The 115,343-nt window shown below is 47.1% G+C and carries 61 protein-coding genes (2 of these 61 only partly in view); 46 read left to right on the plus strand and 15 right to left on the minus strand.

The window, feature by feature from the left end; all coding sequences use genetic code 11:
- A protein-coding gene (locus tag AC53GJ_RS07420) for a response regulator (RefSeq protein ID WP_496731955.1) crosses the window boundary here: on the minus strand, positions 1 to 312 show its 5' end (the start). Its footprint begins 1,293 nt before the window's first position; the window shows 312 of its 1,605 coding nt (coding positions 1–312); its start codon is at positions 310 to 312; the stop codon falls past the left edge of the window.
- A gap of 281 nt (positions 313 to 593) precedes the next feature.
- Here AC53GJ_RS07420 and ahpC point away from each other — a divergent pair, with 281 nt between their 5' ends.
- From ahpC to AC53GJ_RS07435, 3 genes are all read left to right on the plus strand, one after another.
- Entirely contained in the window at positions 594 to 1,157 is a 564-nt protein-coding gene (gene ahpC, locus AC53GJ_RS07425; protein ID WP_496731957.1) for an alkyl hydroperoxide reductase subunit C, read from the plus strand.
- 274 nt (positions 1,158 to 1,431) lie between these two features.
- Positions 1,432 to 2,973 (plus strand): alkyl hydroperoxide reductase subunit F, encoded by a 1,542-nt coding sequence (ahpF, locus tag AC53GJ_RS07430; protein WP_496731958.1) that lies wholly within the window; start codon positions 1,432 to 1,434, stop codon positions 2,971 to 2,973.
- Between the two features lie 164 nt (positions 2,974 to 3,137).
- A complete protein-coding gene (locus AC53GJ_RS07435; protein WP_496731959.1) occupies positions 3,138 to 3,479 on the plus strand; it encodes an FKBP-type peptidyl-prolyl cis-trans isomerase in 342 nt (113 codons plus the stop codon).
- Between the two features lie 94 nt (positions 3,480 to 3,573).
- Here the strand turns inward: AC53GJ_RS07435 and hisIE are convergent, their stop codons facing one another.
- The 8 genes from hisIE to hisG are packed head-to-tail and all read right to left on the minus strand — an operon-like array spanning position 3,574 to position 10,831.
- The gene (gene hisIE / locus AC53GJ_RS07440) at positions 3,574 to 4,200 is read right to left on the minus strand and encodes a bifunctional phosphoribosyl-AMP cyclohydrolase/phosphoribosyl-ATP diphosphatase HisIE (protein WP_496731961.1); all 627 of its coding nucleotides are present in this window, start codon (positions 4,198 to 4,200) and stop codon (positions 3,574 to 3,576) included.
- Positions 4,197 to 4,970 carry an imidazole glycerol phosphate synthase subunit HisF gene (gene hisF, locus AC53GJ_RS07445; protein WP_496731963.1) on the minus strand — a complete coding sequence of 258 codons (774 nt, stop codon included), beginning with the start codon at positions 4,968 to 4,970 and terminating at the stop codon, positions 4,197 to 4,199. The genes hisIE and hisF overlap by 4 nt, the downstream gene beginning before the upstream one ends.
- Complete coding sequence (gene hisA, locus AC53GJ_RS07450) at positions 4,952 to 5,689, minus strand: 1-(5-phosphoribosyl)-5-[(5-phosphoribosylamino)methylideneamino]imidazole-4-carboxamide isomerase (protein WP_496731965.1); 738 nt, start codon at positions 5,687 to 5,689, stop codon at positions 4,952 to 4,954. The genes hisF and hisA overlap by 19 nt, the downstream gene beginning before the upstream one ends.
- A gap of 28 nt (positions 5,690 to 5,717) precedes the next feature.
- Positions 5,718 to 6,362 carry an imidazole glycerol phosphate synthase subunit HisH gene (gene hisH, locus AC53GJ_RS07455; RefSeq protein ID WP_496731967.1) on the minus strand — a complete coding sequence of 215 codons (645 nt, stop codon included), beginning with the start codon at positions 6,360 to 6,362 and terminating at the stop codon, positions 5,718 to 5,720.
- A complete protein-coding gene (gene hisB, locus AC53GJ_RS07460; protein ID WP_496731968.1) occupies positions 6,363 to 7,433 on the minus strand; it encodes a bifunctional histidinol-phosphatase/imidazoleglycerol-phosphate dehydratase HisB in 1,071 nt (356 codons plus the stop codon).
- On the minus strand, positions 7,433 to 8,554 hold the full coding sequence (gene hisC, locus AC53GJ_RS07465) for a histidinol-phosphate transaminase (RefSeq protein ID WP_496731969.1): 1,122 nt from the start codon (positions 8,552 to 8,554) through the stop codon (positions 7,433 to 7,435). The genes hisB and hisC overlap by 1 nt, the downstream gene beginning before the upstream one ends.
- On the minus strand, positions 8,555 to 9,919 hold the full coding sequence (gene hisD, locus AC53GJ_RS07470; protein WP_496731970.1) for a histidinol dehydrogenase: 1,365 nt from the start codon (positions 9,917 to 9,919) through the stop codon (positions 8,555 to 8,557).
- A gap of 3 nt (positions 9,920 to 9,922) precedes the next feature.
- Positions 9,923 to 10,831, minus strand: coding sequence for an ATP phosphoribosyltransferase (gene hisG, locus AC53GJ_RS07475; protein ID WP_496731971.1), 909 nt, complete (start codon positions 10,829 to 10,831; stop codon positions 9,923 to 9,925).
- 528 nt (positions 10,832 to 11,359) lie between these two features.
- On the opposite strand from hisG, the gene AC53GJ_RS07480 reads away from it, so the two are divergent.
- The 10 genes from AC53GJ_RS07480 (at position 11,360) to AC53GJ_RS07525 (ending at position 20,265) form a co-directional block, all read left to right on the plus strand.
- Positions 11,360 to 11,713: a hypothetical protein gene (locus tag AC53GJ_RS07480; RefSeq protein ID WP_496731973.1), complete on the plus strand. Its 354-nt coding sequence runs from the start codon at positions 11,360 to 11,362 to the stop codon at positions 11,711 to 11,713.
- Between the two features lie 200 nt (positions 11,714 to 11,913).
- Complete coding sequence (yoaA, locus tag AC53GJ_RS07485) at positions 11,914 to 13,848, plus strand: DNA repair helicase YoaA (RefSeq protein ID WP_496731975.1); 1,935 nt, start codon at positions 11,914 to 11,916, stop codon at positions 13,846 to 13,848.
- Positions 13,845 to 14,546, plus strand: coding sequence for a tRNA (adenosine(37)-N6)-threonylcarbamoyltransferase complex dimerization subunit type 1 TsaB (tsaB, locus tag AC53GJ_RS07490; protein WP_496731977.1), 702 nt, complete (start codon positions 13,845 to 13,847; stop codon positions 14,544 to 14,546). The genes yoaA and tsaB overlap by 4 nt, the downstream gene beginning before the upstream one ends.
- Positions 14,547 to 14,781: 235 nt before the next feature.
- A complete protein-coding gene (locus AC53GJ_RS07495; RefSeq protein ID WP_496731978.1) occupies positions 14,782 to 15,099 on the plus strand; it encodes a hypothetical protein in 318 nt (105 codons plus the stop codon).
- 150 nt (positions 15,100 to 15,249) lie between these two features.
- A complete protein-coding gene (locus AC53GJ_RS07500) occupies positions 15,250 to 15,990 on the plus strand; it encodes an SDR family NAD(P)-dependent oxidoreductase (protein ID WP_496731980.1) in 741 nt (246 codons plus the stop codon).
- Positions 15,987 to 16,481: a DUF2878 domain-containing protein gene (locus AC53GJ_RS07505; RefSeq protein ID WP_496731981.1), complete on the plus strand. Its 495-nt coding sequence runs from the start codon at positions 15,987 to 15,989 to the stop codon at positions 16,479 to 16,481. Before AC53GJ_RS07500 ends, AC53GJ_RS07505 begins: the two co-directional genes overlap by 4 nt.
- Positions 16,462 to 16,980 carry a chalcone isomerase family protein gene (locus tag AC53GJ_RS07510; protein ID WP_496731982.1) on the plus strand — a complete coding sequence of 173 codons (519 nt, stop codon included), beginning with the start codon at positions 16,462 to 16,464 and terminating at the stop codon, positions 16,978 to 16,980. Before AC53GJ_RS07505 ends, AC53GJ_RS07510 begins: the two co-directional genes overlap by 20 nt.
- Before the next feature lie 748 nt (positions 16,981 to 17,728).
- Complete coding sequence (locus tag AC53GJ_RS07515; RefSeq protein ID WP_496731983.1) at positions 17,729 to 18,340, plus strand: hypothetical protein; 612 nt, start codon at positions 17,729 to 17,731, stop codon at positions 18,338 to 18,340.
- 129 nt (positions 18,341 to 18,469) lie between these two features.
- The gene (locus AC53GJ_RS07520) at positions 18,470 to 19,165 is read left to right on the plus strand and encodes a hypothetical protein (RefSeq protein WP_496731984.1); all 696 of its coding nucleotides are present in this window, start codon (positions 18,470 to 18,472) and stop codon (positions 19,163 to 19,165) included.
- Complete coding sequence (locus AC53GJ_RS07525) at positions 19,162 to 20,265, plus strand: pepsin/retropepsin-like aspartic protease family protein (protein ID WP_496731985.1); 1,104 nt, start codon at positions 19,162 to 19,164, stop codon at positions 20,263 to 20,265. The genes AC53GJ_RS07520 and AC53GJ_RS07525 overlap by 4 nt, the downstream gene beginning before the upstream one ends.
- Positions 20,266 to 20,320: 55 nt before the next feature.
- Here the strand turns inward: AC53GJ_RS07525 and AC53GJ_RS07530 are convergent, their stop codons facing one another.
- Positions 20,321 to 21,685, minus strand: coding sequence for an alkaline phosphatase (locus AC53GJ_RS07530; protein WP_496731986.1), 1,365 nt, complete (start codon positions 21,683 to 21,685; stop codon positions 20,321 to 20,323).
- A gap of 350 nt (positions 21,686 to 22,035) precedes the next feature.
- Here AC53GJ_RS07530 and AC53GJ_RS07535 point away from each other — a divergent pair, with 350 nt between their 5' ends.
- The 6 genes from AC53GJ_RS07535 to AC53GJ_RS07560 all read left to right on the plus strand — a co-directional run bounded on the left by AC53GJ_RS07535 (position 22,036) and on the right by AC53GJ_RS07560 (position 28,547).
- The gene (locus AC53GJ_RS07535) at positions 22,036 to 22,641 is read left to right on the plus strand and encodes a Slp family lipoprotein (RefSeq protein ID WP_496731987.1); all 606 of its coding nucleotides are present in this window, start codon (positions 22,036 to 22,038) and stop codon (positions 22,639 to 22,641) included.
- Positions 22,604 to 23,455, plus strand: a complete 852-nt coding sequence (locus AC53GJ_RS07540; RefSeq protein WP_496731988.1) for a class I SAM-dependent methyltransferase — start codon at positions 22,604 to 22,606, stop codon at positions 23,453 to 23,455. The genes AC53GJ_RS07535 and AC53GJ_RS07540 overlap by 38 nt, the downstream gene beginning before the upstream one ends.
- A gap of 1 nt (position 23,456) precedes the next feature.
- The gene (locus AC53GJ_RS07545; RefSeq protein WP_496731989.1) at positions 23,457 to 24,392 is read left to right on the plus strand and encodes an alpha/beta fold hydrolase; all 936 of its coding nucleotides are present in this window, start codon (positions 23,457 to 23,459) and stop codon (positions 24,390 to 24,392) included.
- 230 nt (positions 24,393 to 24,622) lie between these two features.
- Positions 24,623 to 26,281, plus strand: coding sequence for a long-chain-fatty-acid--CoA ligase FadD (gene fadD, locus AC53GJ_RS07550; protein WP_496731990.1), 1,659 nt, complete (start codon positions 24,623 to 24,625; stop codon positions 26,279 to 26,281).
- Positions 26,282 to 26,609: 328 nt separating this feature from the next.
- Positions 26,610 to 27,788, plus strand: coding sequence for a ribonuclease D (gene rnd / locus AC53GJ_RS07555; RefSeq protein ID WP_496731991.1), 1,179 nt, complete (start codon positions 26,610 to 26,612; stop codon positions 27,786 to 27,788).
- Between the two features lie 87 nt (positions 27,789 to 27,875).
- Positions 27,876 to 28,547 (plus strand): hypothetical protein, encoded by a 672-nt coding sequence (locus tag AC53GJ_RS07560; protein WP_496731992.1) that lies wholly within the window; start codon positions 27,876 to 27,878, stop codon positions 28,545 to 28,547.
- 67 nt (positions 28,548 to 28,614) lie between these two features.
- Here the strand turns inward: AC53GJ_RS07560 and AC53GJ_RS07565 are convergent, their stop codons facing one another.
- Positions 28,615 to 29,976: a DUF4397 domain-containing protein gene (locus AC53GJ_RS07565; protein ID WP_496731993.1), complete on the minus strand. Its 1,362-nt coding sequence runs from the start codon at positions 29,974 to 29,976 to the stop codon at positions 28,615 to 28,617.
- Between the two features lie 481 nt (positions 29,977 to 30,457).
- On the opposite strand from AC53GJ_RS07565, the gene AC53GJ_RS07570 reads away from it, so the two are divergent.
- From AC53GJ_RS07570 to AC53GJ_RS07660, 19 genes are all read left to right on the plus strand, one after another.
- Positions 30,458 to 30,661, plus strand: coding sequence for a hypothetical protein (locus tag AC53GJ_RS07570; RefSeq protein ID WP_496731995.1), 204 nt, complete (start codon positions 30,458 to 30,460; stop codon positions 30,659 to 30,661).
- An 8-nt stretch (positions 30,662 to 30,669) separates the two neighbouring features.
- Positions 30,670 to 31,554 (plus strand): hypothetical protein, encoded by an 885-nt coding sequence (locus AC53GJ_RS07575; protein ID WP_496731997.1) that lies wholly within the window; start codon positions 30,670 to 30,672, stop codon positions 31,552 to 31,554.
- A gap of 611 nt (positions 31,555 to 32,165) precedes the next feature.
- The gene (locus AC53GJ_RS07580; protein WP_496731998.1) at positions 32,166 to 34,661 is read left to right on the plus strand and encodes a penicillin acylase family protein; all 2,496 of its coding nucleotides are present in this window, start codon (positions 32,166 to 32,168) and stop codon (positions 34,659 to 34,661) included.
- Between the two features lies 1 nt (position 34,662).
- Entirely contained in the window at positions 34,663 to 36,369 is a 1,707-nt protein-coding gene (locus AC53GJ_RS07585) for a cyclic peptide export ABC transporter (protein ID WP_496732000.1), read from the plus strand.
- Positions 36,370 to 36,403: 34 nt separating this feature from the next.
- Positions 36,404 to 37,108 (plus strand): ABC transporter ATP-binding protein, encoded by a 705-nt coding sequence (locus AC53GJ_RS07590; RefSeq protein WP_496732002.1) that lies wholly within the window; start codon positions 36,404 to 36,406, stop codon positions 37,106 to 37,108.
- A complete protein-coding gene (locus tag AC53GJ_RS07595) occupies positions 37,105 to 39,555 on the plus strand; it encodes an ABC transporter permease (protein ID WP_496732003.1) in 2,451 nt (816 codons plus the stop codon). Before AC53GJ_RS07590 ends, AC53GJ_RS07595 begins: the two co-directional genes overlap by 4 nt.
- A gap of 9 nt (positions 39,556 to 39,564) precedes the next feature.
- Positions 39,565 to 49,140, plus strand: coding sequence for a non-ribosomal peptide synthetase (locus tag AC53GJ_RS07600; RefSeq protein WP_496732004.1), 9,576 nt, complete (start codon positions 39,565 to 39,567; stop codon positions 49,138 to 49,140).
- Positions 49,133 to 54,601 carry a type I polyketide synthase gene (locus AC53GJ_RS07605; protein WP_496732006.1) on the plus strand — a complete coding sequence of 1,823 codons (5,469 nt, stop codon included), beginning with the start codon at positions 49,133 to 49,135 and terminating at the stop codon, positions 54,599 to 54,601. The genes AC53GJ_RS07600 and AC53GJ_RS07605 overlap by 8 nt, the downstream gene beginning before the upstream one ends.
- Before the next feature lie 20 nt (positions 54,602 to 54,621).
- Complete coding sequence (locus AC53GJ_RS07610; RefSeq protein WP_496732008.1) at positions 54,622 to 57,945, plus strand: type I polyketide synthase; 3,324 nt, start codon at positions 54,622 to 54,624, stop codon at positions 57,943 to 57,945.
- 700 nt (positions 57,946 to 58,645) lie between these two features.
- A complete protein-coding gene (locus tag AC53GJ_RS07615; protein WP_496732010.1) occupies positions 58,646 to 65,350 on the plus strand; it encodes an amino acid adenylation domain-containing protein in 6,705 nt (2,234 codons plus the stop codon).
- Between the two features lie 8 nt (positions 65,351 to 65,358).
- Positions 65,359 to 88,386 carry a non-ribosomal peptide synthase/polyketide synthase gene (locus AC53GJ_RS07620; RefSeq protein ID WP_496732011.1) on the plus strand — a complete coding sequence of 7,676 codons (23,028 nt, stop codon included), beginning with the start codon at positions 65,359 to 65,361 and terminating at the stop codon, positions 88,384 to 88,386.
- Positions 88,387 to 88,415: 29 nt separating this feature from the next.
- On the plus strand, positions 88,416 to 89,855 hold the full coding sequence (locus AC53GJ_RS07625) for a hypothetical protein (protein ID WP_496732012.1): 1,440 nt from the start codon (positions 88,416 to 88,418) through the stop codon (positions 89,853 to 89,855).
- Between the two features lie 4 nt (positions 89,856 to 89,859).
- On the plus strand, positions 89,860 to 95,682 hold the full coding sequence (locus AC53GJ_RS07630; protein ID WP_496732013.1) for a non-ribosomal peptide synthetase: 5,823 nt from the start codon (positions 89,860 to 89,862) through the stop codon (positions 95,680 to 95,682).
- A gap of 22 nt (positions 95,683 to 95,704) precedes the next feature.
- The gene (locus AC53GJ_RS07635) at positions 95,705 to 96,664 is read left to right on the plus strand and encodes a TauD/TfdA family dioxygenase (protein WP_496732014.1); all 960 of its coding nucleotides are present in this window, start codon (positions 95,705 to 95,707) and stop codon (positions 96,662 to 96,664) included.
- 162 nt (positions 96,665 to 96,826) lie between these two features.
- Positions 96,827 to 98,638: a carbamoyltransferase family protein gene (locus tag AC53GJ_RS07640; protein WP_496732015.1), complete on the plus strand. Its 1,812-nt coding sequence runs from the start codon at positions 96,827 to 96,829 to the stop codon at positions 98,636 to 98,638.
- 11 nt (positions 98,639 to 98,649) lie between these two features.
- Positions 98,650 to 100,713: an SGNH/GDSL hydrolase family protein gene (locus tag AC53GJ_RS07645; RefSeq protein ID WP_496732017.1), complete on the plus strand. Its 2,064-nt coding sequence runs from the start codon at positions 98,650 to 98,652 to the stop codon at positions 100,711 to 100,713.
- 2 nt (positions 100,714 to 100,715) lie between these two features.
- Complete coding sequence (locus AC53GJ_RS07650) at positions 100,716 to 101,222, plus strand: VOC family protein (protein WP_496732019.1); 507 nt, start codon at positions 100,716 to 100,718, stop codon at positions 101,220 to 101,222.
- A gap of 2 nt (positions 101,223 to 101,224) precedes the next feature.
- Complete coding sequence (locus tag AC53GJ_RS07655) at positions 101,225 to 102,538, plus strand: aminotransferase-like domain-containing protein (protein WP_496732020.1); 1,314 nt, start codon at positions 101,225 to 101,227, stop codon at positions 102,536 to 102,538.
- Positions 102,535 to 103,563 (plus strand): Ldh family oxidoreductase, encoded by a 1,029-nt coding sequence (locus AC53GJ_RS07660; protein ID WP_496732021.1) that lies wholly within the window; start codon positions 102,535 to 102,537, stop codon positions 103,561 to 103,563. Before AC53GJ_RS07655 ends, AC53GJ_RS07660 begins: the two co-directional genes overlap by 4 nt.
- Before the next feature lie 164 nt (positions 103,564 to 103,727).
- Here the strand turns inward: AC53GJ_RS07660 and minE are convergent, their stop codons facing one another.
- From minE to minC, 3 genes are read right to left on the minus strand one after another with little or no spacing between them, the layout of a single operon-like run.
- Positions 103,728 to 103,988: a cell division topological specificity factor MinE gene (minE, locus tag AC53GJ_RS07665; RefSeq protein WP_496732022.1), complete on the minus strand. Its 261-nt coding sequence runs from the start codon at positions 103,986 to 103,988 to the stop codon at positions 103,728 to 103,730.
- A 3-nt stretch (positions 103,989 to 103,991) separates the two neighbouring features.
- Positions 103,992 to 104,801 (minus strand): septum site-determining protein MinD, encoded by an 810-nt coding sequence (gene minD / locus AC53GJ_RS07670; RefSeq protein ID WP_496732023.1) that lies wholly within the window; start codon positions 104,799 to 104,801, stop codon positions 103,992 to 103,994.
- A gap of 12 nt (positions 104,802 to 104,813) precedes the next feature.
- Positions 104,814 to 105,449 carry a septum site-determining protein MinC gene (gene minC, locus AC53GJ_RS07675; RefSeq protein WP_496732024.1) on the minus strand — a complete coding sequence of 212 codons (636 nt, stop codon included), beginning with the start codon at positions 105,447 to 105,449 and terminating at the stop codon, positions 104,814 to 104,816.
- Positions 105,450 to 105,697: 248 nt separating this feature from the next.
- Between minC and AC53GJ_RS07680 the strand changes: the two genes are divergently transcribed.
- The 5 genes from AC53GJ_RS07680 (at position 105,698) to AC53GJ_RS07700 (ending at position 109,045) form a co-directional block, all read left to right on the plus strand.
- The gene (locus AC53GJ_RS07680) at positions 105,698 to 105,985 is read left to right on the plus strand and encodes a YcgL domain-containing protein (protein ID WP_496732026.1); all 288 of its coding nucleotides are present in this window, start codon (positions 105,698 to 105,700) and stop codon (positions 105,983 to 105,985) included.
- A gap of 10 nt (positions 105,986 to 105,995) precedes the next feature.
- Positions 105,996 to 107,126, plus strand: a complete 1,131-nt coding sequence (locus tag AC53GJ_RS07685) for a lytic murein transglycosylase (protein WP_496732027.1) — start codon at positions 105,996 to 105,998, stop codon at positions 107,124 to 107,126.
- A 77-nt stretch (positions 107,127 to 107,203) separates the two neighbouring features.
- Positions 107,204 to 107,890 carry a fumarylacetoacetate hydrolase family protein gene (locus AC53GJ_RS07690; protein ID WP_496732029.1) on the plus strand — a complete coding sequence of 229 codons (687 nt, stop codon included), beginning with the start codon at positions 107,204 to 107,206 and terminating at the stop codon, positions 107,888 to 107,890.
- A 28-nt stretch (positions 107,891 to 107,918) separates the two neighbouring features.
- A complete protein-coding gene (locus tag AC53GJ_RS07695) occupies positions 107,919 to 108,419 on the plus strand; it encodes a YcgN family cysteine cluster protein (protein ID WP_496732030.1) in 501 nt (166 codons plus the stop codon).
- 20 nt (positions 108,420 to 108,439) lie between these two features.
- Entirely contained in the window at positions 108,440 to 109,045 is a 606-nt protein-coding gene (locus tag AC53GJ_RS07700) for a mechanosensitive ion channel domain-containing protein (RefSeq protein WP_496732032.1), read from the plus strand.
- A gap of 54 nt (positions 109,046 to 109,099) precedes the next feature.
- Here AC53GJ_RS07700 and cysZ read toward each other — a convergent pair whose 3' ends face one another.
- Positions 109,100 to 109,813 carry a sulfate transporter CysZ gene (gene cysZ, locus AC53GJ_RS07705; RefSeq protein WP_496732034.1) on the minus strand — a complete coding sequence of 238 codons (714 nt, stop codon included), beginning with the start codon at positions 109,811 to 109,813 and terminating at the stop codon, positions 109,100 to 109,102.
- Positions 109,814 to 109,951: 138 nt separating this feature from the next.
- On the opposite strand from cysZ, the gene smc reads away from it, so the two are divergent.
- The 3 genes from smc to ligA all read left to right on the plus strand — a co-directional run.
- Positions 109,952 to 113,377, plus strand: a complete 3,426-nt coding sequence (smc, locus tag AC53GJ_RS07710) for a chromosome segregation protein SMC (RefSeq protein ID WP_496732036.1) — start codon at positions 109,952 to 109,954, stop codon at positions 113,375 to 113,377.
- 19 nt (positions 113,378 to 113,396) lie between these two features.
- A complete protein-coding gene (zipA, locus tag AC53GJ_RS07715) occupies positions 113,397 to 114,209 on the plus strand; it encodes a cell division protein ZipA (protein WP_496732037.1) in 813 nt (270 codons plus the stop codon).
- 190 nt (positions 114,210 to 114,399) lie between these two features.
- Positions 114,400 to 115,343 carry the beginning of an NAD-dependent DNA ligase LigA gene (ligA, locus tag AC53GJ_RS07720; protein WP_496732039.1) on the plus strand. It continues 1,084 nt past the right edge of the window, so only the first 944 of its 2,028 coding nucleotides appear in the window; the start codon lies at positions 114,400 to 114,402; its stop codon lies off the right edge, out of view.

Here is a 115,343-nt window from a genome sequence, read left to right on the forward strand (position 1 = left end):
TTGGGCCCGATCATTTTGCGCCGCTAATAGGATCAAACGGGTGCGGTTAGGTAACATACCGGCAGAAATCATTTCTTCAACGATTTCTGCCCCATTCATGCTGTCATCAATGGCATAATCAAGCAAAATAATGTCGTAGGGTAATTTTTCATTATTTTCAAACAGTTCATCAAGGCTGCGGGCGCAGCTAATCTTGCGGATACCAAGCCCGAGCAACATTTGTTTGATTAAATGCAATAATTCTTGCTCGGATTCGACCACCAGCACTTGTAATTCGAATAGTTTGCTCAAATCTAACTTAACCAGATTCACAGGCGTATCCTTAAAACCGGGACGCAAATGCCAAAAAAGCTTCATCATTCAGTGATGTACTGTGAAACAAAGCTTAGAAGGTATTTGTCGGATGCGCAAAGTGCTGATTTTAGCGGCATGATACTCAGATTTCGGTTAAAAAATGTATTTTTGATTTGTTTTATCGATTAGCGTCATTGGTTTTATTCGTTATACCTAAAATCATTGCCCCGCTAATATGTTTGCAACGCTCAGGCTTTCAGCAGAAAGTCCGGAATTAACCACAACATGGAGAAAGACCAATGTCTATCATCAATAGCAAAGTAAAACCTTTTAACGCTCAGGCTTTCCATCAGGGTAAATTTGTTTCTGTTTCTGACAAAGATTTAATCGGCAAATGGTCAGTTGTCGTGTTCTACCCAGCAGACTTCACTTTTGTTTGCCCAACTGAATTAGGCGACCTGGCTGATTTCTACCCGAAATTCCAGGAAATCGGCGTAGAAATTTACTCAGTATCAACTGACACGCACTTCACCCACAAAGCGTGGCATGACGCTTCTGAAACCATCAAGAAAATCAATTACCCAATGATTGCTGACCCAACTGGCACCATCAGCCGTAACTTCGACGTGATGATTGAAGAAGAAGGTCTGGCGCTGCGCGGTACTTTCGTCATCAACCCAGAAGGCGAAATCAAGGTTGCAGAAATCCATGACCTGGGTATCGGTCGTAGTGCTGCAGAACTGTTCCGCAAAGTTCAGGCTGCACAATACGTTGCAAACCACGATGGCGAAGTATGTCCGGCAAAATGGACTCCAGGTGAAAAAACTCTGGCGCCATCACTGGACCTGGTTGGTAAAATCTAACCTGCGTTTTGCCTGACAAAAGCCGGACATTAGTCCGGCTTTTGTATTTGTGCAGCCGGCACTTGCTGTCGCGCTCAGTGAAATAACTATCGGGCAGGAGTAGGCAACAAAATACAAACCTAATCGTTTAATTAGATTGATTGGATTGCTTTTATTCGTTATTTAAGTTTTTATTTTGCGGTTATGATGATTTCAACAGTTTAGTTGAATGCCCGGCCTGATAACAATGATCAGGACCAGAGCGACCAAATCACAGTATCAGAAGGAAATTAACATGTTAGATAGCAATCTGAAAAACACCCTGCGCAGCTACTTACAAAATTTAAAAACGCCGGTTGAGCTGGTGTTGGCCGCTGATCAATCGGAAAAAGGTCAGGAATTAAAAGCGCTGGCTTTGGATATCGCGTCTTTATCCGAACTGATGATCCTGACTGAAGTAACCAGCGCCGCGCGGGTGCCATCGATGCAAGTGCGGTCCCAAGCCAAAGGCACGGCTATTACCTTTGCTGGTGTGCCTATGGGTCACGAATTTACCTCTTTGGTGCTGGCGCTGCTGCACTCAGGCGGCCACCCAATCAAAGAAGAAGCAGCGGTGCTGGCACAGATTGCCCAGTTACCAGGCGAATTTAACTTTGATATTTATGTCTCGCTCAGCTGCCAGACTTGTCCGGAAGTGGTACAGGCGCTGAATCTGATGGCGGCAGTGAATCCGAATATCAAAACCACCATGATTGATGGCGCCGTGTTTGGCCAGGAAGTGGCTGACCGCAACATTATGGCTGTACCCACAGTATTCTTAAATGGCGAGCAATTCTCGCAGGGTGCCATTACGCTGACCAATATTTTGAATAAAGTGGATGCTTCTGCTGCCAGTCGTCAGGCTGAAGCTCTGGCGCAAAAAGACAATTTTGATGTGTTAGTGGTTGGCGGTGGTCCGGCGGGGGCGGCGGCAGCGATTTATTCAGCCCGCAAAGGCCTGAATACCGGCGTGTTGGCCGAGCGGTTTGGTGGTCAGGTGGCTGACACTGTCGGTATCGAAAATTTTATCTCAGTGAAAGAAACAGAAGGTCCTAAGCTGGTCGCCAATCTGGAAGCCCATGTCCGCCACTATGAAGTTGACATTATGAACAGCCAAAAAGCGGTTAAGCTGACGCAAAACGAGCTGTTTGAAGTCGAGCTGGCCAATGGTGCAGTGCTGAAATCAAAAACCGTGATTCTGTCGACGGGCGCGCGCTGGAGAGAAATGAATGTACCAGGCGAGAAAGAATACCGTGGCCGTGGTGTGGCGTACTGTCCACACTGTGATGGCCCTTTATTCAAGGGCAAACGGGTGGCGGTGATTGGTGGCGGTAACTCGGGAATTGAAGCCGCCATCGACCTGGCAGGTATTGTTGAGCATGTGACAGTGCTGGAGTTTGACAGCAAATTACGCGCCGATGCTGTGTTAGTGAAAAAAGCGCAATCGATGGGCAATATTGACATCATCCTGAACGCGCAAAGCACCGAAGTGCTTGGCGATGGCAGTAAAGTGACAGGTCTGAACTACACAGACCGAGTCAGTGGTGAGGCTAAACATGTGGTGCTGGCGGGTATTTTTGTCCAGATTGGTCTGGTGCCGAACACCGAATGGCTGCGTGGCACTGTGGAATTAACCCCACGGGGTGAGATTATTGTCGACAGCCATGGCCAGACCTCACTCAAAGGCGTGTTTGCGGCAGGTGACGCCACTAATAGCCCGTTTAAGCAAATTATTATTGCGATGGGTTCTGGTGCGACAGCCTCTTTAGGTGCCTTTGATTACCTGATCCGCAACTAACGATCACTGACAGAGCAATGAGTTGGAGAGCCGCAGCATGTCTGCGGCTTGTTGCTTGTGCGGATTTTCAATCGATCTGATATCTGCAGCCGTCAAACAAATAAGCTCGCCGCTTCAGGATCTGGTTGGTTATAATATTTTTTTGCCAGTGGTCAGGAGCTGACATGTTGACCGAATTGAACATAGAAGATTTAATCGAGGGGGATGGCAAAGCGGCGGTGCGCGGCGCTTTAATCACCACCCATTATCGTGGTTTTCTGGCTGATGGCACCGAGTTTGATTCTTCCTATCGTCGCAATCAAGCTTTCCAATGTGTGCTGAGCAATAACAGAGTGATCCAAGGCTGGATTTTAGGTTTGCAAGGCATGAAAACCGGTGGTAAACGCCGGTTATCGGTGCCGGCTGCGCTGGCTTATGGCGAGCGGCAGATTGGTACTATGATCCCGCCACATTCGGATCTGATGTTTGAAATTGAATTACTGGAAGTGTTAACCAGAGACGACTAGCGCATTATGGCTTGAACCCAGTAGCAGTGGTTTCGACCTGCGAGAGGATATTGCCGCAGGCAACTCACCAACCCCCCTGAGTTGCCTGCTGTTGTTATTGATGCCGGCTTTTCAGCACTTCAATCACGTCATTAAGTTGTAAGTCCTGACTGCGCAACAACACCAATAAGTGGAAGATTAAATCCGCCGCTTCGTTTTTCAGCTCGTCCCGATCGCCGGCCATGGCTGCCAGCGCTGATTCTACGCCTTCTTCACCGACTTTTTGTGCGATGCGCTTCACACCACGGGCAAACAGGCTGGCGGTATAACTCGATTTCGGATCGGCATGTTGCCGGCTGGCGATCACCGTTTCTAAATCAGTGAGAAAACTTAAGCTTGGGCTATTGGCGTTATTGTCATGCCAGCAGGTTTCAGTGCCGACATGGCAGGTCGGGCCATCCGGCAGCGCCAGCGCCAGTAAACTGTCCAAATCACAGTCAGCCGCTAAGCTTTGCAGCTTTAAAAAATGGCCTGAACTTTCGCCTTTGGTCCAAAGTCGTTGTTTACTGCGGCTGTAAAAGGTCACTTGGCCTGTTTGTAAGCTCTGGCGCAGCGCATCGCTATTGGCATAACCCTGCATCAAGATTTTGCCGGAAATGGCATGCTGGACTATTAATGGCAATAAACCATCGCTGGGCCATTTTAATAATTCGATACTATCGTTATCGATAATCATGCTCATGGCCTGATCTCCAGATTAGCGGCTAACAAAAATTGTTTTAACGCTGGGATTGCAATGATGCCTTTGTGAAACACGCTGGCGGCCAGCGCACCGTCGACATCAGCTTGCACAAAGACGTCGCTGAAGTGCTGCATTTCGCCGGCGCCGCCTGACGCAATCAACGGCACCTGACAAGCGGCTCTGACTAACTTTAATTGTTCTAAATCATAACCTTGGCGTACGCCATCTTGATTCATGCAATTCAGGACAATTTCACCGGCACCTAGTCGCTGTACTTCTTTCACCCAATCCAGTGTTTGCCAGCGGGTTTTGGCGGTACGGCTTTCGTCGCCGGTAAATTGATAGACTTGATACAAACCAGTGTCTTGGTCAAAAAAACTGTCGATACCAACCACCACACATTGCTGACCATAAGCGCGATTAAGTTCCAAAATGAGTTCAGGCCGCGCTAGCGCTGGGCTATTGATCGAAATTTTATCGGCGCCCAGTTCTAGAATGCGACCGGCATCTTCCACCGATTTAATACCACCGGCGACACAAAATGGGATATCAATCACCTCAGCGATGCGACGGACCCAGCTTTTATCGACCACCCGGCCATCGCTGGAGGCGGTGATATCATAAAACACCAGTTCGTCAGCGCCTGCTTCGGCATAACGTCTGGCGAGTGGCACTATGTCACCAATCACTTCATGATTGCGAAACTGCACCCCCTTGACCACCATACCATCCCGCACATCCAGGCAGGGGATCAGCCGTTTTGCCAGCATTGGATGGCCTCCTCAATGGTAAATTTACCTTCCAGCAATGCCCGGCCTAAAATGACGCCAGCCACGCCACTGCTACGTAAGCTGCGAATATGGTCCAGGTTGCCAACACCACCAGAAGCTTGCCACTGAATTTGCGGATAAGTTGCCGCCAGCTCTTGATAAAGCGCCACATTCGGGCCTTGTAAGGTGCCATCACGGCTGATGTCGGTGCAAAGCACATGACGGGCACCGGCAGCGATAAAACCATCCAGCACTTGCTCTAAGGTAATATTGGACGCTTCAAGCCAGCCGTGGCTCGGTAAAGTTTTTTCGCCTTGCGCATTGATGGCGACATCGAGCGCTAACACGATGCGATCGCCGCCATAGCTTTGCAGCCACTGCTGCACTAACGCCGGTTCACGAATGGCCAGGCTGCCGATCACCACTCTGCTGGCACCGGCATCAAGTAAATCCATCACGTCTTGTTCAGTACGGACACCACCGCCAAGCTGGATCGGCAGCGGTGTGTCCGACATCAGTTGTTTCAGTAAACTGAGTTGGCGCTGACTGGCATCTTTAGCGCCACTTAAATCCACCAGATGGAGCACACCGGCACCGGCTTTGGCGTATAAATCACGCAATTCAAATGGCGTTTGTGAATAGTGAGTGGTTTGGTCATAACTGCCTTGATACAGGCGTACTGTTTGACCGTCAATCAGATCAATGGCTGGGATAATCAAAATTCGATCCTTTTCATACTTTGTGCGCTTAAATCGCTGCTGTTAAATCACTGGCGCTGAGCGCAACAAAATTCTGCAATAACTTGCGGCCGACGCTGCTTGAGCGCTCCGGGTGAAATTGCATGCCCAGATAATTGCCTTTGCCGATGATGGCGGCAAAACGACTGCCATAATCGCAGCTGGCCAGCATAAATTCGCTTGGCGCCACCGCAAAGCTATGGACAAAATAGACATAATCCTCGGCGGTTAAGCCGTGCAATAATGGATGGTCTACCGTTTTATACAGGGTATTCCAGCCCATGTGGGGCAGTCGTAAACCAGCGGCTTGCAAGGGGAGCACTTGGCCTGGGATTAATCCTAAGCAAGCCACATCCCCTTCGGCGCTATAGTCGGTCATCAGTTGCATGCCTAAACAAATGCCGAGCGTGGGTTGTGCCAGGTTTTGCAGCACCGACACCAGGTTTTTTGCTTGAATATTGCTCATCGCCTGCGCCGCAGTCCCGACGCCTGGGATTATCACCTTGTCAGCACTTTGGATAGTGGCGGCATCACAGCTGATCTGCACCCGGCAGCCAAGCCGCTCGATAGCACAATACACCGAGGTGATATTGGCACAGCCAGTGTCGACAATCACCAAGGAAGTTTGGGCGTTTTTTGCAAGAATATCAGTCATTTACAACACACCTTTACTGCTCGGTAAGGCATCGCCGGTTTTTAAAATGGCCTGACCCAAAGCGCGACCGAAAGCTTTAAACAAACCTTCCACCATATGGTGTTTATTGCCAGGGCTGACCGACAAGTGCAGCGTCATCAGCATGGCATCACTGAGGCTTCTAAAAAAGTGCGGCACCATTTCCAGATTCAGCTCACCGACCAAACCAGTGCCTAACTCGGCATCGAATTTCAGCAGCGGCCGACCGGATAAATCTAAGGTGCACTCGGCGCGGCATTCATCCATCGGCAGTACAAAGCCAAATCTGTTGATGCCCCGCTTATTACCAATCGCCTGCTTCAGCGCCTGACCCAGCGCCAACGCTGTGTCTTCGACGCTGTGGTGGTCGTCGATATGCAAATCACCTGTGACGGCCACTTGCAAAGAGAAACCGCCGTGAGTGGCTATTTGATCAAGCATATGGTCAAAAAAACCAACCCCGGTGCTGATACTGTTACCGCCAGCGCGATCTAAATCAACACTGACGCTGATATCGGTTTCACGGGTCGTTCTCACCACAGTGGCTTTGCGGCCTTTGCTTAAAATTTGCCGAGTGATTTCGGCCCAGCCTAAAGTGGCGCGATCATAGCGAAAAGACGGCAGCCCCATATTTTCTGCCAACTGCACATCGGTTAATCGATCACCGATGACAAACGAATTGGTAAAGTCGATGCGGCCTTGTTGCAGGTAGTCTTTTAATAACCCCAGTTTGGGTTTGCGGCAACTGCAATTGTCGCGCTCAAAATGCGGACAAATCAGGATATCGGCAAAACGAATGCCTTGCGAATTAAGCAGCTGCATCATTTTTTCGTGCGGCGCATCAAAAGTGTCACGCGGGAAACTATCGGTGCCTAAACCATCCTGATTGGTGACCAGCACCAATTGATAACCCGCGTCCTGTAATTTTAATAACGCCGGGACTAAACCCGGCTCATATGCCAGTTTTTCCAGTGAATCCAATTGTTTATCAATGGCTGGCTCTTCGACCATAGTGCCGTCACGGTCAATAAATAAAATACTTTGGCCAGACATCAGTTGGCTCCTGTCAAATCAATATTGGAAAAATAGTTGTTCATCGCGCTTTGTAATTGCTGCATCTCGTCTGGGCTGCCAATCGACACCCGGACCACCTCAGATAAACCAAGCTGGCTGGACTGATTGCGAATTAAAATACCCTGCGCCGCAATTGCTGCCACACAAGCGGCCGCGTCATCGACCTGTAACAACACATAGTTGGCGCTGGAAGGATAAACTTGCCGCACCCCAGCTAACTGACTGACAAAAGCAATAAATTCATCGCGTAAGTTATTGATGATGCTGGCAGTTTGTTGCATCCGTTGCTGACCACTTTCGGATAACGCCAGTGTGGCAATCTCAGCCACTGGCGCTGCCAGCGGGTAGGGCGCAATCACTTGCAATAAGGTGCGAATAATCTCAGGCGCCGCTAAGGTAAAACCACAGCGTAACCCTGCCAGCGCAAAGGCTTTGGACAAGGTGCGCAGCACCACTAAATGTGGATAATCATTCAGTAAATTCAGCACCGTCGCTTGTGGCGCAAATTCGATATAAGCCTCATCCACCACCACCAGCGCTTTATCGCGATAAAAATCCAGCACCTGCAAAATTTGCGGGCGTGGAATTAAGTTGCCGGTTGGATTGTTCGGGCTACAGATAAACACCAGTTTGGGTGTCGGCGCCGCGAACATAGCTGGTAAATCTAAGCTGAAATCAGTCAGTAATGGCACCACAGTGCGGCTGACTTGCTGACTTTCCGCACTGATGGCGTACATGCCATAAGTCGGTGGGCAAATCAGCACGCTATCGCCGGCCTGACCGCTGGTTTTAGGTTCACAAAAACTGCGGATCAGCAGCTCAATGCCTTCATCAGCCCCACGGCTGACCAACAGCTGTGAAGTGTCAACGCTGGCATAACTGGCGTAGGCTGCGAGCAAAGCCGCAGGCTGACATTCCGGATATCTGTTGTAGCTGCCGGACAGCTGATAGTCAGTGGCTAAGGCATTTTCGTTGGCATTGAGCCAAACCGAACCGCCACTCATACTACGGCGGGCCGAGGCGTAAGGGATGATGGCTTTGACTGAGTCCCGTGCCAACACATGCAGCACTGGGTTCCCCTTTGATTGTTGACTGCTCATTTATTCAGTTCCTGCCGGAATAAGTTTAAAATCCTGTTGCTGGCTCGCCTGTTTATCCAGTGCCGCCAATCTGAGTTTGACTGCATTGGCGTGGGCCTGTAGACCTTCGGCACTGGCCAAGGTTACAATGGCTGGGCCAATGTTGCGCATGCCTTGCTGTGAAACCGTCTGCACCGTATAACGGCGGTAAAAATCCAGCAGGCCCAAACTGGAATGGGTGCGGCTGTAGCCGTAAGTTGGCAGCACATGGTTGGTGCCGCTGGCATAATCACCGGCCGATTCAGGTGTCCAGGCACCGACAAAAATACTGGCGGCGTTGGTCAGTTTGGCTAATAAGGTGCTGTCCTGATTGGTCTGAATAATCAGGTGCTCCGGAGCATATAAATTCGATACTTGCGCTGCGGTCATCAGATCGGGCGTCAGGATAAACCTGCTGTGATCGATGGCTTTTTTCGCGATAATAGCGCGCGGTAACACCAGTAACTGTTCATTCAGTGCAGCAATAGTTTTTTGCAGCAGCTTTTCACTATCACTGACCAGCACCACTTGTGAATCAACACCATGTTCGGCCTGCGATAATAAATCGGCCGCCACAAAAGCCGGATTGGCATGTTCATCGGCAATGACCAGTACTTCAGAAGGGCCGGCTGGCATATCGATAGCGGCTCCTAATGGATCTTGACTGACTTGCTGTTTGGCCTCAGTGACATATCTGTTGCCAGGGCCAAAAATTTTATCCACTTTGGCAATGGTATCAGTGCCATAAGCCAAAGCCGCGACGGCTTGTGCGCCACCGACGGTATAGATCTCTTTAATACCACAGAGTTGGGCGGCATAAATGATTTCTGGTGCGATATCACTGGCCTGCGGCTGACCTGGCGGTGTCACCAGTACAGTACGACGACAGCCTGCCAACTGCGCTGGCACCCCCAGCATCAGCACTGTCGATGGCAGTGGGGCGCTGCCACCTGGAATATATAAACCGACACTATCAAAAGCTGCGTATTTTAATTCACACAACACGCCCGGGCTGGTTTCCAGCCGGATATCAGTTGGCAGCTGCGCGGCATGGAAAGCGCGGATATTTTTATAAGCCAGCTCAATCGCCGCTTTACGCTCTGCGGTCAATTTACCTAACAATAATTGTTGTTGAACCAGCGATAGTTGCAGCTCATTACTGTCCACATTATCAAACTTCTGACTGTAAAACTTCAGTGCTTTATCGCCGGTATTACGCACAGCTTTAATAATGGTTCGCACTTGTTCCGGTAAATCTTCGGCATTTTTAAGTTTGGGTCTGGCCAGCACTTTTTGTTGTGCGGCTTGATCCAGACTGGCCCATTGACTGATCCTGACCTCGAGCATGACTTACTCCATCATTTTTTCGATCGGTAATACCAGTATAGAACTTGCACCAAGCGCTTTGAGCTGTTCCATCGTTTCCCAGAATAAAGTTTCACTGCTGACCACATGCAGTGCGACTAAATCATCATTACCAGCCAGTGGTAACAGAGTAGGGTTTTCTGCGCCAGGCAATAACGCAATCACATCAGACAGCCTGGCGCGCGGCGCATGTAACATAATGTATTTACTTTCATTGGCTTGCATCACGCCTTGAATACGTGGCATCAGCTTCTTGATCAGTTTTAATTGCGCGCTGTCGTCCAGATCACGGCGTTGAATGAGCACCGCTTTGGAGCGGTAAATCACTTCAACTTCTTTTAATCCATTAGCTTCCAGCGTGGCGCCGGTCGATACCAAATCACAGATTGCATCGGCCAGGCCAGCACGTGGCGCCACTTCGACCGAACCTTTTAAATTGACAATACGGGCATTGACGCCGTTTTGCTTTAAATAACGGTTCAGCAAACGTGGATAAGTGGTGGCGATGGTTTTGCCTTCTAAATCGCGCACGCCCTGATAATCTTCTTCTTGTGGCACCGCAATAGATAAGCGGCAACCGCCAAAGTCCAGTCTTGCCAGTACTGTGTAGTCATAACTTTCGTTATCCAACTGGCGTTGCAGCGACATTTCTTCCAGCACATTTTCGCCGATGATGCCCAAATCGCAGACACCATCCATCACCAGACCAGGGATGTCATCATCGCGCACCCGCAGCAAATCGATTGGCATGTTTTCGACATGGGCAATCAGCCGCTGCTCACGTAAATTAATTTTCAGACCGCAACTGGTCAGTAAGCCTTGTGATTCTTGTGATAATCGGCCGGACTTCTGAATGGCGATGCGTAATCTTTTACTTTCTATGGTGACGGACATGGTATAACCCTCTGATCAAAAACTAAAAAACAACAACCCCGGCGTAGTTCCGGGGTTGTTGCAAAAATTTTTATGCACCGGAGCTACTGTATTCATAGCCCCCCAGCGACTTAACCTGAATGGCTATTTCGGATGATGATGGTGATGATGAAGACTGTTGCGCTGAATCATAAAAATCTCGATAAATACGGCGTTGCTATTTGAGCGGCTTGACCACCCTGTAATTGCTATACAAGCTAACGGCTTTTTAGCCGCTTGACAAGCAGGCTGATTAAAAAAAATGCCGGAAGATTGTGGGTGGATTATGTTTAAGTTGTTGATTTTATTTATATGTTTTTATTGTTTGAATTTTTCAATTTTTTTTCGTTCGAACAATATATTCAGCAGATTAATTTAGGCTGCTTTATAAATGAGCAAGTTGTATATATTTTATTTGATGTTTTGGCCACAGATTAGCGCTCAGTAGCCGATAACTACAGCAGCAGGTCAACAGATCTGTGGGTCAGTCACATGCAGCGGGGGTGTGAAATGGACGTGTTGTATCCTTATTTAACGCGGGTCAATAGTCAGCCGACTGTCGCGGCAAAACGACTGATCTCGCCGGTATTGAAGTATCAGCGAATGCAGCCAGAACCCGATCCGGATAAACCATTTCGGGTTGGCTGGCAGCAATGGCAGCGCCAGTTGCAGCAGTTGTCACAGCAACAGCGGGTTTACTGGCGACAGGGTGGCCAGCAGCAAGGTCAACCTGAGGCAGAACCAGAGTTTAAAGATGCGAAGCCTGCCCCGGCTGAAACTGAATTACTGGCGACTGGCCATGCGGTGACCCCTGAACAAGATCAGCATACCGATGCAGAAGGACATCTGGATATTTATATCTGAAGCCATGATTTGTAAGGCAGGCAGTATCGACATAGGGTTCTGACTGGCAGAAACTGCAGCGGATATTTGCAGCAGGCCGGTCACAGCGGCATAATAACCACCCGCAACTCTGTCCCAAGGCAATGCATTGAATTTTATCCTCGGTTTTTCCCCTTTGCTGCGCCGTCAGTCCGTGAGCTGCAGCTTGCCAAGTGACCAAAATGCAGCATAAAGTCAAAGCAGCTTTTGCTGACAATGGCACTTTGGCCACACAGATCCCCGGTTTTAGAGCCCGTGACGCGCAAAAGCAAATGGCGTTGGCCGTGGCGGAAAGTATCAGTACCGGCTCGGCGCTGGTGGTTGAAGCGGGCACTGGCACCGGCAAAACTTATGCCTATTTAGTGCCGGCGCTGCTGGCCGGTAAAAAAGTGATTTTATCGACCGGGACCAAAAACCTGCAGGAACAGCTGTATTTCCGTGATTTGCCGAAGGTATTACAGGCACTGGCGTTACCGCTGCAAACGGCATTGTTAAAAGGCCGCGCCAATTATCTGTGTTTATTCCGTTTGACCCAGCATTACCAGCATGTGCCAGTGCCGGACCCGCAGCTGATCCAGGATCTGTCGCTGATTAAAAAGTGGTCTAGCGAGACCCATAGCGGCGATATCGGCGAGCTGACCTATATTGCCGAAGATTCCAAGGCGCTGCCTTATGTCACCAGTACCAGTGACAATTGTCTGGGTAAGGACTGCCCGGATTTTGAAGATTGTTATTTACTGAAAGCCCGCAAAAAAGCCATGCAAGCCGATCTGGTGGTGGTGAATCATCATTTATTTTTTGCCGATATGGCGCTCAAAGACACCGGCTTTGGCGAATTGTTACCGAATATGGATGTGGTGATTTTTGATGAAGCCCACCAGATCCCGGATATTGCCAGTGAATATTTTGGTGAATCTGTCTCGTCCAAGCTGTTGCTGGAGCTGTGTCGTGATGTCGAGATGGCCTGCAAAACTGAATTAAGGGATCATCCGCAACTGGCGAAAATAGCCGATAAGCTGGCCGCTTTAGTCAGAGACTGGCGGTTGTTATTACCTGGTGATCCGCAAAAAGGCAACTGGCGCGATTGTTATCAGCGACCCGAGATGCAAAGCGCGATGAAACGCATTTGTGATGCGCTGACCATGTTATACCAGGTCTTAAAAAGTAGTCTGGGCCGGGCTGATTTGGTCGATAGTTGTTATGAACGGGTGGCGACCGCCCGCAGCCGGCTGGATAAATTATTGGATGTGGAGCGCACAGGTGTCAGCTTCTGGTACGAAACTACGCCCAGGACCATCAGCGTGCATTACACACCACTCAGTATTGCCGATAAATTTAATGAATTGGTGTTTAATCAGCAACGCAGCTGGATTTTCACTTCAGCGACCTTGTCGGTCGACGAAGGTTTTAGTCATTTTACCGAACAAATGGGGCTGCAAAATGCCCGCACCATGTTGCTGGACAGTCCGTTTGATTATCCGCAGCAGGCGATGTTGCTGGTGCCCCGTTATATGCCGGAGCCGACCGATCCGCGGATGAATAAAGCCTTGTTGGAACTGGCGGTACAATTAATTACCGCCAATGACGGCCGCTGTTTTTTTCTGTTTACCAGCCACCGCATGTTGCAGTGGATGGCCAAGGAGTTACCGGAACGGATTAAACTGCCCATTTTGGTACAGGGCAGTACCAGTAAACGGATTTTACTGGAACAATTTGTTGAGCTTAAACACACAGTGTTGCTTGGCACCGGCAGTTTCTGGGAAGGGGTAGATGTGCGGGGTGATACCTTAAGTTGTGTCATTATTGATAAACTGCCTTTTGCCTCGCCGGATGAGCCTTTGTTGCAGGCGCGCAGTGAAGATGCTCGCATGCGCGGTAAAGATCCCTTTGCTGCCGTGCAACTGCCGCAAGCAGTGATTACGTTAAAACAAGGGGTTGGCCGCTTGATCCGTGATGTCACTGATCGTGGAGTGCTGGTGATCTGTGATAGCCGGTTGGTGACCCGACCTTATGGTGAAGTTTTTATTAAATCGCTGCCACCGATGCGCCGTAGCCGTGATGTCGGCCAGGCGATTGAGTTTTTGCAGTTTATTCACAGTAGTGGAGAGTCGAATTGAAATTATTAGCGCTGGATACCTCAACCGAAGCCTGTTCAGTGGCGTTATGGCAGGATGGACAATGTCTGAGTCTGGATGAAGTTTGTCCGCAACAACATAGTAAAAGAGTTCTACCGATGATCCAGCAACTGCTTTCAGCTGCCGGCCTTGGGTTGTCGCAACTTGATGGCATTGTGTTTGGCCGCGGGCCTGGCAGTTTTACCGGCGTCAGGATTGGCGTTGGGGTGGCACAAGGCCTGGCTTTTGGGGCTGATTTAGCTGTGTATGGCGTGTCGACGCTGGCTGCGATGGCGCAGGCCGCGCAACGGTTACATGGTGCCAACCAGGTTGTTGCCGCCATTGATGCGCGGATGGCGGAGGTTTATCTGGCCGCCTATCAGCGCGCTGCTGATTCTGGTCTGATGCAGCTGGTGGGCGAGGAAATGGCGATTAAACCACAGTTGCTGACATCGCCCATCTTTGCGCAGAGCAGCATGGCTGAGTGCTGGGCGGTAGGCACAGGTTGGCAAACATATGCAGCGCAGTTGCAACAATGGCAGAGCGCGCAACTGAGTGAGCAGATATTATATCCATCCGCCCAGGATATGCTGACCTTAGCCATACCGGCGCTGGCGGCCGGTCAATTTGTCGCCGCAGAGCTGGCTGAACCTGTTTATGTCCGGGATGAAGTGACCTGGCAAAAATTGCCGGGTCGCTAATTATGTCCAGGGGCGGACGGTACAGCCTTGCGGTCGGGAACAAGCATGGCTGCGATTTGCTTTGACTGAATAAGCGCAAAAGCGGCAAAAAATTGCCGCTTTTGCTATTTCAACCCCAGCTGTAAGCCTTGCAATACAAGGGCTGGCGCTATTTTTTGAAATCTTTTGCTGAAAGCTTGGCAAGCAAAAATCAGCCGCTATAATGCAGAAAGTTTCAGCAAAACAGTAGTTGTCGATGAACATTGCCGTCAGTCAGGATTTAGCCCGTAGCCGGGGGCTCAGCGAGGTCAGCAGTAGAACGCAGACCAAGGCTGCTGGCAATCAGCAAGCTGGCGCCACAGCCTCAGTGCCGGCTGTTGCTGCTGGCACTGGTGTGCGTAGTTCTGCGGCTGTGCTGAGTCAACTGGACGATGAACTGGCTCGGCAATCCCGCACTGCTTATGATCAACCACAGCCGCAGCAGCAAAAAGCGCTGGCGGCTTATCAACAACTGGAAATGCTGAGCAAACGCGAACAAATTCAGCAAACCTTTGGTGTTGATTTGTTTGCCTGAGTGCTGACACCCCTGCGATTCCCGCATCAGGCCAACTATCTTAACGTAAAATTATCCTGCGATACTAATCCATGCCGGTACTCACCGCGTATCCAACTGCATCAAGAATTGCTCTGCAGCTATGCGCTGCCTGATGGGTGTGTCACTTCTATGCAAAAATCATGTTTAATCACCGGCGCCAGCTCTGGTCTAGGCCGGGCTCTTGCGCTGCAATATGCCGCCGAGGGTTGGCAAGTGTTGGCTGTGGCCCGTTCTGTCGATAAGTTAGCCGAACTTGCCGCCTTGTCGCCATTGATCCGCACGTTCGCACTGGATCTGACCGACACGACAGCAGTGGCGGCCAGCAGTGAGCAGATCCGTCAGTTGTTACCAGGTCTGGATTTACTGCTGCTCAATGCCGGTAGCTGTGAATATGTCGATGTCCATGATTTAGCATTACCAGCCTTTGAACGCACTTTTGCCATTAATGTGCATGCAGTGGTGGCCTGCGTGAAATACTGGCTGCCGCTGCTGTCCGTATCGAAACAGCCGCAACTGGCGATCGTCAGTAGTCTGGCCTGGTTATTTCCATTTACTAAATCTGAGGCTTATGGCGCCAGTAAAGCGGCCATCAGTTATTTTACTGACAGTTTGCGGCTGGATTTAACCGGCAGTGGTATTCAGGTCAGTTTGATCGAACCTGGTTTTGTTGATACCCCACTGACGCAAAAAAATGATTTTGCCATGCCCTTTTTATTACCGGCTGATGTGGCCGCAGCCAGAGTCAGTCGGGCTATTGCCGCCGGTAAACTCAGGTATCGTTTTCCTACCAGATTGGCACTGACTTTACAGTTACTGAATTGTTTACCTTATGGCTTACGACAAAAAGTAGCGACAGGATTAAAACAATGAATCTGCTTTGGTTACTCGGTTTTAAATTATGCTGGCTGGCATTGATTGTCTGGCAACAAGCGGTGTTACTACCGGTGTTGTTATTGTGGCTGGCAGCCTTAGGCTTGCTGAAAATGCCAGCCCGGCTGGCGGTTATCGCGGTGATGCTGGCTGGCATTGCACTAGACTTTGCTTTAGTACAACTCGGGGTTTTTAGTTTTGCCAATTCTGCTGGTGTTCCGATCTGGATGATGCTGCTTTGGGGCTGTTTTGGCTGTGTCGCGGTGCAGGTATTCTCCCGCTGGTTTCAGCCCTGGTATCTGGCGGTGCTGGCAGGTGCTGTCAGTGGGCCTATGGCCTATTGGGCTGGTGCCAGTTTGGGCGGGCAACTGAGTTATCATGATTTGACCGAACTATGTGTGGTTTTGGCGCCAATATGGGCGCTCCTGATGCTGGCCATCTCGCATTTTCGTTATTTATGGAGTGATTCCGATGAAACAAAACTGGTGTAAACCGCTGTTGGCATTGTTGCTGGTCATCTGGTTGCAGCCTGGCTACAGCACTGAGCTACCGCAATTACAAAAAGTGGGAAGTGGTCAATATAACTACTGGATATGGCATTTATACGATGCTGAACTTTACAGCAGCAATGGTCGTTTTGCCGATTATCAGCAAAGTACGCCGTTGCAATTGACGCTGACCTATGCCCGCAATATCAGCAAAACTGAGTTTATCGAGGCAACCCTCGACCAGTGGAAAATATTGCAGCCTAAAGAAAGCGCTGCGCAACGGCGCTGGGCGGCAGAGCTGGAATTATTATGGCGTGATGTAAAAAAAGGCGATCAACTGACAGCCTTATTACAACCTGATGGCATTATCCGTTTTTACTTTAATAATGAATTGCTTGGTAGCACTACAGATGCAGCGATGGGGCCGGCTTTTTTTGATATCTGGTTATCAGAATCCACCACTGCACCTGAGCTGAGGCGCAAATTGCTGGCGGAGTCTTAAAATTATTCAGTGTGCTCACTGCAGTGTTCTATGGTTTTAGCACCCTTCACCAGAGTAGTTTCATCTACACTACTGTTTAAGATCAAAAACGAAAATTGCTAGATTAGATAAAATCGAAATAGCATTTTTCGTCTGATACATTCCCCAACTTTGCTTCTCTGCCACATGCTTCAGTAGCCTGCGTTGCTAACCAGAGTTTTTAATGGTGTTGTATAGCAGAATACCTGCTGCAACCGGCCATCAAATCCTTACGGATAAAATATCTGACTATTGCTCAAGTTATTGTTATTTGCAAACTTCCTGCCTGACCCAAGGCTGTGCGTAAAAAGGTTGCTGTTGCCTGGCAATTCCGTGCATGGCTGGGCTGCGGCGCTTTGCAAAACTGGGCAACAACATATTTGACACTGTAAGCAGTAAACTCCTCAGCTGCAATACCTGCAGGTAAGCTATTTGAAGGCACAACGATTGAACAGGGCCATTGTGCTTGTGATCAAACACATTGCGATGCCAATACCTTATTTGCTGTACCCCTTAACCCTAGACGATGTAAATGAACAGCTATGAGCAACAACTTGGCAACTTGCCTAGCCTCTGGTAGTAATTGTTATCGTAAGGTGTATGTTTTGTAATATTTTGTGATTTTTTTTGATAAGTTTGGTTTGTGGTTTGTATGTTCCAATTTTGGTGGATGCGGCTGGGTTTTTGAACCGCATTGTCGTTGGAAAATTAAACTAAGGAAGCAATAATAATGGATCGATTTAAACGTTTATTGACCGTGTGCTCAATATTGTCGGTATGCATTGCGCAGGCAGGGTGTCAAGGCACAGGCAATACTAAAATAAGCGGCACATTTGGTGTGTCTTGTGAAGAATCCCAGACGTGTAAAATAAAAGCTGAGGTCAGTATTGACACAACTTTGAAACTTGATGATGCAGGCAATGCAGTAAAAGAGTTGTATGCGTATGTCGGCGATGAAATGGCAGAGCTTGATTTTAGTCAGTTCGCCATTAACTTTAATGTTAATAACGCCTTTGTAAAAAATAAACCGGGCGATATTGTGATCGTACTGAAATCCTTTGGTAACGAAATTGGCAGGAAGAATTTTGCATATCATATTGATGCAACAAATGATGCTAAATTAACCGACCCGATAGCGGTTAAGAACTGGATGTTGTCTTATGGTAATGCCGATGAATTTGAAATGGTGATGGCCGATACCCAAGTGCAATTGGGTGGTGGCCAGCGCTCGCTGACAGCATCGATGGAGTATGGCGCAAGCACATATGGCAGCTCCACCCACCATTTTAGCGCTGGTAGTGGTGCTGAGACTCCTGAGCTGCCCCCTCAGACTGATCTGTAAAATGTAACTGTGAAATGCAAGCTAAGGCATTGGCTGTGTATTGTCGTCAATATCTTATTTTTGCACAAAAATCCGGCAGGTTTATATGCGCTGTTATGTAAATATTTTTTTTATGCTGTTATTTTGTGTATGTTCAGTGATAGTGTTGCCGCTGATTCCGAGGCGTCCTATTCATATAATTTTGATGGTTCGGGTAATAAAACTATTCGCAGTGTGAACGCAGGAAAAGAACAGCAAGCTTTGCGTTGGTGTCAGAAGAAATCATTTGCCAATTATGTCATCGGTGCCGATTGTGACATAGCAGAAAATACAGCAGCAGCCTATACAACATTGTTTGTCGAAACCTTTGAAAAGCTAAAGAAGATAACTGCAACTTCACTACTGAGTGAGTATTATCAGTTGTCAGAGCGAAATTTTTGTTTTTATTTTGTCAAACAAGGAAAGTCATTTGACTATAATGTTAGCGTTAATCCATGTCTGGCATTTTATTTTCATGTGCCAGACACATTTGATAAAAAAAGCAAAAATAATATTTTAGGGATGCTGCAAAAGATTACGCATGAAAACTTCCATGCGCTTACTATACCAGAGATTCACCAGAATAAATTTAGCTCGCTACTGGTCAATGAATATGCGACTAGCTTACTTCAGCTGGATACTGTCCGAATTGTGATCAAAATTAGTGGACTTGCTGACTTTACGCAGTCCAAATTTGATCTTACTGAAAAGTTATTATCCTCTAAAAATTTACCACGCTATTGTGCAGACATCTCTGCACTTAAAAAAAGAATAAAAATATTGAGTCATCCGGTTTTAATAGTGTGATGGGTGGAGCTTTCGCAGTTGCATTTTTGAAAAAACTACCCGTAGATCCAACTTTCCATTCTTTTTATATTGCCAGCGAAATTGAGCAGTTAGCCAGCGCGAAAGTAACAGATCAGCAATTGTTACACCGGCTGGGGTTATGCGAAAACAGTCTGCTCAGTTATCATCAACCATTATCAAACCTGTTGTTGCCTGCAAAGATAACATCGGAAGAGCTTGGCTTTGATATTGAGCAGCTCTATGCCAGAAATTATAACGCCGCAGATATAAAGAAATTCTGTGTTCAATCAATCAATCAAAGCCGTTGTCAGCAGTTATTTGCTGCGAACGCGAACTTAACGTCGGATCAGTCTATCAAAGCGAGAGAAACAATCAGTTTTACACCTGTGGCGATCAGTACTGAACTGGGCAAGGATTATCGTTATCGCGAGCATAGTACTGGTTATGTGTATGATACTGCTGCCAGTTCGAATGTATTTTCGGCCCATAACTTTGACTGTGCAACAACCGAGAGTAAATGGGTCAAGCGGTTAAACGGCAGTGATACGCTGTTGAAAATGTGTGCTGAAAACACAGATAATGGAACTATCTGGTTGAGCCAATCGCAGCAGGACAATGTATTGTCACTGCGGACTATGTTGAAGAAGTATCCTTCGATTGAATTTATCCGGACAAAAATACAGCCCAAACAAGCAACGGTACAAAATTTTGTCAATTACATGTATGTCGATGGAATGATTAATTTTTCTTTGCAAAACGCTGATATTCGATATTGTTTGGATACCGACAGTCAGTTTTCTTATCTTACAAAAAGGTATCAGCAGCGTTTTTTTCATGATCAGTGGCTGACACCACATAGTATTACAAAAGAAATGACTGTTGAAAATGTAAAGCATAATTTCATTGATGTTGAAATTGGTGGACTAAAACATCGTGTGAAACCAAATGTGATTGCCGGTAATTTCAGTTGTGACATCATCCTTGGCGCCGATTTTGCTGATATATTTACTTCTGTCATTGTATCCCGGCATCAGCTGCAATTAGTCAGCTTGAGCAGTTCAGCATTATCAGCGCAGTTAATACCGTCAGCAGCACAATAACTGTCATGGTGAAGAGCTGATTGCTAACAGCAGTTAGCAATCAGCTCGTTTGGTGTTACTTTGTCTGCTCAACATAGCCGATGAGCTTAGCAGCGATATCGGTATTATCCTGAAAGCCAGCAAAATCAGCACGTTGCTTGCCCCAAGCTAAGACAGGCACATCAATCGCAGTATGAGCACCACTGGTCCAGCCGGTTCTGCTGTGGTGATTAATATGTTGTTTGATCACTGCAGCCAGCGGATCCAATACTTTTGCTTCTTGTTCCAGTTGATCCAACAGCGGTTTGTCAGCAATGGCAGCAAAAGCCGATGCCACTTGTTCTCTTGCACTTTGCAGGGCTTTGAGTTCATCCTGATTTAATTTCAGTGCAGTTTTGGCCAGCCAAACCTGCTCCAGCTCAGTTGGTTTAGCGGTTGCCAGCGCTTTTGCTATCACCACTGCAGTATTTTTTACTTGTTTTAACAGGCTATGGTTCCAGGCGTAATCGCCCTCGGCACCCAACGACAGACCGCCGGTTTCATGATCAGCCGTAATGACTAAAATAGTGTCCGGGTGGCTGTCCACATAAGCTTTCGCCACTTTAATAGCGTTGGCAAAATCATCCATCTCTGCCATAGCGCAAGCGATGTCGTTGGCATGACCACACCAGTCAATCTGGCTGCCTTCAATCATCATGACAAAACCTTCCGGCTGCGGACTCAGCAACTGCAGCGCTTTTTCTGTCATGGTCGCCAGTGGCCGCGGTTGCGGATTATCCAGTGCGCTTGGAAAACCGACCTGCGCCAGCAAAGCCATGGCCGGTAATTTTTGTAGTTTGGTGAAGTCCTGCCAGTTATCGGCATAACTAAAACCTGCTTGTTTGAATTCCTGCACCAGGTTGCGATCTGGCCGGATAAAATACTGGGTACCGCCACCAAACATCAGATCAGCGACAAATTTATTGCTGACTTTGTTATCCACATAATCGTCGGCAATTTCGTTGTAGTTTTTCCGGCTTTTGTTATGGGCCATAAAACTGGCAGGCGTGGCGTGGTTAATTTGCGATGTGGATAAAATGGCGGTTTTTTTGCCTTTGGCTTTGGCAATTTCTAATAAAGTGGTCAAGGGCTGATGCTGATGATTGACCGAAATAGCGCCGTTATAACTTTTGTTCCTGGTGGCAAGTGCGGTAGCGCCCGCAGCTGAATCTGTCACTATGGTATCGTCATCCGGGTAAGTGGTGGCAACACCGACCCACAGCTGATCATAAATAGTCGATTCCACTTTTTTAGTGGCTGGATTGTCCTGATAATAACGATAGGCCGCCAGATATGCCGGTCCCATACCATCACCGATCATATAAATGATATTTTTCGGTGCGGCTTGTACGACTGGCGGCAGCATTGCTGCAAAAAGGGCAGAAAATAGATATTTTTTCATAAGTTAGCTTCACTTGCTGCGGGGTTGATATCAGGATTATGTCAGATTTAGCTTCATCACTGGCAAATTGTAAGGACTTGCGGCAAAAAGTACAGCTGATGACGTTCATCCGGTGCTTAATTGCGACAGTTTTGTCCGTAAAGCGCTGCAGCTTATGGCGGTTAGGTGACAGTTTGATGTTTTTTCTCAATTGCTTAGCTACACCCTTGCAGCTTTACGTGCAGTGGCTTATTGTAAATTCCAGTTGGCAAATTTTGTTGTCCCAGCTTGGAACTTTATCATAACGCGCCGACTCCAAAGCCAAGCTGGCAAGTTAAAGTGCGGGCAGTTTTTAACAGGAAGCAGAAGGTATGAAATTTAAACTGGGCTGCATGGTGGTTCTGAGTGCCTTATTCATGACAGGTTGTGCCACCTATCCGAAACAGGTCGCGGTGCCGAATAATACGGTGCTCATTAGTTATCAGGCGGCAACACAAGGTGGAGTGCAACAAGGGACTGCTCGTTGGAGCGGTGTGATTGCTAAAATCCAGAATAACCCAGCCGATACCCGGCTTGAAGTGGTGTATTTTGACAGTAACAATAATGGCCGGCCCAAAGTAGGGGATGAAACTGCTGGTCGTTTTGTCGCTTATGTCAAAGGATTCTTAGATCCGATGGTGTATCAGGCGGGTAAATCCGTCACAGTGCTGGGGCAACTTTCACAGCCTGAAGCCGGCAAAGTGGATGAATATCAGTATGTTTATCCAGTTATTCAACAATCAACCCTTTATTTATGGCCAAAACAGCAAGAAACCAGAGTGGACGTTATTGAACCCTGGCCGCTGTGGCGCTCACCTTATCCATATTGGGGCTATGGCCCGCAATATCGGATCAGAACAACAACTCCAACAGGTGTAACTCCAACACAAGGCCCGGTAAATGTTGACAATTCTTCGCAAGGTTCGCAGCAGCGCTAAAATTTTCACAGTGCTGATGCTAGCCAGTTCAGGTACTGCTATGGCGGTTGGTCCTGATCTGGCTGAGGTGTTAGCATCGCCTTATCGCAGTGCTGAAAACAAAGCCCGTGATGCTTTTCGCCATCCACTGCAAACCCTGCAGTTTTTTGGCCTGCAGCCGCAGCATGCAGTGTTGGAAGTCTGGCCAGCGCGTGGTTGGTATACCGAAATTCTGGCGCCTTATCTGAAAGAACAAGGCCAATTGAGTATTGCTAACTTCCGTATGAATGACGGTACGCTGGAAGATGAGAAGAAAATTTTCTGGGCCAGGCTGGCGAAGAAATTACAGCAGGATATTGAAAAATACCCGGACCATTTTGGCAAAGTGCAGATGATGCAGTTTGACCCACCGGCGCTGATGCAGGCGGGCCAAGTTAATCAATATGATATGGTGCTGAGTTTTCGCAACTCACATATCTGGAATGAAGCTGGTTATTTGTTAGATGTCTATCGCGCCATGTTTGATGTGCTCAAACCTGGTGGTACTCTGGGGCTGGTCGAACACAGGTCTAGTCGTTTATCCGAAATTTCCAGCAAAGCCGGTGAAGGTTATCTGGATGAATATTATGTAATTTCGGTGGCGCAACAAGCGGGTTTTGTGTTGGTTGAGCGTTCTGAAATTAATGCCAATCCAAAGGACAGCAAAGATTATCCCAAAGGGGTTTATACCTTGCCGCCGACGCTGGCAATGGGCAGTCAGGATAAAGAAAAATATCTGGCGATTGGCGAAAGCGACCGGATGACCCTTAAATTTATCAAACCGGCGACGCCCTGATTTGACAGCGCTGCAGCGGTTCGAACCTGTCTATTTTCAACTGCGTCACCTGCAACTGGCAGGCTGGCGCAGTGGACCTGTCAATGCACCTTTATGTCTTTGTCTGCATGGCTGGCAAGATAATGCCAATAGTTTTGCTGCCTTAGCACCTTATCTGACCGATGTGCAACTGCTGGCCATTGATTTACCTGGTCATGGTCAATCCGGTCATCGTAGCGCGGGCGCCCATTACCATTTTGCTGACTGGCTGGATGAACTGTGCGAGCTGTTCCAGCTCTTGCAGCAACCCACAGCCACTGTCCATACCAAGTTGCCTATTCACCTGATCGGTCATTCGATGGGAGGCATGATCGGCACCATGCTGGCGGCTACTTTCCCGGAATATATCCGCAGTCTGATTTTACTTGATAGTTTTGGCTTAGTGACGGCCCAAGCAGATAACACCACACGTCAGTTAAGGCAAGCGTTGTTGTCCCGACAAAAATTACCGCCCAATCGCCGGCTTGGTTATCCGGATTTGCCAGCGGCTGCCCGGGCGCGGCAACACCAAAGTGACTTTGATTTTGCATCAGCGCTGCTGTTGGCCGAGCGTGGTACTGTGCAGCGCGAGCAAAGCTGGTATTGGACTGTTGATTTAAGATTAAGGCTGACTTCGGCTTATCGCTGGGATCTAGCGCAAGCCAAACAAATTATCAGTGATGTGCAGGCACCAGTGCTGGCACTCTTAGCAACTGATGGCTTGGAGATGATCAAGCAAGCCAGACTGACTTTCGAAACCGCTTATCAGCAGCTAGAGTTAATTGAAATGCTAGGTGGTCATCATTTACAGTTAACTCAGCCGGCAGCAGTAGCGGCCAGGATACAAGCTTTTTTACGGGTGCATGAGTGTCGCAACACAGACAACTCAGCTGCAGATGGCAGCCTGAAAGAATATTAAGTTTTGGACATTTAGATGTCTTTATTGCTTCATTCCCGCAATTTAGCCGCGATAAAACGCTTTTTCGGCCTCTTATCGCAACAATTGTGCAAACGAAATAATTGTGGGATGATGGAGAATTAGAGTAAAAACTCAGAGTGCGCTGTTCTGCGGGAATTTATGTGATTTCATTGCATAAAGCAGCGAATACCCCTATAAAAATAATTAGAACTTACGACGAGGAGAGGAAGGTGGATAAAGTCTGGTTAAAGCGTTACCCGACCGGAGTGCCGGCAGAAATTGATGCCGATCACTATAGTTCATTGTTAGACATCTTCGAACAATCAATTGCTGCATACAACGACCGTATTGCTTATATCAATATGGGTAAATCCATCACTTATCGCGAGTTGGATGTTCTCAGCACGCAATTTGCAGCTTACCTGCAACAAGGTTTGGGCCTAAAACAGGGTGATGCCGTTGCTATTATGATGCCCAATTTACTGCAGTACCCAGTGGCATTGTTAGGCGTACTCAGAGCTGGTTGTACTGTGGTCAACGTTAATCCACTGTATACCCCGCGTGAATTGCAGCATCAGCTTACTGATTCCAAAGCCAAAGCTATTTTGATTGTAGAAAATTTTGCGCACACCCTGGCCGAAGTGTTACCGCAACTGCAGCTTGAGCATGTGATCCTGACCAAAATGGGCGATATGTTGGGCCTGCTCAAAGGCAGTATTGTCAATTTTGTCGTCAAACACGTGAAAAAGATGATCCCGGCCTATCAATTGCCACAAGCAATCAAATACCAGGATGCGCTGGCACAAGGTGCCCATCTGAGCTATCGCAAACCAGAAGTTAAAGGGAGCGATTTGGCCTTTTTACAATATACCGGTGGCACCACCGGGGTGTCGAAAGGCGCGATGCTGACGCATCGTAATATGGTGGCGAATCTGGAACAGGTCGCCGGCTGTATTGGACCTATTTTAGCTCCTGGCAAAGAGTTTATTGTCACTGCATTACCGCTGTACCATATTTTTGCCTTGACGGCGAATTGCCTGACCTTTATGAAATATGGCGGTACCAACCTGTTGATTACCAATCCACGTGATATGCCCAACTTTGTCAAAGAGCTGAGCAAATATCCATTTACTGCCATTACCGGCGTCAACACCTTGTTTAACGGCTTGTTAAATTGTCCGAATTTTGCCGATTTAGATTTTAGCAAACTGAAATTATCACTTGGTGGTGGCATGGCTGTGCAAAAGCCAGTTGCTGAACGCTGGCAGAAAGTCACGCATAGCCGGTTGGTCGAGGGTTATGGGCTGACCGAGTGTGCACCTTTGGTTACTGTCAGTCCGTTTGATTTAGATGGTTTTAATGGCAGCATTGGTTTACCAGCGCCTTCGACCTTGATCAAACTGGTTGATGATAACGGCATTGAAGTGGCGCCAGGTGAAGCCGGCGAGATGCTGGTGCAGGGACCACAAGTGATGCTGGGTTATCTGAATCGGCTGGAAGAAACAGATAAAGTTCTCAAAGACGGCTGGTTATACACAGGTGACATTGCCCGGATGGATGAACAGGGCTTCTTTTATATCGTTGATCGGAAAAAAGACATGATCCTGGTGTCAGGCTTTAACGTCTACCCGAACGAAATTGAAGAAGTGGTTGCCATGAACGACAAAGTGCTGGAAGTGGCCGCTGTTGGTATCCCGAATGAAGCCACCGGTGAAGCGGTGAAAATTTTCGTGGTGAAAAAAGACCAGTCTTTAACCGATCAGGAATTGATAGCGCATTGTAAAGAGCGTTTAACGGGCTATAAAGTACCGAAACTGGTAGAATTCCGCACCGAGTTACCGAAAACTAATGTCGGTAAAATTTTGCGGCGTGAATTAAAAGGCCAATAAGCAGTTTGGCGATAGAAAAAACCGGCTGTTGCCGGTTTTTTTATGTCCAGGGACGGACGGTACAGCCTTGTGGTCGGGAACAAACAAGGCTGCATGGACAGGGACGGACGGTACAGCCTTGTGGTCGGGAACAAACAAGGCTGCATGGACAGGGACGGACGGTACAGCCTTGTGGTCGGGAACAAACCAGGCTGCTTTGCAAGGCAGGCATTGCGCTTTGTGGCAGGGAATATGCCACACTGCCAGCTGACAGTTAAACGCGAAGGTGAGGCTTTGGCTTGTGAAGTCCTAACAGGCTGCTTACCCATCAGAAGTAACGGAGTTTTTAATGTCTTATCTCATGATCACCGAAAACCGGCAGTTGGCAGACTTTTGCCAGCAAGCCAGCAGCCAGCCAGCACTGGCGCTTGACACTGAGTTTGTCCGCACCCAGACATTGATCCCCAAGCTTGGTCTGATCCAGCTGTATGCTGGTCAAGATGTGGTGTTGGTCGACCCATTGACGATCACCGACTGGCAGCCACTGGCTGCTTTGCTGGCCGATACCAGCGTGCTGAAGCTGCTGCATTCCTGCACTGAAGATCTGGAAGCGCTGGCTTCAATTGGGCTCTGTCAGATTTATCCATTACTGGACACCCAACTGGCTGCGGAGCTGGCAGGGATGGGCACTAGCCTGGGTTATGCCAAGCTGGTGGAACAACTGACCGGGCAGCAACTGGATAAAAGCGAATCCCGTACCGACTGGCTGGCGCGCCCACTGGCACCAGCGCAACTGAGTTACGCGGCGGACGATGTGCGTTACCTGTTACCGCTCAAAGCACTATTACTGGCCAAATTACCAAGCGAGCAACATCTGGCCTGGTTGCTGGCAGAAGGGGAGCAACTGATCAGCAGACGCAACTTCCACTGGCCGGCCGAACTGAAGTTTCTTGAGCTGAAAAACAGCTGGCAAAGTTCGCCGCGCGAACTGGCGGTGTTGCAGTTGTTGGTGCAATGGCGTTATCAATATGCCGTCAAACAGGATTCAGCCCTCGGCTTAGTACTTAAAGACGCCGTTATCTATGAATTGGCGCGCCGTAAACCTGCTTCGATGGAGGCGCTGACCCAAATTCAGGAGTTGCATCCACGTGAGCTGCGCCGGCATGGCACCACCATTCTGGCACTAATAGCGCAGGCGAAAGCCTTGCCGGACGCGGAGTTACCCCAGACTTTTTATCATCTGGCCGAGTTTCCGGGTTATAAACAACTGCAACAGGATTTGACGCTGGCGGTTGAGGCTGCGGCGCGGCAAGCCAATATTCCGGCTGGTTTTTTAAGTGTGAAACGGCAATTAAATGAATACCTGAACTGGTGCTGGCGGATCACTGATGCACAGCGCACTGCGTTACCATTACCGGAATTTTTACGTGGCTGGCGCCGGCCGTTATTATTGCCATTTTTACCAGTGCCAGCGCATGTGGCCACTTTAGTGGATACCGCATCAAAGATTTCGTCAACGGCACCATAAAACCGCACCTGAGTGGCTGATGCCTAAGCATTGACCACTCAGGTGCGGTTGCTGAAACTCTGTCCAACATGTTAAAGAACAACATTTATGTCAAATAATGCAATTTTATATGCCACTGCTGCTAAAGCGACGTCAGTCTCCGAATTAGCACAGCAAGACCTTGACTACGATGAAGTGGCCATTGCTGCCAATCGAATTCCGGTGCCTTGGTTTTTTTGCTTTTGTGCCGCCGATCTTCAGCCCTATCAGCAGAGTTATTCCAATATGTCCGGCGAAGAAGGCGAAGATACCTGCTACGTCGCAGTGATTGAGACGGCAAAAGCGCGTGAAAACATCAGAGACGCCAGAGCCTTATTCACTGAATTCTGTGCCGATGCAACAGTGGGAGATCATTTTTGGCAAAAAGCGCAGGATGATTTAGCAACTGTCAGCTTGCCGTATCTGCTGCTGGACGTCAGTGAGATTATGTTTTTGTCTGATGTCGACGAAGCCGTGGCTCGTTTTACCCGCAGTTTCACTCGCAGTGCCGATGCATTTACCGATATAGCCTGGTTCGCCAGTTATGAGCCCGCTGTGCGGCCATATCCGCTTGGCCATCTGTATCAACAGGTGTCTGATAATGATGAAGAGCGGCTGGATAATACGGTGGCGTTAGATATGGCAATTGATGTACCGGCGACTGAACTCAATATCACTATCACGCCAGTAACCAAGCAGGTAACACCATTGCCGCGTAAGCCCTGGTGGCAATTGTGGTAATTTTGTTGTGAACCAAGCTCTGATACTGGAAATGTTCAATACCAGAGCCTGTGTTTATCGCAGTTGGTTAAATCTGATTAAAATCATCCAGTAAAATCAAACCAAGTGGCGCTGTTCTGCCCTCGTTATCGCGGGCAATAGCGGTGTAAATTTTATTGCCGCTCAGACTCAGAGCCACCGGGCCAATGGCTGCTGTTTTGCTGCCAGCCGCTGTCACAGTCACCACATAATCCCCAGGCGTCACGGCAACATAACCGGTGTCCGCTTTAAAAGGTACATTACTAAAACTGGCAGTTGCGGTGCTGATATCATTGGTTTTGGTCAGATAAATATCGACATTGCCAGCCAGAGTGGAGGCGTGCACCAGCCGTAATTTAGCTTCAGTGGCAACGCGGCGAGGTACATCAGTCAGCACCAGGGCGCTGATGTTGTTTTGCGTCAGTGAACCAGTGGCGATAATAGTGCTGTAGCTGCCAGCGGCCAGTATAACATCGGCATTAATTACCACCACTGAGTTATCAGCATTGGCAGCTACTTTGACGTTATAACTGGCAGGGGCCAGGCTGGTGTAGCTAGTAGTATCAGGGAATTTCAATGCGGTAATTGCAGCGTTGTTATTTAATAACACATCAACCGCCGGTGCATCGGACACGGCATGAACCACCCGGACATCAGCTTTACTGCCAATGTCTTTGATATCGGCAAAAGTGCCATTGGCATTGACGGCTAACAGCGAAACGGGCGCTGCCCCGGCAAATCTGTTGTTAATGGCGGCAACAGTGACATCAGTACCGGCGGCTAAGCTAATGCTGCCTGAATCAAACAGTACCGGGCTGACAGTGCCGGGCAGGGTGATCCGCACCCGGTAATTACCGGCACTGACCTGCACTGGCGCAGTATTTTTGCCAAAATCCAAGGTCGCAGTGACAGTGCCGCTTGCTAAAGCAGCTTCTGGTGCTGTCAGATGAATATCCACTGCTGGCGCTGCGGCTGCCGCATGCACCACCTGAACTCTGGCATTGCCGGCAGTCACAGGGGTGTCAGGCGCTGTCACCACCAAAGGTTGAATGCTAGCGTTGGCGGCAGAGCCAACCGCAAACACGGTGTAATTTAAATTTTCAACTAAATTCAAGCTATTGGCTTCAATGACCCTGGCAGTTTTATTGTCAGGTAACAGTGCGTCTGCTTTGAGATTATAACTACCGGCTGGCAGCATCAGTTGCACTGTGCTGCCGGCAAAATCCAGCCGGCTGACTTGTATTTTGTCACCACCATCCAGTTTTACAGCAGGCGCATCGCTGACTGCATGCACAACTTTCAGCGAGGTCATGGCCACGGGTTCGGCTTGGACCGGATCATCATCATTATTACAGCCACTTAACAAGGTCAAGGCGGCTGCTGCCAGCAACCATGGGGTTATTTTCTGCATTGTTATTCTCCATTGATAAAATCCGCAGAAAATACGTCGCAGTTTTGCGCTTGGTTTGCTGAATATTTGTGCAAAAAATAACAGCTTTATTGCGAAAAAATCTGCTAAACCAAAGTTCGTGATCCTGCGTATACGCGCCACTTTTCTGTAGGTTCAGTGTTGTGACGCTTGCTGGCCTGGGGAGCAATTGTTGATTGCTGGTTTGCAAGAGGAATCTTTAATAGGTTTGTGACCGCCGGCCCCGCTGAGGCAGAACGCCAGGTCATCACCTCCAGTCAGGAGACAGTGCTTTAGTGATGAAAAAAATATTATTTTTATAAATTTTTAATAACATTATAAAGTGTTTTTAACTTTTTATGTTGTAAATTCGGGAAGTCAACAGACTGACTTCGTACGGCTGGCTTGTTGAAAAAAGCGCAGCTAACTGCAGAAAAGTCAGTGATCTGTTGATGCATTTATCCACAAAGATAAGGACATTGGCATGAAAATATTTTTTGGTACTTTATTATTGCTAGCAACCCAGTTTAGCGTTGATGCTGGCGAGCAAACTAAGACTGTGAAGCCAGCAACTTTTGACTATATTGCCGCATCAGCAGCCGCATTTGAGATTGCGCCAATCAAAAGTAGCAAAGAGTTACTCAAGGTGATGAATGGACCCAGTGCCCTGGATTTATTGCCTGAATAAGGATATTCATGATGTTATTAGTGTTGATTTCAAATCTGGCGTTAGCTGAGCCCTTACCGCCGTCGGATACTGCCGCCTGCGGCAATACCATCGAGACATTACAGGTGCAGTTTAGCACTATTCGGGAAGACTCGTTTAGTGTGGTGGTGCGTAGTCAGGAAGCCAACCGATTAGCCGCGCATTTTCAGCGTTGTTATCTGCCGCAGGCCAGGCAATTGGCAGAGCAGGCATCGCCACTGCAACATGCCCGTTATCTGAATAATATGCTGTATATCGCGGATAGTCAGGCGGCATATCTGCAGGCAAAACAAATCAATTGGCCAAAGCGCGGGCCAAAAATCCAGCTGCTGGCGACTGAGCTGGTACAGATGGCTGTACTGGCCCGCGACCATCAATGGGCGCAACAACTGGTCAGTCAGTATCAGTTACAGCCTGAGATCCTAAACGGTAGCTTGCCACCCCCAGTGCCGGTCACTGCCGGACAAACACCGGGTCGATTGGTGCTGGCAGGCCCGCCTGGACAACAACAGTGGCAACATGTACGTTTGCCGAAGGGGCCTGCGGTGATCCTGGTCACCCGGGAGGGCTGTGGTTTTTCGGCAAATTTTCAGCGTTATTTAACAGAGCAGCCGAAGCTGCAACAGCTGTTTCAGCAGTATAGCCTGCAAATCGCCAATGTCGGTTATCAGCTCAGTTCCAATGCCGAAATTCTGGATATTTATCAAACTCAACAATGGCCGGAAATAGATTACTGGGGCACACCAGCGTTTTATTTTTATCAGGACGGGCGTTTGCAGGGCTCGTTATTGGGCTGGCCAGCAGAGGGGCGAGCTGAAGAGTTACAACAAATGTTAAAACGGATTGGCTTGTCATTCAACGTTTCGCCCAAGTGATCCTTGGCGGATGATGCGCAAATGATTCGAACAAACGCAGTTTAGATGCCAATAAAAAAAACGCAGCGATCGTAAACGATGCCAAAAAACAATGGAAAGTACCACCGGCAATGGTCAATGTGGTGAAAAGTGTTTAGCTGACAAATTGGCCCGTCAATACGTAGCAGAGTGTATGGTTATGCCGTGCCTGTAAAGGTTGTTTTTTTCATTAAAATCAATTGTACAATGAGTCAGACACCTTTTCAAATCTTAAAGAGTATACGGATAATATTTCACTAATTCAGTGTGGTGGATGAAATAAGTACCATTTTAGTTTCAGGTTGTTGACGTTTTATCCAATCCCTGCTATTTTTTTTATCTGTAAGTCGGATGACAATTACTGAATTTAACTGGCGCAGTAAATGCCATTCCTCCTTTTATCATATTTTTCTCTAAGCTGAATGCAGGCACTCATCCTAAGCTGAACGTTTGGTAGGCTATTTAAGATAGTGTTAGCAAGATTAACCAGACAGAGGTGCCTATTATTTAAATAAGTAAAATTCTCTAGATGTGATCTTATAGCGTTCCCTTTGAATATTTTTTGAGTTTATAGTTAGGCGGTATTTTGTGTCATGTTAATCATTAATGATGTTGGAAATAAACGCTATTGGTTTTCCAAGCGTCATCCATTTATAACAAGAATATTAATTTTTTTATTTCTGCCTGCTCTAATTATAGTATTTTTTTTATTGTTCTATTTGGAAGAAAGTGTATTAATTTACCATGGCGTAGAATCAATACCTGGTTTACAAAATGAAGTTGAAGTCCGATTTAATGACCTTGGTATTCCTTTAGTTATTACGGAGTCAGACGAAGATATTTTTTTTTCTCAAGGCTTTCTGCATGCTTCAGAGCGTATGTGGCAAATGGACTATAAAAGGCGTTTGACACAAGGCAAACTTAGCGAATGGTTTGGTGAGTCCCATTTGGATAGTGATAAATGGTTTAGAACTTTGGGACTGGAAAAATCAGCGGACTTAGCGTACTTGCAGTTATCTACACCGGCAAAAAACGCGCTAAACGCTTACAGCCGAGGCGTAAATGCATATATAAAGCGTATTAATAAACTGCCTCCAGAATATATTTACTTGAATGTTTCGCAGTTGGATGAATGGAAACCAAGAGATTCGCTGCTTATTCATAAATTACTAGCATTATCTTTGTCCGGAAATATGTATGATGAGTTGCAGCGAGTTAGCGCTCTAAAATATATCCCCCCTGCAGAGTTACGTCTTTTTTATCCGTACGACACAAAGTCTATTGAATCTAAAGATTTGATAGGGACTCAAGAAGACGTAGTTCTGTCAGTGTCCGTTCTGAAGCAAATGCTGCACAGAGAAAGGTATATGGGTAGCAACGCATGGGCTGTTTCCGGAGCTTACACTGAGTCGGGAAATGCTATGTTGGCCAACGATCCTCATTTAGGAATCGAAGTTCCTTCCCCATGGTATGCGATTGAACTAAAAAGTGCTCGGTTACATAGTAAAGGTTTTTCGCTAGTTGGTTTACCAGGCGTTATTGTCGGACGTAATAGAGACATTGCTTGGGGGATAACCAGCTTATTGGCCGATCAACAGGACTTATTTGTGCTTGATATTTCAACGCAAAATCGACATGAATTTCACACAGAATCTGGGCCTAAACCTATTTTCGAGCGAAAAGAAATCATTAAAGTTCGTACGCCATGGCAAAAAGCGGCACTAGACAATTTTCAGGATGTTGTTTATATAGTCAGAGAAACAGAATTAGGGCCTATTGTCAGTGATTTACTGCCTGGCAGGAATAAGGATCTGGCACTCAAGTGGACTGGATTAGACGCGAATGATACTAGCTTTGAAGCATTTCACAATTTACAGTATGCAACCAACTGGCAAACGTTTCGTCAGGCATTGTCTAAACTGGCAACCCCTGGACTCAATTTTGTCTACGCAGATACGAAAGGTAAAATTGGTCAGCAAGCTGCAGGTTGGATCCCTGTCCGGCAAGGAGAGTCTGGGATTATCCCTCAGAACGCTTTTAGGGATATCAATCGTTGGCAGAAGTATCAAGTATTTTCCAGGAACCCGTCAGAGTTTGATCCGGCTTCCGGATTCATATCTTCAGCCAATCAACAACTGTCAGGGCAGGCAACAGAGATTATCAGCCATGAGTGGGCACCTGATTTTCGCTTTCGTCGTATTGAAGCCTTGCTAAAGGAAAAAATTGCAGCTCGAGAACCAGTATCGCTTCTACTCATGCGTGAGATGCAGTCTGACCGTAAAGACTTAAGTAGTGTCAAGCTGATATCCTACTTGTTAGAGACTGTCGAGCGGGGAGAAAAGCTTACAGACAAGAGCCGATCGCTAACTCAGCCCGCATTGGATCTGCTAAAGGTGTGGGACAATAACTATGATGCACAAAGTGCTGGTGCGAGTGTTTACCACTATTGGTTTGAGCAGCTTAAGTCTCTGTTAGTCGCTAATTTAGCTCCGACGTATGAACTAAGTGAAGAAAAAAGAGTTATCCTGTCCTCGTTATTCGAGTTAGCTGATGGCGATACACTTTTTGAACTATTGCGCAGTCGGGAGACACAAACCTCCTGTGTTGGGTCTGGAACACCGACATGCCACCGACTGCTTGTCCAATCTTTTGAAATGGCCGTTGAGAGGCTTGAAAAGCACAGCGGCAGTAAAAAAAGTCAAGATTGGCAGTGGGGAACTTTTCACCAGGTCGACTATAGTCATCCGCTATTTTCTACTAACAAATTGCTCAGCACCCTGCTTTCAGACAAAAGGCCAAGTGCTGGAAGCACAAATACCCTTGATGTAGCAAACGCTATTCCGTTAGACGAAGGAGGGTATAAGCAGACATTAGCTGCATCATTCAGGCTGGTGATGTCTATGCAAAATTTTGACGACTTCATTCAAGTTATGCCTACAGGACAGTCAGGTCACATGCTCAGTAAACATTTTAATGATATGAAAACTATTTATTCAGAACCAAAGCAATTCAACGAAGTTAACGCGCGTGCAGGGTCTGACATACAACAATCAAAACGAGTACTGGTGTTAAAACCAGAATTAAATTGATATGCATGCAATATTACTATTTATAAGATTTTCTCCAAATAAAACCTTTATTGCGATTTTTATAGGTTTAATCTCCGGAGGTCTTTATGCATCTCTGATTCCAATTATTATGATGGCAGTTGCTCCTGAAGTGACGCAGCTGCCTGTGATATCAAATAGTCGAAGTTTTCTAGGGTTTGAAGTTAACAATTATGGCCTTGCCGTTGTATTTTTTTATCTGTGTTTATTTATAATTATTTTCAATACACTTTCTGAAAGTATTCTAATTCGGATATCTATGGATATACGCACTCAACTCAGACGAGAGTTGTATAGCCGGATCCGCCATGCTTCTATAGAGCAAGTTGAAAATTTGGGCGCTGCACGCTTGATTCAATCTCTTTCAACTGATGTATCAGCTATTGTCAACGGGGCACAAGCGCTACCAAATTTACTGACTAATTCGGTGATCATTATATCAATGATGGCTTACTTAGCTTACTTAGATGCAGATGTATTCTATTTTATCGGCAAAACAATCTTATGTGGTGCTATCTTTCATCAGGTACTGATGTATTTCGGGTCTCGTTATTTTTCTTTAGCGCGGGATGGGCAAGACCGATTGCAGGAAGCGTTTGTCGGCACTGTCGAAGGAATAAAAGAACTCAAACTTTCAAATGAAAAATACGAAGTATTTGAAAAGGAGTTGCTACTGAAAGAAGAGCTTTTAGTGAGAGATTTGCACAAGAAAGCGAAGACAATTTACACCGTAGCGAATAACTATGGGGACTTAGTATATTTTATTGCAATAGGAATCCTAAGTTTTATATTCGTCAACTATCATCAATTATCAGCCAACCAGCTGACAGCAATTGTGATGATACTGATTTACCTGTCTGGTCCCATTGGTATGATACTCCAATTTTTGCCTACTTTATCTTTGACAAAGATTTCTCTAAATAAGGTTTATAAAATATTCAACGAATTGGCACCAGAAAGTATCAGCACTAATCAAGAACAGATAATAAAATGGTCTGAATTGAATTTACAAGGTGTCTGCTTTAAGTATGCACCTGAAAATATTGGGAAAAATAATACTACAGGTCGTGAATTTGGAATAGGTCCAATAGATTTACGTATTAAGCGTGGCCGGATAACTTTTATCGCAGGTGGTAATGGTTCTGGTAAGTCGACTCTCGCAAAGGTAATTAGCATGCTCTATTTACCTACAAAAGGTAGAATACTTGCGGATAACGAACCTTTGACGAAGGAGAGTATCGGCCAATTCAGACAGCGTGTGAGCTGTATCTTCAGTGATTATTATCTTTTTCCCAGGCTACTCATTAAGCGTAATATCATTGAGGAAAAAGTAGTTTTATTCAATAAGTACCTTAAGGAGTTTAACCTTGAAGGTAAAGTTGAACTTGTGGACAATGAGTTTTCCACGCTTGCATTATCAGATGGTCAAAAACGTCGTTTGGCTCTGATTGTGGCTATGTTAGATGATGCTGAGCTTTATGTATTCGATGAGTGGGCTGCTGATCAAGACCCTGACTTTAAGAGGGTTTTTTATTGTGAAATACTGCCGGATTTAAAAAAGCGAGGTGCAGCAGTGGTCGTGATCTCGCATGATGATCGCTATTTCGAATGCGCTGATGAATTGGTTATGATGGAATATGGCAGAGTAAAAGAAGATCCCGGTCAAATGCCTAAGATAGTCAGTATGTGACATAGCACAACTATAGAAATTATAAGGGGAGTATATGACTGACATTAAACAAGAGCCTATTATAGAGATGCGTCAAGTCACGAAGGTGTTTGAGACAGATGAAGTGAATACACATGCTTTGGCTGATGTAGACCTCATTATTGAAAAAGGAGACTACTTATCTATTTCTGGACCTTCAGGCTGTGGTAAATCAACGCTGCTCTCCATTTTGGGTCTGTTAGATCAAGCCAGTTCTGGAACCTATAAGATAAAGGGCACAGATACGTCTGGCTTATCATTAGATTGTGCTGCCAAACTTAGAAATGAAACAATCGGATTTATTTTTCAATCGTTCAACTTAATTGATGAATTGACGGTCTTTGACAATGTTGCTTTGCCACTTCGTTATCGGGCGGAGAAACTTGATTCGGACACATTAAAAAGAAGAGTAAAAAATTGTTTGGAACAGGTTGGATTAGGACACAGAATGGGGCATAAACCGAACCAGTTATCTGGCGGACAGCAACAGAGGGTTGCAATTGCGCGCGCGCTTGTAAACGAGCCTGCAATTCTACTGGTTGACGAACCCACTGGTAACCTTGATTCAAAAAGTGGGGAGCAGATTATGGATTTGCTCAGTGAACTAAATGACAAAGGCTGTACTATCTGTATCGTTACCCATGATCCACAATTTGCCAGCAGGGCACGTGTTCAATACATATTAATGGATGGTAAGCTGAGTCGGAAGGAGGCGTTATGACAGCTGCCGAACTGGTATATCGTATAAAGAATGCATGGCAAGGTATCCGCGGCCGGACAGGGTTTAGTTCTGCAGTTGTCTTTACTATGAGCTTGGCTTTGGGCACACTTTTTTGCGCGTTTGGTTTGTTTTACTATTTGGTGGTAAAACCTTTGCCTTATCTGGATTCGGATAAAATTTATAAAGTAGAGCAGGTGCAAATAGACAAAACAGGTAAACCTAACATTAGAACGTACGGGTATAAAAGTATGTTGGACTTTTATAAACGCCAGGAGGTATTTTCTGAGGCTGGTTTAGTGCGTTATCATGACGAAGTCCTGACTTCGCTGAACAGCCAGCCTAAGGTTTCTACTGCTTATGCAACACCTGATTTTTTTACAACTTTGGGCGTAAAGGCTCATTTGGGTCGTTTATTCAACTCAACTGAAAATGTAGACGCCTTTGTCCCTTCTGCGATGCTCAGCTATACGGCTTGGCAACATTATTTTAATGCAGACGTTGGTATAATAGGTAAAAAAGTTGAGTTAGCGGGACGTAGCTACAGCATCGTCGGTGTCATCGCTAAAGAGTTTGTTGAACCCGAGCTTGAAGACATTGGCAGGCAAACGTCAATCTGGTTAGCGTGGGATTTTAACCCAGCAAATGAAACGGCTCGTTCTTTTTGGACTGGTCGAGGATATATTGGTTCCTTCATTGGTAAGCTAAAACCAGAGTTTACTTCAGCACAAGCAAGTATGCTTGTGACAGATCAAGTCGACAGGGCCTGGCAGCTTGGCGTATCCAGTATCGGATTTTATAACGGTTGGCGCGTTGGCATGGAGTTTCTTCCGCTTCGTGATGTTGTACTTGGTGAGGGTAAAACAGTTGCCTATTTATTGATTGTCTGTGCGTTGTCACTTTTGATTATCGCGGTTATGAATTTAATTAATCTGTTTATCGCGAGGGCTTTAGAACGCCAAAGAGAGTTTGCTATTGCTGCGGTTGTAGGCGCTAAACCGAAAGACTTAAGAAGTTTAGTATTTGCTGAAACTTTGCTACTTATGACAATTTCGATGCTACTGGGGCTCGTCATCGCGCAAACAGCGCATTTATTTATGCGTGAATATTTGTCGGAAATATTGCCGATGAACAATGTTTACGGGTTAGATCCCATAGTGATTATGGTAGCTGTACTTGTATCGTTCCTGGTCTCGCTGTTGTTCTCTGGCGTGTCAATCAAAGTCATCAATTATAAACGATTACAATCTGCCTTAATAGGAAGCGGGAAAGGTACTGGTGCCCAGATTTCTAAGAAGATGCGTGGCACCTTAGTTTATATTCAGGTTTCCATTGCCGCTTTTTTGATTTTCATAAATTTGAGTTTTTTCATCAGTGCAATCATCGCCATGAATGATCCCAAGTTGATCAAAAGTGATGACTTACTCAGTCTTGAAGTGTCCTTTAATATCCAGCAAGAGAGCAATGCCGCTCAAAACAACGCAATGTTGCGCGAACTTAAAGAGGAATTGGCGCAGCTTCCGCAGGTGGTGGGTGTTAGTCATAGTTCTTCCCCGCTTGATAAAAGCTTTGCTACCTGGTCGATGGTGGAGGAGTCATCGCTGAAGCAAGTTGTGCCTGAAGCCAAAATTGTTGACCATAATTATTTTGAGCTGATGGGGCAGCGTCTCATTGAGGGACTGACGTTTACCAAGGCCCAAATAGATAGCCGCGAGCAAGTTTTAGTCATTAACAATGTGTTGGCTGAGCGTTTGGCTGCGTACGGCGATGTTATTGGGATGCGCTTATCGTTCGATGTTTCGGTAGGTGCGGAAGCGTCCTTTAAAATAATAGGAGTAGTTGAAGGGGTAACTATACCAGGCGAGTTTGACATACCGCCGAGGATTTATCGGCCGATGAGTATAGGAAACAACTTCATCATCAAACTAAAGCCGAATCAAACTCTGTCTCGTAATGAAGTGAACGGCGTATTAAAAAGGATTAGCAATCAACTGGTTGTGTATGATTATGTTTCCTTGCAAATGCAAAAAGAAAGGAAGTTGAATAATCAGTATATTACAGCTGTGTCGTCAGTTCTTTTGACCTTATTGACCATTGTACTTGCGTCGGCAGGTTTGTACGGTGTCATTAGTTATAGCATCAACATGAGAATGGTCGAGATTGGTGTGAGAATGTCGCTAGGTGCAAAGCGAAAAGATATATTAAAATTGGTAATTTTTGATTATTCTCTCCCATTTTTTCTTGCTGTTTTAACCAGTATTGTTTTGTTGTATGTGACAAGTTTGTTGTTAAGTGACTGGATTAGAAGCGTTATGATTGAGCAAGGCAACATAATCATATCATTGACGTTATCTAGCTTGTTGCTGGTGCTTTGTTTTTCAATAATATATCCTTTATCTTCTTATTTTAAGTTCCAGCTAATTCATTTGATTAGGGGAAGTGCACGATAAGAATTTTTATTGGCGGCGCTGTCGGCGCCGTTTTTTCTATTGTTAATATTTAACGCTGTTACTCCTCCAAGCGCATTTTCTTTTATGCGCCTGTTTTTTATTCGGGAGTTTCGAAATGCCAAACTACAAGGTGGTTTTCAGGTAATGAATTTGTCAGGTTATTTTGATTTGAGTCTTGCTCAGCAAGATGTTTACTTTGACCAGTTAAAAAAGCCAGATATACCACTTTATAATGTTGGTGGCTTTATTAACATGCATGGGATTGATGAGGGCAAAGTAGTCGCTGCTCACCGGGCTATGATATTGAGCGAAGATATATTTGGCTTAAGAATTACTGAGCAACAGCAAAAAGTAAGTCAATACTTCGCTGCGCCAGAAAGCAGAGATTCCGCACTGCTGGTAATAGACTTTTCTGGCGAAAACACACCAAAAAGACGAGCCGAAGATTGGCTCAAAGAAGCATTTTCAAGACCATTTACTTTGCATGATGCTCAATTGTTTAGCAGCGTTTTTGTAAAAATTGGAGAATCTCATTATTGGTATGTAGCAATCGCACATCATTTGATGATGGATGGATGGGGCTTTGCCAACTGGGCTCGTCGATTGAATGATTTTTACAACGATAATTGTTATATCAGTAAATTTAATGACAAGTGGAAATCTGTAGTTGAACAGGATGTACAATATATAACCAGTAGTAAATACGAAAAAGATCAAAGCTATTGGGCGAAACAATTGGTGCTATCCGAAACACCTATGTTTACTCCGCATTATCAGCTACAGCAAAAAAAGATGGAAAAAAGCATCCGTCTGAAACAGTTACTAGATAGAGGTTTAGTAAAGACCATTAACGACATGGCACTCGAGCATAAGGTTAGTGCCTCACAATTCTATTTATCAGTGTTCGTGAGCTATCTAAGTTTGGCTTACGAGCGAGACCAAGTGACCGTTGGGTTGCCGGTACACAATAGAAAAAACTTTGAACAAAAACAAATGCTGGGTATGTTCGCTGGAATGACTCCGTTCACGGTCGAAGTGCAAGCGGAACAAAACTTCACTCAGTTGCTACAGTTGATTAGCCGACGGCAGAAATCCGATTTGCGCCATCAGAGATTTCCTGTTGGGCATATCTTGGCAAATTTGAATGCCTCCAGACAATCCCTTTATGAAGTTGCATTTAGCTATCTGAAATTAGACAGTCATTTGGAATTTGACGGCCAAACCGCCGTGATTGAATATGTGGCACATGATCATGAAGCGCTGCCGCTGATGCTAACTGTTTGGGAGTATGGTGATGGGCAAACCGTCGAGTTTCATTTAGATGTTAATTTAAACTTTTTTACCCAAAAAGAAGGCGAGGTGGTGCTGGCGCGACTGACAGCAATGTGCGAGCAGGTTGTCTGTGCAGAACCCCCAATTAAATCAATTCTCTTGCAGAATTGTTATGGATCTGGGGCTCTGCAGCCTGAGTTTGGGCTCGGAGAAAATCGGCATGCCAGGATAGAGGATTACTTTTGGCATCAAGTCGACGTAGATCCGACAGCGCCAGCCATTTATTGGCAACAAGGGAGTTGGAGCTACCGAGAACTTGCAGACCGGGTAACGGTTATAACGAAAGCGTTACTTGAATTATCTCCGGCGCCAGAAAAGAAAGTAGCGATTTACCTGCCGAGAACACCAGATTTGATCGCCAGCTTGCTGGCCGTACTGACTGCTGGTTGCGTCTATGTTCCGCTGGATCTGAATTATCCGGAATCGCGTAATGAACAACTTCTGCAAGATTCGGGAGCGGAAGTAGTGATCCTTAATGAATACAGAGCAGAATTAACGGGTAAAAGCTTGCATCAACTGGTTTTGAATGACTCAGCTTGCGACATACAAGGATTTCAGCGACCTGAACTCAAGGGTGGCGAACAGCTTTCTCATTTGATTTATACCTCAGGCTCTACGGGCAAGCCAAAAGGAGTCGAAATTTGCCACAGCAATGTGACGGCACTAATCGAATGGGCAGAGCAATACTTTGCGCCTGAAGAGTTGTCACAGGTACTTGCAAGTACCTCAATTAATTTTGACCTGTCGGTATTTGAAATATTTGTGCCTTTGAGTTTGGGGCACAGTATCTATCTGGTTGAAAATGCGCTGACTTTGCTGACACAAGATATTCCGGTGAGTCTGATTAACACCGTCCCATCAGCCATGTCAGCGCTGGTGAACAATGCCGCAATTTCAAATTCGGTATTAACAATCAATTTAGCGGGAGAGGCCCTTTCTTCGGATTTAGTGAATATGGTTTTTGCACGTACAAAGTGCAAAGCAGTGAATAATCTTTACGGGCCGTCTGAAGACACGACATATTCAACTGTGCAAAAATTTGAGCACGCTATCCAGGAGCGACCAGATATCGGCAAAACGATCACCGGAACTCAGGCTTATGTCGTGTCCAAACGTGGTAGGCTTTGTCCGGCAGGAATCGCCGGAGAACTTTATTTAAGTGGCCGTGGTATTGCACGAGGTTATCATAATAAACCTGACATGACTGAAGAGCGGTTTGTGAGACCCGAGTTTTGTCCCGAACAACGGATGTATAAAACCGGCGATCTGGTGAGACTGCGGGATGACGGGAGGTTGGACTATCTGGGTCGTATCGACCAGCAGGTAAAAATTAACGGATTTCGTATTGAGCCCGGAGAAATTGAAGTCGCTTTAAGAGCAAGCGTCTTTGTTAAAGATGCTGTGGTGATGGCTATCCGGGCGGACACAGGCAATGTGCTTGTTGCCTATATAGTTGCTGAGGACCCAGAAACTGAAATAGATAAAAGTGAGCTCAGACGTGAACTTGCGTCCACGTTACCTGCGTATATGCTGCCATCTCATATTCATATCGTGACGCAGATCCCGCTCACGCCTAATGGCAAAGTAGACCGATTAACGTTGGCGCAGATACAACCTTGGAGCACGGGCACTTCGACACTGACTTGTGTCACTGAGTATGAACATACTTTAGCAACACTTTGGTCTGAAGTGCTGGGATGTCCGAAGCAATTGATAGGTCGCGACTCTTCCTTTTTTGATTTAGGTGGGCGTTCAATCCAATGCGCGCATTTACTCAACGAAATTAATCGTGCGTTTAATGTGCAACTACCACTTTCTGCCGTATTTAGCAGCGCAAACTTGGAAGAAATGGCTGGCAGAATTCAAACCTGTGCAGTGCCCCGGCAGGCATTAGTTTGTGCGCCAGACACACAGCGCAATCTAGTTTCGTATGCTCAGCGTGCAATGTTGCTTCATCAAAAGATAGTGAAGAACCAATCTGTCTACAATATGCCTGTCGCTTTTGAAGTAAATGGTCAGTTTAATGTTCTTGTCGCTGAGCAGGCGATGAACAATCTGATACATCGGCACCACATATTGTCCAGAGTTTATCGAGAAACTGGAAAAGATATTACTTCCCAAGCCTATGTTGGCAAGGCCTTTACCATCAATGTTCAAGACTTGAGGGGATTTAATCAGGATGTTGCAGAACCGGTCAGCGAGTTCTGTAGTGAACCATTTGATTTGACGTATCAATTACCTATCCGCCTAGGGTGGTTCGTTAGGTCTGAGCTGCACGGGATTTTGATATTTTTGATACATCATATTGCTGCTGACGGCTTTTCTCTGGCGATTTTGCTACAACAGTTTCAGCATGAATACAAAGCGTTGTTGCAAGGAGAGGTATCAGGCTTACAGGTGGCGACATTTGACTATGCTGATGTGTGTTACTGGCAAAACCAAGAGACATTTGCAACGCAATTGCAGCAAGGTGTTGCGTTCTGGCGCCAAGCATTGGATGGGGCTCCTTCGATGCATCGGCTGCCAATTAGTCAGAACCGGGCATCTGAGGTTGATTTTAAATCCAAGTGTGGGCGTTACATTAGCCGTCTTGACAGTAAATTAGTCGGTCTGATTCAAGCTCAGAGCCGGCAGTTGAAAATCAGTGAATTTGTTCTGTTTAATACAGCGTTTGCATTTGTTGCTGCGCGCTGCGGTGACCAGAATGATGTCATCATTGGCACCCCCGCGGCAAATCGTCTCACGCATGAGACTCAGCACATCATTGGTTTATTTGTTAATATGCTACCACTTAGGGTGCAATTTGCCGGTGAAACGAGTTGGAAAGAACAACTTTTGAAAAATGCTATTTTTCAAAATGCAGCTTTAGCCCACCAAGCTGTCCCATTTGACTACTTGATTGAGCAATTGAATCCTCAACGCGTTCCTGGCAAGAATCCATATTTCCAACTGATGATTTCTTTTGACGCAGATGATTCGGTATATCGAGAGTTTTGCTTAGAGAGAGCTGAAATTAAGCCTTACGACACTCAATGGGCCTTAGCAGTTTACGATATTGAGTTGAGAGTTCATCTGGCGCAAGAAGAGTTTGTACTAGAGTGGGTATTTGATCAAAATCTATTTAGTAGCGATGTGATAGCTCGTTACAATACGTATCTATTAAATGTTTTGGAGCTAGGGGGATTGCAACCGGAGCTGTCATTGGCAGAGATGCAACTCTTGCCTGTGCACCAGATAGAGAATTACAGCGCACGTTTGAATAATGTGGAAGAAAAGCCCGTTGCAAACACGGTGTTCATTCCTGAGCTGTTTGCTAATCAAGCTAGCAGGGTTCCTGACCAAGTTGCGGTTACATGTGGGACTGAAATTTTAACCTATAGGCAGCTAAATACTCAGGCTGAACAATGGGCGTGTTTGCTCCATCAAAAAGGCATAGGCAAGGGCGACCGGGTCGGGATTCTGCTCTCACGCAAAGCTGGTTTGCTGGCGGCCACATTGGGAATAATGAAATCGGGGGCAGCGTATGTGCCATTGGATCCAGAATACCCTCGGGCGCGATTAAATTTTATGATAGAAGACAGCAAGTTGAGTGCTGTACTTGTTGAGGATGATCAGCCGTCTCAGTTTTTTGATTCAAAGGTAAATCTTATTAAAGAAAAAGACAGAGTCTCAGCCGAAGTTGGTAATTATGTATCAGCACCAACTGATGGAGATACGGCATATATTATTTATACATCAGGTTCAACAGGGCAGCCCAAAGGAGTGGTGGTGAGCCATGGTGCGCTTGCTCTTCACATCTGTGATATGGCTAGTTTGCTACAATTGAACACGGCTGACAATATTTTGCAGCTTGCGTCATTTAGTTTTGATACCTTTGCCGAACAAGTTTTTGCTGGTTTGATTTCTGGGGCGACAGTTTGTCTGGCGTCTGAGTCTAGGTTGGATGCCATTACTTTTTTTAGCTTACTTGAATGTCACAAAGTAACGGTTACAGATGTGTCTGTGGCTTATTTGTCAGAGTGGCTGGCAGATGAATGGAGCCTTCAGTGGCAGGCTAGTAACTTGCGTTTACTGGTTGTTGGTGGGGAAGCCTTGCCAACCAAAACTATCAAATCCTGGTTCACATTTGGCCCGTCAGAACAATGTCAACTAATGAATGCATACGGCCCGACTGAAGCAGTCATTTCCGCTTGTGTTCAACTCATTACTCGCCTAGATCAGCAAGAAGTACGAATTGGTCAGGTCGTCGGTGCGAGAAAACTTGCTGTTTTAGATCAATACGGTGCTTGGACTCCGCCTGGTTGTGAAGGGGAGCTCTATATCGGAGGGCCTGCACTTGCGTCGGGTTATTGGGATAACGATGTCCAGACCCGTCAGATGTTTAAACCCATCGCTAGTGATCCTGCAACTCGTTATTATCGAACCGGCGACCGAGTCAAATACAATGAAGCTGGCGAACTTATTTTTGTTGGCAGACAAGATAACCAACTGAGCCTGAACGGCTACCGCATTGAATTATCTGAGATCGAGTCTGTGTTGCTTCAAAGCCCTGGGGTTGAGCAGGCAATTGTCTCGCCGGTAGTTATGCCCTCAGGACAGACCTCGTTGGTTGCTTATATTATTCCTGCCATCAACTATTGCCAACATGAGCTGGAACATTTGGTTAAAAGCAAACTGCCCTTGTATATGCAACCCTTACACTATTTGGAATTGAGCCAATGGCCGCTAACGGTCAATGGTAAGATTGACCGGATTAATCTGCCCAATCCAATGAAGGCAGAAAATGTGCATATTGTTACTGATGAACGTCAGCAAATATTGCAGAAAATGTGGAGTGACTTACTGGGCGTACCAGCCCCGACAATTGGGATTTACGAGAACTTTTTCTCGTTGGGAGGTAACTCACTGTTGTTATTGCGTCTCAATGCCCAGTTGAAGCGAGATTTTGCCCTTGATTTGGATATTAAGTTGCTGTTCGAAGACCCCTGCATTGCAACTTTAGCTGCGTATCTTCCTGATGTCATGACCAACGAAGTAAGTCACATCGACATCATTGTGCCGGTTCAGGAGGGGGCTGTTGTGCCTGCTTCGAGCCAACAAAGACGATTATGGTTACAGGAGCAATTGGCTGTTACCCATCCAGCGACCTACCATATGTATAAAGGCTTTACTTTATGTGGTCCGTTGGATGTGAACCGGATCAAAAGAACGGTGCAAACGCTGATGACCCGACACCCGGTACTGTCGAGCTATTACGAACTGCATGATTCACAGTTGATGCTATTAGATGCTTCGCCAAAGACGCTACCGTTGTTCCATCATGAGTTTGATGAGTGGTCTGGACCCCTTGAAGACCTGCTCAACCAGTTATCAGAGCGGCGTTTTCAGCTCGACACTGGTCCACTGGTGCGCTTTCATTTGATAAAACAGACCCCAGACCAACATGTTCTATTTATTAACTTACATCATATTGTCGCCGATGGCTGGTCTGTGTCTTTGCTCCTTAGGGAGTTCTCTCAACTGTATACACAGTCGGGTTCTTTGCCTGAGCTTGGCATTCAATACAAAGATTATGCAAATTGGCAGTATAAGCACTCATCAATGTACGAATCGCAGCTTACGTATTGGCAAACGCAACTTGAGAATGCGCCTCTGTGCCACCAGCTACTGCTGGACTTTGAACGGCCTCAGCAACAGGCTGGGATTGGAGTTTTAATACGATACAGGCTAACAGCAGAACTAAGTAACAGAATTTCGAAATTTTGTGCAGAACGTGGTGTCACGGAATTTAGTCTATTGCAAACGGCGTTTGCTTTACTGATCGCCCGTCAAAGTGGCCAAAATGATCTTGTGATAGGTACCCCTGTCGCAAACAGGAACCGGAGTCAACTTGCGCCTTTGGTCGGATGTTTTATGAATATGGTCGCGATACGTAGTCAGTTTGACCAAAGCGAAACATTCGAACAAACACTGCAGAAAAACACACAGACAATTTATTCCGCCATCGCAAATCAAGAAGTACCATTTGAACAGGTGGTTGAGCGATTAAACCCAAGCAGAACTACGCAGTTCCCGCCAATTTTCCAACTTGTCTTCGTTTTTCATGAAGATTCCGCAGAAGAGCTGGAGCTTGGCGACGTGAAGGTAACACCAATAAATACACCGCATAAATCTGCCAAGTTTGATATTACTTTGAACCTTATGCCCACAAAGACTGGCTTCATTGCCGAGTGGGAATACGACGTTGGACTGTTTGAGAAAAATAGCATCGACAACCTAAACACGAGTTTCACTAGGTTGTTGGAGCAACTCATTGACCAGCCATCAAAACCAGTTGGCGTGCTGAGCATTGTGAATTCGTCAGAAACAGCAGAGCTATTAGCATTAGCTCAGGGTGAAAAGCGTCAAGTTCCGGCGGCAAAGGGGGTCTGGCAGTGGATTGAGCAGCAAGCAGCAATACGACCGGAAAAAATCGCTGTTACAGATAGCCAAAACTCACTGAGCTATAAAGAGCTGAACAGGCGAGCGGACCAGTTTGCCCATATGTTACATGGTCACGGAATCGCGGCAGGCGACAGGGTGGCTGTATGTCTGGAAAAGCGGGCTGAGTTGTTGGTTTGTCTGCTTGGAATTATGAAGGCAGGAGCCTGCTATGTGCCGATTGACCCTGGGACACCTGCTGCGAGGCTTGACGCAATTCTCAAGGATGTAAAAGTTAGTCTGCTTATAGACTCAGTTCATCGTCCAGTACAAAGCACTTGGTACAGGATGGCTCACTTAAGGTTGACGTCGGGCATCGAGTGCACTTGGCCGAGCAATCCTTATGTTGACACAGGAATTACCGCTGAAAGTAGTGCATATATTCTCTATACCTCGGGTTCAACAGGTGTACCCAAAGGAGTTGAGATTAGCCACAGTGCACTGATGAATTTCATTTATGCTATGGCAATAACTCCAGGTATTTCAGCAGAAGACAGAGTTCTTACAGTTACCCCTATGTCGTTTGATATATCAGTGTTAGAACTCTATCTACCGCTGTGCTTCGGAGCAGAGGTAATTATTGCCGACAATGTAGAGAATGTAGACGGTTTGGCGCTGGCAGAGGTGATTCGAACGCACAGCATCAGCCTGATGCAGGCGACTCCGATTTTATGGCGTATGTTATTGAGCAGTGGCTGGCAAGGGAATGGGCAGTTGAAGGCGCTTTGCGGAGGTGAGGAGATGACAAGAGACCTTGCTAAGTTGCTTCTGCCAAAGGTCTGTCAGCTTTGGAATATGTATGGACCAACAGAAACTACGGTTTGGTCCAGTTGCGGTGAGATAGTGGCGACTGAGTCGGAGTATCCAGATATTCATTTGGGAACACCGATACTAAATACGCAAATTTTTATATTGGATGACAATCTATCTTTGGTTCCAAAGGGAAGTGTCGGGCAGATTTACATCGCTGGGGCTGGGCTGTCAGCAGGATACGTCAATATGCCTGAGGCAACTGCGAATGCATTCATTGGAAAAGATAGGCTCCCAGCTTACTTACTGGCATTGGAGGTGTCACGTCTCTACGCAACGGGTGACTTAGGGTATTACTCAAAACAAGGACAGTTAAAGCATTTGGGTCGACGCGATCATCAGATCAAGATCCGCGGTTATCGTATAGAACCCAGTGAAATCGAGTTTGTTCTGAATAGTCACCCAAATATTAACGACAGTCTGGTGCTCGCTGAGAATCAACGTATTGTCGCTTATTGTCAGAATCAGGATGAGGCGCTTTCAATTCATCAGGTTCGTGCATTTTTATCTGGACGGCTCCCTGCGTATATGATACCCAATCAGGTAGTTTTCCTTAACGAATTCCCTCTGACTAGCAGTGGTAAAAAGGATCGCAAGAGATTACCTAAGCCTGAAGGCCGGGCATTGAAGCAGTTAGCTCAGCCGCCTTTTGTGTCCCCGATTGAACAAAAGATTGCTGGCTTTATGCAGTCACTGGTTCAGCATCCTTTCGAAGCAGACGACAACTTTTTTGATCTCGGTCTGACTTCGCTGGATTTGGTCAATTTAGTTGCTTATATCAACAAAGATGGGGCCCAGAGCATTTCGGCTATTGATGCTTTCCAATACCCGAGTTTGGCGTCTTTGGCGCGTTTTATTGAATTGCAACAAAGCGAAATCGTAAAGCCTAATGCCCGGCCTGAATTAGACAAGGCGAAACAAAGATTAATAAAAAGAATAAAAAGGAATAGTGATCATGCCTAAACACTCTTACCCGGAAACAGGCCTTGAAATCGCAATTATTGGTATGTCAGTGCGCGTTCCGGGTGCTGATACGTTAGATGCATTTTGGCAAAATTTATCAGAGGGCAGAGAATGCGTCCGGTTTTTTAGTCACAGTGAACTGGATGCTGCTGGTATCAAAAAAGAACTGTACACAGATCCCAATTATGTACCTGCAAAGGGACTGATTGATCATGGGATGGCGTTTGAGGCTGGCTTTTTTGGGTTTAGTAACCGCGAGGCTGAGCTCATGGATCCCCAGTTGCGAATATATCTCGAAACTGCGTATCAGGCATTGGCTAATTCTGGTTATCAAGCGGAGGCGGTCGGTGGCAAAGTAGGAATTTACGGTGGCGCAGGAAGCAATCCCTATTGGACTAGCCAGTTTTTACAGGGGCAAACTGAGTCCCTGGCTATCAATTATGAAGCAAGTAATTTAAATGGGCAGGAATTTTTTAATACTCGAGTGGCGCACAGTTTGGATCTAAAAGGTCCGGCGATTACTGTTCAAACCGCTTGTTCCAGCTCATTGGTGGCGGTCCATCTTGCCGTTCAGGGATTGATTGCCGGAGATTGTGATATTGCGCTTGCAGGTGGCGTCGAAATGTCCACTCATTCGCTGCAAACGCTACCAGATGTTCAGGGCTATATCTATCAGGAGGGGATGATCTACTCTCAGGATGGACACTGCCGCCCTTTTGACAAAAGTGCGGGAGGGACCGTACCTGGCGATGGTGCTGCCTTAGTCGTATTGAAACGTCTTAGCGAAGCGGTTCGTGATGGCGATCATATTTATGCCCTTATCAAGGGCAGCGCGGTGAATAACGATGGAGCTATTAAGGCGGGCTATACTGCTCCAAATGTTAATGGTCAAGTCGAGGTTATTGCAGCTGCGTTGGAAATGGCTGAAGTAGAACCTGAAACGTTGGGATATATCGAAGCCCACGGCACGGGAACAAAATTGGGTGACCCGATCGAAATACGTGCTCTGACTCAGGCATTCGCCACTGATCTGCGGAATTATTGTGGGATTGGTTCAGTAAAAAGTAACTTAGGGCATTTAGGCGCTGCCGCTGGTGTGGTCGGCTTGATCAAAACGGCTCTGGCTATCTATAGAGATCAACTGCCGCCAAGTATCAATTATCAGGAAAGTAGTTCAGAGATGCTCTTTGCTGAATCCCCCTTTTATGTGGTTGACCAGCTTCGGCCTTGGCCAAATGACGAGTGGCCACATAGGGCAGGTGTGAGCTCATTTGGTATTGGAGGAACGAATGCGCACGTAATTCTGGAGCAGTATTGTGGTGAAACAATACAGACAGAATCAGGACCCGACGGCGAGTTGATTTGCTTGTCCGCGAGCAACAACGATGCATTGTCCCAGTCTATTGAGAAATTGGCTGAATATTTAATAAATAAACCGAACCTATCGATTTCGGATATCGCCATCAGCTTGGACAGAGGCAGAAAGCATCTGGCATATCGGGCCGCGTGTGTGGTGGATTCAGCGGAAGCATTACTTGAAAACCTGCCTAAACTAAGCCGCGGTAAGGCAACTAAAGCGCGGACAGTGTTTATGTTTCCAGGGCAGGGCTCGCAGTATGCAAACATGGGCCGTCAGTTATACCGAGATAACGCAGAGTTACGGGCCTCAATAGATGAGTTGTTCGAGGTGATTCCTGATGCTGACCGACGGGCATTATTAAATGCTTGGCATAGCTCAGATGAGATTAGCGACACTCAGTACACGCAACCATTATTATTTGCCTTGTCCTATGCTTTGGCAAAGTGGCTGATGTCAAAAGATGTTCAGCCGGCAGCCATGATTGGTCACAGTTTAGGGGAGTGGGTTGCTGCGACAGTCGCCGGGGTTTTTTCACCGGCTCAAGCGATGGCATTGGTGTGTTTACGGGGCAAGCTGATGGCTGGTTCGGCGTCTGGGGCTATGCTGGCAGTTGCAGCGTCCGAAACACAATTGCGGGCTCAGTTACCTGAAGGTCTTAGTATCGCAGCTGTCAATGCGCCAACAAGTTGTGTTGTATCTGGCGAGCGGAGTATGACAGATGCGTTTTTACATGTGCTATCACAACAGGGGATATCCGCTAAATACCTGGCAAGCCGGCATGCTTTTCATTCTGCGGCAATGGAGCCTTTGCTGAATAGCTTCGCTGACGCGGTGTCAGCCGAGCAACTAAACCAACCTCGAATTCCCTTTATATCAAATGTCACTGGGACTTGGATCACCGAGCAAGAGGCGACAAACCCGGAATATTGGGCAAGACACATTCGTCAATGTGTGAGGTTCTCGGACGGTATTGAACGGCTCATTGAAAAGGATTGTTGTTTTATTGAGGTAGGCCCCAAAGCGGTGTTAAGTGGTTTAGTCAAACAGCATAAGACCAGTTCGCAGACTGTCAGTACATTGAGTATCCCAGCTAGTGGCGAAGTTAATGAAAGCTTATTATTGAGAAAAACTTTAGCTGACCTCTATGTCAGCGGAATCAAACCGAGATTAAATTCTCCGGTAGCAACAAACAAAGGAAATCGGGTCGTTTTGCCTGAATATCCTTTTGTCCGTCAGGTTTTCCTACCAAAGAAAGTAAGCAACAACCGGCCAGCACTGACAGACATGCAAGTTCAAGGAGTAAAACTCAGTCGGCACGACTGGAGCCGGCAGGCATGGCAGAATGCGCAAATGGACGAACTTAAAGCAGGAATACCAGTTGGTAAAACCTGGCTTGTGCTTAGCCTTCGTGATCCACAAAGCCTGCATTTAGTCGCACGTCTGAAGGAACTTGACCAAGAAGTGATCGAACTGGAGGTTGCTTCGAAGTTTCAACGCGTGGCCGCAGGACATTATCAGATAAATCCTGGACAGGCTGCAGATTATGTTGATGTACTCAAGGAGTTGAGTAACCTTCAACGTCTGCCAGACTATCTGGTTCATACACTTAATTGCCAACCTGTCACAGTTACTGACGAGAACGAACAGCAAGCTCTGGATTTTGGTTTTTACAGTTTTATCTATATCTGTCAAGCGTATAACCAGTTAAGGCTGAAACATGCGACCCGGTTGATAGCAGTTTCTACTGACGTACAGGATGTTGTAGGGGTAGAAAAAACCGTGCCGGTAAAAGCCACTTTGCTTGGGGCGATACGGGTGATACGACAAGAAAATAGCTACTTTGAAACTCAGCATATTGATCTGAACTCGGATGCAACAAACTACAACACGCTGGCTGATATCTTGTTAAGTGAAACATGCAGGAAGCAATACGAACAAGTAGTGGCTTACAGAGGGCGATACCGCTGGGTTCGCTCGTTCAGTTCGGTCGACCTGCCTGGTTCGGCATCACAGGAATTCGACACGAGACTGCAACTAAATCACATTGTCATCACGGGGGGGACTGGCGGCATTGGATTAACTTTGGCGAAACGATTGGCGAGGGTCAAAGGCACTAAGTTGACCCTGTTGAGTCGGACCTCCTTCCCAGCGCAAGACATGTGGCCGTCGGTCCTAGCCGCCACTAATACCCCCTTTAGCTTGAAAAATAGTATAAAACAGATTTCAGCGTTGAAAGACGAAGGTGCGAACATTCAGTTGATCACTGCCGATGTATCGCAGCGTGCTGATTTGGCCTCGGCTCTGTCACTTGCGAAACAAAAATTCGGTCCGATACAGGGGTTACTGCACTGTGCCGGAGTGCCCTCAGGTGGGGCTATCTTCGGTAAGTCAAAAGCTGAAATGGATGCAGTGTTGGCAGCTAAAGTAACCGGTACGCGGCTATTGGCGGAGTTTTTAAAGGAGCAGCCGCTTCAGTTTGTCGGGCTGATGTCGTCGATTACTTCGCTGTTAGGTGGCTTTGGTCAGGTGGATTATTGTGCGGCCAATGCGTTCTTAGATGCATGTCCTAGTTCTGAGCTGTTTCAACATTCTGCACAAGTCATTACATTTAATTGGGAGGCATGGCGTGAAGTCGGCATGGCTCTTCATGCCCACAATCCGGCCATGAGTTTGCATTCAGTACACCCGATACTGGGTGAATTGACCCGGGAACAGGATGGCAGGTTTGAATTTACTTCGTTTTTAAGTGCTCAGTCATGCTGGTTGCTATCGGAACACAGAGTGTTGGACAAACCGACGCTTCCTGGGTCTGCCTATTTGGATGTGGCACTGCATGCTGCTCAAGTCATCGGCGCGCCGGGCTGTGAACTGCAGGATGTGTATTTTATGGCTCCACTGTCGCTTAATGACGTGGCTTGGTGCGAACTGAAAACCCAGTTGGAAGAACTGGAGCAGGGTTACAGATTCACGGTGCAGAGCCGGATAAAAGGTAAAGGGGAATATGTAAAACATGCCACTGGTAAACTGGTCAACGCTGGTTCGATACCTGCACAACAACCTGCTGTAGATCTGCAGCAGATTATCTCGCACTGCCAACAAAAAGTAGTGTTGAATGTGAAAGGACGTATTGCAGAGTTGGATGCGGATCACCGCGAGTTGACTACTTATGCTGCCATCAAGACCGGTCCTCATTGGGATGTATTTGAAGAGGTGTACTATGGCGACGGACAGGGGCTTGCTAAGCTAAGCATTGCTAAAGGATATACATCTGAATTAGATTTATTTAAATTACATCCTGTATTGATTGATTGTGCGACCGCATTTCTTGCGAGTGTATATCAGGATGCAGTCTACATCCCGCTGTTTTACCAGCGGGTACGCCAGTTCCGGCCATTGGAAGCGGACTGTTTTAGCTGGGTCAAACGTGTATCGGCAGCCGATACGGAGCAAGAAAACTTGCGTTTTGATATCGAACTCAGGGCGCTAAATGGTGACATTTTACTCTGCGTTGACGGTTTTGAAATGAAACGTATTGCACCAGATGATGCAATAGCGGTTGAGCCTGTTGGGCTAGCTGAGGTGGAACTGAAAGGCTTATCCAATGAAGAGGCTATTACAGCATTCGAGCATGCCGTTGCGAGCTTTGAACGAACTGTGGTGGTGACTCATCTGGACATAACACAAGAAGTACTGCGCTATCGTGAATCTGAAAATCTGCTCGATGAGCCAGATGCGGTACGAGAACTCCAGCCTCGTCCGGAACTGAGTACCGCTTTCGTGGCAGCCAAGAGTGCCACAGAGCAGAAAATTGCAGCGATATGGCGATCAATTTTAAGCCTTGAAAAAGTTGGTGTGTTGGATAATTTCTTTGACCTGGGTGGTGATTCGCTTGTGTTGATGCAAATACATAGTCAGCTTAACGAAACTTTTAACGAGACTAAATTGGCGATCGCTGATTTATACAACTACCCCACGATTAAAACCATGGCTGAGTTTATCGACAATTCGTCAAGTAGCAATTTAGCAGAGCAAGATCACCTGGCACAACGTGTTGCCCAAATGAAGAGTGCCAGACAACGCAGACGGCATAACGTACGTTAAATGTGGTTAAAGGAATTAAGATGACAGGCGATAAATTTGATGGTGTTCTTGATGAATCGGTGGCGATCATCGGTATGGTTTGCCGGTTTCCGGATGCGAATGACACAAAAGCTTTTTGGGACAATCTGAAGGGGGGCTTGGAGTCAGTTAAAATAGTTGATGGTGACGAACTCAGAGCGCGTGGCTTTGCAAGTTTTGTCGATGAGAACCCTAATTTTTTGAGTTCAGAAGCGACATTGGCAGATGAGGTCATCCGCGATTTTGATGCAAGCTTTTTTAACATGTCCCCGCGGGAAGCAGAAATCATGGACCCGCAACACAGACTCTTTTTAGAAGCATGTTGGGAGTTGTACGAGCAAGCCGGTTATAGTACCGAACAATACCGCGGTCGAGTTGGTGTGTTTGGTTCCACCGGGTTTAGCGGCTATCTTGAAAGTAATCTGTTACCCAATAGAAAGTTGCTTGAAGAAGTCGGTAGTTTTCAAACGCAATTAGGTAACGATAAAGACTTTATTGCTACCCGAGTTTCCTACAAAATGGGCTTCACTGGCGCCAGTATGAGTGTCAGCACCTTGTGTTCATCGGCAGCAGTGGCAATACATCTGGCACGGGAGAGCCTACTCAATTTCCAGAATGACTTGATCTTGGCTGGCGGCGTTAACATCTCAATTTCAAATTCTGATTCTTTGTATTACCAAGAAGGCGGTATAGGTGCGAGTGACGGTCATTGTCGTGCTTATGATGAACGGGCTTCAGGAACTGTTTCTGGCAGTGGACTGGGTGTTATTGCGCTGAAACGTTTGCAGGATGCTATCGACGACGGCGACAACATAGTCGCCGTGATCATCGGTTCGGCGGTCAATAATGACGGTGCTAATAAAGCAAGCTATACAGCCCCAAGTCCAGAAGGTCAGGCTAATGTGATTAGTGAAGCTTTGGCCGTGGCGAACATCTCGCCTGAGACGATTGAGCTAATTGACGGTCATGGAACTGCAACTAATATTGGTGATCCGATTGAAATATCGGCCTTAACTAAAGCCTATCGGCAGCATACTGCTAAAAAACAATACTGCGGCATTGGTTCGGTAAAAACGAATATTGGTCACCTGGTTACGGCGGGTGGTGTGGCCAGCCTTATCAAAGCGGCACTTTCCCTTGAACATAAATATATGCCACCGAGTTTGAACTTTGAGCGGGCAAACCCTAAAATCGATTTTGCGAACAGTCCTTTTTACGTCAACCACACTTTGCAACCTTGGGTCGCATCCGAGCATCCAAGGCGCGCAGCAGTGAGTTCATTTGGTATTGGTGGGACCAATGTTCACATCATTTTAGAGGAAGCGCCGTTCAGGCATCAGGAGTTTTCTGCATCTGGCCCCCAACTTATTGTGCTTTCGGCAAAAAGTGAATCTGCGCTGGAACAAATGGGTAAAAATCTCCATAACGCTTTGCAAGACAATGCTGATTGGACTTTGGCCGATATCGCCTATACGCTAAAAGTGGGACGCAATCGATTTGAATACCGCCGTTATTTTGTTTGTGGAAGTGTCGAGGAATTGTGTGAGCAGTTGATTAATACGCCGGGAGTTACTGCCAAGGGTGGGGCTGGGCCTCTCATCAAGTTGCACAGCAGGGAAAAACAGACTGAACGCAACCTGTGTTTTATGTTTCCTGGGCAAGGTAGTCAATATGTCCAAATGGCTAAAAACCTATACTTGAATGAAGCAGTGTACCGGTTGGAGCTAGACAAGTGTGCAGAGTACGCTTTAACGCATGGTGAATCAGATATCAGACCCGTCCTTTTTGGTGAGTCGGAAGCTCAGGACTGTGCTCTGCAAGACACCCGCTTGGCACAATTGAGCTTGTTTGCCACTGAATATGCATTGGCCCAGCTGTGGATTTCGAAAGGTGTGAAGCCTGAATCGATGATCGGACATAGCTTGGGAGAATATGTTGCAGCCTGTATTGCAGGCGTGTTTTCTCTCGCAAATGCTGTAAAACTGGTCTGTCAACGTGCAAAATTGATGGCTGAACAAAGTACTGGCAGTATGTTGTCAGTTGCAGTTAGTGAACAAGAAGCACAAGCTTTCCTGTCGAAAGAGATAGAATTGGCCGCAATTAATGGTGCCAAAGCCGTGGTGTTGTCTGGATCAACTCAGGCAATAATGGCGCTGATGGAAACGTTGACTGCGCAGGGCACAGGCTGTCGCTTATTAAAAACATCCCACGCGTTTCATTCATCCGCCATGGAGTCAGCGGCAGCCAGTTTTGCGAGTGTATTTGACGATATTACACTTAGCGCGCCAGCCATTCCATTTGTATCTAACTTGACTGGCGACTGGATAAGCGACAACCAGGCGACCAGCGCCAAGTACTGGCAGCAGCATATGCGTCAGCCTGTTCAGTTTTATCGTAGTGTTAAAACACTGACTGATGAGCACGATCGGATTTTCTTGGAAGTGGGGCCCGGTGGCGCCTTAGCTCAACTCGTTGCAACTTCGGGGGTAAAGTCTGCTCAGGTGGTCAGTAGTTTGCCTGGATATGGTTCGAGGCAGCAAGATATCGAGTTTTTTACTGCGGCAATAGGGCAGCTGTGGTTAGCTGGTTATGCGATTAATTGGCAGCAAATGTATAGCGAAGAAAAGCGGCGTAGGATCCCGCTGCCAACTTATCCGTTTGAACGTAAAACCTACTGGATTGAGCCGGTGAATACCTGGGCAGTATCAGATAGGTCCGACATCAAGCTGGCAACGATAGACGATATCGCGGCGCTGACTGATTCGGCGGTGCCATTTGTCAATGGCAAGATCGTTATTGATATTGACTGGCAAGGAAAGAACAGGGACCGTCAAAAGCAGCAACTAGTGGCAATTATGGAGTTAAAAAGGCAGTTGATGGATATCTGTACAGACTTATCTAACAGTAATCAAGTGGTGATGACTGTCTCAGAATTAGGTCTCAACTGGGATCGTTCAGTATCTGATCGCGCTGATTTTGACTCCACGTTTACTCACAATGTTAGTGATCGTCCGGCGCTTGATACCCAATATTATGCGCCAGCTACACCAATACAAGAAAAAATGTGCCAGCAGTGGCAAACAGCCCTTGGCGTGTCGTCGGTGGGGATCCGGGATAGTTTCTTTGATCTCGGCGGACATTCCCTGATCGCTGCAGCGCTTATAAACTACATTCGACAGGAGTTCAAAGTCGATATCTCACTTGTGGAGCTGCTTGAAAGTCCAACGATAGAAAATGTCTGTGAATTAATCGAGGCCAAACTATGGTTACGTCAAGCAGACATGACTGAAGAGATGAGTGACGACACAGAGACATTTGTCATTTAGGCCAAAATGTTGCGCCATCAGCAAGTCTGGTGGCACAATCAATTTGTCCAGTTGATTTAAAGGTGTTAAGGTAATCTTGTTATCAATTTTGTGACATCGCCGACTGATGGTGTGCCGAACATAAAATAATGATTCAGCTCACAGTGATTTTTGTTATAACTGTGATTTGAACACAGATAGCGCTAAATCCGTGTCAAGCATCTAGACTGGGTGAATTAATTTTAACAAAGGCCACTCGCTAAAGTGATGTCTGGTTTGGTAAACAGGCATTCTAATTGACAGGCATTCTAATTGAAAAGCTCGAACTGATCGTTTTATAAAATATGCTGGCTGGGCAATTTGTTCGTACCGCACGATAAATTGTATAAACGGCGATGTGCTCCGCATTGCAACTGTGAAGGCAATGCTTTGAAGCTAACACCTTGCAAACAAATCAGGTTTTAAGGTTACCACCGATTCGTTCAAACATGGCTGCGGTTACTTAATTGTGAACAGCGCTAATTCAACCGGTGGGGACTTGTGGTTATAACGCTGACGCGTTTAAAAATCCCATTTGGTTAAACCCGATCCATGCTGGCAATTTGTTTATGCACAGTTGTGACTGACAGAGTGCAAAACATCTGGTTGACCACGGCATAGGCAATGTTTTACTCAAAATAGAGTTTATAAAAATAAATTGAGTTGTATGAGGACGTTTGAAATGAATGTGGTAACTCTACTTAGCCAACTGAAAGAAAAAAGCGTTAAGCTTAGTCTCCAGGATGACAAACTAGTCTGCCAGATACCTAAGGTTGGAATAGGGGAAGAGTTACGCGCAGCGCTAATCGCAAACAGAGATAGGCTCATTCAGTTTATCAAAAATCAGCATGTGAGCCCGCGTGCAGAATTACCAGAAATTGTGCCGTTAAATACAGTTGAATCGGAAATGTCCTATGCGCAGCAACGACTTTGGTTTATTGACCGAATGGCTGGCGGTACGCTGGAATACAATATCGCGTTCGCGTTTGGTGTGGAAGGACCACTGGATATCGCTGTGGCTGAGAGATCAATTCAGCACATTATTCAAAGGCATAGTGCGCTACGCACCGTTTTCAGTGAGCAACAAGGTGTAGGCATACAGCGGGTCCGTGAGACCTTCGATTTTGGCATTGAAAGATTTAAAATATCGCTCAGTTCACAGGAAAAACAACAGGCTCGTATAGACAAATTGATTTCGGCTTTTAATGACCGACCCTACGATCTGAGTCGTGATTTACTTATTCGCATTGGTTATGTAGCACTGCCCGCACAAAATGATATAGAACAGAGTATCATCCTTTTTAATATGCATCACATCGCCTCAGATGGGTGGTCTATCGGTGTATTGATCAAGGAGTTTTTCGCTTGTTATAGCGCTTTTAAGTCTTCACTCGAGCCCGCCTTGCCGCCACTTGGTATTCAGTATATCGACTATTCTCATTGGCAAAAAAGCTGGTTGTCTGGTGGGAAGCTCATTGAGCAGCAGCAGTTTTGGGGAGACTATATGGCGGGTGCGCCATTGTGTCATAATCTGCCGCTCGATAAGGCAAGAGCAGATACTCCCAGAGTCAGTGGTTTAGTCGAGCGTCATTTGTCCGCCGAGCTGTTTTCTCAGGTGACACAACTATGCAGATTATCTGAAACCACGTTGTTTATGCTGATGCAGTCGGTGTTTGCGATACACATTGGCCGTTTGAGTAATGAAACTGATGTTGTGATAGGTTCTCCGATAGCCGGACGTCCGGTGCCTGAATTGAACTATTTGATTGGTCTGTTTATTAATACCCGGTTGTTTCGTTGTGAGTTCTCAGACAATCCCAGCTTTTTGACATTATTACACCGCACCAGGGAAGATCACCGAGCTGTTACGCCTTATGTCGATATACCCTTTGACAAAATTGTGGACCATGTTAAACCGCCAAGAGATCATCTGTATAAACCTTTGTTTCAGGTGATGATCAACCTTGATAATACAGAAACGGTTACAGCGCCTTTGGACGGGGTCAAGTTTAGTCAAATTTATGATTCAGATACCCAAAGTAAATTTGATTTGTCACTGTATATGGTTGAGCAACCAACTAACAAACAACATCCTTTGAAGTTGCGCTGGGTGTACGACGCGCGCATTTTTACGCCCAAGAAGATCGAGTTTTTTGCAACAGAGTTCAATGCGTTGCTAGCCCGATTGATAAATACGCCGCACCAGCCGATATTGGACCACCCTTGGCATACAGCTCCTGAAAGATTGGCTAATCACGATCACAATGCCGGTATCGATGATGTGAGCCGGGGTTCAATTCAGCAGATGTTCGAACAACAGGTGGCTTTGCACCCGGCTAAACCAGCGCTCAGCTTTTTGCATAAAACCATCACGTATGCCGAGCTTAATAAGCAGGTTAATCAACTTGCCCATGTGATCTCCGGTCATTATCTTGTTGATGCTGGAACCCGGGTCGCTGTGATGATTGGTCGCGGAGAGCGTCGCGTTCAGTCGTGCTTGGCTCTGTTCAAGCTGGCAGCCTGTTGTGTGCCTGTCAGCGATGACTTGCCCGCAGAACGTATCAGGTACATGCTGGAAGATGCCAGTGTTGGATTGGTGCTAATAGATACGCAGACTTTAGCAAAGCATGCATGGATCCAAAGTTTGGACCATCTCAAGTACTTTGTCATTGACGCAGCAGATGTGAGCGCCATGTTGGAGAATGCAGATACTGACAATCCGCTTACGGCGATGGTGCCGCGGCATACCGAAGCAAATATTATCTACACATCCGGCTCTACCGGTCGACCCAAAGGTGTAATAGGCAATTACGGTGCGTTGATAAACCGGATTTTATGGATGCAGCGAACTCTGCCTTGTGATGAAAAAGATGTGATGGCACACATTGGCTCTATGGCATTTATTCGCAGTGTCTGGGAAATGTTAATGCCTTTGTGTTCGGGATGCCATCTTGTCTTGTTCCCACGCGATATCGTATTGGAACCTCGTGCCTTTTGGCAGCAGTTGAATCAGCTTAAAGTAACACGAATGGTAACCACGCCTTCGTATCTGAAGACATTAAGCGATACCTTAGTGCCTGGTTCAGGTTTAACCAGCCTGAAGCAAGTATACGTATGTGGTGAGCTACTGTTATCGTCTTACGCCAGAGCATTTTCCAAGCGCTTCCCCACCGTAGAGATCTTTAATTTTTACGGTGCAACAGAAGTAATGTCGAATGTGTTATGGAGCCGTTTTGATGCCGCCACAACCAGTGTGTATGCGCCAGTCGGCCGTCCCATCGATGGGGTGTCGGTTCAACTGGTGGACGGCGCTTTGAACCCTGTGCCAGATGGCGTGACCGGGCAAATATTGATCTCAGGCGCGGCGGTGGCGAATGGGTATGTGTCGACACAAAAAGAGGCTTCTGGGTTTGTTGTTGTAGATGGTGCCCCAGCTTTTCTTACCGGAGATTTAGGTGTCGTTGGCGAACGCGGAGAAATTGAATGTAAAGGACGCGCCGATCACCAGGTCAAGCTACGGGGGTATCGTATTGAGCCCGGTGAAATAGAACACCATTTATTGGCAATTGAAGCCATCAGTGCGTGTAAGGTCACAGTTTCCAGTGGCGAAAATGGTACGGAATCGTTGGTGGCGTATCTGGTTTATGCAAATGAATCTGCAGATATATCCAGTTTGATGCTGAAGAAAAAACTATTGAGTGTCCTGCCCAGTTACATGGTACCTGACATTTATATACGTTTGGATTCGTTGCCGCTGACCCGGAATGGCAAAATTGACTTACTTAGTCTGCCCAAGCCCTCAGCGGCACATTACAATAAAACCATCGTAACAGCCTCAACCGCAACTGAAGCTGAACTGGTTTCTATTTGGGCAGAGTTGCTGGGAAGAGACGCATCTACACTGAGTGTTAGTGAGCAGTTCTTCGAACTGGGAGGGCATTCATTAATGGCTGTCCGGTTGGTTTCGGAAATTCGGGCTCGATTAGGTAAAGAGTTAGCCGTCAGGCAAATCTTTGAATCACCATACATTGATGTGTTGGCTCAAATCATTGAGCAGTCCGCATCGATGCCAAGTGTTCCACCTATAGTAAAAAGCCAATATGTGCTGGCGCAAGTACCGTTGTCATATCCACAAAGGCGCGTGTGGCTGATTGATAAAATACAGGGCAGTAGTGCGGAATATAATATCCCGTTAGCTTTTCATTTAACTGGCGAGTTTAACATTACAGTGGCTGAAGAGGCTTTTTCCCGGTTAGTGAAAAGGCATGAAGTATTAAGGACATCTTATGTGGAAGTTGGTAGTGAGGTGTTTCAGTCAATAGGTTCAGCGCAGCCTTTCAAAATTGTTTGTACGGATATCAGTTTACTGCCAGCTCAGGAGAAACAGCGATGTTTGGAAGAAACGTTAAATAGAGAAATTCAGACCCCTTTTAATTTGAGCCGGGATCCAATTCTGCGCGCCAATTATATTCTGCTGGAGGCGGCGGACAGAAGTGCAACCCTGCCTCCGCGCGGTGTGTTCGTATTTAACATCCACCACATAGCTTCAGATGGCTGGTCAATGAATGTACTGTTACGAGAGTTTGTTGCACAATATCAAGCCATAGTGAATCAACAACCCGAACCATTAGCTGAGCTACCACTTCAGTACGCGGATTACGCGATCTGGCAGAACAACTGGTTAGGTTCAGACATGATGCAAGCGCATTTTGACTACTGGCTGACTCAGTTGGCTGATGCCCCGGCCACACATTCTTTACCACTGAAACAAACGCGACCAGAAATAAAGCATCATACCGGCGCCAGAGTTACAGGTGGTTTGTCAGCCGAAGTTTCCCAAGGTATACAGCGGCTGTCAGCTGAACTTCAGATGACATGGTTTATGTTAGTGCATGCGATGTTGGCCCTTGCCGTGTCCAGACATAGCGGAAGTCAGGATATTGTGATAGGTACGCCAGTCGCGAATCGGTTACTGCCTGAGTTAACATCGCTGATCGGGTTCTTTGTGAATACCTTACCACTTAGAGTCAGCACTGAGCAGGCGTGTTTGGAGCAGTATCTGGCGCACGTAAGGCAAGTGCATCTGGATGCACAAAGTCATCAACAAGTTCCATTTGAGCAACTAGTAGACCGGCTGGAGGTGCCTCGCACCAGATCCAATACTCCTATTTTTCAAATCATGCTGACAGCGAACTCCGACTATGGCTTTAGTGGTTCAGATGACGCCTTCACGCTTGAAGATATTCAGATGTCGCCAGTGTTTGCACAAGATGTTCAGGTAAAATTTGATTTGGACATACGCGTCGATGTGCGCCAAGACGGTGTCTTCTTTGAATGGATTTACGATGTAGAACTGTTCAGTCAGGCCTATATCGAACGGCTAGACAGACATCTTTGTCAGTTACTGACGGATCTTACTGGCCGATATTCACATTTGTCCCGGCCAGACATTGAGCTGGCTGAGCTAACCATGTTAACGGCAGCGGAAAGCCACCAACTGATCACGACGTTCAACAATACTGCACAGGATTTCGACCAGACGACTTTGGTTCATTCCATGTTTGAACGCTGCGCCGCCGAGTATCCTGAACGCATAGCGCTCGAGTATGAGAATGAACAACTCACGTATCAAGAGTTAAACATAAAGGCGAACCAACTGGCACATCAGCTTCGAGCCGATGGTGTCGGTATCGACACCTTGGTAGGGGTCTATATGACAAGGTCGATAGAAATGGTGGTGGCTATTTTGGCAGTTTTAAAAGCGGGAGGCGCTTATGTACCGCTGGATCCTGAACTACCGGAAAAACGCCTGGTTCAACTCATGCGTGAGACACAGATGCGTTATGTGCTGAGTTGGTCTGAATTATATCTAGATAATAGCCATGTGTTTAGTGCTCACGAAGGGCTGAAGTTATATGACACCAAACACCCAAACAACGATTGGCAGAATGCAGCAACTGGTAACCCGGTTCAGCTCCCTGGGCAAAGTGCGAATAACTTGGCGTATATTATTTTTACGTCAGGTTCCACAGGGAATCCCAAGGGTGTCATGATTGAGCATCGCGCGTTGTACAACCGTTTGGACTGGATGCAGAATCAATATCAGTTGACTCAACAAGACCATGTCTTGCAAAAAACGCCGTTTAATTTTGATGTTTCGGTTTGGGAGTTTCTCTGGACCTTGGGCTATGGTGCCCGGCTCATCATGGCAAGACCAGCGGGGCATAAGGATCCAACATATCTGAGCCAACTCATTCAAGAGCGAGCGATAACTATCATCCACTTTGTACCTTCAATGTTGGAAATCTATCTACAATCGGCAAAAGCTGAACAAAACGCCAGTCTGCGGGCAATTTTCTGCAGTGGTGAGGCGTTGTCACCGAATATAGTTCAAACAGCGCAAACCAAGCTTCGTCATGTTGCGCTACACAATCTTTACGGCCCAACTGAGGCTGCGATAGATGTGAGCTATTTTGATTGTGCCGCTCACGTGACAGACTGCGTGGTTCCTATTGGTCGACCAATTCAAAACACGCAACTCTTTGTACTAGATAAAAAAGCGAATCTTATCCCTCAAGGAAGTATCGGGGAGCTGTATATTGGTGGTGAGGGGCTGGCCCGAGGGTACTGGAATAATGCTGAACTGACCAACACATTGTTTGTAACTCCCAAGTGGCTAGAACAACGTCTTTACAAAACCGGTGATCTGGTGAGATATCGGGATGATGGCGAGATTGAATACATTGGGCGTGCGGATTCTCAAGTTAAAATGCGTGGTTTTCGGATCGAATTGGGTGAAATTGAGCATCATGTGCAAAGTTGTGTTCAGGTTCATTCATGTGTTGTGAAAGTATCAGGGTACGGGAAAAAACAGAAACTGGTGGCATACGTCCTGCCTGTGCAAGCAGAAGACTTTGACGTGGCAGCAGTCATTAGGGAAATAAAACAAGTGCTACCTGATTATATGGTGCCGACACAGTTTATTACTCTAGCCAACTGGCCACTCAATGCCAATGGTAAAGTGGATCGGAAAGCGTTACCTGAGCCGGAATTGCAGACAGAGACAAGCGGGGGCGAACAGCCTTCAAGCGAGACACAAAAAACGCTGGCGGGTATATGGCTGAATATATTGGAAAGTACTCAGTTTGATATACATACCAACTTCTTTGAGGCCGGTGGCAATTCGTTGATGCTACCCAAGTTGGAACAGGATATAAACCAGGCCTTTGGTCGACAGATTAATTTACTCAGTTTTTTTGAATACACGAGCATTGCAAAAATGGCTGCCTATATCGACCAGTTATCCGATGGGTCTGATGACACCAAACAGGTTGGCAAAAAAAATAAAAACTTGCTGGCGCAGCGCAGAAATAAAGTAAGAGGTTAGTCAGGAATATGGATAAAAAAATAACAACAAACGGGCTTGAAATCGCCGTCGTAGGTATCTCATTACGCTTGCCTTCTTGCGAAAACTATGACGAATTTTGGCAGCATCTTTGTGCGGGTAGCGAGTTAATCAAATTTTACAGTGATGAAGAATTACGAGGGTATGGTGTTAGTGACGATGACTTATCTCACCCAAAATACGTCAAAGCTGGTGGGTATTTGGATAAGCCGTTTAACTTTGATGCTACGTTTTTTGGCTACAGCGACAGAGAAGCGGAGTATATGGACCCGCAGCTGAGAATACTTCATGAATGTAGTTGGCAAGCATTACAAGATGCCGGCTTCAACCCCCTTCGTGATAAAGACCAAGTTGGCGTTTACTTTGGTGCATCCTTCAACCCAGAGTGGATGAAAGGAGCATTTGAGCATTGTGGCGATGATATGGTGCATGCGTTTGATTTAAGAACGTTTTTTCAAAAGGAGTTTTTTAGTAGCCGGATTGCCTATAACTTCAACCTAAAAGGACCTGCGTTGCATGTTGATACTGCATGTTCAACTTCGTTGATGTCCATACATCTTGCGGTGCAGGGGTTGCTAAGTGGTGACTGCAATTTGGCAATGGCGGGGGGCGCCTGTGTTCGTCCTCGTGTCAGTGGTTACATTCATCATACTGGCATGATTCATTCGTCAGATGGCCATTGTCGTCCATTTGATCAGTCGGCTGACGGCACTGTCTCGGGGAATGGTGTCGGTGTGGTTGTATTAAAAAGGCTGGATGATGCGATTGCGGATGGCGATCATATCTATGGGGTTATTAAAGGTTCTGCTGTTAACAATGACGGCAGTGAAAAAATTGGTTATACGGCACCCTCTATCCGTGGTCAGGAACAGGTGTTATTCGCGGCACTAGAGGCTGCTGAACTTGAGGCGTCGGAAATCGATTTTATCGAATGTCATGGCACTGCAACAACTTTAGGAGATCCGATCGAAGCACAGGCAATCCTCAATGTATATGGGCAAGATAGTCGTTGTCTGATTGGTTCTGTGAAGTCAAATCTTGGTCATCTAGATATCGCTGCGGGTGTGATGGGCTTTATCAAGGCAATCCTGTCGTTGAAAAACGCTCAGTTACCAAAGTCGCTACATTTTAATAAGATAAACCAGCGTATCCCCTTAGATGGCAGCCGGATCACTGTCAATTCTGAGCTTACTGAACTGCATCATTCAGACAGGCCGCTGCGCGGCGCCGTAAGTTCTTTTGGTATCGGTGGTACCAACGTACACCTCATTGTTGAAGAATACCTGCCTCAGAGAAATTCGCAACCAGATACGCGGCGTTGGGAACTGTTACCATTCTCCGCCAAGACTTGTACCTCCAAAGACAGCTATCGTCGGCGTTTGGAGTCGTTTGTACAAAACAATGTTTCTTTGGCTGATCTGGCATACAGTGCCCAAGTGAAAGATGCCGGTTACATCCACAGATCCGTGTTGCTCAAAGCCAATGAGTCCGCAGGCGACATGCCTACGCTGGCTGATGAGTACATCAATGGTGCATCAGAGTTTCGCGCAGCACAACGTGTCATGTTATTTTCTGGACAAGGAAGCCAATACCATGGCATGGCGGCAGATCTTTACCGAGTAGATGTTGGGTTCAGACAGGAAATGGACGGCTGCTTTGCGGTGTTACCGAATGAGCTGGCAGTAAAACTCAAATCAATCGTCATCAATACAACGTCAGATGCACAGTTGTGGGTCACACAAACAGAATACGCTCAACCGCTGTTATTTATTGTCGAATATTGTGTTGCCAAACGGCTGATTGCATTGGGTGTGCAGCCGGAGGTGATGGTAGGGCATAGCATAGGGGAATACGTCGCTGCCTGTATCGCGGGTGTGTTTTCCATGCCAGATGCGCTGAACCTGGTGGCAGCACGTGGCCAATTAATGTCGGCAATGCCTGTCGGGCAAATGTTGAGTGTAACCGCTTCCAAGACGGAGCTTGATTCGCTGTTGGGTGATGAGCTTGAAACCGCGGCGATTAACAGCCAGAAACAACGTGTACTGTCAGGCCCTGCTGAATTAATTGAAGCTGCCGAGAAAAAATTGAAAGCCGTAGGTATAGAATGCAAAGTCTTGCATACGGCACATGCATATCACTCAAGCATGATGACAGGGTGTCTTGCTGCGTTTAAGCAGGTCGTCGGTACTGTTTCTCTGACGCCACCCAATCTGGCATTTTACTCGAATGTCACCGGCAGGCTTATCACAGCTAGTGAAGCGACTGATCCGGATTATTGGGTGCGGCATTTGCGCGAGACAGTTCAGTTTGACTCTGCGATAACAGATATATTAAAGCGGCGCCCTGCAGTATTTATCGAAGCAGGCCCGGGACGCGTGTTGTCCACGTTTGTACGTGGCAATCAGGCTTTTACTTCAGCGTCATTGCTGGTAAATGTGTTCAGGCATCCGCAGGAGCAGATCCAAGATGATTTATTGTTTTGCCGAGCACTGGCGAAGCTTTACTGTGCTGGTATTGATTTGAATTGGACTGAATACAACAGCTCGCGTAGTTGTCTGAAAGTACCAGTCCCTGGTTACTGTTTTGAGTCGAACAATTTTTCTCAACTGATGGATCATTATCAGGACTCTGTGTTGACAACCAAAGCTTTGGTTGCCAAACAATCCGCCATTGTAGTCAATAAAAGGCCTGAGTTGAGCAGTGTTTTAGTTGAAGCCAGCAGCGAACAGGAGGTAAAACTGTTAGAGCTGTGGAAAAGCCTGTTCGGCTTAACCAACTTAGGAGTCATGGATGATTTCTTCGAGTTAGGTGGCAGTTCTTTGACCGCTGTGCGTCTGGTTGCTATGGTCAAAGATGCATTCGAGACTGAAATTTCGATTAAAGATGTCTTTGAAAATCCAAATATTAAAATACTGGCTAAACACATTGTTGATGAAGGACAACTACGTGTGTTACCAAGGATAACAGCGAGAGATGAGTCTGGTCCGGTTGCGTTGTCCTTTGCACAACAGCGGCTGTGGTTTATTAATGAGTTACACGGTAATAGCCCTGAATACAACCTACCTTATGGGCTTCACCTGCAAGGTACTTTTGATCCTGACGCAGCAGAACGGGCCATCAACAATATTATTGCGCGCCATGAAATTTTGCGTACTTATTATGAAAAAGCGACAGAAGGTGTTAAGCAAGTCGTTAAATCCGATTTCGAATTTAGGTTGGCGCGAGTTGACCTCTCCCGGCTGCCCGAGGAACAAAGACAGGCGAAGCTCAAGAGCTTAGTCGATGCAAATGCGCTGGAAATCTTTGACTTGAATCGTGATCTGATGGTTCGAGCAAGTTATGTGCTGTTGGAAAAAACAGCGGAGCAACAGCAAGGCGCCTTGTTATTTAATTGTCATCACATCGCCTCAGATGGCTGGTCAATGAATGTGTTTGTTGCTGAATTTACCCAAGAATATTTGGCGCTTGTGTATGGTGGACAGACATCTATTGCGCCTTTGAGCATTCAGTACGCTGATTATGCAATTTGGCAGCGTACTTGGTGGAAAACAGCGTTGTTCGAGCCGCAACTACAATATTGGCAAGCTCAGTTGGCAGGGCTACCTCCTGTACATGGATTAAGTCTGGACTATCCACGTCCGGCAAATAAACAACATAAGGGAGCGTTGATTGCAGGACAGCTTTCAAATGAAGTTGCGCAGGGACTGCTGAAGCTCGCTGCTGACTTCCAGCTAACACCTTTTATGATGTTACATGCGGCATTGGCGTGGACGTTGTCGCGGCATAGTAGCAGCACCGATATTCTGCTTGCAACGCCGGTGGCTAACCGTCGTCAAACGGAGCTGGAGCCGTTGATTGGATTTTTTGTCAACACTCTGTTATTGAGGGTCAATACAGGTTTTGCAGCCTTATCTGATTATCTGGCGCATATCCGTCAAGTCAACCTGAGCGCACTGGATAATCAAGATGTTCCTTTCGAGCAACTGGTAGAGCGCTTAAACGTTGAGCGTACAGCTGCGTATACTCCTATGTTTCAGATTATGTTTGCCACAAATTTGGATATGAATATCCAAGGCGCAAATCTGGCGCATATACCTGGTCTTGAAATGCACCCGCTAACGTCAGACGTTGTTGCCTGTCCTTTTGACTTGGATGTCGGTATCAATATGACAGAACGGGGGGTTGAGTTGCTATGGACCTATGATACCGCTCTTTTTAGCCCAGCTCGTATTGCGATATTTAACCAGCATTTATGCGGCGTGTTAACCGCGTTATCGAAGCTGGCCGGTCATGCGGATGTGGGGCAGATGCGATTACTAGAACTGCCTTTATTACCAGATCCTGCAATTGATTTCTGTATCAACAATGCAAAAGCAACAGAGCTGACTGTGCCGTTCGCTCACACTCGTTTTGAACAGCATGCTGCACAGACCCCTGAGGCATTGGCACTCGTCTTTCAAAACGAGTCGATGAGTTACGGTGAGCTGAACAGACGTGCCAATGCGCTTGCGCATAGGCTTATCGAGCAATATCAGGTCACACCAGATACCTTGGTTGGATTGTGTTTGGAACCTTCTGTTGAGCGTGTGGTGGCGATACTGGCCACGCTAAAGGCTGGTGCTGCTTATGTGCCGATCGAACCTGATTATCCACTCGCCCGAAAAGCACACATAATAGCGGAAGCTGAGATCTGCTTACTATTGTGCCATGAAGCTCATCCTGAGCTGGTTAGCGCAGCAGAGCTAATCCGAATTAACTTAACTGAAGAGATCTTTGCGGGTGCCACAAACAACCCCGATCCGCTTAAACTGGGTCTGACTTCGCACAATCTGGTTTATGTCATTTTTACATCTGGTTCTACAGGAAAGCCTAAAGGCGTGATGGTGGAGCACAGCGCGCTGATTAATTTGATTGAGACACAACAAACTGATTTTGCCGTAACTGCGGATGAAGTATTTATATGGTTGGCCAACTATGTATTTGATGCCGCAGTTGAACAGCTATTTTTATGTTTGTCCTCTGGTGCAACACTGGTTATTCCTACCAAAGATGAAATCGCGCAACCTGAGTTGTTAACGTCTCTTATCCAGAAGCAGCAGGTTACACATCTGGACAGCACGCCCTCCTACTTGCAGGCGATAGGCGCAATAACAGGGGCTGACAAAATAAAACGGGTCGTGGTCGGCGGTGAGCCTCTGACGCAGGCGGTGGTAGACCTTTGGGGTGACGAGCTGTTTAACGTGTATGGCCCAACAGAAACTACGGTGACTTGTTTTAAAGCCAAGATTGATATCAAGAGTACACGTGTGCATACCATCGGGCGTCCGCTTGCGAATGTTGAAGCCTATGTGGTTTGTGAAAACGGTCTTCCTGTGCCAGTGATGGCGGTCGGCGAACTGTTAATAGGCGGGGCAGGTTTGGCGCGGGGTTATCTGAACCAACCTGAGTTGACCGCGCAGAAATTTATTTGTAACCCTTTTAATGCTGAACTTGACGGGACTCGGAGTCAGCGCCTTTATAGAACCGGTGATTTAGTTCGGGTGTTAGCAAGTGGTGAAGTTGAGTTTGTTGGCCGCGCGGATGAACAAGTTAAGGTTCGTGGCATTCGTATTGAGCTCGGTGAGGTTGAGCAGCAGCTTCTGGAGTGCCCCGGTATCGACTCTGTTACTGTTGTCGCCAGAGAAGTCTCTTTAGGTAACAAACAGTTAGTTGCCTATTTAAAACAAGATAAAACACAAGCTGAGGTGAGCGACCCGCAGACGCTGATCCAGCAAACCAAGCAACGGTTAGGTCAACGACTGCCCAGTTATATGGTGCCGGTGGCATATGGCATCGTTGAAGATTGGCCCTTAACCATCAATGGAAAAATAGACATTGCTAAATTGCCTGACATAGCACTACAGCAGTTCGAAAAGAATATGTATAAAGCACCTTCAACCTCTGTCGAAGCGCGTTTATGCGATGTTTGGGCTGAAGTGCTGAATCTGCAACAAGTAGGGGTGACTGACAACTTTTTCGCTTTGGGTGGCGATTCTATACTGTCGATCCAGGTGGCATCCAGAGCCAAGCTGGTGGATTGTCACTTCACGGTCCGTCAGCTGTTTGACCACCAGACGATTGAACAGCTGGCTCCGCATGTTGGGCAAATTACAAAAATACTTTGTGAACAGGGGGCTATTGAGGGCTCCATGCCGCTAATGCCGATACAAGCGGACTTTTTTTGCCTCCAGTTGGTTGAGGCTCATCATTACAATCAAGCGGTTTTATTAACCTCGCCAGTCGCTTTGACTCTCGATGTACTCAATAACGTGGTTGCAGCACTGTATCTGCGCCATGATGCGCTTAGAATGCGCTTTCAATGCGAAGATGGCCACTGGTCTGCTTATCATCAACCGCTGACGACTGCAATGCTGGTCGAGAGTGTTGTGTCCTATGATCTGTCTGGTTTAACGAGAACAGAAAGAATAGTGTCTGTTGAACAGATTTGTGCCAAACAGCAAACGCTATTGTCCTATGAAGATGGCCCAGTGTTTAAAGCGGTCCATTTTAACTTTGGCGCCCAAGAGCCTGGTCGCCTGTTTTTTGTGTGTCACCACTTGGTGATCGACGGCGTATCTTGGCGGATCCTGCTCAGCGATCTGGAACAAGCCTATGCTCAGCAGTCGGCTGGCACTTCGGTGGTTTTAGCTGAAAAAACCAGCGCTTATAAAGCCTGGGCTATGGCGCTGTCTGAATATTCAAAAACTGAACAATTGGCAAAAGAACGGGAGTTCTGGTTATCACTATTGAGCAAACCAGTGGGGGTTTTGCCGCAAAAAGCCGTTTCATCCGACCTGACTATAACAATGGCCTATTGCCATATTGAGTTGGATCAAGCGCAAACACGACAATTGCTAATCGAATCGAACCCGGTATATCGGACTCAGATCAATGAATTGTTGTTAGCTGCTTTATTAAGAGCATTTGTATGTTGGACGGGGCAATTCAACCTGAGAGTTAACATGGAAGGACACGGGCGGGTGCCTTTGTTCGAGCATCTAGATTGTGACCAAACGCTGGGGTGGTTTACCTCCCTTTATCCGATTGTTTTGTCAGCATCCGAAAATTTAGCTATCGGAGAGTTGATCAAGCAAGTTAAAGAGCAATACAGAGCATTACCCAGTAATGGTATCGGTTTTAGTGTTCTGAAGTATATGTCAAAAGATACTGAACTCGCTCAGCTTGATGAATTGAGTGAAAGCAATGCAATTGAATTTAATTACTTGGGACAGTTAGACAATACCTTAGGTCATGCATCCGCATTTAAACTAGCCGACGAAAACCCCGGCGCCAGCGCGAGTTGTAAACAGCTACCAGCCAGCGCAGTTAGCATTAACGGCAGTGTAACCGATGGCAGATTAGGCTTCACAATTAGTATAAATACGGGCTGTGTGCCACAAGAATCAGGTGAACAATTTGCCTCTCTGTACCGGGACAGTCTGACTGCGGTCATTGAGCACTGTCAATCAGCTTTGAAACAACAAATCGCAGGCCTTACTTGCAGCGATTTTCCGCTGGCGACCCTATCGCAGAACGAGTTGGACACAATACAGCAACAGCACAAAAATATATCGCGCCTTTATACTACAACAGCAATGCAAAAAGGGATGTTGTTCCACGGACTGTTGGATGGTTCGGGCGAGCTTTATACGACCTTGACGTATTTTGATCTGGAAGGTGAGCTGAACCTGGAGGCGTTTCAATATGCTTGGCAAGCTGTAGTTGAACGCCATGATATTTTACGCACTTGTTTTGTCGGACTAGATTCGTCTTCGCCACATCAGTTGGTTAAGGCGTCGGCGACCATTCCTTTTAAAGTACTAGACCTAAAGAATCATCAGAAACAAGACATTAAAACGGCATTGTCAAATCTGTACTACGAAGAGAAATCACAGGGTTTTGATTTTTCACAAGCACCATTGATGCGTATAACGTTAGTGCGTCTTGAAAATGCGCGTTATCATTTTGTGTGGGCACATCACCATATTATTCTTGATGGCTGGTGTTTGCCTGTGCTGTTCAATGAAGTGGTGCAGTGCTATCACGCAAAGTTAACCAATAGCCAGCCGCAGTTGGCGCCAGCGGTACCCTATGAAACCTATATTGATTGGCTGGCTTCCAGAGATCGTGATGCGGCTGTAGCATTTTGGCAGTCCAATTTGGCAGGTTTTTCGTTACCGACCCGGCTCAATAGCCGAGCAGTGACGCCGTTGACTTTTGGTTACAGCGAAGTTAAGTATGAAGCGAATGAGCAGCTATCTGACGCGCTGTCTGAATTAGCCAGGTTAAATAAGTGCACGATCAACGTGGTGTTGCAACTGGCATGGGCACTGTTGTTACAAAGATACAGCGGAAATGACGATGTGATATTCGGCGCCACAGTGTCTGGCCGTCCTGAATCTCTGCCCGGTGTGGAGCAAATCATCGGTTTATTTATTAATACCTTGCCTGTTCGCGTCAAATTTAACGAACATAATTCGATAGGTGAAGTTCTTGCATATATTCACAGTGAAAACATCACTCGTGAACAGTTCAGTTTTCTGGGGTTACCAGAGTTACAAAGACTAACTGCACTGCCTGCTGGTGATGCTTTTTTCGATAGCCTATTTGTCTTCGAAAACTATCCAACAGATTTAGTGAATGCTTCGCTCTCAGATGTTCAGAGCGATGTTGGAAGTGTGAAGGTGTATGCTTCAGGTGCAGTGGAGCACACAAGTTTTCCTCTGACAGTCACTGCATCATTCCGCAGTCAATTAAACCTGACTTTGACGTTCCAAAACGCAGTGTTTTCAACTGCTGAAGCAAATCAATTATTAAGTCATTTGGACGTTATTTTGCATAGTCTGGTGACCCAGCAAGGAGCCGGCGCTATCCACAAGGTGCGTATGTTGACACCGCAAGAGACCACGCACCTGCTACTAGAGTTGAATAATACACAATTGAGTTATCGAAAAGATTTGCCTATTCATGGTTTATTTGAAGCGCAAGTTCAGCAATCGCCGCATAACGTGGCGATTGAACACGACGGCTATAGTCTAACCTATAAAGACTTGAATGAAGCGGCGAATCAGTTGGCTCACTATCTGATTGCGCAGGGGGTGTCGGCTGGGACAATGGTGGGGATCTGCACAGAACGTACACCGCAAATGATTGTCGCTATGTTAGCTATATTAAAAGCAGGCGCAGCCTACGTCCCGATCGACCCTGGTTACCCAGCGGACCGTATCGGGTTTATGTTAGACGATACGCAGTTATTACATGTATTGGTAGGTGAGCAAACCAACTTATGTGTCCTTATGCATGAGTCAGTGAAAGTGCACCGACTTCATGCCGGGCTGACTGAAAATTACGCCAGTGATAACCCAAGGATCCGAGTCAGTGGTCAGGCGCTGAGTTACGTGATTTATACCTCCGGGTCTACCGGGCGGCCAAAAGGCGTTATGGTGGAACATCGTAATACAGTAGCAATGTTGCACTGGGCCAGACACGTTTATTCGGATAAAGAATTGGCCCGAGTGTTGGCCTCGACGTCGCTGAACTTCGACCTGTCGGTCTTTGAAATATTTGTACCGCTAAGTTTTGGTTTTACTTGTGTGTTGGTTAAAGATGCCTTGGCATTGCTTACTTCGCCGGTAGAAGTAAGTTTGGTTAACACAGTACCTTCAGCGATTAGTGTATTGCTTCAGCATTCACGCGTGCCGTCAGGCACCGTGGTCAACTTGGCTGGGGAGGCATTGAGTGCAAATGTAGTCAATGCTTTATTTGCAGCTGGTTGTCAAAAAGTATGCAACTTGTACGGCCCTTCTGAAGATACCACTTACTCAACGTGTGCAGTTTTTACGCAGCCTATTCACCAGGTACCTACCATTGGTAGCGTGATCGCCAACAGTCAGGCCTACGTGCTGGACGCACGTCAGCAGTTGCTGCCATTTGGCGCCGTGGGCGAACTTTATCTGGGCGGAGACGGTGTCGCGCGGGGTTATCTGAACCGGGAAGGGTTAACCGCAGCCCGCTTTATTGCCAATCCTTTTGGTGCAGGACGCCTTTACCGGACCGGCGATTTGGTGCGCTATCGCCATGATGGAGAGCTGGAGTTTTTGGGTCGTGAAGATGACCAGGTGAAGATCCGGGGCTTCCGTATCGAACTGGGTGAGATTGAATACCAGTTGGAGCAATGCGCGCAAGTGCAGTCAGCGGTGGTCATAGCGCAGGTGCACGAGGGTGGCAAACGCTTAGTGGGTTATGTGCAAGGCAAAGAAGGTGTTGCACTGGATGTTGGCACGTTGCGCAGTGAACTGGCGCAACGGTTGCCTGAGCATATGCTGCCAAGTGTGTGTGTGGAAGTGAAGACGTGGCCGCTGACGGTCAATGGCAAGGTGGACAAAAAAGCATTACCTTCGGTGAGTGAAGGTGTGATGACCAGTAGCTACGTTGCGCCAGCGCATGAGTTGGAAGGACAGTTACAGGCGCTTTGGGCAGTGTTACTGCAATTGCCGGTAGAGCAGGTCAGTGTGACCGGGAATTTCTTTGAACTGGGCGGTGATTCAATTTTATCGATCCAGTTGGTCTCACGTGCCGCCAAAGAGGGGCTGCACTTTAGCGTGAAAGACCTGTTTGATGCGCCAAGTATTCGTCAGTTGGCGGCGGTGGTGAAGAGTGGCGTCCAAGTGGTGGCGCCGCAGGGACGGGTTGATGGCGGTATAGTGTTGTTGCCCATCCAGCAGGCGTTACTGGCCGATGAGACGGACTGGCATCATGTCAATCAGGCGGTGCTGTTGGAAACCCCGGTGGATTTTGATGCGGGTTGTTTAGCAGAGATGGTGAAGGTCTTGTACCGGCGTCATGATGCACTGCGCCTGGCGTTTAACAAAGTTGAGGGTCAGTGGCGTGGTGAGCATGTGGAGCTGACAGCAGCGCAACTGGAGAGTGCGGTGAGTGTGCGGACGCGGGTGGGTGATAGCTGGGCGTTTTTACATGATGCAGCCAGTGAAGTTCAGGGCAGTTTAAATCCGTCGGCGGGTGAATTAGTGCGAGTGGTGCATTGGTCGGCGACAGGTGAGCGAGGACGATTGTTGCTGGTGGTGCATCACTTGGCGATAGACGGCGTGTCGTGGCGTATTTTGCTGGAAGATTTGGAGTTGCTCTATCGGCAGCAGCAACAAGGAGCAGTCCTGACACTAGGCGCGAAGACGTCATCGTATCAGCAGTGGGGTGAATACCTGCAAACCTATGCAAATAGCGAGGCCGTCCAAGCGCAACGCGACTATTGGCATCGTCAGTTACGCAGCGGGATGTCGTTGGCAGATGCCCAATTGAGATTGGGGTACCCAGCGATGGATAGCGATGTGGGGACAGGGGCAGGTGTTGCTTACTTTGCACTGGACAAAGAACAGACATCCCGGTTGTTAAATGACAGTCAGCGCAGTTATCGGACCCATATCAATGAAACCTTGTTATCCGCAGTCTTGTTGGGTGTTTACGGCTGGGGCCAGATTGAGGAAATACGGCTGGATTTGGAAGGACATGGACGTGAAAACCTGCCAATGAGTTTTGACCTCAGTCAGACATTGGGCTGGTTCACCACCTTATATCCGCTAGTGTTGTCGATGCCATCTGGCACAGAGACTGGTGAGGTGCTCAACCAGGTGAAGAGCCAGTATCGTGCGACACCACAAAGTGGTATTGGATATGGCTTGTTGCGTTATCTGTCAGACAACAGACTGGCGCCGGAACAAAGCACAGCCGCTGAGTTGTTATTTAATTACCTGGGGCAGTTTGACCAGACAATGGATGGTGGTGAGCTGTGTGTAGCGCAGGAGTCAACAGGACGCTCGGTCAGTGACCGACGTGTTGCGGCACATGGGCTGACTCTGAATGGGATGGTGATAGCAGGCCAGCTGCAGTTTGAACTGACGTATGACAAGGCACGTTATCAGGCTGGGGCGATGCGTGATTTGATGGTTGCGATACATGAGTCCCTGGTGTCTGTTCTGACACACTGTCTGGCGGTGAAGCAAGGGGCTTGGGTGGTCGCTGACTTCCCATTAAGTACCGCGACCGATGACGATATTCGTCAGTGGCAAAAGCGTTATGCGTTAGTGGATTTATATCCAGCGACGGGGACGCAGCAAGGGGTGTTATTCCACAGTTTGTTAGCGCAAGGTAGTTATGTTTCTCAGACCTTGGTGGAGTTTGCGCATCTGGACCAGGCGCGTTTTGCCAAAGCCTGGGCACAGGTGATAGCACGTCATGATATTTTCAGAACGGCGTTTGTGGGTCTGGAGCAAGGTCGTGCGCAGCAATTGGTGGTGCCTGCAGTGGAGGCCACATGGCGGACCTGTGACTGGTCAGCAGAGACGGATGTAGTACAAGATGCGAAGTTGGCTCGTCTGCTGATTGAGGATAAAGCAGAAGGATTTGATGCCACAGAAGCGCCGTTATTGCGTTTTACCGTTTGTAATTTAGGGGAACGAGGCGTGCGTTGGTTGTGGTCACATCACCATGCGCTGATGGATGGCTGGTGTTTACCGCTGGTTTTTGCGGAAGTGACGGAATGTTACCGCGCACTGGGTGCCGGTATCCCGGCGGAGCTGCCGGCAGTGGTGCCTTATCGGGGGTATGCGGGCTGGCTGAGTCAACAGAACAAAACACAGAGCCAGCAGTATTGGCAAGCGCAGTTGTCGGGGGTGAGCGCGAAGACGCCGCTGCCACTGATAGGAACAGAGCGGCCAGTGGCGCCGACGGATAGGGCGCAGAGCTATCAGTTGCGGTTAAATACCGAAGAAACAGCGGCGCTAGTCCAGCTTGCCCGGCGCAGCCAGACCACAGTGAGCGTGATTCTGCAGGGAGCTTGGAGTCTGTTACTGTCCCGTTATAGTGGTGAGTCCCAAGTGGTGTTTGGTGCGACGACATCGGGGCGTCCAGCTGAGCTGCCGGGTGTAGAGCAAATGATAGGGTTGTTTATCAATACGGTGCCAGTGGTGGTGGACTTCACAGAGCAATTGGATGTGAAGAGCTGGTTGCAGCGACTGCATCAGGCGCAAATAGAGCGAGAGCGCCACAGTTATTTACCGCTGGTGGAAATCCAGCGTCAGTCACGGCTGACGCAGGGGTTATTTGATAGCATTGTGGTGTTTGAGAACTACCCGGTGAATGAAGCCATAGGTGCCCATTTAGCTAATGCCGATCTTGCGGTATCTCGTGTACAAGGTTGGGAAGGTTCAAATTATGCGTTGACTTTGGTGGCACACCTAACGGACCACTTATCGCTAAGTATCGAATATACTGAAATGTTTGAAACTGCATCAATTGAAAAGTTGGCAAACTATTTACATGTGCTTTTAAATAATTTCTCTGAAAATGAAGCGAGTTCAATTGAACATTTAACTGAGATTGATGCTTCAGAAGTGAACTTCTTAGTAGAGGAACTGAACAAAACCAGTCAGGCTTATCGTCAGGATCAGCCATTACATCTGTTGTTTGAGCAGCAAGTTATGTTGCAACCTAGCGCCATCGCAGTAGAAAGTGGCGCGGACCGGCTGACCTATGCTGAGCTGAACGCAATGGCGAACCAATACGCCCATTACTTACAAGCTCAAGGGGTAGTTGCCGGCAGCCTGGTTGGTGTGAGTTGTGCTCGCTCCGCGGAACTGATTGTTGGCATGCTGGCTGTACTGAAAGCAGGTGCTGCCTATGTCCCTATCGACGCAAGCTACCCTGAAGAACGTATTCGCTTTATGTGTGAGGATACCGGGCTCACCCATGTGCTGGTTGAAGAAGACAGCCCACTGACGCACATCCTCAGTGCAGGTGTGCACTTACATCCGCTGTTGCTTGAATGGGACACTTGTCAGTCTTACTCCATTGATAACCCACGGTCAGATATCAAACAAAGTGATGCGCTGGCTTATGTGATGTACACCTCAGGCTCAACCGGGCAACCAAAAGGCGTCATGGTTAGCCATAAAAACATCATGCGCTCGGTTTATTGTGATACTAAGATCGACATCCAGCCACAAACTTGCGTCGCCTTCTGTGCCAACCCGTCATTTGATGCCGCAACTTGGGAGATCTGGGCGACGTTGTTGTCAGGCGCCCGGTTATTGGTGATCCAACCGGATGAGTTGCTTGAGGCCAGTCGACTGGAAGCACGTTTGTTATTTAGCAAAGCGAATATTTTGCACCTCACATCAGGGCTGTTCCGCCAATATGCCTATGCATTGCAAGCAAGCTTTAAACAGCTGGATTACCTGATAGTGGGTGGAGATAAGGTTGACTTTGCGGCGGCGTGTGAGGTGGTGCGCACCTGTAAGCCGAAGCATTTCTTCCATGCGTATGGACCGACAGAAACCGTGGCGTTCACCACCTTGTATGAAGTAACGCCAGCAAGTGTTGCATCTGATGGACTTCCTATCGGTAAACCGATGGCCAACAGTCAGGCCTACGTGCTGGACGCACGTCAGCAGTTGCTGCCATTTGGCGCCGTGGGCGAACTTTATCTGGGCGGAGACGGTGTCGCGCGGGGTTATCTGAACCGGGAAGGGTTAACCGAAGCACGCTTTATTGCCAATCCTTTTGGTGCAGGACGCCTTTACCGGACCGGCGATTTGGTGCGCTATCGCCATGATGGAGAGCTGGAGTTTTTGGGTCGTGAAGATGACCAGGTGAAGATCCGGGGCTTCCGTATCGAACTGGGTGAGATTGAATACCAGTTGGAGCAATGCGCGCAAGTGCAGTCAGCGGTGGTCATAGCGCAGGTGCACGAGGGTGGCAAACGCTTAGTGGGTTATGTGCAAGGCAAAGAAGGTGTGGCACTGGATGTTGGCACGTTGCGCAGTGAACTGGCGCAACGGTTGCCTGAGCATATGCTGCCAAGTGTGTGTGTGGAAGTGAAGACGTGGCCGCTGACGGTCAATGGCAAGGTGGACAAAAAAGCATTACCTTCGGTGAGTGAAGGTGTGATGACCAGTAGCTACGTTGCGCCAGCGCATGAGTTGGAAGGACAGTTACAGGCGCTTTGGGCAGTGTTACTGCAATTGCCGGTAGAGCAGGTCAGTGTGACCGGGAATTTCTTTGAACTGGGCGGTGATTCAATTTTATCGATCCAGTTGGTCTCACGTGCCGCCAAAGAGGGGCTGCACTTTAGCGTGAAAGACCTGTTTGATGCGCCAAGTATTCGTCAGTTGGCGGCGGTGGTGAAGAGTGGCGTCCAAGTGGTGGCGCCGCAGGGACGGGTTGATGGCGGTATAGTGTTGTTGCCCATCCAGCAGGCGTTACTGGCCGATGAGACGGACTGGCATCATGTCAATCAGGCGGTGCTGTTGGAAACCCCGGTGGATTTTGATGCGGGTTGTTTAGCAGAGATGGTGAAGGTCTTGTACCGGCGTCATGATGCACTGCGCCTGGCGTTTAACAAAGTTGAGGGTCAGTGGCGTGGCGAGCATGTGGAGCTGACAGCAGCGCAACTGGAGAGTGCGGTGAGTGTGCGGACGCGGGTGGGTGATAGCTGGGCGTTTTTACATGATGCAGCCAGTGAAGTTCAGGGCAGTTTAAATCCGTCGGCGGGTGAATTAGTGCGAGTGGTGCATTGGTCGGCGACAGGTGAGCGAGGACGATTGTTGCTGGTGGTGCATCACTTGGCGATAGACGGCGTGTCGTGGCGTATTTTGCTGGAAGATTTGGAGTTGCTCTATCGGCAGCAGCAACAAGGAGCAGTCCTGACACTAGGCGCGAAGACGTCATCGTATCAGCAGTGGGGTGAATACCTGCAAGCCTATGCAAATAGCGAAGCCGTCCAAGCGCAACGCGACTATTGGCATCGTCAGTTACGCAGCGGGATGTCGTTGGCAGATGCCCAATTGAGATTGGGGTACCCAGCGATGGATAGCGATGTGGGGACAGGGGCAGGTGTTGCTTACTTTGCACTGGACAAAGAACAGACATCCCGGTTGTTAAATGACAGTCAGCGCAGTTATCGGACCCATATCAATGAAACCTTGTTATCCGCAGTCTTGTTGGGTGTTTACGGCTGGAGCCAGATTGAGGAAATACGGCTGGATTTGGAAGGACACGGACGTGAAAACCTGCCAATGAGTTTTGACCTCAGTCAGACATTGGGCTGGTTCACCACCTTATATCCGCTAGTGTTGTCGATGCCATCTGGCACAGAGACTGGTGAGGTGCTCAACCAGGTGAAGAGCCAGTATCGTGCGACACCACAAAGTGGTATTGGATATGGCTTGTTGCGTTATCTGTCAGACAACAGACTGGCGCCGGAACAAAGCACAGCCGCTGAGTTGTTATTTAATTACCTGGGGCAGTTTGACCAGACAATGGATGGTGGTGAGCTGTGTGTAGCGCAGGAGTCAACAGGACGCTCGGTCAGTGACCGACGTGTTGCGGCACATGGGCTGACTCTGAATGGGATGGTGATAGCAGGCCAGCTGCAGTTTGAACTGACGTATGACAAGGCACGTTATCAGGCTGGGGCGATGCGTGATTTGATGGTTGCGATACATGAGTCCCTGGTGTCTGTTCTGACACACTGTCTGGCGGTGAAGCAAGGGGCTTGGGTGGTCGCTGACTTCCCATTAAGTACCGCGACCGATGACGATATTCGTCAGTGGCAAAAGCGTTATGCGTTAGTGGATTTATATCCAGCGACGGGGACGCAGCAAGGGGTGTTATTCCACAGTTTGTTAGCGCAAGGTAGTTATGTTTCTCAGACCTTGGTGGAGTTTGCGCATCTGGACCAGGCGCGTTTTGCCAAAGCCTGGGCACAGGTGATAGCACGTCATGATATTTTCAGAACGGCGTTTGTGGGTCTGGAGCAAGGTCGTGCGCAGCAATTGGTGGTGCCTGCAGTGGAGGCCACATGGCGGACCTGTGACTGGTCAGCAGAGACGGATGTAGTACAAGATGCGAAGTTGGCTCGTCTGCTGATTGAGGATAAAGCAGAAGGATTTGATGCCACAGAAGCGCCGTTATTGCGTTTTACCGTTTGTAATTTAGGGGAACGAGGCGTGCGTTGGTTGTGGTCACATCACCATGCGCTGATGGATGGCTGGTGTTTACCGCTGGTTTTTGCGGAAGTGACGGAATGTTACCGCGCACTGGGTGCCGGTATCCCGGCGGAGCTGCCGGCAGTGGTGCCTTATCGGGGGTATGCGGGCTGGCTGAGTCAACAGAACAAAACACAGAGCCAGCAGTATTGGCAAGCGCAGTTGTCGGGGGTGAGCGCGAAGACGCCGCTGCCACTGATAGGAACAGAGCGGCCAGTGGCGCCGACGGATAGGGCGCAGAGCTATCAGTTGCGGTTAAATACCGAAGAAACAGCGGCGCTAGTCCAGCTTGCCCGGCGCAGCCAGACCACAGTGAGCGTGATTCTGCAGGGAGCTTGGAGTCTGTTACTGTCCCGTTATAGTGGTGAGTCCCAAGTGGTGTTTGGTGCGACGACATCGGGGCGTCCAGCTGAGCTGCCGGGTGTAGAGCAAATGATAGGGTTGTTTATCAATACGGTGCCAGTGGTGGTGGACTTCACAGAGCAATTGGATGTGAAGAGCTGGTTGCAGCGACTGCATCAGGCGCAAATAGAGCGAGAGCGCCACAGTTATTTACCGCTGGTGGAAATCCAGCGTCAGTCACGGCTGACGCAGGGGTTATTTGATAGCATTGTGGTGTTTGAGAACTACCCGGTGAATGAAGCCATAGGTGCCCATTTAGCTGATGCCGATTTAGAGATCGGTGCTATCCAGTTTATTGAAGACTCAAACTTTAGCGTTAACTTAGTCGCGCATTTAGCCAATACCCTTAGTATTGAGTTTTTAGTCAAAGATCCACGATTGAGTGGCAACTTGATGGCACAGTTGCTGGTTCACCTCAAACAACTGTTGATCAGATTTCCAGCACAAGAGGATGTACAAGTTTCGGCCTTATGCATGCTGGATGCAAATGAAGTTCACCATTTGATGGTCGAACTTAACGCCACGACATGTGACATCGCACTTGGAGTTGAATTTAAGTCTTGCTTTGAATCAGTGGTCGCTTATAACGGTGCAAACTGTGCTGTGAGATGCAACGGCGTCTCACTTGATTATCACGAACTCAACAAGCTGGTGAACCAGTTTGCGAGATACCTGACCGACTTGGGCGTCGAGCAAGGTGATCTGGTTGGTATTTATCTGCCACGTTCCGTAGATATGTTGGTCAGTGTGCTTGCCATGCTCAAACTAGGTGTAGTGTTTATTGCGCTGGACCCAAATCAGCCAAGAGGTCGAATTGAAGCAATTATTGATGATTCCAAACTGGAGTTAGTGATACTGAGCACAAATCAGGTCGAGCAATTTCCAGTCGAAGGCTTGGATGTGATTCTGCTTGATGATTTAGTGGTTAACCGCGCTTTTATGCATGAATTTGCTACGGAGGATCTCGACACCAACGTTGCCGGGGCTGAGTTGGCATACATTCTTTATACATCTGGCTCAACAGGAACACCTAAAGGCGTGCAAATTCGTCATTCCGGACTGATGAACTATTTAGATCATGCGGTTACTGCATACATTGACGATGAGATAAAGCAAGCAATCGTCAGCACCGCACTGTGTTTTGACGCGACCTTAACCAGTTTGCTGACGCCGCTGTTGTGTGGCCGCAGTGTTGTTTTGCTCGAGGATGGGGAGGCTATGTTTACCCAGCTTGCTGATGAATTAGTCGCATCGGAATGTGCTTCTTTATTCAAGCTCACTCCGGCTCATCTCGCTGCGCTACCCGCTTATATTAACGGCAGAGCTAGTCAGCAGCCACACCGGTTAGTGATTGGCGGTGAGCAGTTGACTACAGAAACTGTGTATAAGTGGAAGTCAGAAACTTTACCAGTTGCACGTTTTGTCAATGAATATGGTCCAACAGAAACTGTTGTTGGTTGTAGTGTTTATGAAGTTTCCGAGCTTGTACAGCTGGAGCGACTACGCAGTCATGTCATCCCGATAGGCACCGCGATACAAAATACTCAACTATATGTCTTAGATGATGCCATGTCTTTGGTTCCGGCCGGTGCTGTAGGTCAGCTTTATATTGGCGGCGCTGGTGTGTCTGCCGGTTACCTGAACCGTGTTGCTTTAACAACTGAGAAGTTTGTGCAGGCACCTGATGGATTCCCTTCAACTGTTCTTTATAAAACCGGAGACCTGGTGAAATGGCGTGTTGATGGCGAGCTTGAATTTGTTGGGCGTTGTGATGAGCAAGTAAAGGTAAATGGTTATCGGATTGAACTTGAAGAAATCATCACACTGATTAATCACGATCCGCAGGTTCGAGCTTGTGTGGTGACGGCGAGCAACGGGCCTTCAGCGCCGGCAATGCTACTAGCTTATCTGGAGATGACGAGTGACGATCTGCCAACAGAACATGTTATTTCGCGTATTCGGCAGCGATTAGCCAAGTCATTACCTCCTTACATGATGCCTGCTGAGTTTATTCCGATATCGTCTTGGCCATTAACTGTGAATGGCAAATTGGATAAAAAGGCGTTGCCTTTACCAGAAGGGGCAGATCAAAAAACAGGTTACCAAGCGCCAAAAACTGAGTTGGAGTCCACTTTGTGCGAGATTTGGCAACGTACATTAAATCTTGATGCTATTGGGGTGACGCAACACTTTTTCAGTATAGGCGGGGATTCGATCCGGGCTCTCAACGTAGTCGGAGAGTGCCGTCGTGTTGGTATAAAGTTTTCTGTTAAAGATCTACTTGATCATCCAAGTATCCGAGCGTTAGCTGAACACTTGGCAGATGCATCCGATGTCGACGAACCTTACCTTGAGTTTGCTGAATTTTCTTTGCTTTCTGATGAAGAAAAGCTGGTTCTTCCGCTGGAAGAACTTTGGGATGCATACCCGCAAACGAAGCTACAACAAGGGATGAACTTTCATAGCATGCAATCTGGAATTGCAGGCATGTATCACGATATATCCTCTGTCAGGGTACAAATATCATGGGATGAAGTGCACTTTAGAAATGCTGTTTCGCTGCTCGTCTCTGAGCAGGAAAGCTTAAGAGCCCGGTTTGATTTTGACGGTGACAGGCCTTTGGTCATAATTAACCAAGCGGCAGAGCTGCCAGTTTCTGTGGAGGATTTGCGTCATCTCAAACATATGGAAAAAGAGCTGGCACTTGCAACTTGGCAGGACAGAGATAAGGCCAACCCATTTACTATGGGCGCTATAATGTGGCGCATATCGGTACAGGTTATTGAGGATGACGAGTTTACCCTGCACTTAAGCTTTCATCATGCCTTGCTGGATGGCTGGAGCCGTGCGACATTAGAAACACGATTATTCTCGTATTACCAAGCCTTCCTCAACCAAGCTACTCCGAAGCAAAGTACGGAGGTTTTGCCATATCGCTATTTCGTGGCTCTTGAGCAGGATGCTTTACAAAACAAAGAGACTCGTGAATACTGGAAAAACATGCTGCAAGGTGCCGAATTGCCTTGGTGGATATCCAAGCGCGGCGCAGGTGATATTATTGCGTTGGATTTAGAAATCTCTGAACGAAATGTAAAAGGCCTGTTTTCATTAGCCAAGCAGTTGAAAGTTCAAGAGAAATCCGTATTTCTCGCCATACATATGGTTTTGTGCGGGCTTCTTGATGGCAAGAGCAAAGTGGTATCGTCTCATGTGTTTAATTGTCGGCCAGAGCGTACAGGCAGTGATCAAACTTTAGGGTTGTACTTAAATGCGCTGCCAGTGGTTATTGATTTTGCGCACATGTCTTGGATCGAATTGATCTTAGAGCTCGATTCCAGTATCAAACAGAGTAGCATGCATCGTCATTTTCCAACCACTGAGCTACAGCGGGTGACAGGTGTTGACCTTTCGGCTTCATTGTTTAATTACGTTGATTTTCATGTCTACGACAGTGTTTCAGAAGGATCAGCCTTGGTTTCACGCGATAGTTTTGAACGTAATAATTATTCTTTCCAAACCGCGTTTGAAAAAGTAGGAAAAGACGCTATCAGCATGTCATTGTTGTTTGACGGTGGCGTATTTGAAGAAAGTGTGTACAGGGAGCATAAATCAACGATTGAAAAGCTAATCGGTGTGATGTCAGATGCACCACACACGATTGTACCAACCAGCCTGGCCTCAAAGTGGGTATTTCCAAACCAACTGGAAGTGAAGGGAACTGATGTGCTGGTTCATCAAAAAATACAACGTGTTAGCCTTGAGTTTGGCGATAAAATTGCATTGCGTGATGTTCATCTCACGCTGAGTTACCAGCAGTTAAATGAGCGGGTAAACAGTTTGGCATGGATGCTGAGTGAACAAGGTGTCGGATTAGGTAGTACTGTAGCTATCGGTTGTTCTAGAAGTGTCCATATGGTCATTGCAGTGTTAGCCGTGATGTCATGTGGTGGTTGTTATGTGCCATTAGACCCTAGCCACCCGATGGACCGGATAGCACATATTTTATCTGAAAGCAGTGCAGCATATGTGCTGTCGGAATCGCGTTTTAAAGATAACTTTGCCACCTCGACAGCACAAATGTTTATTACGTTAGATGAGCTTGACTGGGAATTGTTACGGCAGGATTTCGCGATAGATAAAGCTGTGCCGGCAGTTGCGCCAGCCTATGCCATCTTTACTTCTGGCTCAACTGGTAAACCCAAAGGGGTGGAGGTTTCGCACCAGGCGCTAAGCACTCACTTATGTGCAATGGTTGAGCGGCTGGGTTCAGTAAATAACCAGTGCACCTGGTTGGCGGTGACGACTTTGTCATTTGATATCGCAGCTTTGGAGATCCTCTTGCCGTTGATGAATGGTGGTGAAGTCATTATTGCAAGCCAAGAAGCGATTCAAAACCCAGTGCAACTTATTGATTTGATCCATCACTACAAGATAAGCCATCTGCAGGCGACTCCTGCAGGTTGGCGTGCTTTGATTGATGCAGGATGGCAAGGAGAAAATACCTTAGTTGCATTAAGCGGCGGAGAAGCATTGCCAGTAAATTTGGCGAACGCGTTGTTGAGCCGTACCGGGCAGCTTTGGAATTGTTACGGGCCGACTGAAGCAACAATATGGTCGATGGTTGATCAAGTTAGTCGGGCTGATATACGAGGTTATAGCCTGCGGCTGAAAGGAACGTTGCTGGGTTATGCTCACAGCGTTAGAAATACGGCTGGGGAAGTATTGCCTTTGGGAGTGCCGGGCGAACTGGTCATAGCCGGCTTAGGCCTAGCCAACGGCTATATCAATGATCAGACTCGTACACAACAACAGTTCATAACTTTGGAGGAGCGAGTGCGCTGGTACAAAACTGGCGATTTAGTCAGACAGGTGGCTGTTGATGAATATGAGTTTTTAGGTCGCTTGGACCATCAGGTAAAGGTTAATGGCTACCGAATTGAGCTCGGTGAAATCGAGTTCCACGCGCGTTCAGAAGAACTAGTCAAAGATGCTGTTGCCTATACCTACCTGGATAAACAGCAGTCACCCCAGCTAGTGCTTTATGTCGTTTGCCAAAATGATCAACAAAGTGCAACGTGCTTATCACGTGTGAGATCTCGTATCGAGCGGGCGCTTCCTTACTATATGCAACCTAAGTTGATGTTGTTAGATCGTCTGCCGTTAAACACGAATGGCAAAGTAGATGTCAATAAACTACCGGTTTATGAGTACAGCAGCCAAAGCTATGTTGCTCCAACTAATGCGATTGAGACAGAAATGCAACAGATCTGGGCTGAGGTTCTAAAACTTGAGCCAGAACAGCTAAGTGTTAAAGACAACTTTTTTGACCTTGGCGGACACTCTTTGACCGTTGTCCAACTTATAGCGCGCATTCGTAAGCACTTTAACTTTGAAATCGACTTTCAAATATTTGTTCAGTCGGCATCAATTACTGATTTAGCAAGGTTAATTACTGATCACCGAACGTTGTTAAAACTAACTGAGAATGCGAAGAAGGCAACAACCCTCTCTTTATAAATACAATAACGAATTTGAGAAATATAAATATGGAAATAGAAAATGTAAGTGAACGTGTTGAGCCCACTCTGGATTTAGAAAGGGCCAGATTTTACTCAAATTCCAACTTTGAGTTAATTAAGTTTTTGTCTGAGACTACTGAAGCTAAATCGGAGAAAATTGATCTATATTCTGAGTCTGTGAATCATTTGATGCACGGCTATAAGTATCCGATGACACCGTGGCCGGTGATAGTTTCTCAGCCGATGGTTAGAGAGTTTGAACACATTATCGAAAAGCTTCCACGGCTCTATACCAAGGCTTTGAAATTATATTTTAAGGAGGATTCAGCTCATTTCTCTGATTATTTTAGGATGCCAGAGCATTTTTACGAGCTCTTTAATAAAATCGACATCAAGCCTGAAGAAATGTTTATCCGTCATGACCTGCTATTTAGCAATAATACGATAAAAATGGTGGAGACCAATGTTGGATCAACTTTAGGGGGCTGGCAGTATGACTGGTACGAATCGGAGTTTGAAGGTTTCTTAAATAAATATCCAAAGACCAGACAGCTTCAGATATATAAGCGAAACATATTTAAGGAAATATTTCTCTCGCTGGTTGATATGGTGATAAGAATTAAGCCAGGACGTAAAACGGTTAACATACTCATCCCAAGCATGAGCCCTATGGATGAGAAAGATATGGCATATATAATCCCTTCTTTCTCAACCATGGAGGGAGAGGGCGTCGCGGTTGAAATTAAAGGCTATATTATCCACAGCTTCGATGATTTAGTATTTGATTTGAATGGCTGCGTTTATTACAACAATATTGAAATGGATGTAATGCTTACAACCATCAAGGATGACATAAGAACCCCGGATGTCGTGAGCGCTCAGATCTATAATAGCTGTGCGAAAAACAAGTTCGTGTTTTTTGACGGCATCGTTTCGTCTGTAATGGGGAACAAAGTGTTGTACTCACTATTACATGAGCCTGAGCTCTTAGCGAATCTAGAGCCAGAAGAAGTAGCAATCATACAGAAACATATCCCATTCACAACCAGGCTGATAGAGGGGGATATGCTGTGGAATGGTGAATACGTTAATCGTAAAGAATTTGTAGCCAAGTATAAAGATAAGCTTGTATTAAAGAAAACCTTGTCTCATGAAGGCCGAGATGTGTTTATTGGCAAGCAGACCCCACAATTTGAATGGAACCTCCTGATCGAGTCCTGTTTGAGAAGTCGAATGTGGATAGCGCAGGAATTTTGCGAATCTGATGTTTACCCCGCATGCACACTGGACGGAGAGATTGAGAATTTTCACTTTATCTGGGGGATATTCGATTTGGGGGGAAGTTACAAAGGGGCCTTTGTAAGAGGCGTTGAAGTAGAACAAAAACAAGGTGTAATAAACGCTGCGACCGGCGCAAAAATCTTTGTCGTTTACGAAGAAAGAAACAAACGTCGGATAAGGATTTAGGGTTATGGGAGTTGATAATATGCATGTAAGTGAAATTTTTAGACAGTGTGAAGAGCAAGGTGTTGTCTTAAAGGTCAGCGGTGACAAGCTAGACATTAGTTTCGACGAGATGCCTTCAGAAGACCTGATTAGCCAATTAAAAGAGAACAAAAAAGCAATTATTTTGGCTATAGCGGAACATCAGCATAATTCGTCATTGGCGACTAAAAAAAACATCATTAAGCCAGTTGCTCGTGATCAAGAGCATTACCTTCTTTCCAGAGCACAATCAAGACTATGGCGCATCGACAAAATAGAGGGTGGTTCACCGAATTATAACATGCCAGTAGCGTTGAAAATTACAGGTGATTTTGATGTTTGCATTGCAAATCAGGCTATCAGCAAAGTTATTTCAAGACACGAAGCGTTGCGTTCAAACATAAAAGAAATTGATGGTAAACCTTATCAAATAATACATAATTTAGTTGAGTTCGAGTTTGACAACTTAAGTAATGTGGGTCTGGGGCCAACGGAAGTCGGAAAAATTATCGATAATGTGTTTAGTTATAAGTTTGATTTACAGAACGACAGGTTAATAAAAGGTGTATACGCTCAGTTGCCGTCAGACAGTGACGAGAAGCAACACCTATTAATCTTAGTAATGCACCACATCATTTCGGATGGTTGGTCTATTGGCCTTATGATTAATGAATTCGCTTCAAATTATGAAGCGATACTGTCAGGTTTTTCTCAGAATGACAAACCGTTGCCTTTGCAATATATTGATTATGCGCATTGGCAACAGTCGATTGTCGACGACGAATTAATACAAGAACAGTTAAGATATTGGTTAAGGAAGCTTGCAGGTGCACCAGATGTGCATAGTTTACCAGTTATGCAGTCGCGTTCTTCAAGATCTCTGGTGAGTGGCCAATCACTGATTAAAAAATTACCTGTTGATTTGCTTGGCAAATTACACGCGGTGTGTACAGAACACAAAATGACTCCTTTTATGGTGATCCATGCCGCAGTTGCCATGATGTTATCGAAGTTTTCTAACACGCATGACATTATGATTGGGACACCAGTTGCCAATCGGGTATCTGAAGATCTGGAACAGTTGATTGGTCTATTTGTAAATACCTTGGTATTAAGAACGAATACTGACTTTCATTACAAGCATGAGTATCTACAACATATTAAGCTGGTTAATATTGAAGCTCAAGCCAACCAAGATGTGCAGTTTGATCAGGTGGCAGATTTCTGTAAAGTGAAACGCAGCAACCAGTACACCCCTCTTTTTCAGATATTCTTATCACTTAATACTATTGAAAATCCAGATCTAGCTGTAACTGGATTACACTTCGAAACTTTGGGTAGCAACGTACAGCTAGCCAAGTTCGAATTGGATATTAGTGTAGAAATTAGTGATGAACATTTTAACGTGAGATGGTTGTATGACACGTCTTTATTTAATGAAGGGTTGATTGAACAATTCCATTCGGGGTTGACGAGTATATTAGAAACTTTGTTAGACGTTGATTCAACAGAAGTACTGAATATTAAGGGCGCTGATCAGACCCTTTTAGTAGAGGAACTGAACAAAACCAGTCAGGCTTATCGTCAGGATCAGCCATTACATCTGTTGTTTGAGCAGCAAGTTATGTTGCAACCTAGCGCCATCGCAGTAGAAAGTGGCGCGGACCGGCTGACCTATGCTGAGCTGAATGCAATGGCGAACCAATACGCCCATTACTTACAAGCTCAAGGGGTAGTTGCCGGCAGCCTGGTTGGTGTGAGTTGTGCTCGCTCCGCGGAACTGATTGTTGGCATGCTGGCTGTACTGAAAGCAGGTGCTGCCTATGTCCCTATCGACGCAAGCTACCCTGAAGAACGTATTCGCTTTATGTGTGAGGATACCGGGCTCACCCATGTGCTGGTTGAAGAAGACAGCCCACTGACGCACATCCTCAGTGCAGGTGTGCACTTACATCCGCTGTTGCTTGAATGGGACACTTGTCAGTCTTATTCCATTGATAACCCACGGTCAGATATCAAACAAAGTGATGCGCTGGCTTATGTGATGTACACCTCAGGCTCAACCGGGCAACCAAAAGGCGTCATGGTTAGCCATAAAAACATCATGCGCTCGGTTTATTGTGATACTAAGATCGACATCCAGCCACAAACTTGCGTCGCCTTCTGTGCCAACCCGTCATTTGATGCCGCAACTTGGGAGATCTGGGCGACGTTGTTGTCAGGCGCCCGGTTATTGGTGATCCAACCGGATGAGTTGCTTGAGGCCAGTCGACTGGAAGCACGTTTGTTATTTAGCAAAGCGAATATTTTGCACCTCACATCAGGGCTGTTCCGCCAATATGCCTATGCATTGCAAGCAAGCTTTAAACAGCTGGATTACCTGATAGTGGGTGGAGATAAGGTTGACTTTGCGGCGGCGTGTGAGGTGGTGCGCACCTGTAAGCCGAAGCATTTCTTCCATGCGTATGGACCGACAGAAACCGTGGCGTTCACCACCTTGTATGAAGTAACGCCAGCAAGTGTTGCGTCTGATGGACTTCCTATCGGTAAACCGATGGCCAACAGTCAGGCCTACGTGCTGGACGCACGTCAGCAGTTGCTACCATTTGGCGCCGTGGGCGAACTTTATCTGGGCGGAGACGGTGTCGCGCGGGGTTATCTGAACCGGGAAGGGTTAACCGCAGCCCGCTTTATTGCCAATCCTTTTGGTGCAGGACGCCTTTACCGGACCGGCGATTTGGTGCGCTATCGCCATGATGGAGAGCTGGAGTTTTTGGGTCGTGAAGATGACCAGGTGAAAATCCGGGGCTTCCGTATCGAACTGGGTGAGATTGAATACCAGTTGGAGCAATGCGCGCAAGTGCAGTCAGCGGTGGTCATAGCGCAGGTGCACGAGGGTGGCAAACGCTTAGTGGGTTATGTGCAAGGCAAAGAAGGTGTTGCACTGGATGTTGGCACGTTGCGCAGTGAACTGGCGCAACGGTTGCCTGAGCATATGCTGCCAAGTGTGTGTGTGGAAGTGAAGACGTGGCCGCTGACGGTCAATGGCAAGGTGGACAAAAAAGCATTACCTTCGGTGAGTGAAGGTGTGATGACCAGTAGCTACGTTGCGCCAGCGCATGAGTTGGAAGGACAGTTACAGGCGCTTTGGGCAGTGTTACTGCAATTGCCGGTAGAGCAGGTCAGTGTGACCGGGAATTTCTTTGAACTGGGCGGTGATTCAATTTTATCGATCCAGTTGGTCTCACGTGCCGCCAAAGAGGGGCTGCACTTTAGCGTGAAAGATCTGTTTGATGCGCCAAGTATTCGTCAGTTGGCGGCGGTGGTGAAGAGTGGCGTCCAAGTGGTGGCGCCGCAGGGACGGGTTGATGGCGGTATAGTGTTGTTGCCCATCCAGCAGGCGTTACTGGCCGATGAGACGGACTGGCATCATGTCAATCAGGCGGTGCTGTTGGAAACCCCGGTGGATTTTGATGCGGGTTGTTTAGCAGAGATGGTGAAGGTCTTGTACCGGCGTCATGATGCACTGCGCCTGGCGTTTAACAAAGTTGAGGGTCAGTGGCGTGGTGAGCATGTGGAGCTGACAGCAGCGCAACTGGAGAGTGCGGTGAGTGTGCGGACGCGGGTGGGTGATAGCTGGGCGTTTTTACATGATGCAGCCAGTGAAGTTCAGGGCAGTTTAAATCCGTCGGCGGGTGAATTAGTGCGAGTGGTGCATTGGTCGGCGACAGGTGAGCGAGGACGATTGTTGCTGGTGGTGCATCACTTGGCGATAGACGGCGTGTCGTGGCGTATTTTGCTGGAAGATTTGGAGTTGCTCTATCGGCAGCAGCAACAAGGAGCAGTCCTGACACTAGGCGCGAAGACGTCATCGTATCAGCAGTGGGGTGAATACCTGCAAGCCTATGCAAATAGCGAAGCCGTCCAAGCGCAACGCGACTATTGGGATCATATTGTTCGTTACCCAGTAAAACGCATTGCCGATATTCAGCAGTTGGACGCTGAAAAACTACAAGGTGACCAATGGTTGGATCACAGTTTTAGTCTTTGTTCGCAAAGTACCCAAGCTTTACTTAGCCAATGTCCAAAGGTTTACCAAGCCCATATAAATGAATTACTGCTCAGTGCAGTATTAATGGGTTTGAACCGCTGGGGTGACTTTAACAGCATGCGAGTCATCCTTGAGAGTCATGGGCGTGAGCCGATTTTTGACTCATTGGATATCAGCCAGACTATAGGTTGGTTTGCAACTAGCTTCCCATTTTTGATGACTATAAAACCCGGAAGCAATGTGGCTGCGGTCATAGATTCGGTCAAGTCTCATTATCAAGGTATACCCGAAAAAGGCGTGGGCTATGGCGCTTTGAAGTATCTTTGTAACCATAAAAAAATCGAAAAAAATCAAAGTACAGAGTTGTTATTCAACTATCTGGGACAGTTTGGCAGCGTTGAACAGCAAGACAATCAATTCAGAATGGCCAGAGAATCAGTCGGCGAACAAAAGAGCATCAATCGGAAGTATGAGTATCCGCTTTCGTTTGAAGCTTTGGTAAGAGAAGGTCAATTAACCTGTTCGCTCGGGTTCCAGGGGGCACAGTATTCATCTGAATACATGGCAGACTTACTGAAATGCATAGAGTATGTGTTAAGAGATATCATCGGATTAGCAACTCAAACGCATGTGACATTTGAGAATGCACACCCAGCTCACAGTACAATTGAAAAACAGCTAGTAGACATTCTGGGTACTTTTACGGCCACTCCTCCGCATCAAATTGACGTTACTGAGCGTATCGTGGATATATGTGCTGATGACAGCACTGTGATTAACGTTATCAACAAACTGGTACACATTGGCTATAACGGTGTGTCGCTTTCGACCCTGTCCAGTTATCCAAGTGTTCGCCAACTTGCAGAAGAACTTGAACAGATTAGTTCAATGGGCAAAGGAAGCGAACGTTCATTAGTCTTTTTAAACGGCAAAAACCACGATAATAATCTGTTTATTTTTCATCCGTTTTCAGGGGGGGTTGGCGGTTATCAGCAGTTAGCAGCGGAATTGTCAGATTACATCAATGTCATAGGTTTGCAGGCTCCTTATTTGTATGATTGTGAAATGCGTTTTAATACCATGACTGACTTGGCTGCATATTACATCAAGGCGCTGAAGACGTTTCAACCAGAAGGTCCTTATCGTTTGGCTGGTTGGTCTGCGGGCGCGCAAATTGCGTATTCTGCTGCGTTGGTGCTACTAGAGCAAGGCGAACAAGTGGACTACCTGAACTTGATCGACCCAATGCTTCTTGAAAATCAACCGTTGGATAACGTACAGGACTTCGTCCGTTTTCTTATCCAGTTTGCAACGGGTTTTGATCAGCCATTGCCTGATGGTTTATTTAATAGCCTGCCAGATACAGCAGATGTTGAAGGTATCCTTGCGATCGCCGTCGATTATTTACATAAACAGCAGCTGCCTGGACTTGAATCTCTGGGTAGGGTCAAGATGATGCTTTACGCAGGTTTGGACTATCGGCTGGCAGAGCGGCCATGGCGTCGGATCAGAGGTGTTAAGTCGTCCCATCTGGTGATAGCGTCGAACCGGGAGAATATCGAGGAGTATATTTTTAGCTGGGGAGACTATTTACCGGTTGATTTCCAAAGTGAAATTGTACCAGGGGAGCACGAGACGCTAATCAGTGATAAGTCGACTATGAAGCGCATAGTTGCCAAGTTTAAGAAAGACCTGATTGCTTTGGATCATCCGGCCAGGCAGTGGTTGCCAGAAACAGAGGCACCGACATGCGCTTAGCTGTAAAAAGGAAGACAGAGTGATGGAAAATATTACAAATCCAAGCGCAAGCTCAATCTTTATTGAACATTGTCAACGGGAGTCTAGCTTGAGTGAATGGCTGAACCAACACAGTGATTCGGTCAGAACATTGCTTGGCGATAAAGGAGTTGTGCTATTAAGAGGGCTCAATGTATCAAGTAGCATGCAATTCAGAGAGATCCTCTCAGCGATAAGCCAAAATGACCTGCTGTCTTACGAGTTTCGTTCGACGCCACGAACGTCGTTGAAAGGCAACATTTATACGTCCACTGAATATCCGGCTGATCAGTGTATTGCACAACACAATGAGAATGCATACACCAATGATTGGCCAATGATATTGGGCTTTTTTTGTCTTATTCCGCCCGAGCAAGATGGCGCTACACCTGTTTGTGACAGCCATGTCATATATAAGGCACTGCCCAGTGAGTTAGTTGACAAGTTTGAACAAAAAGGACTGATGTATGTGCGGAACTTCTCAGAAATAGATTTGCCTTGGCAGGAAGTATTTCAAACCGATTCACGAGATGACGTTGAGCAGATATGCCGGCAAAGGCAGATAAACTTTGAATGGGGCACAAGTACCTGTTTGCGAATAGAGCAAAAAAGACCAGCGACTATAACTCATCCAATGTCGGGTAAGCCGCTGTGGTTTAATCAGGCGCACTTATTTCATCATTCAAATCTGTTACCGGAAGTTTTAGATAACCTGCTGCAACAGCGATGCCATACAGAGTTGCCGCGAAATGTCTACTTCGGAGATGGGGAAGAGATCTCTCTTGATGAGTTGTCCATTATACGTGCCGCCTATGAAAAACATACGGTGTTCGAACCTTGGCAAAAAGGCGATGTAATGCTGTTAGACAACATGGCGTTTACCCACGGCAGGCAGCGTTATCAAGGTAACAGAAAAGTGCTGGTAGGAATGAGTTCTCCATACTCCAGCCTGCAGGAAGTTTAGCGCATAAGCGCATGTTTTGGATAAATCCGGTCACTTAGCTGCCACGTGCTTGATAAGAGAAGCGCGATTTGCAAGTGACCGCTTATCTCAGACATCGCTGTTGAGGCTCACCAACATACGCAGTCTGAAGCTCGTTAATAAATAAAATCATACAGGTGATTTATGGAAGTAGTGAATAAGCAGGATCCGGGAGAACATCGGATCATTATTGGCGTTTCTTTTGGATACCACGATGCTTCCTGTTGCATATTGAAAGACGGGAAATTGTTGGCTGCGGTACAGGAAGAACGTTTCAGCAGAGTTAAGAATGACCGTTCATTTCCTCGTCAAAGCCTGAGGTACTGCCTTGAAGTTGCGGGAGTTAGTCTGGCCGAAGTTGATTGCTTTGCCTACTACGAAAACCCAGAAAAGAAATTGTCTCGACAACTTTGGATGGGAGCTGTTGACGATGCCGACACAGTACGTAAAAAGCAGGTTATTGACCATGTTTATAGCCTACGCCCAGAGCAAGAAATCCGTAACATCACCGGGTACGCGGGGCGCATAGAAATAGTCGAGCATCACCTGTCACATGCAGCAAGTGCTTACTACTATTCCGGATTCAGTGATGCGGCCATATTGACGGTTGATGGTGTTGGGGAATGGGCAACGACATCATACGGTGCAGGTGGAGAAACATCTTTGAATATATTTGAAGAAGTCGATTTTCCGCATTCACTTGGTCTGTTTTACAGTACAGTCACCGCGTTTCTTGGCTTTAAAGTAAACAGTGGCGAATACAAAGTTATGGGACTCGCCCCTTATGGCAAACCTAAATACACAAAACAAGTTCGCAAGCTAATTAAAGTTTTAGATAAAGGGCAATACGAACTTAATTTGGAATACTTCGACTTCTTAAACACTCATAGAATGTTTTCGGACAAATTCACCGAGTTGTTCAACATCATGCCAAGGGTCCCTGAATCAGTACTCTTGCAGCAGCACAAAGACATCGCAAAAAGTGTTCAAGTAGTACTGGAAGAAATCCTGCTAGAAAAAGTCCACTATTTATATACACAAATGCCTTCTAAAAATTTATGTATGGCTGGTGGTGTGGCTTTGAACTGTGTCGCAAATGGGCGGATATCACGCGACGGTCCGTTTGAGAATGTGTTTGTTCAGCCTGCCGCTGGTGATGCAGGCACAAGCTTGGGCGCTGCGGCTGTCGCCTATGTCCGAATAACCGGAAAACGACCAGATCCGGCACCACTGAATAACGTGTATTTGGGACCAGAATACCCAGCCAGCGACATTCTCCGCTTGGTGAAAAATTCGCAGGTCGCTTTTAATAATTTCACGGGAAATGAGAATGCGTTGGTTGAATTCGTCGCTGAAAAAATCAATAAAGGCTGCATCATTGGTTGGTATCAGGGGCGAATGGAGTTTGGTCCACGGGCATTGGGTGCTCGTTCTATTATTGCTGATCCCAGACGGCCGGATATGAGAGAAAAGATTAACGGACTCGTCAAAAAACGCGAGGGGTTCAGACCTTTTGCTCCTGCAGTTAAGCTCGACAAAGTGCAGGAACATTTTCAACTGGCGAAGGCTTCACCTTTTATGTTGGAAACCTGTCAGGTTATTTCACCTCTGCACCTGCCGGCAATCACACATGTTGACAACTCAGCGCGTGTCCAAACAGTAGATGAAAGTAGCAACCCTAGATTTTATCGGCTGTTGGATGCTTTTGAACAATTAACAGGATGTCCAATTCTGCTCAACACCTCGTTTAATGTTCGTGGTGAACCCGTTGTTTGTTCGCCAATGGATGCAATTACTTGCTTCATTCGAGCGGAAATTGACTACTTGGTTTTAGGTGATTGTGTAATTTCACAACAAGATATCCCGGAAGTCTGGCATCTGGGGGTCAGCAACACCCCCCTGAAAAAATACCATCAAGCGCGAGCTGTCGGTCATGCTGTGTATTCATTTTTATAGGAATCGATCTGATGGAACAACAAAAAATATCAAGAAAAACTGCTGACGAATTAGCTCATCAAATATTCCATGAGCATGATCTGGATATTAATTCTCTTTTAACTTCTGTAGGTTTAAAAGAAGAGGAAGTCCCTTTCACAAAAAAGGCCCCAAGAGACTTCACCGGACAGGTAGGGATATGGCAGTTGGAAGCACACGACAACCGTTTTATACGCTCCAGAGACTTTGCGAAATCCTGGCCTTACTGGGCTCAGATACCTGCATTTAATTTACAGAAAGAATGCAAACGTGTCGTTTTTATTGGCGAATCAGCCGCACGTGGCATGTTTTACGATCCGTCATATACACCAGCTCAGGTCCTTGAACGCATGCTTAACGAAAGCAGTGACGAAGGGAGAGTCGAAGTGCTGGATTTTGCCCGAACGAACGCGACAATTTGGACTTTGGGTGAGGTAGTACAGGCCTCTGCACAATTGGAACCGGACGTAGTTGTGATCTTCGCTGGTAATAACTGGATCGACAGTAACACCTATCACTCTGGCAAAAAGCATACAAACTCGCTGGCGGAAAGTTATGAACGTTCCGGCATCGCTGCATTCAAAGATGCAATCGAATCAACACTGACAAAAGATATTGAACGCTTATGCCAATTAACTGAGCGCGTTTATAACCAAAAGGGGACGCCAGTATACTGGGTGATCCCAGAATTTAATTTAGTTGATTGGAAAGAGCCAACTGCTGATGCAGCTTGGTTGCGTTCTGCTGTTGATAATACCCAGTGGCTGGCTCTGCAGCAACAAGTCTTAACGGCGCTTTCTCAATATGAATATGCGAACTGTCTAAAATTGTTGTTAGAGATGCTGGCGTTGGATACAGGATTATGTGCGTGGACACATTATCAACTTGCTGATGTATATAAAGCGTTGGGGGATACTACAGCACAACGGCGCGCTCTGGAATCGGCGCGAGATGCAGTTATCTTCGATAATACGCGTCGCCTGGTTCCCAGAGTTACTAGCCAGATCCGGGAACATCTAATCAAATCGATCAAAGAAGCAGGGCACAGCTATATTGATTTGAAAGAAGTATTGCAGGAAGCATCAGAAAGTGGCTTGCCTGATCGTTCTTTCTTTTTAGATTATTGCCATCTCAATAGCCGAGGTATTCAGCTCCTGATGGCTAAAGTTAGTGATGCAGTTCAGCTAAATTGTTTTAAACGTGCTGCCAAAGCTAACTCTCTATTAGATGAACGCACTTTGCCCTCGCAGAAGGATGAGGCTGATGCCTGTTTGTTGGCTGCTATTCACAACGCTCACTGGGGACAGCCGAGCGAAATTATCAACTATTTCTCTGAGTTGGCCATTAAAGGTTCACCTCAGATTATCAATACAATGAGTCGCCTCATCGAGATCCAAAACGACCGTACACCACTTTGGATGAACCAGTCTATCACCCAACTGTTAGATGAGGTTTCGCCGCAGGTGCAGCGCTATTTAATATCGATGGAATACAAGTGTTTTGACCGGGTGTTGTTTAATGCTTTTGCCCGCAGTGCGAAACAACATGACATAGACTTGGCGTCTGCATTGGGTCGAACTCAAATTCGCCAGCATGCTTTGCAAGATGGGCAAATATTCAATCTTCTGGACCCATATTTCAACTCACTTTCTTTTGCCAACTTACAAATGGTGGCAGATGATGTAGAAACCTCCCAAGATTATTTCAACAGCTATCAACGAAGAAGTGATTTTTGTTTTGTAGCAGAACGAGCTAAAAAACTTAAAGCAGAAGTGTGTCTACGTCTTGGTGTATATCAAAAGAGCCCGCAACCTGTCACATTTTTGTTTAATGGGACGGCGATTACCGAGTTTGCTTTGAATTCAAACTGGCTTCGCCATGAATTTTATTTACCAGAGGAACTGGTCAAAGAAGGAATTAACGAATTGACCATTCTCTGGCCGATTTCATTGGCTGATGATGCACACAAAGATAATGTGGTTCGAATAGAAAAAAGGCAGGCACCAGAGATATTTCCACTATTTGGGTCAATTTACGATTTTAAGGTGAGAGGCTAAATATGATTCCTTCTTATAACTTTAAAAGTATGGTGAATATTTATCAATCGATAGACCATGTAGCCATAGCCGTTTTGAACTTAGAAAAAGCCATTTTATTTTATCAGTCGGTACTGGGTTTTGAGCTGGTTGATCGCAAGACAACATTGGGTAAAAACTCAGGGATGGTATCCGCAGTTATGTCTGGTGGAGAATTTACAATTGTTTTACTGCAAGGCTTGGAAGCGGAGTCGCAGGTTTGCCGGTATATCAATAAGTATGGTCCTGGTGTGCAACACGTCGCATTTCTGACCTCCGATCTCGATCATTCCGTTGAGCTGCTAAAAGGAAACGGAATTCACTTCTCAACCAGCATCATTCAAGGAACAGGCTTGCGGCAGATATTCTCAAACCGAGATGAAAATAGCGGCATGATGTTTGAAATTATTGAGCGCAAGGGAAACGAAGGTTTTGAAGATGACAGTGTGCAAGATTTATTTGTGCAGTTAGAGAAAAGTGAGTTGGTGTAATTATGAGGGAGAAAATTACAATTAAACGCACTGCACTTGCATATCAGGATGATCCCCAACTAGGGGTTATGAATTTTCTCAATGAAGTTGCTGAAAAATTTCCAAATGCCATCTCATTTGCTTCAGGCAGACCTGCTGAAGTGGCTTTCGATATACCTAAGTGGTTAAAAAGTCCTGAAGTATTCGCTGATTTTTGCATGAAAACCGAGGGCAAAAGTCGTGATTCTATTTTTCGGTCAATTGCTCAATACGGTAAGACTGCTGGCATAATCAACAAGTTAATCGCCAACTCTCTAGTAAAGGACGAAGGTATTGAGATAAATGCAGACAATATACTGGTCACCAATGGCGCTCAAGAAGCTATGGCCCTATGTTTGTCTGTGTTGTTCAAACCTGGCCGAGATGTACTTCTTGTTACAGATCCCACTTACATTGGGATCACAGCGCTTGCACGCATTAAAGGCATACGGATTGAGGTCGTGGAAAGTGATAATGAAGGGCCTTGTATTGCGAACCTCCAGGCAGTAACGGCCCGCATTAAGCAGAGTGGGCTCGAGGCGCCGGCATTTTATTTGATCCCCGATTTTAACAATCCCGTTGGCACATCAATTTCTCTGGCGCGAAGGACTGAATTATTGAACTATGCGCGAGATTCTGGTCTCCTGCTTTTGGAAGATAATCCATATGGATTATTTCATTACAGTCAAGAAAAGCTTCCTACACTTAAATCTTTGGACAGGCATGGTGATGTCATTTACATAGGAACATTCTCAAAGACTGTTTGCCCTGGTTTAAGAGTGGGTTATTTGATTAGTGACCAGATGGTAGATCACGATGGCTCCATAACGTCGTTAGCATCAGAGTTTTCAAAGGTTAAGAGCCTGATTAGTGTAAATACCGGGCAGATCGCTCAGGCGATAGTCGCAGGTGTGCTTATTGAAAACGACTGTTCACTCAATGACTATGTGAAGCCGCTCAAAGAGCTTTATAAAAATAACAGAGACTTTATGTTGGAAAAGTTGCATGAAGTTTTTAATGCGCCAGGTAGTGTTTTATTTGGCAGGGTACAATGGAATCATCCGCAAGGCGGTTTCTTCATCACCCTAACGTTACCATTTAACTTCAGCGAAAAAAATGTTTACGAGTGTGCAGAGCGTTTCGGTGTTTTATGTATGCCGTTAAGTTTTTTCTCTGTTCAAGGAAATTATAACAACTGTATTCGTTTATCTTTCAGTTATGTCAGCAAATCTCAAATAGCAAAGGGAATTCAGGCATTATCTGAATACCTTTCACTTAAAATAATGGAAGAAGTATGAGCCACATAATCGTTGATGTTAGCTGTATCAAAGAGATTATTAATCGTTCCTTTGAAGTTTACGACCTATCACAAAAGCATCGTGAATTTATGTCGGTGGGGCTGTTAAATCCATCATTGCAAGGTATCGACTCGCATGGTGTTGGTTTGCTGGAAACCTATCTTAAAGAATTGGAGGGAGGACGGGCTAACCCACATCCTAAGATAGCCTTCGATAATCAGTTTCCAGCAGTAGCCCATATGAACGCCGGTCATGCGCTTGGTATCGTTGCAGGGTACGAAGCCGTGAGTAAAGGAATAGAGCTGGCCCAGCAAAATGGAATCTCTGCAATTAGTGTCACTCACTCTAACCATTTTGGCGCAGCATCAAACTACAGTATCTATGCAGCTGAACGTGGCTATCTGTGTATATGTATGAGCAATGCAGATTCTTTAGTTGCTTGCCATAACGGCAGCGAGAGTATTTTTGGCACAAATCCGATCAGCTTCGCTGCGCCAGGCACTGATGGGGAACTCTTTAGCCTGGATATGGCCACAAGCCAGGTATCGCTGTCAAAAATTTTGCAGTTTTTAGCAACAGAGCAAGAAATAGATGAAAGCTGGGCGAGTGACATAGACATAAAAAATAAAAAGATTGGCGCATTAAAACCCCTAGGGGGGTATAAAGGGCAAGGGCTAGCAATGATGGTGACCATCTTAACCAGTGTGCTGAATTCAAGTCTATTCGATTGGGAAATGAACCACTTATACACACCACCATTTGATCACCCCAGATTTGTCAGTCACTTTTTTATTACAATTAATATTGAGGCATTTACATCTATGGAGCGCTTTTGCAAAAACATGGATCTACTACTTCATAAAGTTCGAACAGCAACAAAGCTTAGCGATAAACCTGTCTGGGTAGCTGGTGATAGAGAGAAGGAGACAGCTAAAGAAAGATTAGAAAAAGGAATACCGCTAACTGCCGCCCAATACGAGTTTTACCAGCAATTGGCGAAGAAACTCTCGATAGACTTTACATGAACGGTACTGTTCGAGTCGTTTGGCAGACCAATTAAGTGAGTAGTATCCAAAACAATTGGTCTGTTCGTTATTTGATTTACCGCGCTCTACTTTTTACAATTGGCTTGCTGGGCATAAAAAAACCCGCAGTGCGGGTTTTTTATGAGGTCACGGCAAAAAACGGCTCAGCGTTTTTCTTCCGGGAATGTGACGTTCAGTTCCAGCACCGACAGTTCGTCCGAGCTCTTTTCTAAGGTCACCGACACCTGATCATCAGCGATATCGACATAACGACGGATCACTTCCAGAATATCGCGCTCCAGCTGCGGCAAGTAATCCGGGCTGGTGCGGCGGCGACGTTCATGCGCAACGATGATCTGCAGCCTTTCCTTGGCAGTTGACGCAGTATTCTTCTTGGAAGAACGGAAATAATCGAGTAACGACATACCTTAGCCTCCGAAAATCCGTTTGAACAACCCTTTCTTTTCCACATTCAGGAAACGGAAGGGGATTTCTTCGCCCAGCAGTCGGGCAACGGTATCCATATAAGCCTGACCTGCATCACTTTCAGTATCCAGGATCACCGGCTGACCAGAGTTCGACGCATTCAGCACCGCCTGCGACTCCGGAATCACACCCAGTAATTTAATCGCCAGGATTTCGTTGACGTCTTCGACACTCAGCATTTCACCTTTGATCACCCGCTCCGGATTATAACGGGTCAGCAACAGATGTTCTTTGATGCCCGGTAAGCCTTGCTCGGCGCGGCGGGATTTACTCGACAACATGCCAAGGATCCGATCAGAATCGCGCACAGAGGACACTTCTGGGTTGGTGACAACAATAGCTTCATCGGCAAAATATAACGCCATCATGGCACCCGATTCGATACCGGCTGGTGAGTCACATAAAATAAAGTCAAATTCTTCTGACAGTTCGTTCAGGACCCGCTCTACCCCTTCTTTATACAGGGCATCTTTGTCGCGGGTTTGCGAAGCTGGCAGGATATATAAGTTGTCCAGACGTTTATCACGGATCAGTGCTTGTTTTAAATTTGCTTCGTTGTTGATCACATTAACAAAGTCATACACCACGCGCCGCTCACATCCCATAATGAGATCAAGGTTACGCAGGCCGATATCAAAATCGACGATCACGGTTTTATGGCCTTTTAAAGCCAGGCCAGTGCCAATGGCAGCACTGGAGGTGGTTTTACCAACCCCACCTTTCCCTGAAGTCACAACTATGATTTTTGCCATAGCACACAATCCTTAGAATAATTCTGCTAATACTAATTGACCGTCCTGCAAGCTGATACAGGTCGACTTGCCCCAAAATTCGCCTTGCAGGCTTTCACTTAACCAATAGTTACCGGCAATTGAGATTAACTCGGCTTGCATATTGTAACAATAGATCTTTTTACTGCTGTCGCCGCCAGCGCCTGCAATGGCTTTACCGCGCAACGACCCATAAATATGAATATTGCCATCGGCAATCACTTCGGCACCGGCACCGACCGTGCCTTTGATGATCAAATCACCGCCTTTAACATAAATTTGCTGGCCGGAACGAATATTCTGCTCCACCAGTTTGGTATCCACCAAGGCAGGCGCAGGGGCTGGCGTCGGGGCCGGTGACACTGCGGTTTTTGTCGCAGGCTCGGCAGCTTTGTTATTTTTGCTCAGTTGCAGCGCTGCTAAACCAGCCTGATGGGCGGCTTTTTTCAGCTCGCCGCTGGCACCACAAATGCCAACCAGCACCAGTTGCAATTCCACAAAAAGCTGTTTGATAGCAACAAAATCGGGGATATCAGCGGCATTTTCGACATTAATAACCACTGGGGCCTGATGGAAAAAACCTGGCGCCTGCGCCAGCTTCTGCTGAAGTTGTGTCCGAAGTTCAGCCACACTGAAATCCTGACAATATAAAACTGATAAAGGAAACAGGCTTCCTTTTAACTCAAATGAGTGATCCGACATAGCAACCGTGAGCGCAAAATGAATGAAATTGGTTAGGGTTCTTAGCTGCAAACAGAGCGCAAGACCGGATGACAGAGAAAATGCCGGTCGCCGGGCTACAGCGGTTCGCAAGATAAGCGCTTCATGGTATAGTCTGCGCCTGTGTTAGGCAAGTTACCCAGAGTAGATTTTGTCCCATGTTAACTGTTATTTATAAAAGCCCGCGCAAAGATCAAACTTATTTATATCTGTTACGGCGTGACGATTTCAGTGCCGTACCTGCTGCTCTGCTGCAAACCTTCGGCAAACCGCAATTTGTCACCTTACTGGATTTGGCCAAACGCAAGGCGCTGGCTGGTGCTGAGCTGGAAAAGGTAAAAACTGCGTTGACTGAACAGGGCTTTTATCTGCAGATCCCACCGCCACCGGAAGATTTACTGGCCGAGCACCAAGACTGGTTGGCGCATAACCCTAAAGCAGAATAAGGATTTTCAGGTGTATCGAGTTGTATGTATTTCCGTACTGGCGCTGTCTGCTCTGGCATGTAGCAGCCAGACTGTGGTGGCCGACACCGCTAAAAACACTGCCAAACCGACTGTGAACACAACAGCCAACACCGCTGCTGCTGTTACGCCAAACGCAACCGTTTCAACTGGCGCAGCCAAGACGGCGGCTGGCTTTGTCCTATACGCCAAGGCGTTACAGCAAGAAGCCATGCAGCGGGGCTATCCACCGTCTTTAGTCAGCGATGTGTTTGCCAGTTTAGAATTCCACCCGCGGGTGGTCAGCGCCGACCAAGGTCAGCCTGAGTTTGTCGAAACGCTGGATACTTATCTGCCGAAACGCGTCAATAAGCAGCGCATTGACATAGCGCGCAAGATGTATCAACAGCATAGGGCTGAACTCAGTCGGGTTGAGCAGCAATACGGCGTGCCGGCGCGTTTTATTGTGGCACTGTGGGGGCTGGAAAGTGCCTTTGGCCGCATTACTGGCAATTATTCAGTGCCGTCCGCGCTGGCGACACTGGCGTATGATGGTCGGCGCGAAGCTTTTTTTAAGCAGGAATTTTTTCTGGCGCTGGATATTCTGGCGGCAGGTCATATTGAGTTAGCGCAGATGAAAGGTTCCTGGGCAGGTGCCATGGGTCATACCCAGTTTATGCCCAGCTCCTTTATGAAATATGCGCAGGATGGCGACGGCGATGGCCATAAAGATATTTGGACTAACCGCTCTGATGCTTTTGCTTCTATTGCCAGCTATTTAAAAACTGAAGGCTGGCAACCCGGCGTGAATTGGGGCCGTCAGGTGCGGTTACCCAATCATTTTGATTACAGCCTGGTGATCCCAAAAGGCAGTAAAGATCGGGCGCAATGGCTGCAATGGTGGGCAAAATCAGAACGCAGCGTCAATGACTGGCGCCAGCTAGGCCTGACCCAGCTGGATGGTTCAGTCTTACCTGCCAGTTCGCTTAAAGCGGCGCTGGTGATGCCGGATGACAAAGAAGGACGGGCCTATCTGGCCTATGCTAATTACCAGACCCTGATGCACTGGAATCGCTCTTATTATTTTGTCAGCAGTGTCGGTTATCTGGCTGATGAAATTATCCGTCCGCCATTGGCCAAATAAGTGTCGGTAGTGACAGTGTGTTGCATTGATGAATAGTCACTGCCTTGAGCAGCGGCGCACAATAAAAAGAGGCAGGCATGAGTTATCAGCATCAGGACTGGCAGGGCAGTGCAATTGACCTGCCTGTCGGCAAAGTGGTGTGTATTGGTCAGAATTATCATGATCATATTGCCGAAATGCGCAGTCAGACAGCGCCGGACGCGCTGTTTTTTATCAAACCAGCCACAGCGCTCTGTGCCCTGGCAGCACCAGTGCAGATCCCAACGGATCGCGGTGCTGTGCACAATGAAACTGAAATTGCCGTGCTGATAGGCCAGACGTTGTCTCAGGCGTCCCCGGCCGAGGTCGCGGCTGCGATCTGGGGTTTTAGTCTGGCGCTGGACCTGACCCTTAGGGACGTACAAGCCAGTTTAAAACAATTAGGCCGGCCCTGGGAGATTGCCAAAGGTTTTGATGGCGCTTGTCCGCTGGCTGGTTTTGTGCCAGCAGCACTGGTCTCTGCGCCGCAGCAACTGCAGTTTAGTTTGCAGGTCAATGGTCAATTACGCCAGCAAGGCGATGCCAGTTTGATGATCCGCGGTATCACGCAGATGATCAGTGAAATGAGTCAGTGGTTCATGCTGCAACCCGGCGATGTGATCCTGACCGGGACACCGGCTGGCGTTGGGCCATTACAGCCCGATGATCAGTTAACCTTACAGTTATTGCCCTGGTTGTCGCTGACCACCCGGGTGACTAGCCGCAGCACCAACGCTGCCCGTTAAGCTTGCCGTCAGGCAAACAGGAAAGAATATGAACTTACAAGACAAGTTCTGGGAAAGTAAAACCCTGGAACAAATGACCACTGCGGAGTGGGAAGCCATTTGTGATGGTTGCGCCAAGTGTTGTCTGAACAAATTTATTGATGAAGAAGACGAAGAACTGTCAGGCCCAACCGATTATATTTTGCCGGAAGAAACGGTGTATTTCACCAATATTGCCTGTCAGTACCTCAATAGCAATAAATGTGAATGTACCTGTTACGATAACAGAACTGTACTGGTGCCAGATTGCGTCAAACTGACCAAAGAAAACTTAAAAGATATTTTCTTTATGCCAACCAGTTGCAGTTATCGTCGTCTGCAGGAAGGTCGTGGTTTGCCGGGCTGGCATCCACTGCTCAATGGCGGCAAAAAAAGTCTGATGCATAAAAAACAGATGTCAGTGCGCAATAAAACTATTTCGGAAGCGCAGGTGCGGCTGGAAGATTTTGAAGATCATATTGTCAGCTGGCCGCTGAACGATTTGGATTAACCTGTAGCAGTCAGAGGGGAATGCAGGTGAATTGGTTAGTTGAACTGAAAAATTTAACTGAGCTGTACCGGCCGGAAATTGCCCAGCTCATCATTAGCGGTATTGTACTATTGATTTATGCCGTGCTGAGCCGGCGGATTGCGCCTTTTATTTACCGCACTATTGCGGCCACTATGCTGAAAGAGGAAATGAACCGCCGCGCTATGGTGGTGTTCCATATTCTGCTGTTTTTATTGCTGGTGGTGGTGCTCAGTATCATTTGGGGTATTGACATCAAAGGCTTACTGGTACTTGCTTCGTCCATGATTGCGGTGGTCGGGGTGGCCTTGTTTGCGGCCTGGAGTCTGCTGAGCAATATCACCGCTTTTTTTATTCTGCTTGGCCAGCGCAATTTTGCCCAGGGCGTGACAGTACGGATTGTCGATGGCAGTAATTATGTGGAAGGCAAAGTGATTGAAGTTAATTTATTCAGCACTGTGCTGCAAACCAGCAATGGTGAACAGGTGATGTATCCAAATAACCTGATTGTCTCCAGGCCAGTGATTGTGAAACTGCCGGAACAAAAGCCAACTGAATTACTCGACCGCTGGAAAAAACGCCGGGCGCAATTGAAAAAAGCGCATTAAGCAGCTGAATAAAAAAAACCGCATGCGCGGTTTTTTTTATTGCTGCGAACCAAGCTAGCGTGGCAAATGACTGTTGCGATAACGGTCGACCCACATGGCTGTCCCGCCACAGACCGCGACCGGCATCACCAGCAAATTCAGAAACGGCACCATACTGGCGATACTGACCGTGATACCAAAACCATAACTGCCGGTTAAGTCTGCTCTGAGTTGTTGCCGCATCCGAGCAAAAGGCACTTTGTGATTGTCGTAGGCATAATCACAATACTGGATGGCCATCATCCAACTGGTAAATAAAAACCATAACAGCTGGCCAATCAGCGGCAGCATAAAAAACAGCACTAAAAACACCAGTGCGCGCGGGAAACAATAGGCAAATTTGGTCCATTCCCGGCTCAGCATTCTGGGCACGTCTTGCATAAAGGCCCCCAAAGTCTGCTCTGGTAAGGCCTGACCGGTCAGGTGTTGCTCGACTTTTTCGCTAAGCAGCGCATTAAAAGGCGCGGCGATAAAATTGGCGATCATGGTAAAACTAAAAGCCAGCGTGAGTACTGTGCTCAGCACCAGCAAAGGCCACAGCAAATATTCTAAAAATGCCAGAAACTCCGGCACAAAGCTCATTAAGGTATCAACCCAGCCCTGCACTTGCTGCAGCAGATAAAAAAAGGCGGCGGCAAAGAGAAGTAAATTGATCGACAATGGGATCAGCACAAAGCGGCGTAAACCTTTAGTGGTGAGCAGACTCAGGCCCTGAAAAAAATAATGCATGTAGTTTTCCTTCTGCCATAACAGCTTTAACAGCGGTTAGCTTAGAGGGCAAAGCCCTGATCAGCAATAGTTTTACCGTGACACCCCAGTGCCATTTTGTTACATTCTGTAAGTCGAACCAGCCCAATTTCAGCAGGCATGCGTCTAAAGCAAATCAAACTCGCCGGATTTAAGTCTTTTGTTGATCCGACCCAGGTGCCTTTTCCAGCGGCAATGACCTGCGTTGTCGGGCCCAATGGCTGCGGCAAATCCAATGTTATTGATGCAGTGCGCTGGGTGCTGGGCGAAAGCTCGGCCAAAAATCTGCGCGGCGATGCCATGACAGATGTGATTTTTAACGGTTCTACCCAACGTAAACCGGTGTCGCAGGCTTCAGTGGAACTGGTGTTTGAAAACACGCAAGGCAAACTGCAGGGCAGCCTGGCCGATCGCAGTGAAATTTCGTTAAAACGGCTGGTGACCCGCGATGCCCAGTCGCATTATTTTCTCAATGGCACCAAGTGTCGCCGGCGCGATATCACCGATATTTTTTTAGGCACCGGTCTTGGTCCACGCAGCTATGCCATTATCGAACAAGGCATGATTTCAAGGCTGATTGAATCTAAACCACAGGAACTGCGGGTCTTTTTGGAAGAAGCAGCCGGCATCTCGAAATATAAAGAACGGCGTCGCGAAACTGAAACCCGGATTAAGCATACTCGCGATAATCTGGACCGGCTCAGTGATGTGCGGGAAGAACTGGGCAAAAATCTGGATAAATTAAAACGTCAGGCGACCGTCGCTGAGCGTTATAAAGAATTAAAAGCCACAGAGCGGCGCTATAAAGCCGAGCTGACTTGTTTAAAGTGGTTGCATTTTCAGCAGCAACTGCAGCAGGCCGAGCAGCAACTGGCAGCGCTGGCGCTGGAACATGCCCAACTGGAAGCACAGGGCAGTGGCGATTTTCGCCTGCAGGCTGAACTTCGCCAGCAACTGGAGCAAGCACGTGATGCGGTGGCGCTGTCACAACAACGCTTTTATCAGCTAGGCGCCGATCTCAGTGCGCTGGAACAACAGCTGCTGCATCAGCGTCAGCGTCAGCAAAGCCTGGCAGATGAACAACGCAATCTGACGCTTAATTTACAACACAGCCTGGATTTAATCGCGCAAGAAGAAGCACAACTGGCTGAATTGCAACAACAATTACTTGAGCTAGCACCAGAAGCTGAGCTTAGACAGTTGCAATTAGAAGAGCTCAGTGAACAGCTGTGGCAACTGGAACAGCAAGACGTAACGCTGCGTCAGCAGCAACAAGGCTGGCAGCAACAGCTATTTAGCTTACAACAGCAACACAACCAATTGCAGTTACAGCAGCAAGGCCAACAACAGTTGCAGCAGCAATTAGTGCAGTTGCAGCAACAATTAGAGGTGCAGTTGCAGGCGCTCGATAGCAGCGGATTGGCCGCTGTGTTGCAGCAAAAGCAACAGGTCACAGCAGCCGCAGTACTCGAACTGCGTGCTGCCGAGCAACAGCATAGTGCGCTGCAGCAAGCCGGAGTTCAGTTACAACAACAACTGGCTGAACTGAAACTACAGCTTGCGCAACAGGCTTTATTGCAACAACAGTTACAGCAACAACAGCAACAACTCAGCCAGTTGCAGACCCAGCAACTGGCGCAGCAGCCATTATTGCCCAAGCTGCAGATTGAAAGCGGCTGGTCAGTCGCGGTGGCCATGGCGCTTGGCGGTTTAAACGCGGCGGCTATCACGGCAAAACATCATGACAACAGTGCTGCATCTCAGGGTAACTATCTATTTGCCGAAGCCAATGCCGGCACAGCTTCGTTGGATTCCTTGGCCGCTAAAATCAGTGCCGGTCCGCTGCCAAGCTTTTTTCAGCAAATTTTTTGCCGGCAAAACGTCGAGGATGCGCTGGCATTAGTACCAGAATTAACCGCAGCTCAGTCAGTGATTACGCCTGATGGACAGTGGTTTGGTGCGAACTGGCGTCAGTTAGCCGATCAGACACAATTGCAAAACCCGCAGGCATTGGCGGAACAGTTACAGCAACTGACATTGCAACTGGCTGAACTGTCTTGTGCCAACGGGCAGAGCCAGAGCCAATTTGATCAAAGTCGCAGTGACTGGCAACAGCATCAACTAACGCAGCAACAAAGTGCGACCCTGCTGCAGCAAGCACAGCAACACTGGCATCAGGCGCAAACCGCCGCCGAGCTTGCCGCCCAGCAACTGCAACAAGCCAGTCAGCGTAAAGAGCAGATTGAGCAGCAGTTGGCAGGTTATCAACAGCAACTGGCACTTTATCAGCAGCAGGCTGAACTGTGGCAGTCGCAGCAGGTGGAAGTCGATGAACAATTGCTGCAGCAACAAGAAGCGGCGCTACCATTGCAACAACAGCAGCAGCAATTACAACAACAGTTACAGCAACTCAAAGCGCGCCAGCAGCAACTCAGTCAGCAACAACAACAGGATGCGCTCAGTCAGGTCAGTCTGGAGCGGCAACTGGAAGCGGCAGAGTTGCATCTGAGCCGCAGCCGGCAACAACATGCGCAGCAGACCGAGCGCTTACAATTGCTCAGCGCCCAGCTTGATTTACTCGATGAGCCTGATGGCGCCGGTCAGGAGCAACTGCAACAGCTTTGGCTGGAACGGGATGCTGTCGCCGCCACCCGACTCAGTCAACAGCAACAACAACAGGCACTGGAGCTGCAGTTACGACAACTGGAGCAGGGACAACATGGCCTGCAGCAGCAATTACAACAAAAACAAAAGCAACTGGAAAGTTTGCGGCTGGAAGCTGAAGGTTACCGGCTACGAGCCAACACTATGCTGGAGTCGCTGACTGAGCAAAAGGTCCAGTTTGCCCAGTTACAACAACAGCTGCCAGCGGATGCAACTGAAGAGCTCTGGCAACAACAACTGGATAAAACCAGCGAAGCTTTGCAGCGGTTAGGGCCTATCAACCTAGCTGCGATAGAAGAATATGCCCAGCAGGATGAACGCAAAAAGTATCTGGATCTGCAACATGATGATTTAATTGCCGCTTTGGACACCTTGGAAACGGCTATCCGCAAGATCGACCGGGAAACCCGGCAAAAATTTAAAGACACTTTTGACCAGGTCAATTTAGGGCTACAAAATTTGTTCCCCAAAGTCTTTGGGGGGGGCAGTGCTTACCTTGAGTTAACAAATGATGATTTATTGGAAACCGGTGTGAGCATTATGGCCAGGCCACCTGGTAAAAAAAACAGTACTATTCATTTATTATCAGGTGGAGAAAAAGCGTTAACCGCTTTATCATTGGTGTTCTCAATTTTCCGATTAAATCCAGCACCTTTTTGCATGTTGGATGAGGTCGATGCTCCGTTGGACGACGCTAATGTAGGGCGTTTTTGCAATTTAGTCCGGGAGATGTCGGAGACAGTGCAATTTATTTATATCAGTCACAATAAAATTGCGATGGAGATGGCTGCACAGCTGATGGGGGTGACCATGCAGGAACCTGGTGTATCACGGGTGGTGGCTGTAGACGTGGAAGATGCCGTTAAACTGGCTCAAGCCTGACAGAACAACAAAGGTAAAAATGATGGCTGAAGAATTTCGTTATGCATTAGCAGTAGCTGCAGTATTGGCAATGGCCGGATTGGTGATCCATGGGATCTGGGCAAACCGGAAAAACAATGAGAATAAAAGCCGGTTTTATGCCGAAGATGATGGTTCAAAAGAAACGGGCGAAGGTTTTGATGAATTTGGCGTTGGCAGAAAACGTAAATTAGCACCGGGCGAAAAACCGCAGCCAAAACCAGCCGCAGCTTCTGCCCCAAAAGCAGACCGCTTGCGCGAGCCAGTCAAAGCACGCCGGCAAGAACAGGAGCCGCAACTCAATTTTAGCGCTGATCGGACTGAGCCTGAAATGTCATTCAGCGCGACCGAAGATGATGCACAACCGCAAGCTGCTGAAGCTCAGGCCAGTGAAGTGTTGATCCTGTACGTGCTGATGCCGGAAGGGCAGGATGTCAACGGTGCTATGCTGTTACCCAGTTTACTGACACTTGGTTTTAAGTACGGTGAAATGAATATTTTTCACCGCCATCAGGACAATGCCGGCTCCGGCCAGGTTTTGTTCAGTCTGGCCAATATGTTTAATCCGGGTACTTTTGATTTGGAAGCGATGGATGAAATGTATACCCGTGGTTTAAGTCTGTTTATGACGCTGCCAGGACCTGGTGAAGCCTTGCAGAATTTTAATCTGATGCACAATGCGGCGAAAAAGCTGGCGGAAGAATTTGGTGGTCAAATTTTAGATGGTCAGCGCAATATGCTGACGGTACAAACGACCAGGCATTATGTCGAGCGCATCCGTGAGTTTCAGCGTCAGCAATTATTAGCCAGATAATACCCGCTGCTATGCTATGAAGTAAAACCCGCGATGATGGCGGGTTTTTGCATTAAGGCCGCTGCGGTTTTATGCTGCTGCTTTTGTCAGCAACACCAGGCAAAATGATGGATATTCTGCGCCAGCCCTTGCAAGCCTGCCGACAAAACCCCATCCTATAGCCAGTTTTTTTAGTCAGGTTTATCTTCCAATGTCAGATCAGCAACAGCAAATCCATCAGCTGCGCCAGCAGTTAAATCAGCATAACCATGCCTATTATGTGCTGGATAACCCAACTATTCCTGATGCTGATTATGATGCGTTGTTTCACCAGTTACAGCAATTGGAACAACAATATCCAGACCTTATTACGCCAGACTCACCCACGCAGCGCGTAGGCGCGGCGCCGCTGGATAAATTTGGCCAGGTACAACATCAGGTGCCGATGTTATCGCTGGATAATGCCTTTGCCGATAGCGATTTTCTGGCATTTTGCCAGCGGATGGCCGACCGGCTGGATCAGCAAAGCGATTTTAGTTTTTGCGCTGAGCCTAAACTGGATGGTCTGGCGGTCAGCCTGCGTTATGAAGCGGGTTTACTGGTGCAGGCTGCGACCCGTGGTGATGGTTATACCGGCGAAGATGTCACCAGCAATATAAAAACCATTCGTTCGATCCCACTACGGCTGCAAGGCGAGTTTCCGTCCGTGCTGGAAGTGCGGGGCGAAGTATTTCTGAAGCTGGCTGATTTTGAAACGCTGAACACTGAAGCGAAAGCCCGTGGTGACAAGGTCTTTGCCAATCCGCGCAATGCGGCGGCAGGCAGTTTACGCCAGTTGGATCCGAAAATTTGTGCCAAGCGGCAACTGAGTTTTTATGCTTATGCGGTCGGTGCCGTGGAAGATCCGGCAGCGATGCTGGACAGCCAGAGCCATTATGGCCGCTTACAACAATTAAAAAGCTGGGGTTTGCCGGTGTGCCCGGAAATTCAGCGTTGCGACAGCGCCAGTGCTGCCTTGCAGTACCATAAAGCGATTCTGGCCAGACGCGCGATGCTGGCTTATGAAATCGATGGCGTGGTGCTGAAAGTCGATAGCTTGCCACAACAGCTGGCACTTGGCTTTGTGTCACGGGCACCGCGCTGGGCTATTGCCTT

The organism is Rheinheimera sp. B2H12 (genome assembly GCF_059620065.1).

Excerpts from the sequence above, each read along its gene's own strand:
- ahpC (WP_496731957.1), top strand. The coding sequence starts at position 594 with ATGTCTATCATCAATAGCAAAGTAAAACCTTTTAACGCTCAGGCTTTC.
- ahpF (WP_496731958.1), top strand. The coding sequence starts at position 1,432 with ATGTTAGATAGCAATCTGAAAAACACCCTGCGCAGCTACTTACAAAAT.
- AC53GJ_RS07435 (WP_496731959.1), top strand. The coding sequence starts at position 3,138 with ATGTTGACCGAATTGAACATAGAAGATTTAATCGAGGGGGATGGCAAA.
- hisIE (WP_496731961.1), bottom strand. The coding sequence starts at position 4,200 with ATGAGCATGATTATCGATAACGATAGTATCGAATTATTAAAATGGCCC.
- hisF (WP_496731963.1), bottom strand. The coding sequence starts at position 4,970 with ATGCTGGCAAAACGGCTGATCCCCTGCCTGGATGTGCGGGATGGTATG.
- hisH (WP_496731967.1), bottom strand. The coding sequence starts at position 6,362 with ATGACTGATATTCTTGCAAAAAACGCCCAAACTTCCTTGGTGATTGTC.
- hisB (WP_496731968.1), bottom strand. The coding sequence starts at position 7,433 with ATGTCTGGCCAAAGTATTTTATTTATTGACCGTGACGGCACTATGGTC.
- hisC (WP_496731969.1), bottom strand. The coding sequence starts at position 8,554 with ATGAGCAGTCAACAATCAAAGGGGAACCCAGTGCTGCATGTGTTGGCA.
- hisD (WP_496731970.1), bottom strand. The coding sequence starts at position 9,919 with ATGCTCGAGGTCAGGATCAGTCAATGGGCCAGTCTGGATCAAGCCGCA.
- hisG (WP_496731971.1), bottom strand. The coding sequence starts at position 10,831 with ATGTCCGTCACCATAGAAAGTAAAAGATTACGCATCGCCATTCAGAAG.
- AC53GJ_RS07480 (WP_496731973.1), top strand. The coding sequence starts at position 11,360 with ATGGACGTGTTGTATCCTTATTTAACGCGGGTCAATAGTCAGCCGACT.
- yoaA (WP_496731975.1), top strand. The coding sequence starts at position 11,914 with ATGCAGCATAAAGTCAAAGCAGCTTTTGCTGACAATGGCACTTTGGCC.
- AC53GJ_RS07495 (WP_496731978.1), top strand. The coding sequence starts at position 14,782 with ATGAACATTGCCGTCAGTCAGGATTTAGCCCGTAGCCGGGGGCTCAGC.
- AC53GJ_RS07500 (WP_496731980.1), top strand. The coding sequence starts at position 15,250 with ATGCAAAAATCATGTTTAATCACCGGCGCCAGCTCTGGTCTAGGCCGG.
- AC53GJ_RS07505 (WP_496731981.1), top strand. The coding sequence starts at position 15,987 with ATGAATCTGCTTTGGTTACTCGGTTTTAAATTATGCTGGCTGGCATTG.
- AC53GJ_RS07510 (WP_496731982.1), top strand. The coding sequence starts at position 16,462 with ATGAAACAAAACTGGTGTAAACCGCTGTTGGCATTGTTGCTGGTCATC.
- AC53GJ_RS07515 (WP_496731983.1), top strand. The coding sequence starts at position 17,729 with ATGGATCGATTTAAACGTTTATTGACCGTGTGCTCAATATTGTCGGTA.
- AC53GJ_RS07520 (WP_496731984.1), top strand. The coding sequence starts at position 18,470 with ATGTTCAGTGATAGTGTTGCCGCTGATTCCGAGGCGTCCTATTCATAT.
- AC53GJ_RS07530 (WP_496731986.1), bottom strand. The coding sequence starts at position 21,685 with ATGAAAAAATATCTATTTTCTGCCCTTTTTGCAGCAATGCTGCCGCCA.
- AC53GJ_RS07535 (WP_496731987.1), top strand. The coding sequence starts at position 22,036 with ATGAAATTTAAACTGGGCTGCATGGTGGTTCTGAGTGCCTTATTCATG.
- AC53GJ_RS07540 (WP_496731988.1), top strand. The coding sequence starts at position 22,604 with ATGTTGACAATTCTTCGCAAGGTTCGCAGCAGCGCTAAAATTTTCACA.
- rnd (WP_496731991.1), top strand. The coding sequence starts at position 26,610 with ATGTCTTATCTCATGATCACCGAAAACCGGCAGTTGGCAGACTTTTGC.
- AC53GJ_RS07560 (WP_496731992.1), top strand. The coding sequence starts at position 27,876 with ATGTCAAATAATGCAATTTTATATGCCACTGCTGCTAAAGCGACGTCA.
- AC53GJ_RS07565 (WP_496731993.1), bottom strand. The coding sequence starts at position 29,976 with ATGCAGAAAATAACCCCATGGTTGCTGGCAGCAGCCGCCTTGACCTTG.
- AC53GJ_RS07570 (WP_496731995.1), top strand. The coding sequence starts at position 30,458 with ATGAAAATATTTTTTGGTACTTTATTATTGCTAGCAACCCAGTTTAGC.
- AC53GJ_RS07575 (WP_496731997.1), top strand. The coding sequence starts at position 30,670 with ATGATGTTATTAGTGTTGATTTCAAATCTGGCGTTAGCTGAGCCCTTA.
- AC53GJ_RS07580 (WP_496731998.1), top strand. The coding sequence starts at position 32,166 with ATGTTAATCATTAATGATGTTGGAAATAAACGCTATTGGTTTTCCAAG.
- AC53GJ_RS07585 (WP_496732000.1), top strand. The coding sequence starts at position 34,663 with ATGCATGCAATATTACTATTTATAAGATTTTCTCCAAATAAAACCTTT.
- AC53GJ_RS07590 (WP_496732002.1), top strand. The coding sequence starts at position 36,404 with ATGACTGACATTAAACAAGAGCCTATTATAGAGATGCGTCAAGTCACG.
- AC53GJ_RS07595 (WP_496732003.1), top strand. The coding sequence starts at position 37,105 with ATGACAGCTGCCGAACTGGTATATCGTATAAAGAATGCATGGCAAGGT.
- AC53GJ_RS07605 (WP_496732006.1), top strand. The coding sequence starts at position 49,133 with ATGCCTAAACACTCTTACCCGGAAACAGGCCTTGAAATCGCAATTATT.
- AC53GJ_RS07610 (WP_496732008.1), top strand. The coding sequence starts at position 54,622 with ATGACAGGCGATAAATTTGATGGTGTTCTTGATGAATCGGTGGCGATC.
- AC53GJ_RS07615 (WP_496732010.1), top strand. The coding sequence starts at position 58,646 with ATGAATGTGGTAACTCTACTTAGCCAACTGAAAGAAAAAAGCGTTAAG.
- AC53GJ_RS07620 (WP_496732011.1), top strand. The coding sequence starts at position 65,359 with ATGGATAAAAAAATAACAACAAACGGGCTTGAAATCGCCGTCGTAGGT.
- AC53GJ_RS07625 (WP_496732012.1), top strand. The coding sequence starts at position 88,416 with ATGGAAATAGAAAATGTAAGTGAACGTGTTGAGCCCACTCTGGATTTA.
- AC53GJ_RS07630 (WP_496732013.1), top strand. The coding sequence starts at position 89,860 with ATGGGAGTTGATAATATGCATGTAAGTGAAATTTTTAGACAGTGTGAA.
- AC53GJ_RS07635 (WP_496732014.1), top strand. The coding sequence starts at position 95,705 with ATGGAAAATATTACAAATCCAAGCGCAAGCTCAATCTTTATTGAACAT.
- AC53GJ_RS07640 (WP_496732015.1), top strand. The coding sequence starts at position 96,827 with ATGGAAGTAGTGAATAAGCAGGATCCGGGAGAACATCGGATCATTATT.
- AC53GJ_RS07645 (WP_496732017.1), top strand. The coding sequence starts at position 98,650 with ATGGAACAACAAAAAATATCAAGAAAAACTGCTGACGAATTAGCTCAT.
- AC53GJ_RS07650 (WP_496732019.1), top strand. The coding sequence starts at position 100,716 with ATGATTCCTTCTTATAACTTTAAAAGTATGGTGAATATTTATCAATCG.
- AC53GJ_RS07655 (WP_496732020.1), top strand. The coding sequence starts at position 101,225 with ATGAGGGAGAAAATTACAATTAAACGCACTGCACTTGCATATCAGGAT.
- AC53GJ_RS07660 (WP_496732021.1), top strand. The coding sequence starts at position 102,535 with ATGAGCCACATAATCGTTGATGTTAGCTGTATCAAAGAGATTATTAAT.
- minE (WP_496732022.1), bottom strand. The coding sequence starts at position 103,988 with ATGTCGTTACTCGATTATTTCCGTTCTTCCAAGAAGAATACTGCGTCA.
- minD (WP_496732023.1), bottom strand. The coding sequence starts at position 104,801 with ATGGCAAAAATCATAGTTGTGACTTCAGGGAAAGGTGGGGTTGGTAAA.
- AC53GJ_RS07680 (WP_496732026.1), top strand. The coding sequence starts at position 105,698 with ATGTTAACTGTTATTTATAAAAGCCCGCGCAAAGATCAAACTTATTTA.
- AC53GJ_RS07690 (WP_496732029.1), top strand. The coding sequence starts at position 107,204 with ATGAGTTATCAGCATCAGGACTGGCAGGGCAGTGCAATTGACCTGCCT.
- AC53GJ_RS07695 (WP_496732030.1), top strand. The coding sequence starts at position 107,919 with ATGAACTTACAAGACAAGTTCTGGGAAAGTAAAACCCTGGAACAAATG.
- AC53GJ_RS07700 (WP_496732032.1), top strand. The coding sequence starts at position 108,440 with ATGCAGGTGAATTGGTTAGTTGAACTGAAAAATTTAACTGAGCTGTAC.
- cysZ (WP_496732034.1), bottom strand. The coding sequence starts at position 109,813 with ATGCATTATTTTTTTCAGGGCCTGAGTCTGCTCACCACTAAAGGTTTA.
- smc (WP_496732036.1), top strand. The coding sequence starts at position 109,952 with ATGCGTCTAAAGCAAATCAAACTCGCCGGATTTAAGTCTTTTGTTGAT.
- zipA (WP_496732037.1), top strand. The coding sequence starts at position 113,397 with ATGATGGCTGAAGAATTTCGTTATGCATTAGCAGTAGCTGCAGTATTG.